This window comes from Pedobacter sp. Leaf41, assembly GCF_001422545.1.
Taxonomy (GTDB): domain Bacteria; phylum Bacteroidota; class Bacteroidia; order Sphingobacteriales; family Sphingobacteriaceae; genus Pedobacter.
Genome location: NZ_LMLE01000009.1, coordinates 173,015 through 288,357, shown reverse-complemented (window position 1 = coordinate 288,357; position 115,343 = coordinate 173,015). Strand labels below are relative to the sequence as shown.

At 38.0% G+C, this 115,343-nt stretch carries 103 protein-coding genes and 1 tRNA gene (2 of these 104 running past the window's edge); 64 read left to right on the top strand and 40 right to left on the bottom strand.

What is annotated here, in order from left to right; translation table 11 throughout:
* The 3 genes from ASE92_RS16150 to ASE92_RS16140 all read right to left on the bottom strand — a co-directional run.
* Positions 1–451: the start of an Rne/Rng family ribonuclease gene (locus ASE92_RS16150; RefSeq protein WP_056851139.1), read on the bottom strand. It extends 1,100 nt beyond the left edge of the window; 451 of the gene's 1,551 nt are visible here — the first part of the coding sequence; its start codon is at positions 449–451; the stop codon falls past the left edge of the window.
* Positions 452–732: 281 nt separating this feature from the next.
* Complete coding sequence (locus ASE92_RS16145; RefSeq protein WP_056851138.1) at positions 733–1,611, bottom strand: M48 family metallopeptidase; 879 nt, start codon at positions 1,609–1,611, stop codon at positions 733–735.
* A gap of 10 nt (positions 1,612–1,621) precedes the next feature.
* The gene (locus tag ASE92_RS16140; RefSeq protein ID WP_010601128.1) at positions 1,622–1,924 is read right to left on the bottom strand and encodes an HU family DNA-binding protein; all 303 of its coding nucleotides are present in this window, start codon (positions 1,922–1,924) and stop codon (positions 1,622–1,624) included.
* Between the two features lie 167 nt (positions 1,925–2,091).
* On the opposite strand from ASE92_RS16140, the gene mutY reads away from it, so the two are divergent.
* From mutY to ASE92_RS16125, 3 genes are all read left to right on the top strand, one after another.
* Positions 2,092–3,135 (top strand): A/G-specific adenine glycosylase, encoded by a 1,044-nt coding sequence (gene mutY, locus ASE92_RS16135; protein ID WP_056851137.1) that lies wholly within the window; start codon positions 2,092–2,094, stop codon positions 3,133–3,135.
* Positions 3,136–3,205: 70 nt separating this feature from the next.
* The gene (locus tag ASE92_RS16130) at positions 3,206–3,643 is read left to right on the top strand and encodes a single-stranded DNA-binding protein (protein ID WP_056851136.1); all 438 of its coding nucleotides are present in this window, start codon (positions 3,206–3,208) and stop codon (positions 3,641–3,643) included.
* An 8-nt stretch (positions 3,644–3,651) separates the two neighbouring features.
* Positions 3,652–4,731 carry a hypothetical protein gene (locus tag ASE92_RS16125; protein ID WP_056851135.1) on the top strand — a complete coding sequence of 360 codons (1,080 nt, stop codon included), beginning with the start codon at positions 3,652–3,654 and terminating at the stop codon, positions 4,729–4,731.
* Positions 4,732–4,765: 34 nt separating this feature from the next.
* Here the strand turns inward: ASE92_RS16125 and glmS are convergent, their stop codons facing one another.
* The 3 genes from glmS to ASE92_RS16110 all read right to left on the bottom strand — a co-directional run bounded on the left by glmS (position 4,766) and on the right by ASE92_RS16110 (position 8,985).
* On the bottom strand, positions 4,766–6,604 hold the full coding sequence (gene glmS / locus ASE92_RS16120) for a glutamine--fructose-6-phosphate transaminase (isomerizing) (protein WP_056851134.1): 1,839 nt from the start codon (positions 6,602–6,604) through the stop codon (positions 4,766–4,768).
* A gap of 134 nt (positions 6,605–6,738) precedes the next feature.
* On the bottom strand, positions 6,739–8,139 hold the full coding sequence (locus ASE92_RS16115) for a DUF4270 domain-containing protein (RefSeq protein ID WP_056851133.1): 1,401 nt from the start codon (positions 8,137–8,139) through the stop codon (positions 6,739–6,741).
* A gap of 21 nt (positions 8,140–8,160) precedes the next feature.
* A complete protein-coding gene (locus tag ASE92_RS16110) occupies positions 8,161–8,985 on the bottom strand; it encodes a glycogen/starch synthase (protein WP_056851223.1) in 825 nt (274 codons plus the stop codon).
* Positions 8,986–9,134: 149 nt separating this feature from the next.
* Between ASE92_RS16110 and panC the strand changes: the two genes are divergently transcribed.
* The 4 genes from panC (at position 9,135) to ASE92_RS16090 (ending at position 12,784) form a co-directional block, all read left to right on the top strand.
* Positions 9,135–9,980: a pantoate--beta-alanine ligase gene (gene panC / locus ASE92_RS16105; protein WP_056851132.1), complete on the top strand. Its 846-nt coding sequence runs from the start codon at positions 9,135–9,137 to the stop codon at positions 9,978–9,980.
* Between the two features lie 146 nt (positions 9,981–10,126).
* A complete protein-coding gene (gene panD, locus ASE92_RS16100) occupies positions 10,127–10,477 on the top strand; it encodes an aspartate 1-decarboxylase (RefSeq protein WP_056851131.1) in 351 nt (116 codons plus the stop codon).
* Positions 10,478–10,481: 4 nt separating this feature from the next.
* Positions 10,482–11,465, top strand: coding sequence for a lysylphosphatidylglycerol synthase transmembrane domain-containing protein (locus ASE92_RS16095; RefSeq protein WP_157255769.1), 984 nt, complete (start codon positions 10,482–10,484; stop codon positions 11,463–11,465).
* Between the two features lie 179 nt (positions 11,466–11,644).
* Entirely contained in the window at positions 11,645–12,784 is a 1,140-nt protein-coding gene (locus tag ASE92_RS16090; protein ID WP_056851129.1) for an acyl-CoA dehydrogenase, read from the top strand.
* Between the two features lie 66 nt (positions 12,785–12,850).
* Here the strand turns inward: ASE92_RS16090 and ASE92_RS16085 are convergent, their stop codons facing one another.
* Positions 12,851–13,195, bottom strand: coding sequence for a phage holin family protein (locus ASE92_RS16085; protein ID WP_056851128.1), 345 nt, complete (start codon positions 13,193–13,195; stop codon positions 12,851–12,853).
* Between the two features lie 17 nt (positions 13,196–13,212).
* Between ASE92_RS16085 and ASE92_RS16080 the strand changes: the two genes are divergently transcribed.
* From ASE92_RS16080 to infB, 4 genes are all read left to right on the top strand, one after another.
* A complete protein-coding gene (locus ASE92_RS16080) occupies positions 13,213–13,644 on the top strand; it encodes a hypothetical protein (RefSeq protein ID WP_056851127.1) in 432 nt (143 codons plus the stop codon).
* A 121-nt stretch (positions 13,645–13,765) separates the two neighbouring features.
* On the top strand, positions 13,766–14,230 hold the full coding sequence (gene rimP, locus ASE92_RS16075; RefSeq protein ID WP_056851126.1) for a ribosome assembly cofactor RimP: 465 nt from the start codon (positions 13,766–13,768) through the stop codon (positions 14,228–14,230).
* A gap of 2 nt (positions 14,231–14,232) precedes the next feature.
* Entirely contained in the window at positions 14,233–15,477 is a 1,245-nt protein-coding gene (gene nusA, locus ASE92_RS16070) for a transcription termination factor NusA (RefSeq protein ID WP_056851125.1), read from the top strand.
* Positions 15,478–15,538: 61 nt separating this feature from the next.
* Complete coding sequence (gene infB / locus ASE92_RS16065) at positions 15,539–18,619, top strand: translation initiation factor IF-2 (protein ID WP_056851124.1); 3,081 nt, start codon at positions 15,539–15,541, stop codon at positions 18,617–18,619.
* 288 nt (positions 18,620–18,907) lie between these two features.
* On the opposite strand, the gene ASE92_RS16060 is transcribed toward infB, so the two are convergent.
* Genes ASE92_RS16060 through ASE92_RS16030 form a run of 7 tightly spaced genes read right to left on the bottom strand, consistent with a single transcriptional unit; the run spans position 18,908 to position 26,048 of the window.
* Positions 18,908–19,981: an acyltransferase gene (locus ASE92_RS16060; RefSeq protein ID WP_056851123.1), complete on the bottom strand. Its 1,074-nt coding sequence runs from the start codon at positions 19,979–19,981 to the stop codon at positions 18,908–18,910.
* Positions 19,981–20,994: a hypothetical protein gene (locus tag ASE92_RS16055; protein WP_056851122.1), complete on the bottom strand. Its 1,014-nt coding sequence runs from the start codon at positions 20,992–20,994 to the stop codon at positions 19,981–19,983. Before ASE92_RS16055 ends, ASE92_RS16060 begins: the two co-directional genes overlap by 1 nt.
* Positions 20,991–21,725, bottom strand: coding sequence for a glycosyltransferase family 2 protein (locus ASE92_RS16050; RefSeq protein WP_056851121.1), 735 nt, complete (start codon positions 21,723–21,725; stop codon positions 20,991–20,993). Before ASE92_RS16050 ends, ASE92_RS16055 begins: the two co-directional genes overlap by 4 nt.
* 37 nt (positions 21,726–21,762) lie before the next feature.
* Positions 21,763–22,686 carry a glycosyltransferase family 2 protein gene (locus ASE92_RS16045; RefSeq protein ID WP_056851120.1) on the bottom strand — a complete coding sequence of 308 codons (924 nt, stop codon included), beginning with the start codon at positions 22,684–22,686 and terminating at the stop codon, positions 21,763–21,765.
* Positions 22,683–23,507 (bottom strand): DUF5672 family protein, encoded by an 825-nt coding sequence (locus ASE92_RS16040; RefSeq protein WP_157255768.1) that lies wholly within the window; start codon positions 23,505–23,507, stop codon positions 22,683–22,685. Before ASE92_RS16040 ends, ASE92_RS16045 begins: the two co-directional genes overlap by 4 nt.
* A 5-nt stretch (positions 23,508–23,512) precedes the next feature.
* Positions 23,513–24,208 carry a glycosyltransferase gene (locus ASE92_RS16035; RefSeq protein WP_056851118.1) on the bottom strand — a complete coding sequence of 232 codons (696 nt, stop codon included), beginning with the start codon at positions 24,206–24,208 and terminating at the stop codon, positions 23,513–23,515.
* 4 nt (positions 24,209–24,212) lie between these two features.
* Positions 24,213–26,048, bottom strand: coding sequence for an ABC transporter ATP-binding protein (locus tag ASE92_RS16030; RefSeq protein ID WP_056851117.1), 1,836 nt, complete (start codon positions 26,046–26,048; stop codon positions 24,213–24,215).
* A gap of 184 nt (positions 26,049–26,232) precedes the next feature.
* Here ASE92_RS16030 and ASE92_RS16025 point away from each other — a divergent pair, with 184 nt between their 5' ends.
* On the top strand, positions 26,233–27,420 hold the full coding sequence (locus tag ASE92_RS16025; RefSeq protein WP_056851116.1) for a glycosyltransferase family 87 protein: 1,188 nt from the start codon (positions 26,233–26,235) through the stop codon (positions 27,418–27,420).
* Positions 27,421–27,422: 2 nt separating this feature from the next.
* Here ASE92_RS16025 and ASE92_RS16020 read toward each other — a convergent pair whose 3' ends face one another.
* Positions 27,423–28,469, bottom strand: a complete 1,047-nt coding sequence (locus tag ASE92_RS16020; protein WP_082455089.1) for a glycosyltransferase family 1 protein — start codon at positions 28,467–28,469, stop codon at positions 27,423–27,425.
* 7 nt (positions 28,470–28,476) lie between these two features.
* Positions 28,477–29,385, bottom strand: coding sequence for a glycosyltransferase (locus ASE92_RS16015; RefSeq protein ID WP_056851114.1), 909 nt, complete (start codon positions 29,383–29,385; stop codon positions 28,477–28,479).
* A gap of 88 nt (positions 29,386–29,473) precedes the next feature.
* Here ASE92_RS16015 and meaB point away from each other — a divergent pair, with 88 nt between their 5' ends.
* The gene (gene meaB / locus ASE92_RS16010; RefSeq protein WP_056851113.1) at positions 29,474–30,382 is read left to right on the top strand and encodes a methylmalonyl Co-A mutase-associated GTPase MeaB; all 909 of its coding nucleotides are present in this window, start codon (positions 29,474–29,476) and stop codon (positions 30,380–30,382) included.
* A 206-nt stretch (positions 30,383–30,588) separates the two neighbouring features.
* Here meaB and ASE92_RS16005 read toward each other — a convergent pair whose 3' ends face one another.
* Entirely contained in the window at positions 30,589–31,878 is a 1,290-nt protein-coding gene (locus tag ASE92_RS16005; protein WP_056851112.1) for an aminopeptidase P family protein, read from the bottom strand.
* A gap of 171 nt (positions 31,879–32,049) precedes the next feature.
* On the opposite strand from ASE92_RS16005, the gene ASE92_RS16000 reads away from it, so the two are divergent.
* The 6 genes from ASE92_RS16000 (at position 32,050) to ASE92_RS15980 (ending at position 38,435) form a co-directional block, all read left to right on the top strand.
* Complete coding sequence (locus tag ASE92_RS16000; protein ID WP_056851111.1) at positions 32,050–33,423, top strand: OmpA family protein; 1,374 nt, start codon at positions 32,050–32,052, stop codon at positions 33,421–33,423.
* Between the two features lie 99 nt (positions 33,424–33,522).
* Positions 33,523–33,660, top strand: coding sequence for a DUF6728 family protein (locus ASE92_RS21750; RefSeq protein ID WP_369817428.1), 138 nt, complete (start codon positions 33,523–33,525; stop codon positions 33,658–33,660).
* A 5-nt stretch (positions 33,661–33,665) separates the two neighbouring features.
* Positions 33,666–34,046: a RidA family protein gene (locus ASE92_RS15995; protein WP_056851110.1), complete on the top strand. Its 381-nt coding sequence runs from the start codon at positions 33,666–33,668 to the stop codon at positions 34,044–34,046.
* A gap of 2 nt (positions 34,047–34,048) precedes the next feature.
* Positions 34,049–34,951, top strand: a complete 903-nt coding sequence (locus ASE92_RS15990; protein ID WP_056851109.1) for an EamA family transporter — start codon at positions 34,049–34,051, stop codon at positions 34,949–34,951.
* Positions 34,952–34,955: 4 nt separating this feature from the next.
* On the top strand, positions 34,956–37,061 hold the full coding sequence (recG, locus tag ASE92_RS15985) for an ATP-dependent DNA helicase RecG (protein WP_056851222.1): 2,106 nt from the start codon (positions 34,956–34,958) through the stop codon (positions 37,059–37,061).
* 90 nt (positions 37,062–37,151) lie between these two features.
* Positions 37,152–38,435 (top strand): MFS transporter, encoded by a 1,284-nt coding sequence (locus tag ASE92_RS15980; RefSeq protein WP_056851108.1) that lies wholly within the window; start codon positions 37,152–37,154, stop codon positions 38,433–38,435.
* Between the two features lie 385 nt (positions 38,436–38,820).
* On the opposite strand, the gene ASE92_RS15975 is transcribed toward ASE92_RS15980, so the two are convergent.
* The 6 genes from ASE92_RS15975 to ASE92_RS15950 all read right to left on the bottom strand — a co-directional run bounded on the left by ASE92_RS15975 (position 38,821) and on the right by ASE92_RS15950 (position 49,932).
* Positions 38,821–39,036: a PLDc N-terminal domain-containing protein gene (locus ASE92_RS15975; protein WP_056851107.1), complete on the bottom strand. Its 216-nt coding sequence runs from the start codon at positions 39,034–39,036 to the stop codon at positions 38,821–38,823.
* Positions 39,037–39,050: 14 nt separating this feature from the next.
* Positions 39,051–40,802: an ABC transporter ATP-binding protein gene (locus tag ASE92_RS15970; RefSeq protein WP_056851106.1), complete on the bottom strand. Its 1,752-nt coding sequence runs from the start codon at positions 40,800–40,802 to the stop codon at positions 39,051–39,053.
* A 104-nt stretch (positions 40,803–40,906) separates the two neighbouring features.
* Entirely contained in the window at positions 40,907–44,107 is a 3,201-nt protein-coding gene (locus ASE92_RS15965; protein WP_056851221.1) for a TonB-dependent receptor, read from the bottom strand.
* A gap of 412 nt (positions 44,108–44,519) precedes the next feature.
* Positions 44,520–45,068, bottom strand: a complete 549-nt coding sequence (locus tag ASE92_RS15960; protein WP_200926440.1) for a transposase — start codon at positions 45,066–45,068, stop codon at positions 44,520–44,522.
* A gap of 531 nt (positions 45,069–45,599) precedes the next feature.
* Positions 45,600–46,910, bottom strand: coding sequence for an amidohydrolase family protein (locus tag ASE92_RS15955; RefSeq protein ID WP_056851105.1), 1,311 nt, complete (start codon positions 46,908–46,910; stop codon positions 45,600–45,602).
* 1 nt (position 46,911) lies between these two features.
* On the bottom strand, positions 46,912–49,932 hold the full coding sequence (locus tag ASE92_RS15950) for an amidohydrolase family protein (RefSeq protein ID WP_056851104.1): 3,021 nt from the start codon (positions 49,930–49,932) through the stop codon (positions 46,912–46,914).
* Between the two features lie 113 nt (positions 49,933–50,045).
* Between ASE92_RS15950 and ASE92_RS15945 the strand changes: the two genes are divergently transcribed.
* The 6 genes from ASE92_RS15945 (at position 50,046) to ASE92_RS15920 (ending at position 55,862) form a co-directional block, all read left to right on the top strand.
* The gene (locus ASE92_RS15945; RefSeq protein WP_056851103.1) at positions 50,046–50,489 is read left to right on the top strand and encodes a hypothetical protein; all 444 of its coding nucleotides are present in this window, start codon (positions 50,046–50,048) and stop codon (positions 50,487–50,489) included.
* 382 nt (positions 50,490–50,871) lie between these two features.
* Positions 50,872–52,269 carry an anthranilate synthase component I family protein gene (locus ASE92_RS15940; RefSeq protein WP_056851102.1) on the top strand — a complete coding sequence of 466 codons (1,398 nt, stop codon included), beginning with the start codon at positions 50,872–50,874 and terminating at the stop codon, positions 52,267–52,269.
* Positions 52,270–52,310: 41 nt separating this feature from the next.
* The gene (locus ASE92_RS15935; RefSeq protein ID WP_056851101.1) at positions 52,311–52,895 is read left to right on the top strand and encodes an aminodeoxychorismate/anthranilate synthase component II; all 585 of its coding nucleotides are present in this window, start codon (positions 52,311–52,313) and stop codon (positions 52,893–52,895) included.
* Between the two features lie 197 nt (positions 52,896–53,092).
* Positions 53,093–53,875, top strand: a complete 783-nt coding sequence (gene trpC / locus ASE92_RS15930; protein ID WP_056851100.1) for an indole-3-glycerol phosphate synthase TrpC — start codon at positions 53,093–53,095, stop codon at positions 53,873–53,875.
* A gap of 219 nt (positions 53,876–54,094) precedes the next feature.
* The gene (locus ASE92_RS15925; protein WP_056851099.1) at positions 54,095–55,174 is read left to right on the top strand and encodes a mechanosensitive ion channel family protein; all 1,080 of its coding nucleotides are present in this window, start codon (positions 54,095–54,097) and stop codon (positions 55,172–55,174) included.
* A gap of 214 nt (positions 55,175–55,388) precedes the next feature.
* The gene (locus tag ASE92_RS15920) at positions 55,389–55,862 is read left to right on the top strand and encodes a hypothetical protein (RefSeq protein ID WP_056851098.1); all 474 of its coding nucleotides are present in this window, start codon (positions 55,389–55,391) and stop codon (positions 55,860–55,862) included.
* Between the two features lie 97 nt (positions 55,863–55,959).
* Here ASE92_RS15920 and ASE92_RS15915 read toward each other — a convergent pair whose 3' ends face one another.
* The 4 genes from ASE92_RS15915 to ASE92_RS15905 all read right to left on the bottom strand — a co-directional run bounded on the left by ASE92_RS15915 (position 55,960) and on the right by ASE92_RS15905 (position 60,403).
* Positions 55,960–58,284: a Tex family protein gene (locus ASE92_RS15915; RefSeq protein WP_056851097.1), complete on the bottom strand. Its 2,325-nt coding sequence runs from the start codon at positions 58,282–58,284 to the stop codon at positions 55,960–55,962.
* Between the two features lie 415 nt (positions 58,285–58,699).
* Complete coding sequence (locus tag ASE92_RS15910) at positions 58,700–59,212, bottom strand: hypothetical protein (RefSeq protein WP_200926439.1); 513 nt, start codon at positions 59,210–59,212, stop codon at positions 58,700–58,702.
* A 45-nt stretch (positions 59,213–59,257) separates the two neighbouring features.
* Entirely contained in the window at positions 59,258–59,479 is a 222-nt protein-coding gene (locus tag ASE92_RS21390) for a nucleotidyltransferase domain-containing protein (protein WP_235527378.1), read from the bottom strand.
* A gap of 222 nt (positions 59,480–59,701) precedes the next feature.
* A complete protein-coding gene (locus ASE92_RS15905; RefSeq protein WP_056851096.1) occupies positions 59,702–60,403 on the bottom strand; it encodes an SAM-dependent methyltransferase in 702 nt (233 codons plus the stop codon).
* A gap of 277 nt (positions 60,404–60,680) precedes the next feature.
* Here ASE92_RS15905 and ASE92_RS15900 point away from each other — a divergent pair, with 277 nt between their 5' ends.
* Complete coding sequence (locus ASE92_RS15900; RefSeq protein WP_157255767.1) at positions 60,681–62,405, top strand: DUF6600 domain-containing protein; 1,725 nt, start codon at positions 60,681–60,683, stop codon at positions 62,403–62,405.
* A gap of 43 nt (positions 62,406–62,448) precedes the next feature.
* Here ASE92_RS15900 and ASE92_RS15895 read toward each other — a convergent pair whose 3' ends face one another.
* Positions 62,449–63,072, bottom strand: coding sequence for an HAD family hydrolase (locus ASE92_RS15895; RefSeq protein ID WP_056851095.1), 624 nt, complete (start codon positions 63,070–63,072; stop codon positions 62,449–62,451).
* 79 nt (positions 63,073–63,151) lie between these two features.
* On the opposite strand from ASE92_RS15895, the gene ASE92_RS15890 reads away from it, so the two are divergent.
* From ASE92_RS15890 to ASE92_RS15880, 3 genes are all read left to right on the top strand, one after another.
* Positions 63,152–63,400, top strand: coding sequence for a YtxH domain-containing protein (locus ASE92_RS15890; protein WP_056851094.1), 249 nt, complete (start codon positions 63,152–63,154; stop codon positions 63,398–63,400).
* A 60-nt stretch (positions 63,401–63,460) separates the two neighbouring features.
* A complete protein-coding gene (locus ASE92_RS15885) occupies positions 63,461–64,861 on the top strand; it encodes an MBL fold metallo-hydrolase RNA specificity domain-containing protein (RefSeq protein WP_056851093.1) in 1,401 nt (466 codons plus the stop codon).
* A gap of 165 nt (positions 64,862–65,026) precedes the next feature.
* Entirely contained in the window at positions 65,027–65,710 is a 684-nt protein-coding gene (locus ASE92_RS15880; RefSeq protein WP_056851092.1) for a bifunctional 2-polyprenyl-6-hydroxyphenol methylase/3-demethylubiquinol 3-O-methyltransferase UbiG, read from the top strand.
* Positions 65,711–65,760: 50 nt separating this feature from the next.
* Here the strand turns inward: ASE92_RS15880 and ASE92_RS15875 are convergent, their stop codons facing one another.
* From ASE92_RS15875 to ASE92_RS15840, 8 genes are all read right to left on the bottom strand, one after another.
* The gene (locus ASE92_RS15875) at positions 65,761–68,535 is read right to left on the bottom strand and encodes an outer membrane beta-barrel protein (RefSeq protein WP_056851091.1); all 2,775 of its coding nucleotides are present in this window, start codon (positions 68,533–68,535) and stop codon (positions 65,761–65,763) included.
* A gap of 275 nt (positions 68,536–68,810) precedes the next feature.
* Positions 68,811–69,887, bottom strand: a complete 1,077-nt coding sequence (locus tag ASE92_RS15870) for a DUF5694 domain-containing protein (protein ID WP_056851090.1) — start codon at positions 69,885–69,887, stop codon at positions 68,811–68,813.
* Positions 69,888–70,062: 175 nt separating this feature from the next.
* Positions 70,063–71,202: a M28 family metallopeptidase gene (locus tag ASE92_RS15865; RefSeq protein WP_056851089.1), complete on the bottom strand. Its 1,140-nt coding sequence runs from the start codon at positions 71,200–71,202 to the stop codon at positions 70,063–70,065.
* 105 nt (positions 71,203–71,307) lie between these two features.
* Positions 71,308–71,499, bottom strand: coding sequence for a hypothetical protein (locus ASE92_RS15860; RefSeq protein ID WP_056851088.1), 192 nt, complete (start codon positions 71,497–71,499; stop codon positions 71,308–71,310).
* A 109-nt stretch (positions 71,500–71,608) separates the two neighbouring features.
* Positions 71,609–72,529 carry a DUF6607 family protein gene (locus ASE92_RS15855; RefSeq protein WP_056851087.1) on the bottom strand — a complete coding sequence of 307 codons (921 nt, stop codon included), beginning with the start codon at positions 72,527–72,529 and terminating at the stop codon, positions 71,609–71,611.
* A 17-nt stretch (positions 72,530–72,546) separates the two neighbouring features.
* Complete coding sequence (locus tag ASE92_RS15850) at positions 72,547–73,707, bottom strand: PepSY domain-containing protein (protein ID WP_056851086.1); 1,161 nt, start codon at positions 73,705–73,707, stop codon at positions 72,547–72,549.
* A 9-nt stretch (positions 73,708–73,716) separates the two neighbouring features.
* Positions 73,717–76,140 carry a TonB-dependent receptor gene (locus ASE92_RS15845; RefSeq protein WP_056851085.1) on the bottom strand — a complete coding sequence of 808 codons (2,424 nt, stop codon included), beginning with the start codon at positions 76,138–76,140 and terminating at the stop codon, positions 73,717–73,719.
* A 224-nt stretch (positions 76,141–76,364) separates the two neighbouring features.
* Positions 76,365–77,072, bottom strand: coding sequence for a DUF4397 domain-containing protein (locus tag ASE92_RS15840; RefSeq protein WP_056851084.1), 708 nt, complete (start codon positions 77,070–77,072; stop codon positions 76,365–76,367).
* Between the two features lie 309 nt (positions 77,073–77,381).
* Between ASE92_RS15840 and ASE92_RS15835 the strand changes: the two genes are divergently transcribed.
* The 17 genes from ASE92_RS15835 to ASE92_RS15755 all read left to right on the top strand — a co-directional run bounded on the left by ASE92_RS15835 (position 77,382) and on the right by ASE92_RS15755 (position 92,141).
* The gene (locus ASE92_RS15835) at positions 77,382–77,930 is read left to right on the top strand and encodes a hypothetical protein (RefSeq protein WP_157255766.1); all 549 of its coding nucleotides are present in this window, start codon (positions 77,382–77,384) and stop codon (positions 77,928–77,930) included.
* Positions 77,931–78,292: 362 nt separating this feature from the next.
* A complete protein-coding gene (locus ASE92_RS15830; protein ID WP_056851082.1) occupies positions 78,293–78,994 on the top strand; it encodes an N-acetyltransferase in 702 nt (233 codons plus the stop codon).
* A complete protein-coding gene (gene argG / locus ASE92_RS15825; protein ID WP_056851081.1) occupies positions 78,994–80,190 on the top strand; it encodes an argininosuccinate synthase in 1,197 nt (398 codons plus the stop codon). Before ASE92_RS15830 ends, argG begins: the two co-directional genes overlap by 1 nt.
* A 196-nt stretch (positions 80,191–80,386) precedes the next feature.
* A complete protein-coding gene (locus ASE92_RS21545; RefSeq protein WP_235527377.1) occupies positions 80,387–80,539 on the top strand; it encodes a four helix bundle protein in 153 nt (50 codons plus the stop codon).
* 67 nt (positions 80,540–80,606) lie between these two features.
* Positions 80,607–81,644 carry an N-acetyl-gamma-glutamyl-phosphate reductase gene (gene argC / locus ASE92_RS15815; RefSeq protein ID WP_056851080.1) on the top strand — a complete coding sequence of 346 codons (1,038 nt, stop codon included), beginning with the start codon at positions 80,607–80,609 and terminating at the stop codon, positions 81,642–81,644.
* Positions 81,645–81,706: 62 nt separating this feature from the next.
* Entirely contained in the window at positions 81,707–82,069 is a 363-nt protein-coding gene (locus ASE92_RS15810; protein ID WP_056851219.1) for a four helix bundle protein, read from the top strand.
* 60 nt (positions 82,070–82,129) lie between these two features.
* On the top strand, positions 82,130–83,260 hold the full coding sequence (locus ASE92_RS15805) for an aspartate aminotransferase family protein (RefSeq protein WP_056851218.1): 1,131 nt from the start codon (positions 82,130–82,132) through the stop codon (positions 83,258–83,260).
* Between the two features lie 156 nt (positions 83,261–83,416).
* Positions 83,417–84,388: an acetylornithine carbamoyltransferase gene (locus tag ASE92_RS15800; RefSeq protein WP_056851079.1), complete on the top strand. Its 972-nt coding sequence runs from the start codon at positions 83,417–83,419 to the stop codon at positions 84,386–84,388.
* Between the two features lie 100 nt (positions 84,389–84,488).
* Complete coding sequence (locus ASE92_RS15795) at positions 84,489–84,782, top strand: GIY-YIG nuclease family protein (RefSeq protein WP_056851078.1); 294 nt, start codon at positions 84,489–84,491, stop codon at positions 84,780–84,782.
* Between the two features lie 56 nt (positions 84,783–84,838).
* Positions 84,839–85,669, top strand: coding sequence for an acetylglutamate kinase (gene argB, locus ASE92_RS15790; RefSeq protein ID WP_056851077.1), 831 nt, complete (start codon positions 84,839–84,841; stop codon positions 85,667–85,669).
* A 347-nt stretch (positions 85,670–86,016) separates the two neighbouring features.
* On the top strand, positions 86,017–86,826 hold the full coding sequence (proC, locus tag ASE92_RS15785; RefSeq protein ID WP_056851076.1) for a pyrroline-5-carboxylate reductase: 810 nt from the start codon (positions 86,017–86,019) through the stop codon (positions 86,824–86,826).
* 61 nt (positions 86,827–86,887) lie between these two features.
* Entirely contained in the window at positions 86,888–87,952 is a 1,065-nt protein-coding gene (locus ASE92_RS15780) for a M20 family metallo-hydrolase (protein WP_056851075.1), read from the top strand.
* A 108-nt stretch (positions 87,953–88,060) separates the two neighbouring features.
* Positions 88,061–89,392, top strand: a complete 1,332-nt coding sequence (gene argH / locus ASE92_RS15775) for an argininosuccinate lyase (RefSeq protein WP_056851074.1) — start codon at positions 88,061–88,063, stop codon at positions 89,390–89,392.
* Between the two features lie 20 nt (positions 89,393–89,412).
* Entirely contained in the window at positions 89,413–89,601 is a 189-nt protein-coding gene (locus ASE92_RS15770; RefSeq protein WP_056851073.1) for a hypothetical protein, read from the top strand.
* The gene (locus ASE92_RS15765; protein WP_056851072.1) at positions 89,601–89,933 is read left to right on the top strand and encodes a type II toxin-antitoxin system RelE/ParE family toxin; all 333 of its coding nucleotides are present in this window, start codon (positions 89,601–89,603) and stop codon (positions 89,931–89,933) included. The genes ASE92_RS15770 and ASE92_RS15765 overlap by 1 nt, the downstream gene beginning before the upstream one ends.
* A gap of 30 nt (positions 89,934–89,963) precedes the next feature.
* The gene (locus ASE92_RS15760) at positions 89,964–91,217 is read left to right on the top strand and encodes a pyridoxal phosphate-dependent aminotransferase (protein WP_056851071.1); all 1,254 of its coding nucleotides are present in this window, start codon (positions 89,964–89,966) and stop codon (positions 91,215–91,217) included.
* A gap of 72 nt (positions 91,218–91,289) precedes the next feature.
* Positions 91,290–92,141 (top strand): hypothetical protein, encoded by an 852-nt coding sequence (locus ASE92_RS15755; RefSeq protein ID WP_056851070.1) that lies wholly within the window; start codon positions 91,290–91,292, stop codon positions 92,139–92,141.
* Positions 92,142–92,250: 109 nt separating this feature from the next.
* On the opposite strand, the gene ASE92_RS15750 is transcribed toward ASE92_RS15755, so the two are convergent.
* The 3 genes from ASE92_RS15750 to ASE92_RS21200 all read right to left on the bottom strand — a co-directional run bounded on the left by ASE92_RS15750 (position 92,251) and on the right by ASE92_RS21200 (position 95,397).
* On the bottom strand, positions 92,251–93,675 hold the full coding sequence (locus ASE92_RS15750) for an RtcB family protein (protein ID WP_056851069.1): 1,425 nt from the start codon (positions 93,673–93,675) through the stop codon (positions 92,251–92,253).
* Positions 93,676–93,873: 198 nt separating this feature from the next.
* Complete coding sequence (locus ASE92_RS15745) at positions 93,874–94,971, bottom strand: slipin family protein (protein ID WP_056851068.1); 1,098 nt, start codon at positions 94,969–94,971, stop codon at positions 93,874–93,876.
* A 362-nt stretch (positions 94,972–95,333) separates the two neighbouring features.
* Positions 95,334–95,397, bottom strand: a tRNA-OTHER gene (locus ASE92_RS21200).
* Positions 95,398–95,939: 542 nt separating this feature from the next.
* Here ASE92_RS21200 and ASE92_RS15735 point away from each other — a divergent pair.
* Positions 95,940–96,971, top strand: a complete 1,032-nt coding sequence (locus ASE92_RS15735; RefSeq protein WP_056851066.1) for a YafY family protein — start codon at positions 95,940–95,942, stop codon at positions 96,969–96,971.
* Between the two features lie 10 nt (positions 96,972–96,981).
* Here the strand turns inward: ASE92_RS15735 and rsmA are convergent, their stop codons facing one another.
* Positions 96,982–97,770: a 16S rRNA (adenine(1518)-N(6)/adenine(1519)-N(6))-dimethyltransferase RsmA gene (gene rsmA / locus ASE92_RS15730; RefSeq protein WP_056851217.1), complete on the bottom strand. Its 789-nt coding sequence runs from the start codon at positions 97,768–97,770 to the stop codon at positions 96,982–96,984.
* Positions 97,771–97,954: 184 nt separating this feature from the next.
* Here rsmA and pdxA point away from each other — a divergent pair, with 184 nt between their 5' ends.
* The 17 genes from pdxA to ade form a co-directional block, all read left to right on the top strand.
* Positions 97,955–99,034 (top strand): 4-hydroxythreonine-4-phosphate dehydrogenase PdxA, encoded by a 1,080-nt coding sequence (gene pdxA / locus ASE92_RS15725; RefSeq protein WP_056851065.1) that lies wholly within the window; start codon positions 97,955–97,957, stop codon positions 99,032–99,034.
* A 151-nt stretch (positions 99,035–99,185) separates the two neighbouring features.
* Positions 99,186–100,028, top strand: a complete 843-nt coding sequence (locus ASE92_RS15720) for a sulfurtransferase (RefSeq protein WP_056851064.1) — start codon at positions 99,186–99,188, stop codon at positions 100,026–100,028.
* Between the two features lie 321 nt (positions 100,029–100,349).
* Complete coding sequence (locus ASE92_RS15715; RefSeq protein ID WP_056851063.1) at positions 100,350–100,880, top strand: DUF177 domain-containing protein; 531 nt, start codon at positions 100,350–100,352, stop codon at positions 100,878–100,880.
* Between the two features lie 15 nt (positions 100,881–100,895).
* A complete protein-coding gene (gene rpmF, locus ASE92_RS15710) occupies positions 100,896–101,087 on the top strand; it encodes a 50S ribosomal protein L32 (RefSeq protein ID WP_010600130.1) in 192 nt (63 codons plus the stop codon).
* Positions 101,088–101,188: 101 nt separating this feature from the next.
* Entirely contained in the window at positions 101,189–102,127 is a 939-nt protein-coding gene (gene plsX, locus ASE92_RS15705) for a phosphate acyltransferase PlsX (protein WP_056851062.1), read from the top strand.
* Positions 102,128–102,145: 18 nt separating this feature from the next.
* The gene (locus tag ASE92_RS15700; RefSeq protein WP_056851061.1) at positions 102,146–103,141 is read left to right on the top strand and encodes a beta-ketoacyl-ACP synthase III; all 996 of its coding nucleotides are present in this window, start codon (positions 102,146–102,148) and stop codon (positions 103,139–103,141) included.
* A 169-nt stretch (positions 103,142–103,310) separates the two neighbouring features.
* Positions 103,311–103,787: an acetyl-CoA carboxylase biotin carboxyl carrier protein gene (gene accB, locus ASE92_RS15695; RefSeq protein ID WP_056851060.1), complete on the top strand. Its 477-nt coding sequence runs from the start codon at positions 103,311–103,313 to the stop codon at positions 103,785–103,787.
* Positions 103,788–103,829: 42 nt separating this feature from the next.
* Positions 103,830–105,176, top strand: coding sequence for an acetyl-CoA carboxylase biotin carboxylase subunit (gene accC, locus ASE92_RS15690; protein ID WP_056851059.1), 1,347 nt, complete (start codon positions 103,830–103,832; stop codon positions 105,174–105,176).
* Between the two features lie 168 nt (positions 105,177–105,344).
* Positions 105,345–106,544, top strand: coding sequence for an LVIVD repeat-containing protein (locus tag ASE92_RS15685; protein WP_056851058.1), 1,200 nt, complete (start codon positions 105,345–105,347; stop codon positions 106,542–106,544).
* Between the two features lie 120 nt (positions 106,545–106,664).
* On the top strand, positions 106,665–107,546 hold the full coding sequence (gene tatC, locus ASE92_RS15680) for a twin-arginine translocase subunit TatC (protein ID WP_056851057.1): 882 nt from the start codon (positions 106,665–106,667) through the stop codon (positions 107,544–107,546).
* Between the two features lie 45 nt (positions 107,547–107,591).
* Positions 107,592–108,029 (top strand): ribose 5-phosphate isomerase B, encoded by a 438-nt coding sequence (rpiB, locus tag ASE92_RS15675; protein ID WP_056851056.1) that lies wholly within the window; start codon positions 107,592–107,594, stop codon positions 108,027–108,029.
* Positions 108,030–108,060: 31 nt separating this feature from the next.
* On the top strand, positions 108,061–109,698 hold the full coding sequence (locus tag ASE92_RS15670; RefSeq protein WP_056851055.1) for a M28 family peptidase: 1,638 nt from the start codon (positions 108,061–108,063) through the stop codon (positions 109,696–109,698).
* A gap of 89 nt (positions 109,699–109,787) precedes the next feature.
* Positions 109,788–111,176 carry a LutB/LldF family L-lactate oxidation iron-sulfur protein gene (locus ASE92_RS15665; protein ID WP_056851054.1) on the top strand — a complete coding sequence of 463 codons (1,389 nt, stop codon included), beginning with the start codon at positions 109,788–109,790 and terminating at the stop codon, positions 111,174–111,176.
* Positions 111,177–111,212: 36 nt separating this feature from the next.
* Entirely contained in the window at positions 111,213–111,449 is a 237-nt protein-coding gene (locus tag ASE92_RS15660) for a hypothetical protein (RefSeq protein WP_056851053.1), read from the top strand.
* Positions 111,431–111,814 (top strand): type II toxin-antitoxin system VapC family toxin, encoded by a 384-nt coding sequence (locus ASE92_RS15655; protein WP_056851052.1) that lies wholly within the window; start codon positions 111,431–111,433, stop codon positions 111,812–111,814. The genes ASE92_RS15660 and ASE92_RS15655 overlap by 19 nt, the downstream gene beginning before the upstream one ends.
* Positions 111,815–111,831: 17 nt before the next feature.
* A complete protein-coding gene (locus ASE92_RS15650; RefSeq protein WP_056851216.1) occupies positions 111,832–113,808 on the top strand; it encodes a thiamine pyrophosphate-dependent enzyme in 1,977 nt (658 codons plus the stop codon).
* 75 nt (positions 113,809–113,883) lie between these two features.
* Positions 113,884–115,343: the 5' portion of an adenine deaminase gene (gene ade / locus ASE92_RS15645; RefSeq protein ID WP_056851051.1), read on the top strand. It continues 178 nt past the right edge of the window; the window shows 1,460 of its 1,638 coding nt (coding positions 1–1,460); its start codon is at positions 113,884–113,886; its stop codon lies beyond the right edge, outside the window.

The following is a 115,343-nucleotide window of genomic DNA, read 5'->3' as shown; positions in this document are numbered from 1 at the left end:
GTACCACATACCTGCCGGCAATCGAAATGTCGGAACTCAAACGTGGTCCTTTAGTAGAAATTGGCTCTTTTGCAATTTGTACCGGAAGGAGCATGTTTTTAGAAAGCACATCAGAAATTTTGCCTGCCTTGTTTATATCGGCTTCTAGCTTTAAATTATCTAATAATGTGCCTGTAACCGAGCCATTACGCTTGATCTTAGTTAGCTTAATTAAAGATTGCACCTGAGGGCCCAAATCAAAATAATGCAAGAAAGCATCTTTTTCATAACCCACATCTACGAAAGCAGCATTCAGACCAGGCATAATTTTTTTAATGCGGCCTAAATAAATATCGCCTACGGCGTAGTTATTATTGATTTGTTCTTTGTGAAGCTCAACAAGTTGTTTGTCTTCAATCAACGCTATGGTAACTCCGGCAGGAGTCGAATTGATAATTAATTCTTTTACCAACAGCTACAGATTTAAGGCTTACGCCTATTAACAAATGGATAGTAAACGTGAAAGAAACTTTGATGTAGCCTTGATCATGAGAAAAAAATCACATAAATACTTTAAACCTCACAGTTTACACTATGAGGCTTAAAGGGCTTAATCAAAATAAGAAACTATTTTTTCTTATGTCTGTTTTTTCTTAAACGTTTTTTACGTTTGTGGGTAGCCATTTTATGTCTTTTTCTTTTTTTACCGCTTGGCATAGTTTTAAGTTTTAAATGTTTTTATTAATCCGTTAATTAATTTTTATTCTTTAGTTCAGCTACTTTTTTATCAATAAATGATGATAAAGTTGGGTTAGCCGCTAATTTTTTGCTGTCTAAGTAAGCATCAACTGCTTCTTTGTTTCTGCCTAAATTTTCTAAGGCTGTGCCTAAGTAAAAGTAAGCTTCGGGTGTTGGTGAGGTTGCAATAACCGTTTTAAAACGTGGTATCGCTTTATCAAACTGACCTGATTTAATAGAAAAGATTCCTAAGTTCATGTTGGCCTTCACATTTTTAGGCTCTTTAGCAACCACTTCAAGCAGCATTGCAATACCTTGCATTGGTGCGCCCAAACCGTTTACTATTGTAACACCTAAACCTGTTTTTGCCTCTATATTAGTAGAATCTGTTTCTAATGCTTTTTTGTAAGATGTATTGGCCTTTTGCAATAATGCTGGTTGGGCCAAGCTATCTTGTGTACTTTCAAAAGCTTTTATAAATTGATTTCCTGCTGCTAACCACGTTTTAGTTGATGGTTCGCCTTGTGCAACAACTTCTAAATAAAGTGCTGATGGTGTGATTTGCTCAACATCATCCCATTTCTGAGCCAGTTGTTTTGCGAAATCAAGTTTCTCTGTTCCTTTAGCGCCTTTGTAACTATTTTCTAATGCGGTAATATCAGTAGCTAAATTTTTGTTTAGTACATTCTTTGCGGCTGTAGAAGAAGTTTCGATGCTAATTGCAGATGAAGTAGAAGAACTTTCTGCTCCGGCCATCTGGCCGCTTGCAGGCATTTTTCCGTTCTCTTCAGTTGGTTTAACTAAACCTTTAATGTCTCTGGTAAATAAAAAAGCAACAAGCAATAAAACTGCTCCAATAATGATGATTTGTTTCGATCTTATGCTGCTATTCATAAATTAAGACTTAGGCTTCTACACTAATTTTTTTAGAGTTGCTTTTCACTTTATCAACAAAAACTTTTGCTGGTTTAAAGCTAGGTACAAAGTGTTCTGGGATAATTATTGCAGTGTTTTTAGAGATGTTTCTAGCAGTTTTTTGCGCTCTCTTTTTAACAACAAAGCTTCCGAAGCCTCTTACATAAACATTTTCACCGCCAATCATACTCGTTTTGATAACCTTGAAAAATGCCTCAACTGTTTCCTGTACATCAACCTTCTCAATTCCGGTTTTTGTTGATATTTCTGAAATAATATCTGCCTTAGTCATATTTACTTATTTATATATATTGTGTTTTATATTACTACTGTTTTGGGGTTGCAAAAGTATTGCTTTTTAATGAGATAGGGAAATAAAAGATGATTTTTTTATCAGTTAAGTTATCACTCGATTGCAAGTTTTTTTTTTAACCGATAATTACACCGTAATTTGCAGTAATGACATTCCAAAATGAATTGATAAATTGGTATCAATCAAACAAAAGAGATTTGCCTTGGCGGCATACAAATGATGCCTATACTATCTGGTTATCAGAGATTATACTACAGCAAACCCGTGTTGAACAAGGCTTACCATATTTCAATAAATTCTTAGAAAACTTTCCAACTGTCCAAGACTTTGCAGCTGCTACAGAAACAAAAGTTTTGAAGCTTTGGCAAGGATTAGGCTACTACTCCAGAGGGAGAAATATGCATGCAACTGCGCAAATTGTAGTCAATAATTTCAATGGAATCTTCCCAAGCATGCATGATGAACTATTAAAATTAAAGGGGATTGGTGAGTACACGGCTGCAGCAATTTCTTCATTTTCATCGGGAGAAGCAAGGGCCGTTGTTGATGGAAATGTATTCCGGGTACTTTCCCGGTATTTTGGCATCAGTACAGCGATTAATTCTCCGGCCGGAAAGAAGGTGTTTTTTGCTTTGGCCAACGAATTGTTATATCAGAAAGATCCTGCATTGTATAATCAGGCCATTATGGAATTTGGGGCAATACAATGCAAGCCGAAATCTCCAAATTGTAATGTTTGCCCATTAAATCAAAGTTGCTATGCGCTAAAAAATAACCTGGTTAATGCTTTACCTGTTAAGATTAAAAAGGCAGCCCAAAAACATCGTTTTTTAGACTATTTTGTTTGCCAATCAGATGAGAAGGTTTTGATTAGGGAACGTCAGGCGGGTGATATATGGCAGCATTTGTATGATTTTCCCAGCATTAACTTGGAGGAGCAGATCCCTTGGACAGGCATTTCTTTCGAAGAAAAACTAAAATCTACATTTGGATCAGGAGCTGAGGTATCATTTATCGCTAGCAAAAAACATATATTAACACACCAAATTATCCATTTACGTTTTTTTGCATTAAAAAATTATATATTTAACTTTAGTAAACAAAAGGAACTTAATTGGGTTTCCTTAAGTGAACTGGATGATCTGCCACAACCGAAAGTTATTCATGATTTTATAAAAGAATATCTTTAGGAGAAGTAAATGGAGTAACTAACCATTGAGGCGATTTTATTATTTATAAAAAAAACTAACCAAAATATTTATGTCTGGCATTAACAAAGTTATTTTAGTAGGCCACTTAGGCAAAGACCCGGAAGTACGTCATTTAGATGGCGGCGTAACTGTAGCCAGTTTTCCTTTGGCTACATCAGAAACCTATAACAAGGATGGGAAAAGAGTTGAACAAACCGAATGGCATAATATTGTATTGTGGCGTGGCCTTGCAGAGGTAGCATCAAAATATCTTCAAAAAGGAAAATTGGTTTACATTGAAGGCAAACTCAGAACACGTTCTTTTGAAGACAAAGAGAAGGTAAAGAAATATGTTACCGAGATTGTTGCGGAAAATTTTACAATGTTAGGGCGAAAAAGTGACTTTGAGCAAAGTCCTACTGCCGCCGTGCCGCAAAGTACAGAGTCGAAGATTCAGGATGAGTTTACTATTGGTCCATCAGATGAAAATGGAGACTTGCCCTTTTAAAGCTTTTTATGGATAATAAAAGTAAATTGGTACATCCGCTTTTCGTATTATCAATTTCACTTTTAATCATTAACGATTTTTATCTCAAGTATACTTTTCACAATACCTTTACGGGGAAGCTATCAGATTTCGTTGGTCTGTTTGCTTTCCCATTTTTTTGGAGTGTTATCTTTAAAGATAAGGCAAGACAAATACATATCGGCACAGCAGCACTGTTTGTTTTTTGGAAAGCAGAATGCGCACAGCCTGTAATTGATTTTATAAATTTATTCGGCTTCAAAACCTTTAGAACCGTAGATTACACAGACTATCTTGCGTTAACAAGTGTAATCTTCTCGTACTGGTGTATTAACCGGCCAGTTCCGTTTGCAGCCAAAGCTGCGCTACCGAAAGCATTGCTCGTAGTTTCTCTTTTTAGTTTTGTTGCAACGACGCAAAAAAGAGACGCACCCAGCTATGAGGATGGTTTTAAATCAATTGATATCCATAATCAGGGAGATACAAAACTTATTGCCATTGTTGATTTTAGATATTCCAATGCAAACATTATTCAGGATAGTAGCTTAAACAATGAGTTTAATCGTGTCGATACATTAACGCTACTTCCAGGTAGCAGCGAAAGATTTATTACGCCAAATCCTCAAGTAAATAGTGTAGAATTTCCGTCAGGTTTTAAAATTACACTTCTAGATAGTTTAGGGAAACAAATTAAAGGTTATGATAAAGAACTTTTTTTGAAGGAGGCCACGATAAGTTATACTGAAGAAAAAAGCACTGAGTTTTCATCATCCTGGAGCCTTACAATTGGGAAGAAACCTGCGGAAAAGTTGAAGCCCTTCAAAATATATGGAAGGTGGAAAACAGTATCATCTTCCAAAAATCAGCATACATTTGAAATTAGGGAAAAATATTATTATGATGTAGATCCAGATAGTGAACTAGCGAAATATGAAATTCGGGATAGCACTGTTATGATTACCTACCCTAAATTAATAAGGGAGGGGCGGATTTTACAGATCGACAATAGAACCTTGACGATTAAATGGGATAATAAAAAAGTCTTGAAATATGAGAAACTTTATGATTAGACCTGCTCAATTTTCATGAGCAGGTCTAATAATTTTATTCTACAGTTACAGATTTTGCCAGATTTCTTGGTTGATCTACATTACAGCCTCTCATTACCGCGATATGATAGGATAATAGTTGTAAAGGTATAGTGGCCAATAAAGGTAAGAAAGCTTCATTCGCATCAGGAATTTCGATACAATAATCGGCCATTTTTTTCACTTCAGTATCTCCTTCGGTTACGATTGCAATTACTTTTCCTTTCCTGGCTTTAACCTCCTGAATATTGCTGATTACCTTCTCGTATGATGAATTTTGTGTTGCAATAAATACTACGGGCATCTCCTCATCAATTAAAGCGATTGGGCCGTGCTTCATTTCGGCAGCAGGATAACCTTCTGCGTGGATGTAAGAAATTTCTTTAAGCTTTAACGCACCTTCTAATGCAACAGGGAAACCACTTCCTCTGCCTAAAAATAAACAATTTGTGGAGTCTTTTATTTTTTCCGCCACTTGTTTGATGATATCGTTAGATTCAAGGCCTTTTTGGATTTTCTCTGGAATGTTATCAAGCTCGGTAAGTAGCTCGATCATTTTCGAAGTGGTAATTGTGCCTTTCTGTTGCGCCATGTAAAAAGCCATCAACGTTAGTACAGTAACCTGGGCCGTAAAAGCTTTGGTTGATGCTACACCAATCTCTGGTCCGGCGTGAGTATAAACACCAGCATGTGATAGTCTTGGAATTGAGGCTCCGGCAACATTGCATATCCCGAAAATAGTAGCTCCACGTTCTTTAGCCATTTCAATGGCTGCCATGGTATCTGCTGTTTCGCCAGATTGCGAAATAGCAATTACTACATCTTTCTCCGTGATGATTGGATTACGGTATCTAAATTCTGAAGCATATTCAACTTCCACAGGGATTCGGGCGTATTCTTCAATCAAATATTCCCCCACCAAACCAGCATGCCAAGAAGTACCACAGGCCACGATGATGATTCGGTCGATATTTTTTAATTTCTCCGCAAATTCTTTTATCCCTCCTAATTGAACCTTTCCTTCTTCCGGATAAATACGGCCACGCATACAATCTTTAATGGATCTAGGTTGCTCGTAAATTTCTTTTAGCATGAAATGGTCAAAGCCGCCTTTTTCAAGCATTTCTAACTTAAGCTCCAACTCTTGAATTAGAGGTGTTTGTACCACATTATCCAATTGCTTAACTAAAAGATCATTTTTAGTGATCAATGCAATTTCATTATCCTTCAGGTAGATAACATTGTTTGTATATTCTATGATCGGAGTAGCATCAGAAGCAATGAAATATTCGCCTTTACCTACACCAATTACCATAGGGCTTCCTTTTCTAGCTGCGATTAAGCGGTCTGGATTCTCTTTATCCATGATTACAATAGCGTAAGCGCCACTTACTTCATGTAAAGCCAAACGTACAGCTTCCAACAAATCAATCTGCTCAATTTTTTGAATTTCTTCAATCAGATGGATTAGTACCTCTGTATCAGTATCACTATCAAACACATGTCCACGGGCTACTAATTCTTCTTTCAAAGTAGCATAGTTCTCAATGATGCCATTGTGGATAATAGATAATTTCTGGTTGTTTGACGTATGTGGATGAGAATTACGATCTGAGGGAACGCCGTGGGTTGCCCATCTGGTATGGCCCATACCAATGGATCCAGAACGATCCTGACTTTCAGCAAACTCTTCAAGTACGGCTACTTTTCCTGCTTTTTTATAAATATGCTGACCGCCTTCATTCATCAAGGCAATACCTGCGCTATCATAACCGCGATATTCTAGTCTTTTTAATCCTTTAAGTACTATGGGCCAAGCTTCCCTATAGCCTATGTATCCTACTATTCCACACATAAAAATTTGAGATATAATTAATCGGACGAATATACAAAACAAACGTTTGTTTTGTATTGTAAACAAAAATTTACATCGCAAAAAAAAGCCTTGACCATTTATAATGGTCAAGGCTTCAAGAATAATTAAATCTTTTAATTTATTTTGGTATAATAAATATTGAGTTTGATTTTATTAGTGGCATTTCCTGCAGATCCGATTACCGCTCTGCCTGCTGATGTAACATCGGGCAAAACATAGGCATTTGTTGGTGATGTAGGTGTTACCAATGATGTTGGCGCCAAGAATGTACCGTAATCAGTTAATTTTTTATCGATAAGATCTTGTACATATGATGTTACGATAAACACATATCTATTTTTTAATGAATCAAAATATCCATCAAAGTAAGGCCCGGTAATAGATGAGCGGGGGTCATTAGGATTATTATCTGGTAAAAATGTAGGCTGCTCGGCAATATCCCAGCGATATAGTGAAAGCCGTTGTGCTGGTGCAAATGGATTGGCAAAAGTACCAGCGCTTAAATCAATAACCAACTCTGCTTTATTTACCAGCGCTTTGCCATAAGTATTGGTAAAGTTAGCAAGTGTAGGGAAAGAAATCTTCGTTTTTAAGCCCGCTAAACCTTGCAGGTAGGTTACGTTGTACTGCGTATTTGCATTTGCCGGAAGTAATTGTGTAGCTACATCAGTACCCGTATAATCATGTTTGATATTAGCTGCTGCGTTAGTTGCTGCCAAAGGAAAATTTACCGATACCGTATCTTTGCCATTTGAGGTATTTGTTTTTTTATAAACCAATTGCAGATACGAACTTGTACTTGCAAAGTTTAAAAATGCTACGCCACCAGAACCTGTAGTGTTTTGTTTGTTTACCTCAGCATATAAACCTTTGAAATAGTCTACAAACTTAGCTTCAGTTGATGTTGCAGCAGGAGCCAGGTTCAAGATTGTAGATTGTATAAAATCTTTATCCAGTTTAATCCTGATTTGTGCGGGTACAGTTTTCAACGTATCTGCCTTTCCGGCAATAATATCAAATACTTTGATTTTTGTTTTTGGAAAAATTTTACTGTTAAAATTACCCAGTAATTGAGCATTATGTGCCTGCACATCCGAACTCTTGTATTTAGTGATTTTATTCGTGAGCTGATAAACATCAATACTATATTTAGTAGTTGCTGTATCTCCGTAAAACTGGCTTCCAAGGTTTAACACCAATATTGCAGAATCTAACACTGGTGTTGTTCCAAAATCTTTACTCAAAACATCAGGAACAACAGTCATTGCAACACTAGATTCCGTTTTGCCGAAAATAGGATCAACCATGTATCCTAAGGGATAGCCCGTTAAGCCTGATGTATTCACATCCCCTTCTTTAATAGTTTGCGATTTGATCGGCTCGTTATTGACCAATGTTCCGGTAATAGCAGTGCTAGGATCAACATCTAAACCCACACCATCAGGGTTTTTACACGATGCAAAAAGAAAAAGACCTATCAACAGGGTTAATAAGTCTTGTTTTGTAAATTTCATATTTAAATAATAATACCTTAATTAAGCAAGAGAAACCAATTCGTCATTTGAAATTTCTTCATAAAAATTATAGAAGTTTTCAAAATTCTCGGTTAAGTTAAAAGCTAATGTTGGCTTATTAGAATCTTTAACAAATTTTAACACAGCTGCATCTAAGTTTTCATCTGCTAATACTACTGCATCAGAGTGAGTTATAGCCCCGATGTGCATGCTATTACAATCAGAAGGTAAGAAAGCTTTTGTATCCTCTTCAGTCATGTTAGCCATTACTGCTTTCTTAGCGAAATTAGCGTTCAATTTTTCTTCAAATGAATCCTCATAAACCGAGTAAACAACTTTAGAATTTTTAAACGTTGGATCGTTTTTGTAAGTAGTTTTAATGTAAGCAGGAACTAAAGAACTCATCCAGCCGTGGCAGTGAACGATATCCGGAGCCCAACCTAATTTTTTAACGGTTTCTAAAGCGCCTTTGCAAAAGAAAATTGTACGTTCATCATTGTCGTCAAAGAATTTTCCACTCGCATCTCTAAATACTTGTTTGCGTTGGAAATACTCTTCGTTGTCTAAGAAATAAACCTGCATGCGTGCAGCTGGGATGGATGCTACTTTAATAATTAAGGGGTTATCGTTGTCATCAATAATGATGTTCATTCCCGATAAGCGGATTACTTCGTGTAAACGATTTCTTCTTTCGTTGATGTTACCGAACTTTGGCATCAAGATGCGGATTTCGAATCCTTTTTCTTGCATCGCCTGTGGTAATTGACGTGTGATTTCAGAAATTTTAGTAAGCTCGAGGAAAGGCGACATCTCGTGTGTAACAATCAGCAGCTTCGTTTTTGCCATCTCCATATTCTAAGAAAATATTAAGTTAAATAAAAGATAATGAGCTGCAAAGGTAAGCATAATAATACTATTTATCAATATAGGCAAGCATTTGTTTGGTTTCGTTTAGATTATTTTACACCTTTACTGCTTTAACTTAGATTGTCCAATTGGAAATATTTAAAACCAAATCAGCGCTTAAGGCTTTCTTAAATCCTTTAAAAGCATCGGGTAAAAAAATAGCACTTGTGCCTACAATGGGTGCTTTGCATTATGGCCATATTTCTTTAATTGATTTAGCCAAAGAAAATGCCGACATCATTATCTGTAGCATTTTTGTAAACCCTACCCAATTTACTGATCCCAAGGATTTAGAGAAATATCCTCGCCCCATAGAACATGATTTAGCCATGTTGAAACAAGCGGGTTGCCATGGTGTTTTTATGCCCAATGTAGAAGAAATGTATCCGCAAGGTGCTGATGAAAACTGGCATATTGATTTAGGGAATGCAGAGTTTTTATTAGAGGGTGCTTTTAGAAAAGGTCACTATCAAGGCGTAACTCAAATTGTGAAAAAACTTTTTGATGCTGTTGAACCCGATGTAGCCATGTTCGGGCAAAAAGATTTTCAACAAGTGCTCATGATCAAAAATATGGTGGCTCATTTCAATTTACCCATTATCCTCATCACTTGCCCAATTATTAGGGAAGAGGACGGGCTTGCCATGAGTAGCCGCAATATCCACTTAACGGCTATCGATCGTGAAAATTCTCTAGTGTTGAGTAAATCGCTGCAATTTGTGATCGATAATTTTGAAAAGCTGCCTTTAACGGAACTCGAAAATAGGGCGAAATTATTTTATCAAAACCTTAATGGGGTCGAATTAGATTATTTTACCATTGCGAATGGCGATACGTTACAACCGGCAAAATTGAAAAACGAAACGAACCTTGTTGCACTGGCGGCCGCCAAGGTTGGTACAACAAGGTTAATCGATAATATGATAATCAAATAAGGGAAGATGTATAATTAAGAGTAATACTGAGTCTATAGCTAGATGAGATTCTTTGACTTTCTAATTTTAAATTCATTTTTGGATTCAAGTATTTGAAACTCCAGACTGATGCCTAAAAACTCCAAACTGATTACTAACTTTGCCAAATGGTTATCACAATATTAAAATCGAAAATACACCGTGTTAAAGTAACACAGGCCGAATTGAATTACGTTGGTAGTATTACGATTGATGAAGATTTAATGGATGCAGCTAACATTATTGCAAATGAAAAGGTGCAGATTGTAAATAATAATAACGGAGCCCGATTTGAAACTTACGTAATAAAAGGTGAACGCGGTACCGGAACCATTTGTTTAAACGGTGCAACAGCTCGGTTGGCACAATTAGGTGATGTACTCATTATCATGTCGTATGGCGCTCTCCCAATTGAAGAGGCTAAAAAATATAATCCGATACTTGTATTTCCTGATGATAACAACCATTTGCTAAAATAACCTTGTGACATTTGACCTAAAAACAGCGTTTAAGTATATCATCCTGTTTTTAATAGGAATGGGGGTTTTGTACTTAGCATTTCGAGGTCAGGATTTAGCAAGAATATGGTTTGAGATTAAAACAGCAAACTATTTTTGGGTTGCTACCTCTGCTGTTTCTGTTTTAATAGCACATGTTTTAAGAGCCTTAAGGTGGCAAATGCTCTACAAATCCATCCAGTACAATGTTACTTTTTGGAACACCTATCACGCTGTAATTATTGGTTATCTGACTAATTTAACCTTGCCTCGTTTCGGTGAAATCGGCCGTTGTTCGGTGATGCAAAAAGTAGAAAGTGTGCCTATGTTTGCTTCAGTAGGCACAGTAATCACCGAGCGGCTTTTCGATGTACTTGTGCTTCTGCTCACAGCTGCTGCAATGGTCATGTTGCAATACGATCTGGTTTCCGGATTTTTACACGATACCATTTACCTCAATCTTGTTAATAAAATTTCAATTATAAGTTTTCTTTGGCTTATCGGCATAGCCATTTTACTGGTTGGTATTGTTTTTATTTCCATTTATTTTCTTCGGCAAAAGTTTAGCAAAAAACTGCTGAGGGTTTTTGTGAATCTTCGTCAAGGCTTCGGTTCGTACAGGAAATTAAAGCAAAAAGGTTTATTCCTGGTTTACACGCTTGGTATGTGGACTTTTTACTTATTGTCTATGTATTTTGCATTCTCGGCTATTCCATCTACATCCGGCTTGAATTTTGACGCCGCCTTTACAGCAGTTGTATTTTCGGGCTTTGCCATGGCTGCACCGGTTCAGGGTGGAATCGGCGTTTTTCATTGGGTTGTTGCCCAGGCATTAGTATTATATGGCATATCATTTAAAGATGGCTTAGCTTATGCAACCATTATTCACTCTTCGCAGGTTCTACTTATTCTTTTTCTTGGAAGCATTAGTTTATTTATTATTTTAAGTAAGAAAGCCAAAATCAAATAAATTATTTGGGCGTTTTTACACGCTGTCCGCTGTATCCCCGATGAAAAATCGGGGGATGCCGCTTCCATCGTTAACGCAAAACCCGGCAGATGTAAAATGTTAAAAATATTACTATGCAGCCATAGTAATTCTAATTTGAAATGTTACATTTGTTTACTAACCTTTTATACATAAATGTTATGCATTTCGAATTAAGTGAAGAACAGTTAATGATCCAGCAGGCCGCCCGCGATTTTGCGCAGCAAGAATTGAAGCCTGGTGTAATCGAAAGAGATGAACATCAAAAATTTCCTGCCGAACAAGTTAAAAAACTAGGAGAACTTGGTTTTTTAGGAATGATGGTGAGTGAAAAATATAACGGAAGCGGACTTGATGCCATCTCCTATGTGTTGGTGATGGAAGAGCTTTCGAAGATCGATGCTTCTGCATCGGTGGTGGTTTCTGTAAACAATTCGTTGGTTTGTTACGGTTTGGAGGCTTATGCAAGTGAAGAACAAAAGGAAAAATATTTGAAGCCTTTGGCTGCAGGAGAAAAAATCGGCGCTTTCTGTTTATCAGAGCCCGAGGCCGGATCTGATGCTACCTCTCAAAGAACAACTGCCGAAGACAAGGGCGATTATTACTTGTTAAACGGAACCAAAAACTGGATTACTAACGGTGGTACTGCATCAACATATCTAGTTATTGCGCAAACCCATCCCGAATTACGCCATAAAGGAATCAATGCTTTCATCGTAGAAAAAGGAATGGAGGGATTCACAATTGGTCCAAAGGAAAATAAACTGGGGATTCGTGGATCGGATACTCATTCTTTAATGTTCAATGATGTTAAAGTACCCAAAGATAACAGGATAGGGGAAGATGGATTTGGCTTCAAGTTCGCGATGAAAACTTTGGAAGGTGGAAGAATCGGCATTGCGGCGCAAGCATTAGGTATTGCGCAAGGTGCTTTTGAATTGGCTACTCAATATGCCAAAGAACGTAAATCTTTCGGTAAACCAATTTCAGAACATCAAGCTATTGCTTTTAAATTAGCAGATATGGCTACTCAGATTGAAGCCGCAAGATTGCTGGTTTATAAGGCGGCGTGGCTTAAAGATCAAGGTTTGCCTTATACACAGGCAGGTTCTATGGCGAAGTTATTTGCTTCTAAAGTGGCTATGGATGTAACCATTGAAGCAGTGCAAGTTCATGGTGGTTACGGTTTTGTAAAAGAATATCACGTAGAACGTTTGATGCGTGATGCTAAAATTACCCAGATTTACGAAGGGACTTCAGAAATTCAGAAAATGGTTATTTCGAGGGAAGTAATTAGATAGTCCTCAGTCCGAAGTCTATAGTCTCTAGTCTAAATCGACTGAAGACTACAAACTCAAGACTAGATATTAATCTTTATCTCCTGCTACTGCGCCGAAAATAGCTTTTATTAATGCCACAATAATAGCTAAGAAAGCAGCTGCTAAGAAACCTGATGTATTGAAAGACGTCATCATATTGTCTACCAAAAGAATCATCAAAACGGTAATGATGAAAGAGACTAAGCCCAATGTTAAAAAGTTGATCGGGAAAGTCAGCAATCTTAAAATAAAACCTATAGTAGCATTTGCTAGGGCTATTAAAATTGCAGCAATAAGCGCACTCATATAGCCAGATACCTCAACCCCAGGTACCAGTTTTGCCCCGATAAAAAAGGCCAATCCCATCAAAAGGATTTCGATAATTAATCTCATAATGTTTAATTTTGTGAATGTTTAAAAGCTTATTTAAATTTTTGGCTACTGTTGTAACAACATCATTTATTGTTTCATGTTCTGCTACAAACAATAAACCATCAATTAAGTTTTCTAGGGATAGTACATCAATTATAATTAAAAATTTTGATGAGCCAAGCCTCCTGCAGGTTAGAAATGCATATTTAAATAATGCAGATTCGAATAAGTTGGTATCTGTGTTCAAGCAGGCTGGAGAATTGGATAGTTTACAAGATGATATTCTGGTCTCGGGGAAATTTAAATTCGCAGGAGACTCCCTTGTTTTTATGCCCTGGGAGCCTTTTACAAAAGGTAGCGCCTACATTGTAGAAAGTTATATTGATGTGAAATTTGGTAATGCTGGAAAGTTAATTACTGGCAAGGCCAATTATAATCTACAACCACAAAAAGAACTACTTAAGCGGTAAGAATCAGCAGAATAATTAAACGCAGTGTTTGATTTTACATATAATTTTCTTACATTTGCATCGTAATCGAAGAAAAGAGAAGGGGACCGTGTCCCCTTTTTCTATGAAATCAGGTTAAAATATGCAGGTAGAAAAGAGAGTTGCAGCCCTTGTAGAGGAAAAAATTGCAGATCGGCCAGAGCTTTTTTTGGTTGAGGTGAAAATGTTGCCAAACAATAAATTAATTATTCATGTTGATGGTGACGAAGGTATTAGCATACAGGATTGTGTAGCCATAAGCAGGCATGTTGGTTTTCATTTAGAAGAAGAAAACGTAATTGAGCAAGCTTATAATTTAGAAGTTTCTTCGCCAGGTGTTGGCGAGCCTTTGAAGTTAAATCGCCAATATGTTAAAAATATTGGACGCACTTTAAGTATTAAATTAAACGGCGGGCTAAAAAAAGAAGGAAAGCTTTTATCGGTTACAGAAGATAACCTAATCATTGAAGAATCGGTTAAAGATAAAGGGAAAAAAGCGGCTACCGTACAAACAGAAGTGCCGTTTAATGATATATTAGAAACAAGTGTGTTAATTTCATTTAAATAAAAATGAGTACTACAACAATTAATTTGATCGACTCTTTTCAGGAGTTTAAGGATTTTAAAAATATAGATCGCCCTACGGTGATCAGTGTGTTGGAAGAAGTTTTCCGTAGTATGTTGCGTAAAAAATACGGAACAGACGAAAACTGTGACGTAATTGTGAATCCGGACAACGGGGATTTGGAAATCTGGAGAACGAGAAAGGTAATGGAGGATGGATTTTCTGAAGATGACGATCTGGAAATTGAACTTGCAGAGGTTTCTAAACTAGACAGTACTTTAGAAGTTGGTGATGATTATATCGAGCAAATTACTTTAGAGAGTTTCGGCCGCAGAGCGATTTTAGCTGCCCGTCAAACTTTGGTTTCTAAAGTATTGGAATTAGAGAAAGACGAAATCTTCAAAAAATATAAAGATCGTGTAGGTGAAATTATCACCGGCGAGGTTTATCAGGTTTGGAAAAAAGAAACTTTGGTTTTAGATGATGAAGGTAACGAACTTTTAATGCCTAAAACTGAGCAGATTCCTGCAGATTATTTCAAAAAGGGTGATTCTGTGAGAGCAGTAATCTCAAAAGTAGAAATGATCAATGCGAATCCAAAAATTATCATTTCGAGAACGGCGCCAGAATTTTTGCAACGTTTGTTCGAATTGGAAGTTCCGGAAATTTTCGACGGTTTAATCACGGTTAAGAAAATTGTTCGTGAACCAGGTGAGCGTGCTAAAGTTGCGGTAGAGTCTTACGATGATCGTATTGATCCGGTAGGTGCTTGCGTAGGTATGAAAGGATCACGAATCCATGGTATTGTACGCGAATTGAAAAACGAAAATATTGATGTGATTAACTTCACAAATAACATTTCATTATACATTACCCGTGCTTTAAGCCCGGCAAAAATCACTTCAATTAAATTGGATGATGAAACTAAACATGCATCGGTTTACTTAAAACCAGATCAGGTTTCATTGGCAATCGGACGTGGCGGACACAACATTAAACTGGCTGGTAAGTTAACTGGTTACGAAATTGATGTGTATCGTGAAGCTGGTGAAGAAACGGACGAGGATGTGGATCTAGAAGAATTCTCAGATGAGATTGATAGCTGGATCATTGATGAATTAAAGGCTATCGGTTGCGATACTGCTAAAAGTGTATTAGCACTAACAGTAGAAGATTTGGTAAAACGCACCGACTTAGAAGAAGAAACCATTAAAGAAGTGGTTCAGATTTTACAGTCAGAATTTGAATAAGTGGTGTAATTGCCAAATAAACACTACTTTTGTATTATTAAGAAAAAATAACAGGAGCTAAATGTCAGACGACAAACCAATCATTTTAATTAAAGCTATTAAAGAACTTAATATAGGCATGGGTACGGCCGTTGAGTTTTTAAACAAAAAGGGATTCTCTGCCGAGAAAAGCCCTATGTTTAAACTTACGGGAGACATGTATAATGCCTTATTAAAAGAGTATCAGGGAGATAAGATCGTAAGAGAAGAAGCCAAACAAATAGTGATTGGTAAAATACGTCGCGACGAGCCTGAGACTGAAAAGCCAGTAGAAGCGCCGAAGAAAAATACAGACTTTGAAAAAAGCGATGAGATTCTGATTAAGAATGCTCAGTCATTTAATCCTCCGGCAGAGAAACCTAAGGTTGCTGAAACACCAGCACCACAGGCAGAAACTCCTGCTCCTGCGGCAGCAGAACCAGTGAAAGAAACTAAGGCTGAAGATAAAGCGGAAGAAACCGGTTTACCAGGTGTGAAAATTGTAGGGAAGATCGATTTAAATGATCTTAATTCGAAAACGCGTCCTTCTAAAAAGGAAGAAGCACCTGTTACTCCACCTGCACCAGCAGCTAAAGTTGAGGAGCCAGCTAAACCAGTTGAGCAACCAAAAGCAGAAGAGAAACCTGTAGAGGCTAAAAAGGACCTGCCTGCCGCAAAGGCTGGAGAAGCTCCGGCAGCTCAGCCTGCTCCAACAGCTCCAGTTACTCCAGAAGTTAAAACACCAGAGCCAGCTAAACCGGTTGAACAGCCTAAAGCAGAAGAAAAACCTGCAGAGGTTAAACCGGTAAGTAACGAGCCTGAAGTTATAAAAGCACGTACCGTTAAATTAACTGGTCCTAATATTATTGGTAAAATTGTTTTACCAACTACGCCAGATAGAAGAAACGGTCCTGTAGCCTCATCTAGCGATAGTGAAGCTGCAAAACGTAAACGTAAGCGTAAAAAAACTCCTGGAGCTCCAGGTCAGCATGGTGGTCAGGGTCAGCAAGGGCAAAACCCTGCAGGCCAGGGTGGCGCACCAGGGCAACCACGTCAACCTTATCAAGGTAACAGGCCAGGTGGTGGTACACCTTACCAAGGTAACCGACCAGCCGGGCAAGGCGGAACTCCTTATCAAGGAAATAGAAATAACAACAGACCAGGTTTCCAAAATAGAAATGCTACACCAAGCGGACCTAAAGAAGAACCTACTGAGAAAGAAATTCAAGATCAAATTAAAGCAACACTTGCTCGTTTAAGTGGAGCTGGTAAGTCTGGTAAATTTGCTCAACGTGCTAAATTACGTCGTCAGAAACGTGATGATGTTGCTTATAATGCAGAAGAGGCAGCAAATGAGCTTGAATCTCAATCGAAAATATTAAAAGTAACAGAATTTGTTACGGCGAATGAGTTAGCAAGCATGATGGATGTTCAGGTGACCAAAATTATTGGTACTTGTATGAGTCTTGGTATGTTCGTATCAATCAATCAACGTTTAGATGCTGAAACTTTAACCATCGTTGCTGATGAGTTTGGTTACGAAATCCAATTCGTTAAACCAGATGAAGATGAAGAAAACGTAATTGAAGAAGTTGATAACGAAGCAGACTTAATCGAAAGAGCCCCGGTTGTAACGATTATGGGTCACGTCGATCACGGTAAAACTTCATTGCTGGATTATATCCGTAAAGCAAATGTGGTTGCTGGTGAGGCAGGTGGTATCACGCAGCACATTGGTGCTTACATGGTAACTACCCCATCAGGTAAAAAGGTAACTTTCTTAGATACGCCTGGTCACGAAGCCTTTACAGCGATGCGTGCCCGTGGTGCTAAGGTTGCAGATATTGCTATTATCGTTATTGCTGCGGATGATGCTGTGATGCCTCAAACAAAAGAGGCAATTAACCACGCACAAGCAGCAGGCGTACCATTAGTATTTGCTTTCACAAAGGTGGATAAACCAGGTGCAAATGCAGATAAAGTTCGTGAACAATTATCAGTAATGAACATTTTGGTTGAGGATTGGGGTGGTAAATATCAATCACAAGAAATCTCAAGCAAAAGCGGTTTAAATGTAGATTTACTTTTAGATAAAGTATTATTAGAAGCTGAATTATTAGAACTTAAAGCTAATCCTAATAAGAGAGCTACAGGTTCGGTAATTGAATCAGCATTAGATAAAGGTCGTGGTATTGTAACTACGGTATTGGTTCAAGCTGGTACATTAAGAGTTGGGGATCCAATTTTGGCTGGTAGTTACAGCGGACGTGTAAAAGCGCTAACCAACGAACGTGGTATGAAGGTAGAATCTGCAGGCCCATCGCAACCGGTACAGGTTTTGGGTATGCAAGGCGCACCTACAGCGGGTGACCGTTTTAACGCTTTAGAAAGTGAAACTGAAGCACGTGATATTGCAAACAAACGCATGCAGTTACAACGTGAGCAAGGTTTACGTACACAGAAACACATTACCTTGGATGAGATTGGTCGTCGTTTAGCGATTGGTAACTTTAAAGAGCTTAACATCATTGTTAAAGGTGATGTGGATGGTTCGATCGAGGCATTAGCCGATTCATTGTTGAAACTTTCAACTGAGCAAATCCAGATTAACATCATTAGTAAAGGCGTAGGTCAGATTTCAGAGTCTGATGTATTATTAGCTTCTGCTTCTGATGCGATCATTATCGGTTTCCAGGTTCGTCCATCAACAGGTGCCCGTAAGTTAGCTGAAGCTGAACAAATCGATATCCGTTTGTACTCTATTATTTACGATGCGATCAACGAGATCAAATCGGCAATGGAAGGCATGTTGGATCCAGAATTTGAAGAGAAAATTGTGGCTAACGTGGAGATTCGTGAAACTTTCAAAATTACTAAAGTAGGTACCATTGCAGGTTGTATGGTATTGGATGGTAAGATCACCCGTAACAGCAAAATCCGTATCGTTAGAGATGGAGTTGTGGTTTACACAGGTGAGTTAGCATCACTTAAACGCTTTAAAGATGATGTGAAAGAAGTGAACAAAGGTTACGAGTGTGGTTTAAACATTCAAAACTTTAACAACATCGAAGTTGGCGATATTGTAGAAGCTTACGAACAAGTAGAAGTAGCTAGGAAATTGTAATATTTCCCATCCATAAATGTTAAAGAGTCTCGAATTTATTCGGGACTCTTTTTTTTGCATCAGATTTCATCGTCTAAAAGGATCCGATGATAGTGTGCTTTTTAAATTTCCAATTATGGACAGATCATCTATTAGCTTTAAAACTCTGGAAAGACGTTTAAATAAGCTAATGCTTACTAGCATTATGATGGTAGATAAATAGGCAAAATGCAATCTTTATGTTGCGACCAGACCGTTAATCAACATTATGAATTGCTATAATCGGCTAGTAGTTTTTGTTATACTTGATCACTGGCCAATAATCCATGATATTTTCTTGGGCGCCAAAGCAATCAACCTGGCTAAAAAATAAGCAGTTGGATAAACAATCAAAAACCTAACAACTTGTAAGACAACCAGCACATAGACAGATTTTTGATTATCGTGAATTTGTAAAGGCTGAAATATTAATGGTAATAAATAGAATACCAATAACTGATGAATTAAGTAAATTCCAAACGTTGTTTCTCTTGGTTTAAATTTCTCAATAAAACTAAAGTTAGCATATCTAAATAGAAAAACGAACATTACCAACGAATAGAGAATATTGGAAATACGTAGCGTATTAAATGGATCGTTAGGTAAGATGTGCATTAAGTTAACTGATTCTATGCATGAAAGAAAAAATGTAAATGCAATAGCTACTGCGAAATGCCAGAATTTAATGTTTTCTACCCAATTACAAAATCTCTCGAAGTTTTGATTTAGCTTGAATCCTAGCCACAGGTAAAATATAAAGCCAAACATGGCGATTGTATGCTCAGTTGGAAATATTTCAAGATATAGGTTTGCGGAATAGCAAAATGAAAATATGGCTAAGATGCCTCCGAAGATATTTGAAAATAAATATTTCCTAAATACCAGCAAGGTAGCAATGCACACCATAAAGTTTAAGATAAACCAATAGCTTGTGTCAGTAGTAATGTGGATAATATTTTCGAAAAATTTACTTACAGGGTTAATAAGTAATTCCATATTATCGGATTTTATATACTTCACGTACCAACTTACATAAGTTAAAATAAGCATTGCTGAGCACCAAAACAACCATGGTTTAATGGTGTTGCTAAAACGCCTTTTAATGTATTCTCCTGAGCTGTAATTCGTAAACTTATCGCCAATGAGAAAACCGGAAAGAATAAAAAACAGTATGGTTCCAAATTTGAAAATCTGAATGCTTACTGTTTGAACGATCTGTTCGTTAAGTGTTTCAAAATTTCTACCCCAAAATAATGTGCTGTGTTCCATCACTATTCCGAACATAGAAATGAAGCGCAAATTATCGATGAAACTATAGTCTTTGTTCTTTTTCAGCTCTTGCATTAATTTTTATACTGGAATACTTTTTTAATATCTTTTTCAAACACCTGTTCTTCTTCACCAAGTTCAGCTCTGTAACTCACGAAATTTTGGACGTGAGCATCATAGTTTTTGAAACAATCCTCTATTAAAGTTATTATTTCATCTATTTTGTTGGGATTTTTTTCGAATCGGTAAACGTCAGCTATTGGCATGTCTTCTGAATATTGGGCAGACCCATCTCTGCCAATAATCATAATGCATTTCATTATACAAGCTTCTCTAGGCATGCGTTCCTTGCCTGGATGGAAGCCAAAGTCAACGTAAACTTTACTGCGATTCATTAAATCTGCAACTCCATCTGCAGTTAAATCTTTAACAGCTACCCAATTGAAGTGACTGCTTTTTGATATGATAGATTCAAGAAAAGCACCATTTTTTTTAGGGTTATATAATACGATATCTTCCTTGATTTGATTTTTTAAAACACGATCAAAGAATGCGGCGTTCATATAGTCAGATATTTTTCCAGTTATTGAAATGTTATTACTTTTTAAAAATACCTCAGAAAAATAGGAATGTCTGATGTGGTATAAAGGTAATTTCCGCAATCTAGCAGGAGTTGGAAGCGGAGGATTTATATGCGGATTGATGATTGACTTTAAGGCATAAAATTTCTTTTTCTTAATCTTTTCCTTCCAAGGTTCGAGGCACTCCCAATAATAAGATACGCTTAGCCACCAAATTGCTTTCTTCATTCGAGAATAAGCCTTTTGATAGATAGGATATAAGTTAGATTCAGGGATAATCAACAAATGATTTGAACTATTTTCCACTTCAAAAGTGAAGGGTACATTGTAGCTTTTGTATTGAGGATGAACTGGATCTGAATGATTGGATGCGACGTAATACATTAAGGCATTGAAGCCAATTTTATTAAGATAGTGACCTAACTGATGCAATGCTTCAGGCCCGCCGGTAGCTAAACCCGCAGGACATTGAATAAATATTTTTGCACCTTTGTTCAATTCTATCATACCTGGTAGTTTTTGTATTCTTCTACAATAGAATTTAAACCGGCCATACTGTATTTTTCAAGTTCTCTATCCATATGGCCATATTCACGGGCATAATGTGGGCCACACGCATGCAAACAATAGTGATCTCTAATTAAACCGGATTTTAATTTTAGTTTTCTGCTAAACAGGTTTACTAATAGCCCATCTTCAGATTTTGACATATCCAAATTTGTAAGTAGAAACCTAAGTTTGATTTTATTGTAATTTGTTTTCTTAAAGCAAGCACACCATCCGCCAGTTGGGCCTTTTTCAATTACTTTACCATCACTTACTTCTTCAACATAATTTTCTATTGGAGGTTTAGCGCCTAATGTAAATTCGTTTTGTATTACATTTAAAGCAATAAAACCATAGTCAGGAAATGCCTTTAAATAATCAATAAAAAGGTCATCTAATCCCGCAGGAAAGCTAAGTACATCATCATCAACAATGACTACATATTCTCCTTTGGCCATCCCAAATAATTTTTTGTAGGCGTTTAGGCCATAATTCTTCTTTCTTCTTATGATTTTTACAAGCGGATTTGACGCATATTGGTCTAAAACAGCTTCTGTCTCATCTGTCGAGCCATTATCCATCACAATTACTTCTGCCTCATTTTTAGCATTGATTGCAGGTAATAATGCTGCTAAACATTTGTCTAAAAACTTATATCGGTTCCAGGTAAGAATAACAAAGCTAATTTTCATTTTTTATATTGATTACGTAACGTTATATGGGTATATCTTAACCAAAGCTAATCTTTCTAATTAAATTTAATCGGCTTATAAAAGATTTGTTTTTGATATGGAAATAAAATAATAGGTGATAATAGTGCAACAAAAAGATAAATAATTTCATACCCCTACTTCCTTCTTTGTAGCTTTTTAGTTGCTTGTAGATTATCTCAATTTCTTCTTTGTTTTTTATATTCGGTAAGGTTAAGCAATGCTCAATCCAATTTAAGTTGAAGTTTAGATATCCTTTATTTCTATCCATTGTGCTGGTAGCTTTTAAAGAAAGTGAGTCAGTAATACTTAAATCGTGCTGCCTGTATCTTACCAAAACATCTGGAATTGATTTGATTTTTCCGAAAGTTGCTACTACAAAAATAATCCACCAATCATGATAATAGCCATCTTTGAATGGCAGAAATTTTTGCGTTAATGTCTTTTTAAACATCATGGCGTGTCCCGCTGCACAATTTGATATCAGAAACGGAAGATTTGAACTTCCATCATAGGTGTTGTAGTGATCACTCATTTTTTTGCCTAGAATGGGATTATCATTTTCATCTATAAAATTTGAATCATGATAAATTAAGTCGGAGTCTCCTAACTCATTATATAAAATTGATAATTTATCAGTATCCCAAATGTCATCCTGATCGCTGAGGGCTATAAAGTCTCCATTGCAAAATGAAATGGCCTGCTCAAAATTTTTAGTAAAGCCTAGGTTTATTCTACTTTTAAATAATTTGATGAACGGATAAACTGCAGCATATTTTTCTAGTATATTCCATGTTCCATCAGTCGAGGAATCATCTGATATGACGATTTCAATAGGTGTGTATGATTGAGAAACTAAACTATCCAATTGTTTTTCAATGTACTTTTCGCCATTATAAGTACATAATGCTATTGAAATAAGAGGTTTGTTTTCACAGATCATTTAGCAGTATTTTGATTAATGTCATAACCGTAATCTTCCAATATGCTAGACCAAAATATTAAGTTTTTATCCCAACCATGGCATCCAAATGGAAGTTTGCCTTTATTTAGTTCTAGGGCAATTTGGGGTTCAGTTTCTATTGCAAATTTTATAGCTTCTTTGTAACTCGGTTTTTTGATTTGTGTAGATCGTCTATTAATTTCTATAGACCAAAATATATCCTCATTAAATTCAAGTTCTGGCCTATTTAAATAATAACTGACTTGATCTCTGTATCTATTCAGTAATTGCTGAAATTTCTCCACCTTACGCAGCGAAAATCCGCCATTACCAACTTGATTATGTAATTGCTTTGCATTAGGCAAGCCACCACGACGGACATTATAACGGCGATAAAAATAGCTTTTCAAGTATACACTTATGTTGCTCATATTAATGCCCGAACTTGTTGGATAGAGCCACGGTGCACCGATATAATCATAACTTTGATTGCACCAAAACTGTAATTGATCTGAAAAGACGAAGACATCAAGTTGATGGATTAGTAAGTATTCATATCGTAAGAAAGATCCATAGAACTCATCAGAGAGCATAAGGGCATTATAGCCCGCAATATTTTTAAAATACTTATCATCAAAACTTACTACTTCATCGAATTGAAAATTACCGATCGCGTTAGAAATATCAAGTGTAATTGGTTTAATAGCCACAATCTTATGATGCCCTAAAACATTGAAGCACTGATTTAAGGAAAACTCACTGTTGTAATCGATTTTATCTTGGTAAAAAGGAATTATAATGACCACTTGCTCCTTCATCATTCTACTCAATTTTTTTTAAATAGTTTAGCTTTTGTTAGTCTTATTAAGCTTCTTACCCATATTTTAACGCCAAAATTATTTAAGATTAGAGATTGTTTATCAGCTTCAAAATCAAGGTCTTTATTTATCGCAGAGACACCAGTGTCGTTATACTTCGCAATAACGTAATCCAGATGTTTAAATCTATATTCTGAATCTTTATACAATTGCATATTTAACGCATAATCTGCAGCAATTTTATACTTGGTATTGTATTTATATTTTTTAAAAACGGAAGTAGGGTAAATAATTGATTGATGAAACAAGCCTAATTTGGCCTGGCGATATGCGGAAACTTCCCCAGAATGTTTTTTGCCTTTGTAAATTACGTTAGCATAATAGATAAAGCCTAAATCTTTTAATTGATTTGCAAAGTCTGAAAAATCAGGGAGCAATTCATCATCCGCACCTAAAAAATATACCCATTCTGTGTTAACGAATTTTATGGCTTTGTTCATGGCATCATATATCCCAGAATCTTTTTCTGATTTCCAAAATGAAAGTTTAGAATTATTTCGTTTCAACAATTCTATCGTGCCATCAGTACTGCTACCATCGATTACTACGATTTTTATTTCTTTTAATCTTTGTAAATAGATACTATCCAAACATTGTTGAAGTGTTGAGGCTGCGTTATAAGTTACGATAACAATCGACAACATATGCTTAATCGTTGAATGCCTGCATATCAATCAAACGCTTGTAAAGTCCGCCTTGAACCATCAATTCATTATGGTTTCCAGTTTCTATTACTCTTCCTTTATCGATTACAATAATTTGATCAGCGTGCTGAATAGTACTTAAACGGTGAGCAATTACAATGGAAGTCCTGTTTTTCATCAAGTTATTTAAAGCTCCCTGTACCAGTTTTTCTGACTCTGTATCGAGTGCTGATGTTGCTTCATCTAAAAGCATGATTGGTGGATTCGCCAAAACTGCCCTGGCAATACAAACACGCTGTTTTTGTCCGCCTGAAAGTTTATTGCCTCGATCACCTACGTAAGAATAATATCCGTTCTCGGTATTTTCAATAAAATCATGAGCGTTTGCAATTTTTGCAGCAGCTACAACTTCTTCTATTGTAGCTTCCGGTTTAGCGAAAGCGATGTTATTGAATATTGTATCATTGAAAAGAAACGATTCCTGGTTTACGGTGCCCATTTGCGCTCGTATACTCTCTACTGTTAAATCCTGGTAATTGTGGCCATCAACGCTGATATTTCCTGATTTTGGGTCGTGAAAGCGAGGGATCAAATCCATTAACGTACTCTTTCCACCGCCAGATGGCCCCACCAAAGCGACTGTTTTTCCCTTTTGTATATTAAAACTGATTGCATTTAAAATTTCCTTTTCACCATAGTTAAATGAAACGTTTTCAAATTTAATTTCATGATGAAAACCATCCAAAACTTTTGCATCAGGGGAATTCAATAATTGAGGTTCAGTATCAATTAAATCTAGCACCCTTTCACCGGCAGCAATTCCAGAATGGATTCCGCTAAATGAATCTGTGAGAGCCTTTGCAGGTCGCATCACCTGAGAGAATATAGCTATGTAGGCGATAAAATCAGCAGCAGCTAGCGCATTACTTTCTTTATTGATTATTAAAGATCCACCATACCAAACTATAGCGGCCACCATCATTACTCCTAAAAACTCAGAAACAGGTGAGCCTAGTTGCTGCCGGCGAGTAATTTTGCGGGTTAAATTGGAGTAAAAAATATTTTCTTGATTAAACTTTTGTTTAATCCTTTCCACTGCATTAAAAGCTTTAATGATTTTAACTCCGCTTAAAGATTCATCTAGAAAACCAATCATTTTAGCAAACGATTCATGAGATTCTTTAGCTTGTTGTTTTAATCTTTTTACTATTTTACTTATTATAAAAGCGGATATTGGAATAACCATTAATGAGAAAAAAGTAAGTTTGGCTGATATATTAAATAGTAATACGATGTAAACTATTAAAGTTACAGGTTCTTTAAAAACAACTTGAAGCGTGTTTGTTACGGTAAATTGTACAACCTGTACATCAGAGGCTACTTTTGATATAATATCACCTTTTCGTTCATTATTAAAATATCCAACATGCAAATCCATTACATTATTAAAAACTTTCTTACGTAAATTAAGGAGTGTATGAACCCGCAGATCTTCCATATAACGCTGCGAAAAATATTTGAAAAGATTTGAGAGTAAAACAGAAATGATAATAACAATACACACGTAACCGAGTGTTTTCTCAGGCCCGGTGGTTGCTATAGATTCGTTAACGAATTGTCTAAACTGGCCTAGAATATTAAATGACGAAACCGCTTTGTCAGTAAGCGATTCAACTTTCGGTTCTTTAGCATTGCTATTCAGCAACGTTTCGAATAGAGGTGATAATAGGGCAAGATTTAAAGTTCCAAATAAAATAGATAACAAAGTTGCAATAACATAAGGAATAGCAAATTTCTCTATTGGCTTAGCAAAAGATAATAATCGGAAATAAATTTTCATTCAAATAAATTATGATGTAAAGCTAAGCATTTTGGGATGTTTATCATTATTCACCCCAATTTGTGAAAGCTGGATGATAATAAAACGGTAAAAACCAGTGATTCGGGAGGTATCGTTGATGTGTTCTGGATTCTCTTTTTTCACTTTAAATTTCGTTCTTTGCAGCAAATAACAATTAAAAGCCTTGAAAAATTTAAATTGGAACTTCTTTTTAAATAGGAAGTTAGTGTATGGTGCCTATATTTTGCTTGCTTTAGTTGCAGCACTTAAACAATATCTGCATCATACATTTAATAACTATCTGATTTTTAAATATACATTCTGGCATCTAATTGAACAACAGCCTCTATATATCAATTCTCCGGCAAATCCATATATAGATTGCAATCATTATGGACCTGTATTTGGTGTCTTTATGATGCCGTTTGCGGTTTTACCTGACTGGATAGGTGTTTGTTTGTGGAATGTTGCAAACGTAATTGTTCTTCTTTGGGGAATTTACAGCCTTCCTATATCAGACAATAAAAAAACTATTATTGCATGGATTTGCGCTCATGAGGCGCTAACATCTTTATTTAGCTTTCAGTTTAATATTGCTTTAACTGGCACAATGTTATTGAGTTTTAGTTATATGCTGAAAAATAAAAATGCTCAATCTGCATTTTTTATTGCATTTGGTATGCTTGTTAAGCTTTATGGAGTGGTTAGTTTAGCTTATTTTTTCTTTACAAAGGAAAAGATCAGGTTGATTCTATATGGGGTATTAAGTTTAGCGGTTCTTTTTGTACTGCCTATGCTGTTTTCTTCGCCAGGATATATTTTGCGTTCTTATCAAGATTGGTATGAGGCATTGGTAAGTAAAAACTCCAGTAATATCAATCTCGATTCATTTCAGGATATTTCATTAATGGGCATAGTTAGGAGGGTTTTTGGGGATAAAGAAATTCCAAATTGGCCTATGCTTTTAGGTGGATTATTGCTTTTTCTCTTACCTTATCTTCGTATTAGTCAATATAAAAACGTTGGGTTTAGGTTGTTGTTATTGGCCTCAACTTTAATTTTTACGGTAATTTTTAGTACGGGTTCAGAATCACCTACTTATATCATAGCCTTTGTTGGTATTGCGGTATGGTTTGTTTGTCAAAGCCGAAAAACACCTTGGATAATTGGTTTGTTGGTATTTGCATTTATAGTAACGAGCCTTTCGCCTACCGATATTATTCCCCCGTTTGCAAGAACCTTTATCAGGCTTTATGCGTTAAAAGCTTTGCCTTGTGTAGTTATTTGGGTTTATATTCTCTATCAAATGTTAACTGTTGATTTTAACAAGAAAGATCAGATTAATAATAATGATAAATTAGTTTTGAGCTAAATTCACATCATTAAGGAGTGATATAGTTTCCAATGAGCTTCGGCACATTTTTCCCAGTTAAATTTTTGGGCATGTGCAATTATAGCATCGGCAGGCTGATTCTTTTCATAATCAGCTAAGCCCTCTTTGAAAACTTTCTTCATGTGGCCGTTTTCAAAGCTATCAAAGTAATACGCTAGTTCGCCACCTATTTCGGGTAACGAAGTTAATTTAGAAAGAAAGACTGGTTTGCCAAAATTCATAGCTTCGATGGCAGGAATGCCAAAACCTTCTGCTAGGGAAGGAAAAAGAAAAGCACTGCAGTTATTATAATACCAGTATTTCTCCTCACTGCTAACCGGGCCAATAAGGTGAACTCTATTTTGTACTCCATATCTGATCGCTTCTTCTCTAATTTTATCACCATAACCGCCATCTTCCTTTCCGGCAATAATGAGTTCGAAATCGTTATCTTCCAGCAGGCAAGGTAGGGTGTGGAAGTTTTTTTTGGGAATGACTGTGCCCAAGGAAAAGAGAAATTTTTGTTTCGGTTGGTATTTTGGCTGATTAAATTCTGGGAATTTTTCAACTTTTGCACCATTGTAAATAACTGTTATTGGCTTATTTACTTTTAAATTTTTAAGGATGTCGTGTTTGGTAAATGCCGATATTGCAATGATATGATCAGCTTTATCTATAACTTTTTGGTGCTTTTTAACCTGTTTTCTGCGCTTAGCATCTGACTTTTCTTCGTGTAAAAAATTTAAATCATGCACTGTTAATACCTTTATTAACTTTTTATTTGAAGGCAGGTAAGAAGAAATCTGATGAGTGGTGTGCCACAAATCAATGTTTTTATTTATTGATGGGAAAATAAATTTATGTAGGCTATTTTGATCGATGAAGGGAGTGCTCTCATCAAAATTGTGCTGATCTTTTTGGCGTACGTAAAGTGAAATTTCATCATCGTTGTTTTTTGTCTTAATCAAAGACAAACCCAGTTGATGGCAATATTCAAATAATCCCGTAAAGGGATATTTCATTCGTTCACAATCAAAAACAATCTTCATGGATGAACTATTTATTTGGTAGGATCTTATAATTTTTATATTCGCCAATTCTCCATCCTGTAATCATCTCAATCCTATGTAAAAACATTCGCCGTGGAGATAAATCAATCTTATTGGGATTATGTTTAAATACCCAATCCTGTGCGGCAATTACCGTTTTCATAGTTTCCGGATGAGGCTCTTCAAAATGAGCAAGAATGTCGGCCACACTCTCAAAATCAAAAGTTTCGTAGTTTTTATATTGCTCAACTGTTTTTTCTTCAGACTGATAGTATCCAGTGAATCTTTTTACTTTTCCAAGTAGTAAGTACGGGTTGCGGCAATATGAATAATGAAAGATTTTGGCATCTATCCATTTTACATGGAGCTTGCGGCTATTGATATTCTTTTGATAATCTTCCAAACTTGGATAGCTTCTGAAGCCTTGAGAATCTTTATAAGAATAAAAAGTTGGGTTGTTTCTAATAATCCTAATTTCTCTCCGGTGCCATTTTCGAGTCGTGCCGATGTGCTTGTAATCTCCAATGAAATGAAGGAAATCGAATAAAAATCCTTCTACTTTATTGTCATGGAGATTATCCTCCATGGCTTTTTTTATTTTAGGCAAATCTTTTTCGTGGAATACCTCGTCAGATTGTATGTGAAATACCCAATCTCCCGTGGCTGCCTTTAATCCAATATTGGCTTGTTGTGCGAACACTTTTCCCCCCTCAATAAGTGAATCATCCCATACGGTATCTATAATTTTAATCTTGTCTGATCCGATAGCTTCAATGGCTTCTCTTGTTCCATCCTCTGATTTTCCAACTACCGCAATAAATTCATCACATAAAGGTAATATAGATTTGATAGATTCGATTACTGGATAGCCATACTTAAAACTGTTTCTCATATAGCTAAAGCCACTTACTTTCATGCACGCAATGTTTTTAGATTGTTTCTTGCTGGGTTGATACAATCGTTGAAAAATAAATCTGTTTCTTTGTACAAAGATAGTTTTATTGATGAATACCCATCTATCCATTTTAAGTGAAGTAAAAGCCGGTAATTACAAGACATTGGCGAGGGCATTAACGCTCGTTGAAAATGATATTGCGCCGGCTGATTTGATTCTGAAAAATCTGGATAGCCAATCGCCTAAAGTGGTGGTTGGTATTACCGGCCCGCCTGGTGCTGGTAAAAGCACCCTGGTTAACGCAATTACAAATCATTTTACTGCTGAAAGCAAACGTGTAGCGATCCTGGCCATCGATCCCACTTCGCCATTTAATTTTGGCTCTTTACTGGGCGATCGAATCAGGATGGCCTCACAATTTAATAATCCAAATGTTTTTATTCGTTCGCTTGCAACCAGAGGCGCTTTGGGAGGTATTTCGGCTAAAACCATTGAAATGGTTGATGTGCTAAAAGCTTCGAATTTTGATTTAATTATTGTAGAAACGGTAGGAGTAGGTCAATCCGAAGTCGAAATTGCAGGCCTTGCAGATCAAACAATTGTGGTATTGGTTCCAGAATCAGGAGATGAGGTACAAAATATTAAATCAGGGTTAATGGAAATCGCCGATTGCTTTGTGATTAATAAAGCCGATAGGGCAGGAGCCGATACCTTTGCGAACAATTTAAAAAAGATCGTTCATAAAGGTGTAAAATCGATACCAATATTAAAAACGGTTGCGGATAAAAACATTGGCGTTGAAGAATTATGTAAATGGATTTCAGAACCCATTAAGGTTTCTAACCAACGAAAAGAATTTCTTTTCGCGGAGAAAGCCTGGCGACTGATTCAAAATCAGAAAATGATTGATGTAGACAAAAAAAGGCTGCGAGAAGAGATTCAGTCAGCCTTATTAAAAGATGATTTTAATATTTATCGCTTTGCAGCAGAATTTGGAAATCAACCGGTAACTGGTTAGCCCTTTCCTTATACCAGGTTAACCCTTAATGTACCTTTTCTATACCTATTGTTAACCCTTTGATTACCTATTGTGTACCTATTCTTAACCCTTTGTTAACCCTAAGGGTTACGCACTACTCAACCGGGGGTTAAGTAGTGATGAGTAATAAGAGAGCGTGAAGCTTCAACTGATTTATCATTAGTCGGTATAAAGTTTCCCCCGAATTAGCTGTTCATGATGTCTTCAATTTCATCAGCCTCTACAGGGATATCAGCCATTAGGTCGATATTGCCATTGGCAGTGATTAAAATGTTGTTTTCTAACCGAATGCCCAGGTCTTCTTCAGGGATATAAATACCAGGCTCTACGGTTAATATATTTCCTTCCGCAAATGGCGTGTACCGCCCGGCAAAGTCATGTACATCTATTCCCAAATGATGAGATGTGCCATGCATAAAGTATTTTTTGTAGGCTGGATAATTTGGATTTTGATTTTTAACATCAGTTGTAGATATCAAACCTAAGTTAACCAGTTGCTCAGACATGATCTCTCCAACCTGCTCATGATAGGTATTCCAAACAGTATTGGCCACAATGAGTTTAGTAGCTTCTTTCATTACATGCAAAACTGCATTGTAAACTTCTTTTTGTCTCGGGGTAAATTTTCCGTTTACAGGAATTGACCGGCTCATATCTGCATTGTAATTAGCGTATTCAGCCCCAAAATCAAAGAGAATCACATCGCCGTCTTTACACTCCTGATTGTTATCGTTATAATGAAGAATATTTGCATTATGCCCAGAAGCAATGATTGGTGTATATGCATGTCCTGTTCCACCCTGCTTTATAAATTCATGGATAATTTCAGCTTCAATTTCATATTCCTTTACTCCAGGTTTAGTAAATTTCAACACCCTTACAAAAGCATCACGTGTAATGGCACAGGCTTTTTTAGTCAGTTCAATTTCAAGCTGAGACTTTACAGCCCGCAAACCACGCATAATTGGAGCGGAGCGCTCGTAATGGTGCAATGGATATTTTGAGCGCATTTGTTCGATAAAACGAACATCGCGATAGGGAACTGAATGTGCATATCTATCATTTTCATTTGTATTGAGATAAATGTTATCTGCATAATGAACAATGCTGTGCAGGATATTATCAAAATCTTCTAACCAATAGATGTTTTCTATGCCCGAAGCAGCTTTTGCCTGCTCTTTGGTATATTTATATCCTTCCCAAACCTTAATATAATCGTTAGTCTGTCTTAAAAACAGGACTTCTCTGTACAAAGGATTAGGACAATCAGGATATAGAAGTAATATTGTTTGTTCCTGATCAATTCCTGATAAATAAAATAAATCTGGATTTTGCTTGAAGATAAAATTTTGATCACCACTTCTAGGAAACTCATCGGCAGCATTAAATACAGCTAACGAATTGTTTTTAAGTTGTTTAGCATAGTTTGTTCTGTTTAATATAAAAAGTGACTGATCAATTTGAGGATATTTCATGATAATTACAGTTTTAACAAGGTAATGCTCAAATGTAAGAAAATGATTAATTAGAGAGAAGTTTGGAACGGAGTTTGTATAAAAGTTTGAAAATTTAAATTTTTGTTTAATTTTGCGATTACTAAAAAATTAATCAATTAGATTGTTTACCCTTAAAAAGAAAAAAAGATTATGAATTATTCTACTTTAAAGAAAAGTGTTGCGCTTTCTTTAGTGGCATTAACAGGAGTTGCTACTCTTGCTGTCGCTCAAGATGCACCTGCAACAACTTCTGGCACCAAGGTATTTGGTGGTAGAGGACAGTACAGAACTTGGTCAATCGGTTTGAACGGTGGTGTTCTTATGCCAATCGCTCCAATCAGCAGCACCAATGATTACAACAGATGGGATGTTAACTTAGGTTACGGTTTAAATATCCGTAAACAATTAGGGCACTCTTTCGCTTTAGAATTAAACGGTACTCGTGGTAAACTTTCTGGATCAAACGATGCTACTATTTATGGAGCAGGTTCTACAAACAGAGAATTCGAAACTGAATTACAATATGCTGTTGATTTACGTGGTGTTGTAAACTTAGGTTCTATCGATTTCTTACGTCGTGAAAACTCAGTTGGTTTCTTCTTAACTGCTGGTTACGGTTACATGGCTTACGCACCAAAAGTTACTTTAGCAAATGGTACTGTAATTGATTGGAAAGGTAATGCTGGTGGTAACTCTGAAAACGGAAATAACGTTGTTAAATCTGGCGAAAGAAATGATTACGTAAAAGGTTTCTACATTCCAGTAGGTGCTGGTGTTAAATTCAAAGTGTCAGAGCGTGTTAACTTCAATTTAGGTTACACTATGAACTTTGTTGATGCTGATAACTTAGATGGAACTTATGCTAAAGGTACTTCACAAGATAAATTCTCTTACGGATATGCTGGATTAGAATTCTCTTTAGGTTCTTCTGCAAAACCAAGTTTAGAGTGGTCTAACCCATTAGCTACTATGTACGATGAGTTAAAAGATCCTACTTTACGTCAAGAAGTTGAAGCTTTGAAAAACCGTGTATCTAACGTAGAGAAATCTGTTGAAGATTTGAAAAAAGATACTGATGGTGATGGTGTTGCTGATCAATTCGACAAATGCCCAGGAACTCCTGCAGGTACTGCTGTTGATGGTTCAGGATGTCCACTTCCTAAGTTCCAAGCTGATTCAACTCAGAACTCTAATGTAACTGGTTTCGAAAAAATCGGTTTTGATTTCAACTCATCAGTTTTAAAAACTGAAGCTTATCCAACTTTAGATAAATTATCTTCAGTGTTACGTGAAAACGGTGGTAAAGTAACTGTAAACGGTTACGCTTCAAGCGAAGGTACTGCTGCATATAACATGAAATTATCTAAAGACAGAGCTAATTCTGTTAAAACTTACTTAGTAAACTCTGGTGTTAACGCTAGTCAAGTTGCTACTAAAGGAATGGGTGAAGCTAATCCAATTGCTTCTAACGATACTGAAGAAGGTCGTATCCAAAACCGTCGTGTTGAAACTTCTAGAAACTAGTATTTCAATATAAAGTTTAATAGAAAGTCCCGATGCAAATCGGGACTTTTTTTATGCCTTTTAATTTTCTGTATAAAGCTTTTTATCTAAGTTTGTATTATGTATTTCTTCAGGAGAAAAGATCCTAACAGGCCAAATAACATCAACATTAAAATTATGCATTTCATCAATGCATTGGCGATCATTATCTTTCTTGCAGGTATAATCTATAAAGTTGTTCAATGGCTTTCTAAATAAAATTTATGAAAAAAATCATCACTACTACAAACGCTCCAGCTCCGATTGGGCCATATAGCCAAGCGGTAAAAGCGGGCAATTTTTTATTTGTTTCAGGTCAGGTAGCCATTAATCCAGAAAATGGAGAACTAAATTTGGTTAATATCGAAGAAGAAACGCATCAGGTAATGCGCAATTTGAAAGCCGTGCTTTTAGAGGCTGGATTATCTTTTGATAACGTTGTAAAATCAACTATTTTTCTTTCAGATATGGGCACCTTTGCTCAGGTTAATGAGATTTACGGACAATATTTTACAGCTGATTTCCCGGCTCGTGAAACTGTTCAAGTATCGGTATTGCCTAAAAATGTTAATGTAGAGATTTCTGTAATTGCGATCGTTCAATAATCTTGGCGACCGCTAAAACCAAATACTTTATAGCTGGCATTTTACCCTACATTATCTGGGGTACAATGTCTATCCCATTACGGAACATTAAGGGTTTCCCCCCTCAAGAGATTCTTTATTACAGGATATTTGTTTCTATTTTAATGGTATGGACAATTATTCTACTTTTCAGGAGAGATGCCTTAAAAAATGATGTTAATTTTTTTAAGAATTTAACATCATCCAGTAAAACCAAGTTCTTGCTATTAACTGTTCTTTCTGCATTCTTAATAACGGGAAATTGGTTTACATACATCTATGCAGTGAACAGTGTAAGCTTGAAGGCTGCCGCTTTTGCTTATATGGTTTGCCCTCTTATCACAGCCTTGTGTGGGTTTGTTATCCTAAAAGAACAGCTAACCAGCACTAAAGTAATAGCACTGGTTATCGCATTTGTAAGTATTGCCTTGTTAGCCACTGGCTCTTTACGTGAAGTGCTTTGGGCAGTACTTATCGCATCATTTTATGCAGTTTATGTTATTGTGCTGAAAGTGATTAAGGATATTGATAAGTTGAATTTTTTAGGTGTTCAGTTAATTTTATCAGGCCTGATGATGTTGCCCATGTATTTGTTTACGGAAAATACGTTTCCTGCAGATGCTTTTTTCTGGTCGCATATATTTTTAATTGCTGCGGTATTTACCATTATCCCACTTTTTTTAAACGCTTATGCTTTATTAGGAATGCCATCATCCGCGTTAGGGATTTTAATCTATCTAAATCCTATCGTTGCTTTCGCAGTTGCCTTCTTCTATTTTAAGGAACCGATAGATGTGCATCAGCTTTTCGCCTATTTGCTATTGCTGTTATCGATTGTTATTTTTAATGCACAATTGCTAAAAAGCATTGTTTACAAAAAAGCTTAGAAATTTGTTTCAGTCGATTTTAGATACACCAATTGAATTTATAAAAGGCGTGGGACCAAGTCGTGCCGATGTTTTGAAAAAGGATTTAGGTCTTTTCACTTTTCAAGATATGCTCTCGCACTATCCTTTTCGCTATATCGACCGTACCCAGTATTTTAAAATCAATCAAATAAATCCCGATTCACAATATATTCAGATTATTGGTCGTGTAATCAGCAAAAAGGTTATTGGCGATAAAAGGACGAAGCGGATTATAGCTGTTTTCAAAGATGAAACGGGTATCATGGAACTCGTTTGGTTTCAAAGTTTGAAATGGGTAGACGATCACATTACCGTTGGAACGGCTTATGTGGCTTTCGGCAAACCGACTTTATTTAATGGAACCTTCAGTATTTCACATCCAGAAATGGAGCTTTACCAAAACAAACCTGTAGGTAGGGGCAATTTAACGTTGCAGCCCGTTTACAATTCTACCGAGAAACTAAAAAAGTTTACCTTGGATTCTAAAGGTATACAGCGTTTAATTGCTGGCTTGCTCGATCAGGTTGTTAAAGACGTTCCGGAAAACTTACCTCAGTATATAATTGATAAGTATCAGTTACCAGATAAAAAGAAGGCTTTATTGAGTATTCATTTTCCAAAAAATCAGCAGGATTTAAACGCTGCGGAAAGAAGATTGAAGTTCGAGGAGCTTTTTTTTATTCAGCTTCAATTATTGCATAACAAGCAATTGAGGCAGCTAAAATTCAAAGGGGTAACTTTTGATAAGGTGGGCGAAAAGGTGAATCGGTTTTATAAAGAATTTCTGCCATTCGAACTAACGAACGCCCAGAAGCGTGTGGTTAAAGAAATTAGAATCGATACCCAGCGTGGGGTTCAAATGAATCGCTTAGTTCAGGGCGATGTAGGTAGTGGCAAAACAGCGGTAGCCTTGATGAGTATGCTTTTAGCAAACGATAACGGTTATCAAGCTTGTATGATGGCTCCAACCGAAATTTTGGCCAGACAACATTTTGCATCCATTACAGAATTGGTAACTGATGATTTGGTTAAGGTGGCCATCCTAACCGGAAGTACCAAGAAAAGAGAGCGGACAATCCTCCATGAGCAACTGGAGAATGGAGAAATAGATATTCTGATCGGAACTCATACCTTAATTGAGGATAAAGTGCAATTTAAAAATCTCGGTTTAGTAGTTATTGATGAACAACATCGCTTTGGGGTAGAGCAGCGGGCAAAACTTTGGCGGAAGAACGTCATCCCTCCACATATTTTAGTGATGACTGCGACGCCGATTCCGCGTACGCTGGCGATGACACTCTATGGCGATCTCGACGTTTCAATTATCGATGAATTGCCTGCTGGAAGAAAACCTATTGAAACCAGGCATTTGTTTGAAGGCCAGCGATTGAGAATGTTCGGTTTTATGAAACAGGAGATTGCTAAAGGCCGACAGGTTTATATCGTTTATCCGTTGATTAAAGAAAGCGAAAAGTTGGACCTTTTACACCTCGAAGCAGGAGTGGAACAATTAAGCTATCAGTTTCCTCGCCCGGATTATCAAATTAGCATTGTACACGGACAGATGCCAAACGCGGATAAACAATTTGAAATGCAGCAATTTATTGATGGAAAAAGCCAGATCATGGTGGCTACTACGGTGATTGAAGTTGGCGTGAATGTTCCCAATGCCTCTGTTATGGTGATTGAGAATTCTGAGCGTTTTGGGCTTTCGCAATTACATCAATTACGCGGTCGAGTTGGGAGGGGAGCAGAGCAATCCTTTTGCATTTTGATGAGCGGAAATAAACTCAGTAAAGAAGGTAAAGTACGTTTAGAAACCATGGTTCGAACCAATAATGGTTTCGAAATATCAGAAATTGACTTACAACTTCGTGGTCCCGGCGATATTTCAGGAACCCAACAAAGTGGGGTGCTTGATTTGAAGCTCGCAGATTTGGCCAAGGATCAAATTATCCTATCTGAAGCTAGAAATACAGTTATCGAACTTTTTTCAGATGATCCACAATTGGAAAAGCCTGAAAATAGAGTTTTGAAACTGCATCTACAAAAACTAGAGAGAGGCATCTCTTTTGACAAGATCTCTTAGCATCATATCCTGGTAACGTTTTTAATCTGAATTTAATTCATTTGCGATTTTTAATTTTTCAAACATTAGTTTTGTAGGAAATATTTTCTCGTGGCAGATTCAGATTCCAACCCCATTATAGTTAAACAAGACCCGTTCGCAGCATTACGTTTTAAAGAATTTCGTTCTTTTTTAGGAATGCGTTTTTTCTTTACGCTGGCTTATCAGATGCAGGCGGTAGTTATTGGCTATCATATTTATGATTTAACCCATGATGCATTAAAGCTTGGTTTGGTAGGTTTGTGCGAAGCAATCCCTGCGATCGGAATTGCACTTTATGGAGGTTACATTGCAGATAAAAGTGAGAAACGTGGCTTGCTGATTAAAATATTTTCTGGCGTATGGCTTGCTTCGGTGCTCATGCTTATCATCACCAGTCAGTATTTGAATCTGAAAGAAGATCTGATTGTCCTGATTATGTACGGTTTAGTATTCTGTATCGGTTTGGCTCGTGGCTTTTTCGGACCAGCGACCTTTTCATTGATGGCCAATATCATCCCAAAAGAACTTTACCCGAATTCGAGCACCTGGAGTAGCAGCAGCTGGCAGCTGGCCACCATTATTGGTCCTTTACTTGGTGGGCTCATAAATTGGCTTTGGGGTATTACCGCTGCCTATAGCGTTATCGTTTTTCTGGTGTCGGTTTCACTGGTTTGTATCTTCACTTTTAAAAAGCATCCGGCCACCTTTGCGCCAACACAAAATATCTTTCACAGTTTAAAAGAAGGAATTTCGTTTGTCTTTAAAACTAAAATGATGGTTTGGGCAATGAGTTTAGATCTTTTTTCCGTGTTTTTTGGCGGTGCAGTGGCACTGCTTCCTATTTTTGCGAAGGATGTTTTTCATTTAGGTTCATTTGGCTTGGGCATGATGCGTGGAGCAGCCTCATCTGGAGCGGTGATTACAATGCTTTTGATGACGAGATTTTCGCCTATGGGCAAGCCGTGGAGAAATTTGCTCATTGCTGTAACAGGCTTTGGTTTGAGTATTATTTGTTACGGCCTATCTAAAAACTTCTACCTCACGCTTTTCTTCTTGTTTTTAGAAGGATCTTTTGATAGTGTCAGCGTAATTATCCGTCAAACCATCATGCAGCTGCTTACGCCCGATCATATGCGGGGTCGCGTTTCAGCGGTAAATAGCATGTTCATTGGCTCTTCAAACGAGATCGGCGAGTTTGAATCGGGTTTAACGGCGAAATATATGAGGCTAGTTCCTGCAGTGGTTTTTGGCGGCAGTATGACTATCGGAATAGCTTTTATTACCTGGTTAAAAACTAAATCTCTTACCAAATTGAGTCTGCAGGATATCAATGAACAAACCGATAAAGGTTAATTTATAAATATTTGAAAACTTTCGTCGCTGCTGCTAGTGACTTGTGGCCCTGCCTTTCCTGCAATCTTTTTGTGTTGGTTAATGCTGATTGGGTTAATGCTAACAACATAAAGGATTTTCGTACAGTCAGGTTTAGTTAGGGGGGCATTCTGCAATTAGACGATAGGAATCGTTTTGCTATTTTGCCCTCGTTAGAAACTAGCTCAGGTGTAAGTGTAAAAGACTTCTGCTTAAGCGAAACGCATTGCAGACTAAACCCGATGGGACGGAAAGCCGCTATTTTTCATAGCGCTTGAAGGTACAGCGGGGCTGAAACTAACCGAAGTATTCCTGCTATTGCTTTCCAAATCCTTAATCTATTCAACCCTGGATAAAAGCCAAAAGCCTAAAACTTTCTGTTCTTGCCCCAGATTAAATAAATAATTGAACCTAAAAATGGAGCTAGCAATATGATCACAAACCATAGCGCTTTTACCGGGAAGAGCATTCCTTTGTTTCGGGAGATATGATAAAGTGCGGTTAAAATTAGCGCCAGCCATAAAATGGCGCCAATTATAATGATTATGCCGATTTCGTTGCTTTCAATTTGTGCTACTAACATAGGATGAAGTTTTATTATACTTCAACAATTCTTTCGCCAATTTGTTGTCGCCACATGGCTTGATACAATCCATTTTGAGCGATCAACGCTTCGTGTGAACCTTGTTCGATGATATGTCCTTTCTCCAAAACGTAAATAACATCAGCATGTTTGATGGTTGATAAACGGTGGGCAATCAAAATCGTAATGTGATCGGTTAAGTCGGATACAGAACGAATGGTTTTGGTAATTTCTTCTTCTGTAATCGAATCTAACGATGATGTGGCTTCATCAAAAACTAAAATATCTGGTCGGCGAAGTAAGGCCCGGGCAATAGATAACCGCTGTTTTTCACCTCCGGAAACTTTAACGCCCCCTTCACCAATTAACGAATCCAAACCTTTGTCGGCTCTGGCCAGCAAAGTTTGACAAGCTGCCTGGTTTAAAACCTTAAAACACTCTTCATCGGTTGCAGTTGGGTTTACGAATAGTAAATTCTCCCTGATGGTGCCCGAGAACAACTGCGTGTCTTGCGTTACAAAACCAATTTTCTCTCTCAGTGCATCTAAATCAATATCATTACTTGGGGTGCCGTTATATAAAATTTCACCTTCTTTAGCTGGATAAAGGCCAACTAACAATTTTACCAAGGTAGACTTTCCTGCTCCTGATGGACCAACAAAGGCAATGGTTTGCCCACTTTGCGTTTTAAATGAAATGTTTTCTAAAGCGTTTCTGTTTGCAGTTTGGTGTTTGAAACCAACATTGCTAAAAGTTAAATCTTTAATTTTATTGATGGAAATCGGGTTCTCTGGTTTTTTGTCAATTGGCGTACTTAATATTTTTTTGAAATTGCCCAGTGAAACCTCTGCTTCACGCCAGGCTAAAATTACGTTTCCAAGTTCTTGCAATGGGCCAAAAAGGAAAAACGAATAGAACAAGAAAGTTAAATACTGACCAGCAGTAATGGCATTATCGAAGATAAGCAACAATAAAACCAAGATCATTGTACTGCGAACCAGGTTTACAGTGGTGCCTTGAACAAAGCTCATGCTGCGAACATATTTTACCTTTTTCAATTCCAGACCTAAAATTTTGTAGGTGGTTTTATTTAAACGTTCAATTTCCTGATCGGCCAAACCCAAACTTTTTACCAGTTCAATGTTTCTCAGTGATTCAGTAGTAGAACCCGCCAAAGCGGTTGTTTCGCCGACAATGGAGCGCTGAATGGTTTTTATTTTGCGGCTTAAAAACCAGCTTACAAAACTGATAATTGGAATAGCCGTAAAGTAAACCAGTGTTACTTTGTAGCTGATGGAAACAGAGTACACGATGACGAAAATCATCCCGATTAAACTCACAAACAAAATACTGATGAAAGAGGTAATGAATTTCTCGGAGTCTAAACGTACTTTTTGTAAAATACCCAAGGTTTCGCCGCTTCGCTGATCTTCAAAAACCTGGTAAGGTAATTTTAAAGAATGCTGTAAACCGTCAGCATACATTTTTGCACCAACTTTTTGAACGATAACACTGGTGAAGTAATCCTGAAAGTTTTTAGCGATACGCGAAACCATTGCTGCGCCAATGGCCAGGCCAATTAATCCGAGCGAGCCCCATAGGTATTGGCTGTAAGTTAATTTATCTTTTTGATTGATGAATTTGTCTAAAATTCTTCCGGTGATATATGGATCTAAAAGTGAAAAGCCAATATTTAAACCTGCAAGCAATAGCGCTAAAGCCACAATCCACTTGTGGTTTTTCAGGTAGTCTAATAATAATCCCATTAAAGTTTTGTTGTTTGTAGTGCAAACATAAAAAAAGGGAACGGATAAAAATCCATTCCCTTTTTTTATGACTTTTTGGAAAGATACAGTCTATCTTTCAATGACTAAAATCCGTATCTCAAACCAATTTGAAACTGGTAAGGATTGCCACTTGGGTTAACAATACCTGCGTTATTTACGCGGTAGTTGAAAGTTCTGCTATCTGAAAAATAAGCAGGTATTGCAGGAACGGCAGGCGTAGTACCCGTTGCAGGTACAGCAGCACGTCCGTTTAAAGCGTAAAGCGCTTGCGTACCCAAGGTTTCATTCACGCCCCATTTCTTGTTTAATAAGTTGGCGAAGTTGAAGATATCACCAGAAATTTCAAGTGTGTGAGTTTTGTAAAGCTTGAATTTCTTACTGATTCTTAAATCTACAATACCATAAAAGCCATTTTCTCCACCATTTCTTTCGGCAATTTGGCCTGAATATTTATTGATATAATCCTTCAAACTTTGGCTGGCCAATGGATTATCCATAATGGCTTGCAAGCCGGTGCGAACTGTTTGTGAAACTGCAGTATTATGTCTGTCGAAAATAAAAGCTAAATCGTTAGTGGCTACGAAATCACCATTGGTGTTTGTGCCCGATAATAAGCTATAGCGAGTACCGCCAATGCCTGAATAACGAACGCCAATAGTTACGCCGTAAAAAGTTGGTAGCGTACCGTAAACTACTACTTTGTTGCGGAAGTGATTATCTGAATACGACATTCTGCTTAAATCTCTCGGATCATCTTTTACAGGAAGTGATAATGTTGCCGTATTTGCTACGTTTCCATTGTAAGAAGTATTGTCTTTTGCATCATTCCAGGTATAGCTTGCTGTAATTTCACCATCTCTAAAGTAATTCCAGGTTGCGTCTAACACCACTGCAAACTGATTTACTTTTCCTTTACTGTTCATTTCTAATACACGTCCAAACTTATTTGATAAGCGGCCTGCTTTCCAGTCTACAACACCGTTTGAGGCATTGATAGTAGGAACGTAAACACCTCTATTATCTTCATTTGAAATGGTAAAGAAAGGATTAGCCACCATATTTCTATCTACATACATGTAGTTATTACGGCCTAAACTTGCGTAACCTGTAATGCCAACTTTAAATTTATCGGTAATTAATTTACTGTAAGATAAATTGGCTTTGTAGATTACGGGTACTTTCGCATCTTCAGCATAAGTATTAATGGTTGGTACTTGTAAAGCTGTTAAAGTAGGTGCAGCAACACCATTTCTATAACCGATAAAATCCGGTCTTGGTACATCAGCTCCTTGAACATCCACGGTAGCAAAATGCTTTCCATCGAAAGTTAGGTTGTTAATAGTCATGTAGTTATTGATGTCTGAACCAAAGATACCTGCACCGAAACGAACAAAATCTGTTCTGTTTTCATTGATATCCCAGTTAAACTGAATTCTTGGCTGAATAAGAAACTGTTTCAGCTCATGGTCAGTTCTAACACCAATGGCGTCAAACAATTGTTGGTTTAACGGCGATTTAGGATAAGAGCTATAGTCCATACGCAAACCTCCAATAAAGTCTAAACCTTTAGCTAGCTTAGTTTGCATTTGACCATATAAAGCCATGTTCCAGATTCCGGCCTTAACCGTTGGGTCTTCCACCAAAGGCGCTTCACGATAGTAAAGATATGGAGCAAGATTGTTGAAGTTTTGGATAGCCGTGGCGCCTCCGTTTGTATATTCAAAACGTCCGTTTACTTCACTTCCATAAAGCGACTTGGCATGAGTATACATTACATCAACACCGAAAGTGTATTTCACTTTATCGGTGTTGTAGTAGAAATTATCTACCAATTGAAGCACGTTATTGGTGAAACCTTCCTGGCCAAAACGATGACCACCAATTTGAATTGCTGTATTTCCTGTTGTTCCATCAGCTAGGGTTGAAGTTACATTCCGAACAATTGCTCTTGGTATCGCATATTGCAACTGGTCATTTTGTGTACTTGCCTGAAAGGTGTATAGGTGTTGAACTTTCAATTCGTTAGTGACTTTACTGTTCACGGTTGAGCGTAAAGTGGCCAATAAACTGTTATCAACATTTTTGTCATTACCATAACTTTCGAAGAAATTGATGGCCGTATTGTCTGCCAGTCCTAGGGGATTTCTATCGTTGGTGTAATTATCACGAATAGTTAACAGGTTTTTCTCATTGATTTGCCAGTCTAAACGGGCGAAAGCTGCATCTGTTCCACGCTTTTTATCAAATGAACCATACTGATCGCTACTAGCTACGCCGTATTTAGTACGGGCAACTCCAGCAAATTCCTGTAAGGTGCTATTGGTTATTCTAAATCTTGCCTCATCAGCAGGACCATTAATGTCTGCAATAATAAGCGGACGAGCATCTCTTTGGTGATCCCATCCCACAAAATAATGTAATTTGTCTTTAATAATCGGTCCACCCAAGGTGAAGCCATATTGATAAGTTGAGAAATCGTTATCACGTTTTACACCTCTAATATCATAAGGAGAAGCTAACCAATCTGCTCTTCCGTACATAAAAGCACTACCGCTAACTGTATTCGTTCCTGATTTGGTTACCGCTGTTACTGTACCGCCGCCGGCTCTTCCTAAAGTAACATCATATTGGTTGGTTACTACCTTGAACTCGCGAACTGCCTCAATAGAAATAGAATATGGCGCACCACTACGGCTGGTTGTGCTTCCTGCAGACGTTGGGTTCTTAGCGTTCATACCGTCAATAGTGTAGTTGGTAGATGAGCCTAACTGACCAGCAATACCACCACCACGACTCAATGGAGATAAATCCATCAAGTTGGAGAAGTTACGGCCGTTAACAGGCAGCTGGTTCATTGTCTTGGCAGAAATCTCTGTCGAGGCGCCAAAATTCTGCACTTTATTTCTTAAACCTGAAGCTACTACCTGAACGGCCTCCAGATTTTGTGCGGCTTCTTGCATGGTGATGCCTACTCTGGCAACATCGCCGAAGTTTAACATATATCCTGTTCTAGTTTGTTCGCCGAAACCCACGTAAACAGCTTTTACAGTATAAGGGCCGCCTAAAGGAAGCTCTTTAAATGTATATTCTCCCTGGGCATTGGTTGAAGTTCTGGTAGTGAAACCAGTAGAGTTATTTTTAATTTCAACGGAAACACCGGGGATGGGTTTCTTTTGTTCATCGGTTACAATACCGGATATGGATGCTTGTGTTGTTTGTGCCATTGCAGATCGGGTTGCAAAAGACAGTAGTAGCATTAATGCGACTAGTAGATTTTTCATCATCGTTGGATTTTTAATAGGTTGCGAAGCCTTTATCAAGCCGCCTGAGTTTAGGCTGCTGTTCAAAAGCATTTCAGCATGATTAGTTTCGATTTTTTATGATGCAAAATTCTATGAGTTGTGTTAAGATTGTTTCTATTTTATATTATGAAATCGTTTAGAAATGATGTTATTTATGCGGTAGTGTTAAAATAAAAAACGGCCAATAAGTTAATATTGGCCGTTTCTGTTAAATTGGTGTTAGCTTTATGGGGGTAATGACATCAATTCTTATAAAATGACATGAGGCATCTTATCGGTTGGTGTCCTCACCAACCGAAATCTTAAATTGCAATGTTGGTTTCAAATTGATAGAATTGCCAGTTTTTCGTATGCCGAAGACACCGACAGATAGTTCAAGTACACCAACCTAAACCTAGTTAGTCTCTGAAATGGGTAGAATGTCAAAACGATCAATCCCAGTTTCATAAAATTCTGCACTACTCCACACGTAATCTTCTGGATTGTCACACAGTCTCCACCTTTCTTTAACTGGATTGTCATGGATATAATCTAATTTCTGAAGTAATATCGATTCAGTACTTAATGGGATAGCTAGTGGATCTCGTTTCCAAAATTGGTAACTGCGATCTCCTTTTTCCGATAGATATGCCTCAAGCAATCCTGGGGAATTTGATGCTAAATATTTTTTAAACTCGTGGGCCGTGAATTTTGTAAAACTTGTAGCAGGACTTTCTTTTCCATTTAATTTTAACATGTTCCATATGAGATGAATGTGATTTGGCATTACTACATAACCATAAATTTCTACTATCTTTTTCTGTTTTAAATATTGTAGCGATTTGATCACAATCATTTTGCACAAATCATCAGCAAGTAGCTGCTTAAAATCACAGATTGTATCTGTGTAGAAATATGGATAATTATAATCCATTTGTCCCTGTCTCTTGTGGAAAATATTCATAATTATAGTTAAGATATTTAGGGAGAATAAAAGCAATATATGTATAATATTTCGGTTGGTGGGGACACCAACCGATAGAATAAAATTGGACTTAGCTTTTTGATGACGGTAATGGCATCAGCTTCTTAAAAATGACATGAAGCAACTTATCGGCAGGTCCCCCCACCAACCGAAACTTTAAGTCATCACTATTACGGTTGGTGGGGGGACCTGCCGATAGAACAAACTGCAATGTTGGTTTTGCACCTTGAAAATCGCCAGTTTTTCGGTTGGTGAGGACACCAACCGATAGAATAAAATTGGACTTATCTTTTTGATGACGATAATGGCATCAGCTTCTTAAAAATGGCATGAAGCAACTTATCGGCAGGTCCCCCCACCAACCGAAACTTTAAGTCATCACTATTACGGTTGTTGGAGACACTAACCAATAGAACAATCGTTATGAAATAGTCTTATTTATGGGCTAGTGTTAAAATAAAAAACGGCCAATAAGTTAATATTGGCCGTTTCTGTTAAATTGGTGTTAGCTTACTTCTTTTCAGCAGTATATTTATCGCTAAACTTCTTGTCCAGTTGTTTGTGCAAATTATCCAGATTGATATCTCTTCCCTGGATAAATGCTTGTTCCACTTTGTTGGTTCTCATGTCCAAAGCATCGCCTGCAGAGATGAAGAAAGTGGCATCTTTTCCTGCCTCAATACTTCCGGTAGTTTTATCTACGCCCATCACTTTTGCAGCATTTAGCGTGATGGTAGACAAGGCTTTCTCTTTGTCCAAACCCCATGCGGTAACCGTTCCGGCCATAAAAGGCAGATTGCGTTGCTGCCAATAACCATCTATACTTAACACTACATTTAAACCAGCGTTGGCTAAAACCGCTGCATTTTTATAGGGCATATTTACATCGTCATCATTATTGTTTGGCAAAGCATGAGGTTGTTTTACCACTAAACTGATGTTGTTTTCTTTTAAGAAATCGATCACCAAATAAGCTTCATCAGCGCCAGTGATTACTGGCGTAATACCGAATTTTTTGGCAAAGTTTACCGCGGCAACAATATCCTTTTGGCTATCTGCTGAAATGAACAATTTCTCTTGCCCAGAAAAAACTTTTTTCATGGCCTCAAAACGGGTGTTAATTACCTCCGGTTTGCCCATTTCCGAATAAGCCTTAGCTTCTGCAAAAAACGATGTTAATTGTGCAATGGCAGCTTGTGTTCGTTCTGCTAAAGCCTCTGCCGACATTTGTGGCCTGCCGAAACCACCAAAGCCACCTCTAAAACGTGGCGTTACCGGCCAGCTCATATGCATGGCATCATCCGTTTTAATTGCTGCATCTTCCCAGTTCCAGGCATCCAATTGTACTACAGAAGAACTTCCAGATACCGTTCCACCTTGTGGAGTAGGTTGTGCCATTAATACACCATTACTTCGCAGTGTTGCCGGCACTTTCGAATCAGTATTGTAAGCTACAATCGAACGAATGTGCGAGTTGAAATCGCCAATTTCCTGGAAATCCAGCGTAGCTTTGATCGACTCAGTTTCTGCTAGCCCCAAGTTTGTTGTTGCTGCAATAAAGCCTGGGTAAACATGTTTTCCTGTTGCCACAATTCTGGTTACATCATCTTGTGGCACCTGACCATTGGCCGTAACAGAAATAATTTTTCCGTTGCTGAAAAGAATGGTTCCGTTTTCAATTATTGTTCCATTGCCCACATGTACCGTAGCTCCGCTAATTGCAATGGTTTTAGTTTGTTTTTTTGCTGGCGATATGTTTGCTTGTGCAAAACACATCAGGCTTGATGCCGAAAAAGCCAGACTCATTAAATAGGTTTTCATGTTAGTGTGCATGTTCTTTTTCGGTTAATTCTGCTGAATAGTTTTCTAGAGTTTCGCAATTGTACAGGCGTGGAGCATCACCCATTGGGCGTTGCATTTTGCCACCTTTACTTTTGCTTTCTAACATTTTTTGAATCAAACGGGCTTTTTCAGCTTGCTGTGCTTTAATTACCTGAGCGTCTTTTTCAATGTCCCAATATGCTACGCCATCAACAAAAGTTTTTTCTGCTTTTGCATATATCGAAAGCGGATTGGCAGTCCAGATTACTACATCAGCATCTTTTCCAGGTTTTAAACTGCCTACTTTATCATCGATGTGCAGCATGCGTGCCGGGTTCAAAGTCACAAATTTTAATGCATCTTCTTCCGGAACGTTACCATAAAGCACCGACTTTCCTGCTTCCTGGTTCAGGTGACGAGCCATTTCTGCATCATCAGAGTTAAAGGCCGTGGTTACACCTACATTGTGCATAATTTTGCCGTTGTATGGAATCGCTTCTGCAACCTCATTTTTGTAAGCCCACCAATCAGAAAAAGTAGAACCGGCAATACCATGCGCTTTCATTTTATCTGCTACTTTATATCCTTCTAAAATGTGGGTAAAAGTGTTGATTTTAAATCCAAGGCTATCAGCAACGTGAATTAACATATTGATTTCGCTTTGAACATACGAGTGGCAGGTGATGAAACGTTTGTTGTTTAAAATCTCAACAATGGCATCCAGTTCCAAATCCCTTCGAACGCTATTGCCTTTCACTTTCATCGCTTTCTCATATTCTTTGGCACGGGTAAACTCATCAACAAAAGTTTGCTCTACACCCATACGTGTAACCGGAAAGCGGGCACCGGTGCCAAAATTACTTTGTTTTACGTTTTCGCCCAGTGCAAATTTGATGAAACCATCAGCGCCAGCGAACTTCAATTCTTCCGGCGATTTACCCCAGCGCAGTTTAATTAATTGCGATTGACCGCCAACCGGGTTTGCTGAACCGTGTAAAATATGAGAAGTCGTTACGCCTCCCGCCAACTGGCGATAAATGTTTACATCTTCGGAGTTGATAATGTCCGCGATACGAACTTCGGCAGAAACTGACTGCGCACCCTCATTAATACCGCCGCTACCAGCGATGTGCGAGTGTTCATCAATAATGCCCGCGGTAATGTGTTTGCCAGTGGCATCGATTACCTTGGCGCCACCCGTTGAAAGATTTTTTCCAACAGCCTTAATTTTGCCGTTTTCTAGAAGTACATCAGCATTTTGAAGGATGCCGTCTTTTTCATTTGTCCAAACGGTGCCGTTTTTAATTAAAACGGTCTCTACTTTTGGCAATTCCGCGGCGCCGAAAGCGGTGAAAGGATATATCAGTGAACCCACTGCAAGTGTAGGTTTAGGATCTTCCTTCTTAGGCGTTTCTTTAGCCGCTTCTTTGTAGGTAGCTGTAAATTTTCCCGTAGATCCATCTGCCAGTGCAGATTCGCCTTTTACGGTGATTGGATTAGCCGAAGTAATGTATCCGCTTAAGCGAACATCACCTTTAGGGTTTTTCTTTAAGTTGAAGTTAATGCTTACCCAATCGCCATTTCTGGCAAAAGTTGCAGTGGTTTTAACGCTATCAGTTCCCGCTCTTTCGATGGCTGCAGTTGAGCCGCCGCCTGTACCCGTGATTTTTAATGTTAAAGCGCCAACGCCATCCACATTTAAATTATAAGTGCCACGCACATCACTCACATCCATTTTATTTACGATGAAACGCTTTCCCTGAACCCAGTTTTCAAAAATGATGTTGCCGTTTTTAAATAAATTATCTGATGAAATCAAAAAGTTAGCGACTTTGCCTTTTTCAAGTGAGCCTACTTTATCGTTAATGCCCAAAAGTTCTGCAGGAATTGAGGTTACGGATTGAAGCGCCTGTTTTTCGGTCAAACCGTTTTCAATCGCAGTGCGGATGTTCGCCCAGAAATCACGGCTGTTTTCTAATCCGAAAGCAGTCAGAGCGAACTTAATACCTGCTTTTTCTAAAGCAGCTGGATTTGTTGGTGCTAACTCCCAACCTTTCATTTGCGATAGCGTTACATTTCTGGCTTCTGCCGGATCTTCTACATCATAAGCTTTAGGGAAAGATAGCGGAATAATCAAACTTGCGCCTGTTGCTTTCACCTCGTTAATACGTTGATATTCGTCGCCACCAGATTTGATAATAAATTTTTTGCCAAATTCTTTGCCAATTTTATCAGCACGTAAAACGTTCTGCCATCCATCAACTTCGAAAATTTGGGGCATGGTTTGTTGCTTGCCAAATTCATCTAACGAAATATTGTATTCGTCTTTCTGTTTGCCATACCACTGCGCATCGTAATAGGTTTGGCGCAACAAAGCAATGGAGCCCATTAAAGAAGTAGGGTAATCGTTTGATGAGGTTCCTTTGTTGAAGGAATAATTGGCTGCGGTTTGATCTTTCAAAATAACAGCATTATCAGCTCCTTCATTTAAGCTTACGGCTGCAGAAACACCACGGGCAATGCCATCGCGGCTGATTACATTCACACTGCCAAAGCCTGCCTTGCGTAATTCATCTGCTTTTTTCGTATCAACCGAGAAAATGTTTTTTACATACGTTTCAGGTCTGATGGCTTCGTTCCAGCCATAAGCGCCTTTTTTCGTAGAAACAAATATTGACTGACGCTGACCGCCAAATCCTCTTGCTTGTGCAGGTGCTTCTGTAATTCCATAACTTGAAAAAGCATCTACCATTGACGGATAAATGAATTTGCCCTTCAAATCCACCACAACATATCCTTTTGGTACAGCAACTCCAGCTCCTACAGCCTGAATGGTTTGTCCTTTAATTAGAAGCGTTGCATTTGATAAAGTTTGGTTGGCATTTACCACAATTGTTGCATTTGTAAAAGCAAACATGCCTGGCCTGGTATCAAAAGATCCGTTTACCGGGAAAGTTGTTTGCTGTGCAAACAAGATTGTAGTCGAAAATACCATCGCGATAGCGAGTAAAATTTTCTTCATAATAAGTTTAGGGGTTTATTTTGTTTAAAACTAATATAAATTAACGTTGGTTGCACTCAATATCCTATTTTTTACAATTATTCCCTATTTTTGAACAAACATATTAGATCAAAATGTACAATATTTTAAAATCTGCGCACTCTGGATGGCGCTACATCGTATTAATTTTATTAGTTGTTGCCGTTGTTAACGCTTTATCGGGGTGGTTTGGCAATAAAACTTATACAGAAGGCAACCGGAAGTTAAATGTATTCACTTTAATTAGTGCTCACATTCAATTTCTTATCGGATTGGTTTTGTTCTTTTTTAGCCCTTTAACAAAATTGCCTATGAGCGATGCAATAGGAAGATACTTCAAGGTAGAACATACTTCTATGATGCTTATTGCAATCATTTTAATTACTGTAGGTAATGCAAGATCGAAAAAGGTTGCAGATGCGGTAGCCAAACACCGTACCATTGCAATTTTCTTTGGCCTGGCATTGGTGCTAATTGTTGTTTCGATTTTAATAATGACGAAAAACGTTCCAGGAAGATCATTTTTCGGGATCTCTTAAAAACTAGTGCTTTATTGATAGCAGATTATCGTTTCGATAGAGATTGGGTAAATAAATTTCCAATTCGGTAAGGGAAATTCAATTCAAAAATGAGTTTCCCTTTTTTTAAAAGGTTAATGTTTATAGGAAATTTCACAAATATTTCCATTATTCAAAATTCTTTATATTTTTGTCGCACATGATTAACAATATACATACCTGGCTTTGGCAAAGTAATTCAAAACAGAATTGCGCCGGCTGCGTATGAGGAAAATATTTTTATCAACCTAAACCTAATTGAACCATTAAAGCCCGGCGTAGAACCACACGCCGGGCTTTTGTTTTTAAAAAAATTACAGAGAGGAGATTGCTTCGTTGTTCCTCCTCGCAATGACGATAGAAAATGTTTAAAATTAATACCACTTACAAAAAAATGCTTGCCGATACTACCACGCCAGTGAGCATTTATTTACGCTTACGCGATGTGTATCCGAACAGCATATTGCTTGAAAGTTCTGATTATCATAGTCGTGAAAACTCGATGAGTTTCGTTTGTGCAGAACCCGTTGCCGGGATTGTTTTAAAAGGGAGTCGTTTAGAAACTTATTTCCCAGACGGAACGGTAACAATAAAGGAAAGCAAAAATTTAATTGATGAAATAGCCGATTTCAAAGATCAGTTTAAAGAAACAGAATTGCCTGAAATCAAATTTATTTCAAGCGGTTTATTCGGGTATTTTACCTGGAATGCCGTTCAGCATTTCGAAGATATTAAATTCATTTCTGAAACTCCGGAAGGAGAGGAGATCCCAGAAATGCAGTATCATTTGTATCGCTACATCATTGCAATTGATCACTTCAAAAATGAAATCACCCTTTTCAAAAATACTTTTGAAGGAGAAGAAGAAGGTGGATTGGAAAAGATGGAGTATCTCATCCAGAACAAAAACTATCCGGAATACAAATTTCAGCTGCGGGGAGAGGAAAGCTCAAACCTAACCGACCAGGGTTTTATGGACTTGGTAGAAAAACTACAGAAGCATATTTATAGAGGTGATGTCTTTCAAATTGTTCCTTCAAGGGCGTTCAAACAGGCTTTCTCTGGTGATGAATTTAACGTTTATCGTTGTTTGCGTTCCATTAACCCATCGCCATATTTGTTTTATTTTGATTATGGCAACTTCAAGCTTTTTGGTTCATCTCCGGAGGCGCAAATCACGATTAAAAATAATACCGCCAATATTTTTCCAATTGCCGGAACCTTTAAACGCAGTGGTAATGATATCGAAGATGCAGAGCAAGCGAAAAAGTTGGAGCAGGATCCAAAGGAAAGTGCAGAGCATGTGATGTTGGTTGATTTGGCCAGAAACGATTTAAGTCGTCATTGTAATCGCGTAGAAGTAAAATCGTTTAAAGAAGTGCAATATTATTCCCATTTGATTCACCTGGTGAGTAAAGTAAGCGGACATTTGCAGGAAGACGTAAGTGCTTTTAAGGTGGTGGCAGATACTTACCCGGCAGGAACTTTAAGTGGTGCCCCAAAATATAAAGCCATGCAGCTAATTGATGAAAATGAAAAGCTTGGGCGTAATTTTTATGCCGGCGCAATCGGATTTATGGGTTTTAACGAAGATTTTAACCATGCCATTATGATCAGGACTTTTATGAGCAAGAATAACGAATTGCACTACCGGGCCGGTGCAGGAATAGTGGCAGATTCTGTTCCGGAAATGGAGATGCAGGAAGTGAATAATAAGATTGCGGCCTTGCGTAAAGCTTTGCAAATGGCCGAAGGCATTTAAGGATGAAAACGGATAATGTGTTTATAAAATAAAGATTATCAATGGAAAATAAAGACAAAAAAACTGTTTTAGTGATCGATAACTATGATAGTTTTACCTATAATCTCGTTCATTTAATTAACGAAGTCGGCTACGAAGCGGTAGTTTGGAGAAATGATAAATTCGAATTGGCTGATGTGGCACAATACGATAAAATATTGCTTTCTCCTGGCCCTGGGATTCCGGAAGAGGCTGGATTATTATTGGATGTAATTAAAACTTATGCGCCAACAAAGAGTATTTTTGGGGTGTGTTTAGGTCAGCAGGCCATAGCAGAAGCTTTCGGCGGTACGCTTTTAAACCTCGGCAGACCAATGCATGGAATTGCCACGCCAGTTACCGTGGTAGATGGAGATGAACCTTTGTTTTGGGAGTGCCCGCAAACGATAAATGTTGGAAGATACCACAGTTGGGTGGTGAGTAAAGAAAATTTTCCATCATGTTTAAAAATAACCGCCAGAGACCACAAGAGCGAAATTATGGCGCTTAGGCATGAAAGCTTAGATGTTCGGGGGGTTCAGTTTCACCCCGAAAGTGTGTTAACAGAGCACGGGAGGCAAATGATGGAAAACTGGTTAACGAGCTAATTTAGCCCTAGCGGGACGGGCTATTTTCTTTTTGATGTCAAAAAGAAACAAAAACACCGGCTGAAAATTTTTGTATTAAAGTTAGTGCTTTGGCTTGGATAGAAAATCCCCAAAAATTTGTTAGGCCGGTTTAAAATCGAACGTAGGTGCGCTGCTTTGGCGTGACAAGTTTCTCATTACATGATTTAGAATCACACATGAATATTTTAGATAAGATCGTATTACGTAAAAAAGAAGAAGTTGCTGATGCAAAGCGACTCATCTCGAAACAGGATTTGGAAAAAGCTGATCACTTTAAGCGTACACCTTATTCTTTTAAAAAGTTTTTGTTGGCTGAAGATAGAACCGGAATCATTGCCGAGTTCAAGCGCCGTTCGCCATCAAAGGGTTTAATAAATGGCATAGCCGATGCTGCTGAAGTTACGCTTGCTTATAATAATGCTGGTGCATCTGCAATTTCTGTGCTAACGGATGTTGATTTTTTTGGCGGGAAAACCGATGATTTATTGGCCGCAAGAGCAGCCAACAATATTCCCATCCTTCGCAAAGACTTCATGATTGATGAATATCAGATTTTGGAAGCCAAAGCCTGGGGCGCAGATATCATTTTGTTAATCGCTGCAATTCTAACTCCAAAGCAAATCAGCGATTATGGGAAATTTGCGAAAGATTTAGGCCTGAACGTATTGTTAGAGGTGCACAACTTCGAAGAACTGGAAAGAAGCATTTGCCCTAATCTTGATGCCATTGGTGTAAATAACAGAAACCTCGCCGATTTTACGGTTGATATCCAAACTTCATTTGATTTGGTGAACAAAATTCCAGATGAATTTCTAAAAATTTCGGAAAGTGCCATTAGTAATCCGCAAACCATAAAAGAACTTAAAGTAGCAGGCTTCAACGGGTTTTTAATCGGAGAAAATTTTATGAAGACCGATGATCCTGGGGCTTCGATTAGAGAATTTGTAGCGGAAATTTAAAAACGATCTTCTTAAATTTGTCAGTCTGAGCCTGTCGAAGACGTTTATTCTGCGTTTCGGCTAGCTCAACGAGACTATTCTTACATGGAGTGGTTCAACCATTTGCTTCGCCGCGTTTTTACTGGTATTCTACCTCATAAAATTCTTTCGCAAACAAACTATAAACGCTGTTGTTAAACATAGGAGTAATTTCTATTATTTAACCAACAAATTTCGTTTATGCAGTATCTTGACCACTTTTTTGGTTATCCTATTCCTATTTTCGTTAAAAACTTCATTATCGGTATCATAGCCATTTTGGTTGGCTTGCTTCTTAAATACCTTGTCCACAAAACCTTCCTCTTGCTTTCGCGTTGGTGGGATTTCATTATTATCAAATCCACGATTAAACACCTTCGGCAACCTATCGCGGTATTCATTCCCTTATTGTTATTAAATTCTTCTTTGGATTTGATGGTGATGTCTTCTACTGCCCGACAGCATATTGATAAAGCAATAGAGATTGCATTGACCGCAGTATTTGCACTTATTCTCATCCGGTTAATAAATGTATTAGAAGATTTCTTTTATCTCAAATATGATCTTAACAAAGAAAATAATCTCAAAGAGAGAAAAATACGTACCCAGCTTCAGTTTGTTAGAAAATTTATCGTTTCATTAATCATTATCATTACAGCAGCTATTATTTTGCTCAGTTTTGAAAGCATGAGAAAAATTGGTGCAGGTTTACTTACTGGTGTTGGAATCGGTGGAATTATCATCGGTTTCGCCGCACAAAAATCATTGGGGAATTTATTAGCAGGTTTCCAAATTGCTTTTACACAACCGATAAGAATCGACGATGTTTTAATTGTGGAGGGTGAATGGGGAAGGGTAGAAGAAATCACTTTAACCTATGTGGTGGTGAGCATTTGGGATCAACGGCGACTGATTTTGCCGATTACCTACTTCATCGAAAAGCCTTTTCAAAACTGGACCCGTGTATCTGCTGATTTGCTTGGAACGGTTTTCCTGTATATGGATTATACCATTCCAATTGAACCTTTACGCCAGGAGCTCACGCGGCTTTTAATTGATAATCCCCTTTGGGATAAAAGAGTAAATGTGGTTCAGGTTACCGATACAAATAAAGATGGCTCTATTGAAATCCGATTTTTAATGAGTGCCTCCAACTCTTCAAGGGCTTTTGATTTAAGGTGTTACGTTCGCGAATCGATGATTACTTTTATTCAAAATAATTATCCTGAAAGTTTACCAAAAACAAGAATCGAACATAAAGATAAGTTTCAAAATTTATAAATAGAACTGTATGAGGATTTAAACACTCTTACAGCCATGTTTATCAGTTTGGTAAAATGTAATTTTAAAGTTACATTTTTATTCCTTAAAGTTTTGCTCTGATAATCTGAAAGTTAACTTTTGGGAACATTTTCGGAGTTATAAAATGAATTAAGTTCGCGTCCGTTGGTATAGTTGTTGTTTTTTCAAGGGAAAATTATTTAACACATTTTCTATGAAAAATTTAAAAAAAGTACTTTTCACAATCTTGCCGTTGCTCACGTTAACCGTATTATCTTCTTGCAAAAAAGACAGCAATAACACTCCTGGAGATTCTGAAAATAAAAACTTCAAGTTTACCGTAACTGTAGATGGGGTAGAAGAACAAGATTATGTTTCCTTCGTTTTTGTAGGTGCTACACTCGATAACGCAAAAACTATTTGGAAGGTTAATGGCGTTACCAAAAACAATGAAACAGGAATTTCTTTAGGGAAAAACGATTTTCTGGGTGCTACAAAAACCTATGTAATTGAAAGTACTACGCCTTTAAGGTTAGTAACTACCAGCCAACAATGCTTAAACCCAGGTGCGAACAATCCGTCGTTTAAAATTAGTTTTAAAGCAGAGGTTAATGGCGATGTGGTTACAAACGACCAAAATATCACTGTTACTTCAACCGCCGATTATACGCATAAATACGACTATTAATTTAATAATTCGGTCGATTGAATAAGTGGAGAATTCTTGATAAAACACTTCCATGTGTCAAGATTTCTCCGCTTTTTGTTTAAGTTTTGGGAAGCTTCTATTTAAACATCCCTTTTAGTTTTGCCAATTTCTCTTGCAAATCACCATCAGCTTCTTTTTTTACTGGCTGAGTTTTCTGCGCAAAACTCTTTCCTCCTTGCTCTTTATTCCTTCCTCCTTGCTCTTTGTTCTTCGATCCTTGCTCCTTATTCTTTGTTCCTTGGTCTTTGCTCTTAACCCCATCAGGCTTAACGCTACCGTCACTTTTCATCGATAATGAAATTCGTTTTCGAGCCGCATCAACTTCCATCACAGTAACTTCTACTTTTTGATGTACCTTAACAATATCGTTCGGGTTAGCCACAAAACGGTTAGCCAACTGACTGGTGTGAACCAAACCATCCTGATGAACACCGATATCTACGAAGGCACCAAAATTGGTGATGTTGGTTACAATTCCCGGCAGTTTCATGCCAATTCTTAAATCGCTAATTTCATTTACGCCATCCGTAAAGCTAAAAGCCTCAAACTGTTCACGTGGATCGCGACCTGGCTTGGCCAGCTCCTTTAAGATATCGTTTAGCGTAGGTAAGCCAATTTCGTCAGTTACATATTGCTGCGGTTTAATTTGCTTTTGTAGCTGGCTATCCTTCATCAAAGTAGAAATTGTTGTACCTAAATCTTTGGCCATTTTATCAACTACAGCATATCTTTCAGGGTGAACGCCACTGGTATCTAAAACATTTTCCGCATTACGAATGCGCAAGAAACCCGCAGCCTGCTCATAGGCCTTATCGCCTAAACGGGGTACTTTTTTAAGGCTTTCACGGTTTTTAAACGCACCATGAGTATTTCTGTAATCAACTATGTTTTGGGCTAATGTTGGGCCTAAGCCAGAAACGTAAGCAAGAATTTGTTTCGATGCCGTGTTTAATTCTACCCCAACGGCATTCACCGCACTTACTACGGTATCATCTAAACTAGCCTGTAATTTATTTTGGTCAACATCATGTTGATATTGCCCAACACCGATTGATTTTGGATCGATCTTTACCAACTCCGCCAACGGATCCATAAGCCGGCGACCGATTGAAACAGCACCACGAACGGTAATATCTTGTGTGGGGAATTCTTCTCGGGCAGCCTCGGATGCAGAGTAGATGGATGCACCGCTTTCGTTAACCATCACAATGGTAATATTAGGCAAGTTGAACCCACGAATAAAGGCTTCTGTTTCTCTTCCTGCCGTTCCATTGCCAATAGCAATTGCTTCAACGTTGTGCTTTTCGCAGAGTTGTTTAATGGAAATTTCAGCATTCTTAACATTTCCTTGTCCGGTATGCGGATAAATGGCGGTGTTCTCTACTAGTTGACCTTGGCTATCCAAACAAACCACTTTGCAACCAGTACGAAAACCCGGGTCAATAGCTAGTACGTTTTTTTGTCCCATTGGTGCTGCCAATAACAACTGGCGGGCATTTTCGGCAAAAACCCGAATGGCTTCTTCATCTGCCTTTTGTTTGGTCAGTACCCGAAGTTCGGTCTCCATTGCCGGTTCAAGTAAACGCTTGTACCCATCTTCCAAAGCCTGTTGCACTTGTTTAGAAGCCGCATTATGGCCCAATATGAATTGGCTTTCAAGTAATTCAATGGCGCCTTCTGCCGGTGGTAAAGCATCAAGTCTCAAAATCAATTCTTTTTCACCTCTGCGCATCGCCAAAACACGGTGCGATGCGGCCGTTTTAACAGGCTCATTCCACTCGAAATAATCCTTATACTTTATTCCTTCTTCTTCTTTTCCTTTAATTACTTCAGATTTGAAAACAGCCTTTTCCTGAAAATAACTACGCATTTTGGTTCGGGCCTCTGCATTTTCCGAAATCATTTCCGCAATAATATCGCGTGCTCCAGCCAGGGCTTCCTCCAAAGACTTAACACCCTTTTCTGCATCTAAAAATTGATCAGCCGCAGCGTCTAAATCGAAATTTTTCTGATTGAAAATTTGCAATGCCAGACGCTCCAAACCCTTTTCCTTTGCAACCGAAGCTCTTGTTTTACGCTTAGGTTTGTAAGGCAGGTAAATGTCTTCAAGTAAGGAGATGGTTTCAGCTTCGTTAATTTTTTGCTCCAACTCGGGTGTTAATTTGCCAAGATCGTTCATCGATTTTAGAATCGCTTCACGGCGTTTGTCCAAATCTCTTAATTGCGTAACGCGATCTCGAATTGCCGCTACCTCCACTTCATCTAAACTTCCTGTTAATTCTTTACGGTAACGTGAAATGAAAGGCACAGTTGCACCTTCATCCAATAAACTTACGGTGGCGGTTACTTGTTTTTCTGCAACTTTTAATTCTGCAGCAATTATTTTATGATGAGCTAGCATATAATGTATTCAATATTAAAGGCAGCAAAGCTAATTAGGATTTGCCGTATTTTACGATTTTTAAAATCAAGTTTTCCACCAGAAAATGTGAAGAAATTAATTGTTTATTTCCAGATTGACCGACGTTTTATTCGTTGATTAACGAATGATGAGGATTGGAAAGCAAAGACAGTTGTTGATTTAAACGTTCGTCTGGCTTTCCGTTAAATGCCCGATGAAAAATCGGGCGATACCGCTGCAATCCAGTTTAGGTGGACAGGTTAGTAAAGCTATTTACTTTGCAAAGCGTATCATCTTTCTGGAGTTTTAGGAATGGCTACTGCTTGCGTTTTTCTCATCATGCCGAAAGGGAAATGAAGAGGTCTGTTCAATTTTAGATTGAAGGACGCTAGTCGAGATTTGTAATATCACTTTGCTACCTTTTTTCGATATCTTCGAAATAGTCCATTACCTTCTGCTCGGCAGCTTCATTGATGTCAACTGTGTTGTTATAGAGCGATGTTCTAAGTTGCCTATACAATTCAACCCCATTTTTCAAACTAATCATTATTGAGGCTTTATCGTACTTCGAAACCGTGCTAATTAAACCTTCGAAATCTTTTGGCATTAAGTCCATTTCAGCTTTTCTTACGCCTCGGGGCAATTTTTCGTTTTTGATATGCAGCAGTGGTCCAAATACAACCATTCTTAAAAAACCTAAAAAATCATAAGCTTCCAGATATTCACCTCGACCGATTTTCAACAATGCGTAATGTATCCAGGTCCAAAACCGATCTTCAATCCACTGGTAATCTGGAAAAGGGAAGCTTGCTTCCGAATTATCCAAGCTCCTTTGAAGTTGGCCATCTCTATCTAAAAGAATATGAGGTGTTTCCACCCGGACATGAAATTCTTCCAGCGTAACGAATTTTAAATCTACATGTAGCAACGGATTGTCGTAAAGGCATATTAAAACTCTGGGTTCGCCAACATGTTAACCAGTAAAGCCAGATAAAAAATTACCCAGACTTTTGGCATATTGCATCATCAGAGTTTTATCATCGGTAATCTTTTCTGTTGTTACCACAATTAAATCCAAATCAGAAAATTCATCTATTTTGTTGCTTAGCCACGATCCGCCTACAGCTAAACCGGTTACGTTTTCATTTTTTGAAAATATTTCTTTTGCCTTTTGCGCAAATTCTAGTTGCATCATCATGACATTGATTAACCTTGAAATGTTTACAATTTAAAAAAAAATCTTCTCAATTTTTTTCATTGGAAATACTTTCCCTTGATCTCGATTTATTGTTTCGGGCTTTGAGGACACAGACCGTGGCGTTAAAATTTTTCCACTGCACATATGCCCTTAATTGCCGTCCGGCTTTAGCCGACGGATTCATTAAAAAAAAAGCCTGTTCGTCACAGGCCATTTGTTTTAATACATCAAAAATATAGTAGGTTTTTTATGAAGATCAATTTCTTCTTTGCGCCAATTGTAAACGCTTTGGGTTTTGATAAATTCGTCTTCAGCAGTGAGGTTGCTGGCTACGCAAATCTGCGTGTTGGGTTTACAACTTTTTAACACCTCTTCAAAAAGCTGATTGTTACGAAAAGGCGTTTCGATAAAAATTTGTGTTTGTTTATAGCGACTTGCTGATAAATCTAAGTCTTTAATCCGTTTGGTGCGCTGTTCTTTATCTATGGGTAAATATCCCCAAAAAGCAAAACTTTGTCCATTAAATCCTGAAGCCATTAAAGCCAACAAAATCGAACTTGGGCCAACCAAAGGAACTACCTTAATGCCAAGTTTGTGTGCTTCAGCAACAATTTCTGCACCTGGATCTGCAATGCCCGGACAACCTGCTTCACTCATCAGGCCAACGTCTTTTCCTCCCTTTAGTTCGTTAAAAAACTGTCCTAAATCTGTGCGGTTATGCTTGCCATAATCGTGTACAATGAGGTCTTTTTGTGGTGTTTTTAATCCTGCCTCCTTTAAAAAGCGACGGGCTGTTTTGCTATTCTCCACAATGTAAGTATCAATCTGATTGATGGTATCAACCAAATATGGAGTGAAAGTTTTGTGTGAAACCTCTTCTGCCAGAGGAACAGGAATAAGATATAAGGTGCCGTTTTGCATGTTGCAAAAATAGGTACAATAAACAGAATTTTAGTTTTAAAGTTTTGCGTTAATGCGATATAATCTATTTTCTAAACAGTGGTGTAGCAAATATTATTTCTAGCTGACTTATTTTCTGCACAATTAACCTTCGCTTAAAACGTTAAATATTAGTTAAATATGCCTTCAGAGGCAATATCAGGCCAAAAAACGAAAAACTATGCAAGCATATTAAACCTTGATGAATTTTGGTTCTCTAATTGATACACACAAGTTAGGTTATTAAATAAACACACAAATGAAAACACTGAAAAAATCGGCAATTGTGCTGGGGCTTTTTGGGCTCCTTGCCGGAACCACCACCTTAGTCAGGGCACAAGACTATCAAGACAATTATCAGGATGATGGTTATAGCACAGGGAATGTTTCTATGCAAACCTTTTATGATGAACTTTCTCCTTACGGTACCTGGATTCAAGATCCGCAGTACGGGTATGTTTGGCGTCCTGATGTCGACCAAAACGAATTTCGCCCATATTATACCAATGGCCGCTGGGCAATGACAGAATATGGAAATACCTGGGTTTCGAACTACGATTGGGGTTGGGCTCCTTTTCACTATGGCCGTTGGGTAATTAACAGCTACCGCCAGTGGATTTGGTTGCCAGATACAAACTGGGGACCAGCATGGGTAGATTGGAGAAGTGGCGATGGGTATTATGGATGGGCACCAATGGCACCAAGCATTAGCATTAATTTAAGCTTTGGAAGGCGTTATTCAGTTCCCGAGTTCTGCTGGAACTTTATCCCTCAGCGTAATATTTATATAAATACTTTCCCTAGGTACGATTACGGCCGTAACAATGTTTACATCCGCAATACTACGATCATCAATAATACCTACGTTTACAACAGAAGGTCTTATTATGGCGGTCCGAGGATTGATGATATCAGAAGAGCAACTAATCGTGATGTAACTGTTTACAGGTATGCGCAAAGTAATCGCCCGGGTGCAAGTAGAGTTGGAGGAAGGGAGGTTTCGATTTACAGACCAAGACCAGAGCGTAATGCCGATAACCGCAACGCAGCGCCAAGAAAATTTGAGCAGGGAAATGCTGGGATAAGCAGAGGTGGAAGAAATGAAGGTTACGCAAACCGTAATCAACCTGGCAGAGATAATAACGGCAATCGCAGCGATAATGATCAAAGGGGAAATAATGATAATCGCTTTGGAAACAGAAACGATAACCGTGGTGGTCAACCGAACAGAGGAAATCAAGCTAACGCCGGTCGTGACAATAATCAACCAAATAATAGGGGTGAAACTTACGATAGAAACGCAAATGGCCGTACGAGCAGAGGCAATTCAAATGGAATTGACCAACGTAATAATGATGGCAACTTAAATAGAGGCCAAGATCAGGAACGGGCAAACCAAATGCGTCAGCAACGTAATCAGCAAGATCGCATGAGTCAGGATCAGCAACGTGCTCAAAATGAGACGAGAGGAAATAACGATCGCTCAGGAGATGTACAAAGACAACAACGTTCAGAGCAGGCAGCACAACAAAATGCACAACGCAACGAACAGATGCAGCAACAGCGCAGTCAGCAGGCGGAGCAACAAAGAGCTCAACGCGATCAGCAAATGCAACAACAACGCAGTCAGCAGGCAGAACAGCAAAGAGCACAACGTGATCAGCAGATGCAGCAGCAACGTTCTCAGCAGGCGGAGCAACAAAGGGCTCAACGCGATCAGCAAATGCAGCAGCAACGTAGTCAGCAGGCAGAGCAACAAAGGGCTCAACGTGATCAGCAAATGCAGCAGCAACGTAGTCAGCAGGCAGAGCAACAAAGGGCTCAACGTGATGCGCAACAGCAACAGCAAAGAGCACAACAACAGCAACAAATGCAACAACGCCAGGAACAAAGAAGAACTGAATCGGCCCCTCAACAACAAAGAGGTGGTGGCGAAAGAAGTGGCGCTGAAGGTGGCAGGCCATCAAGAGGTGGCAGAGGATAGATTAATGGAAAGTCCCGGTGAAAACCGGGACTTTTTTGGGTAATTATTGCCCCGCAGCCTGGCGCAGCTGACTTAAATTTTTTCCAATATAGGTGCTTTTGGCGTTTGGATGAAGATTTTCAGGATCCAGCAAAAAAGTTTCGATGCCAAGTTCCAGCCCATATTTAATTTCCGATTCTGCATCATCGCCAATGATCAGGATATCTTCAGTATTCAGCTTAAATTTTTCAATTAAATTTAAGAATGCCTGTTTTTTATTGCTAACAGCTACATCAACAACTTGAACATCTTCGAAATCATCAGCTATTCCTAGCATTTTCACTTTTGAATACTGTTGTTTAGGGAAACCGGCGGTAACGATAAACTTTCTGCCCTTTAAACTTTTTATATAATGGTAATCATCACTCGGAATTAATGCTTTGGTGACTTCTCTATTCGATAGATAATCAATTAAACGATCGGTTACCTCTTTTGGAAATTCGTATTTTTCGGCCACTTTTAAGAATGGTGTTCTTAGCATTTCCGCTTTTGCGGCCACATATTGTTCGTCAGTGAGTTTTAAATCTTGCTTCTCAAGCAAATCATACAGTCCTTTCATCAAAACATCTTCATTCGGTTTGGTAAAGTAAATCGTGTTATCTAAATCGATAAAAAATACTTGTTTCATTGTGGTTTGGTTTTTGCAAGGTAAAAAAAGTTAAAACACCTTAAGGGTTAATATGTTTAATAACTAAATAACGAAAACCATGAAAAAAGAGACAAAAATTATAGTGGGCGTTTTAGCTGGAGCAGCATTAGGCGCAACAATTGCATTAGCATTATCATCAGATTCATCTAGTGATTTAAAAGGTAAGGTTTCAGATTTTTTTGCTGATCTTTTAGATGCTTCTAAAGATAAGTTAGCTGGATTAGCAGATAAGGCATCAGGTTTAGCAGACAAAGCCTCTGGGGTAGCAGAGAGAGTTAAAGATAAAATCTCAGAAGTTCACGCTTAAAGAAATTGGAAATGCCGGAAATATCCGGCATTTTTATGCTACATTAATTCTAACCATCTAATGAAGATTGCCTTTCATGGTGCTGCCCGTACAGTGACGGGAAGTAAGCACCTTATTACCCTAAAAAATAACACACAGATATTACTAGATTGTGGCCTGTTTCAGGGAATGGGTCGTGTTACCGATAAACTAAATGACTATTTTGGTTTCGATCCCAAGAAAATTACCTATCTCATTTTATCTCATGCCCACATTGATCATTGCGGTTTGTTGCCTAAATTGGTAGCCGATGGCTTTAGCGGAAAAATCTTCTGTACGCCCGCCACAATGGATCTTTCTCGCATCTTAATGATGGACTCAGCGAAAATCCAGATGCAGGACGCTGATTTTTCAAATAAGCATCGACGTGAAGGTGAAGAAATGGAAGAGGCGCTTTACACAGAGGAAGATGTGACCCAGACTTTGAGTCAGATGAAAATTGTGGAATATGAGAAAGATTTCGAAATCGATGAAAACATCCGTTTGAAACTCACCGATGCCGGACACATTTTGGGTAGCTCTGCGGTTCATTTAACTATTACCGAAAACGGCGACACGAAAAGGATTACCTTTTCTGGCGATGTTGGTCGCTATGGAGATTTACTGTTGAAAAGTCCTCAGCAATTCGATCAGGCTGACTACATTTTGATGGAATCTACGTATGGCGATTCACTTCATAAAGACCTCGATCCGATTGAAGGAATGCTTTACGAAATCATTAATCACACCTGTATCGCAAAAAAAGGTAAGGTAATTATACCGGCTTTTGCCGTTGGGAGAACGCAAGAGTTATTATATGCATTAAACGGCTTGGAGTTAAAAGGAAAATTACCAGATGTTCCATTTTACGTTGATAGTCCGCTATCATCAAAAGCTACCGAAATTTTGCGCAACCATCCTGAGGTTTACAATAATGGTGTAAAACAAGTTTTAAAAGTTGACCACGACATTTTTGGATTCAAAGGCTTGCGTTTCATCGAAAGTGTGGAAGAATCGAAAAAACTGAACGATGATCCACGTCCTTGTGTAATTATTTCTGCATCGGGCATGGCGGATGCTGGCCGAGTGAAACATCACATCAGAAACAATATCGGAAACCAGAAAAATACCATTTTAATGGTGGGTTATTGTGAACCCAATTCTCTGGGTGGACAATTGGTTGCTGGTAAAAAAGTAGTTGAAATTTTCCGTGATGAATATGATGTGAAGGCGGAAGTGCAAGCAATAAAATCGATGAGTGCGCATGGCGATTATGAAGATTTATTGCAGTTTCTGTCTTGTCAGGATCCAGCGGAAGTGAAGCAGCTTTTTCTTGTGCATGGAGAGTATGAAGTTCAGCAGCATTTCGCAACGCGATTAAAAGACTATGGATTTAAACATGTGGCTATTCCGGAATATCATCAGGAATTTGAGTTAGATTAATTTTTAGGCTGGCCGTCATGTCGACCGAAGTGGAGAAATCTTTGACCAGCGAATATACTTCAAAGATTTCTCTCCCGCATGTTAGGGACTTTGATCCAGTCGAAAGGGTGATGCCTTTTGATTCTTATCCTCCATTTCCATTTTCCAATTTCTATCTTTGCTTCCATGGATGTTTTTGGTAAAGCGCTTATTGATATTTACAAAACCGGCGAAGCCGATACACTCTGGTTGCACAATTCTTATGGTGAGCCTGAAGAAATGCCCTTGGAATTTTTCTTCCGTGATGATGAAGATATGCCCGTGTTGGAACTTCAGGCATTGCATCTATGTCACGGGAAAGTTTTAGATATCGGAGCAGGTGTCGGCAGTCACGCGTTGCTTTTACAGGCTTTTAATATCGATGTCACTGCTATTGATGTTTCTGAAGCTGCGGTTAACATTATGAAAGATCGTGGAGTGAAAAAAGCTTTGCTGCAAGATGTCTTTACCTATCAAGAAAAGTTCGACACCATTTTAATGCTAATGAATGGCATAGGTTTAACCGGAACGTTGGCCGGTTTCAAAGATTTTTTAATCAAAATTAAAGATCTACTCCATCCAGGCGGACAGGTAATTTTCGATTCATCGGATATTTATTATTTATATAAGGATTTGCCAAAGCCTCAAAATCAATATTACGGTGAAGTTTCTTATCAATATGAATACAGAGGAGAAAAGGGAGATTGGTTTAACTGGGTTTATGTAGATGAAGAAACCATTAAAGCCATCGCAACAGAAACCGGCTGGAACTGTGAAATGATATTCGACGATGGAGAAGACCAGTATTTGGTGAAGATGACCTTGGCATAAATTCGTCATAGCTTGCCTGCATATTGCACGCAAGCTATGAAGCTTTAAGTTTAAAAGCTAAAAAACGTTTGTCTTCCGCCTACTTTCTGCCCAAAATTTTGGATATTGTAAGTCAGCGTTACCATTCCATACCTGCCTAAATTATTGGTTTGATAATCGATTACGCTATTCCCGGTAATCTCTACAGATCGCCTCACATTACTTTGCAAAATATCATTCAACGCTAATTTCAATTGTAGTCGGTCATTTTTCATGAAGAGATACGTCACTGCTGCATTCCACAGTTTAATGTTATTGTTGTAACCGGCAATTTGTTGCGTATTTGCAGTGATGGCGAAATTGGTTTCGAATACTACCTTTTTGGGATATCTGATAATCAGTTCAGAAGTGCTATTCTGCGTATTGTAACTTAAATCAGTATAAAAATCATCCTGATAACGGCTGCGGTTTAGGTTAATGGAATAAGATTGGTTTAATTCGACAACATCGTTCAAGTTTAATTTCACACTTCCATTAGGGCCAACATAAAATACGTTTGCATCACTTCTGATATTATTGATAATAATCGGCGTATGATTGAAGTTTGCCCAGAAACCTAAGCCTACTTTTAAAGTTGTTTTATTGATTTTAAAATCCTTCGAACCATTTGCACCACCATTAAAATTATAAATGCCACTCACGTTAATTGGAGTAACGGTTTGCACACCATTGCTAATTATTGTGGTATTTACGATGCCGTTTTTGGTGAAATTTCCGTAACCATACAAATTATAATTAACTAGCAACTTCGGGTCGTATTTGTACATGTTCAAACTCAATCTTTGCATTCTTGCTGGCAGCAAATTAGGGTTGCCATTTCTAATGTAAAGGGCATTGGTATTATCGGCTACAGGTTGCAAATAACTTACATTTGGTTCTGTAAAACGGGCATCGTAATTCAACCTAAAAATTTTATACACCAGTTGAAACGAAGGCCAAATGAAATGATATCGCTGATCGATGTTGGCGCTATTGCTAAAGAGGTTATTTAATGAAATGTAGTTGTGTACAATTCCAGGTTGGATATTAAAATCTTTGGTTATTCGGTATTTCAAACTAATATTCGTGTTCGTTTTAAAGCCAGCCTGCTCTACGGTTTGGCTTAAACTAGGGATTACTACATCATATAGTTGGTTTGCAGGGTTCCTGTAAAATGTGCTCAAGGCATTTTCGTTGTTCAAAATATTTCCGCTTAAATCAATTTTAAAGCTTAACTTTTTATTGATGGGTTCGCTATAATTGGCATAGATGTACGATCGAAAATTCTCAATTTGATTGTTCCGCAGCTGATCTATTTCTGAAATTGATGGGGTAATGAAGAAGTTACTGATGCTTCGGTTATAATTTAAGGTTGGATTTGGAGTAGTCGAAATATCAAAACCGATATTGAATGATCTGCCTGCTTTCTTAAAATCTTTACTTAAATCGGCTACCAGCTGATATTTATTACTTGATGAATTTCGGTCGTTTATATTCTGCAAGTTATTAACCAGCTGGCCAGCAGCATTTGTGTTTGTGGAGCGATTGGTGCTGATAGCGTTGTTCGAATTTAAAACGATAAAAGGCTCAATAGTGAGTTGAGTTAATGAATCGATTTGCCAATCTAATTTACCTGCAATATTATGTTTAAGCGTTAATGCGCTTGTGTTTTCATTTGCATTGGTAATCAACCGATCATTTCCCAGCGTTTGGTTCGTATTGGTTAAGCGCTCCAGTAAATTATCATTGCGGCCGAAAAAATATTGAGTATTTAGCTTAATGCCTTTTTTTGTGAGGGTATTAAAGTTAAAGCCGCCGCCCGATGAGGTTTGTATACCGCTAAAGCTTCCACCAAAACTAATTCCATTAAACTCAAAATAGCCACCCGAACTCATCATCATTGAATTAACACCACTTCGGTTAAAACCACCAATACGTTGAACATCATTTGGATTAAAGCCCGGCTGGTTGATGTTATTCCCATAGGCCAAAATACTCACCTGTGTCGTATCGCGGAAAAAATTCATTAAACCCCCCGCTTGATAAAGTTCTTTGATGCCGCCGCCAGCATACAACTTGCCAAATGCACCTTTCTTAATGGCTTTCTTCAATTTCAAATTGATAATTTGAGGAATCTCTGCCGCGGTTAAATCGGGGTCTCTCCTTTTTGCTTGCTTATCCTCCACCACCTGAACTTTATCAATAATGTTGGCAGGTAAATTTTTAGTTGCGATTTGCTGGTCACCTCCAAAAAATTCCTTTCCATCAACCAGAATTTTGCTTACTGCTTTACCGTTAACCATAATTGATCCATCTTCGGCAATTTGTACCCCTGGAAGTTTCTTCAACAAGTCTTCAACTACTGCAGAGGGGAGCGTTTTGAAAGATTCTGCATTAAATTCTATTGTGTCTTTACGCACAATAACAGGCGGCCTTTCTGCCACAATGTTCACTTCGTTTAAATCGTTAGCCTTGGTTGATAAATAAATGGTACCTAAGTTTAACGCCGGATTTTCTGGCGTTAGCGCAATCTCTTTTCGGTAAGTGCCATATTGCCAGGCAGAAATAACCAGGCGATATTTTATCCCCGTTTGTAGGTTATTTATTTTAAAAGTGCCTTTATCATCAGAAAGCTTATACGTGGTAAGTACACTATCGCCAACTTTGTAAACCGATACTGTAGAATAATTCAAAGTGGTTTTGTGGTTGGCACTATCGGCTAATATTCCAGTCATACTACCGTTCTTCTGTGCCAGGAGATTTAAAAAGAAGAAAGAAAATAAAATAGAAAGTAAAAGCTGCTTCATATAAGGTAAGTAAGAATGTTGGGCTAATTTAGTGTTGACGTTTAAATGGTTTTCAAAAATGTGACGAATTCGGTTTGAAATGTGATGAATTTAGATTCTCGATTTATTCCACGCCAAGTGACAAACAGGGCACACCCAAAAATTATCAACTAAATCTTTAGGTAAAGATGATTTTATATTTTGTTAATTACGAATGCAATCAAAAAAATTACAAAGGTGGAAACGAAAAAATCCCCAAAGGTTAAACTTTGAGGATTAATATTAAGTAGTGGTTCTTACTTTAAGTCGTTGTAGCTGACGATTTTTACATCGGGATTCTTTGCTAAAATTTCTTCCATCCAAACCCGGTGCGCTGCTCCAACACCAACCACTACTCGCTTAGCGTTTTTGGCTCTTGCCTGTGCGATCACGTTTTTGCACATGCCTTCGTTTCTGTTTGTCCATTGTGCCACCATGTCCTTTAAAGTTTCGGTAGGAAAACCTGCATAGCCGTAAAATTTGCGACCGCCATAAAAGTTCCAGGCTTCAATTAATTCTCCGTATTTGGCTGTAGCCATTCCTGCATATTCATCAGCAGAAAACTTCTTTTCTTCTTCATTACTATAACCCCAATATTTGTCTATCGCACTCATTGTTCTTCCTTCTGGTGATAATGAATCTGCTTTAGCTTTTTGGGCCAGTATTTTATAGGCAGAATCCATTTTACCCCAAGCTTCACCCCAAGGTTTATCGTAAGTTTGGCAATCCATATTATAAATTTGGTTCTGACCGAGTTGATAAATCAATGGAAAATATATTTTGCTGTACTCGCTTCCTGGTCTGATGATCCCGAGTTTTTTTAGGGAATCCAGGCTTCCAAACATTTTAGCATAGGTTTCTTGCTCTTGCTTTCCAAACCTGGATTTCATTTCATTTTGCAATATAAACATCTGATAATCGAAATTACCCCTGTCCCAATTTTTAGCATATTCAACAGCTAAATCCATTCTTGTTTTGTGGTAGTATGGAAAAGAGGTTAACGCTTTCTGTTTTTTCTTAATCGAAGCAGCACTATTTTTTGGTGGACCTGGATTCAATCTGGTAATGTAGTTAACCTTTTTTGCAAACCCTTGTTTAGCCCAATGGTCATCACTTAGCGTAGCATAATCTGTTGCTGGCAGATACTCTCCGAAAACCATATCAGGTTTAAAATTTTTAAGTTTATCAATTATAGCCTGAAAATTTTGTGTCGATTTAGAGTTATCGTGAGAAGAAGCTACAATTACAATTTCTATTTGATTTTGGGCTTTGCTATTAACCGCTATGCTGATCAATAGTAACAATGCGAAGTTGAAGTTTAGGATGGTTTTCATAGTGAATCTATTTTTTTTGTTGATTCAAATATGAGGAGAACAACTTCGCCACTATATTTAATTATCCCAACGGCTTTAAATTTTATCCCAATAGGGTTTACAGCTTAATCAACAATTCGTCAACAGGTGGATGGCGTTGATATAAAATTTGAGGTAATTCATCCTAGAATTGAAGCTATTTCATTAACTTTTTATTAAAGCTGACCAGCAATTTAAAAAGATCATTATACTTATTTAATGGTAAAGTATAGGCTTGATCAAACACATCGTGATAGGCAGAAGGCCCACCTTGAGTATAAATAAAAAAGGCAGGAACCCCTTTTTCAGAGAAAAAATAATGATCGCTATTTGCCGCCTTGCCTCTCGAATTTATTTTTGAAATATATTGATGCTGGTCGTTAATTTCCTTTAATAAGGAAAATGCTTTTGGATAAACTGACCCATTAACCACTGTCATCCCAGCTTCGCCTGTGCCCACTAAATCAAGATTAATGAGGAATTTAATTTTATTCAGCGGCAAAAGTGGATTTTCAGTATAATATCTTGAGCCTAATAAGCCTGCCTCTTCGGCAGCGAAACAAATAAAACCAATAGAGTAAGGTTGAGGATTTGCAGCATAGAATTTCGCCAAACTTAAAAGTGTAGCAACACCGGCAGCGTTGTCATTTGCTCCGGGGAAATACGTGTCTTTTCCCAAGCCACCCAAATGATCGTAATGAGCGGTAATCATTAAGATAGAATCGGGATATTTGGTGCCTTTAACTAAACCGCAGATATTAGAAGCCTGGAAGTTGCTAATGAACCTGTTTTCAATATCAACATTTATCCGCTTCGGGCTAGTATTCAAAGCTTTTCTATTGATTTGGATTTGTGTCTTCTCACCAACTTCGGTAGCTACAGACCAGGTGAGTTTATCTTTTAATGAAACTTGTAATATTGGACTTGCCTGAAAATTTAAACTATCAATTTGCTTTAAGGCTGCTTTCAGCTTAACCGTCGGACTTTCGTTATTGATGATGAAATCTTTGCCTGGAATTAATTTTTTCTCATTAACTTCTACCATCATTTTTCCGGGAAATGTGTTAACCGGAAAATTAAAATTCTGTTTGTAACTTGTGCCGAAGGGAATTAAATCCAGCTTGTTATATTCTTCAGCAATGAAATCTGCAGCCTTTTTCATTCCGTCTTTCGTGTAACCTCTGCCCCAAAATTCTTTTGAAGTAAGTTTATCTACCATTTTTCGGGTGTAGGCAGAATCTTGAGCAGGACAAAAAGAAGAATAAAATAAGGCGAATACAAGCAGCAAGTTTTTCATGCTTGTAATTTACCAATGTTGATGCAAGTTTTTTCTATCGATTGTTAAATCACAGAAATTTTTGGCTATTTATTTATAAAGTACCCAAGCGAAGATGCCATAAAATCATTGCTGTAATTCTGCCACTTTAGGTTTTTCTAATGTTTTAATTATGGCATAAGCCAGAGGCAGTATTAGCGTGATAATGATTTCCTGACGCTGAAAATTTAATTGGAATAATAAGATCGAAAGTGCACACAATGTCCAGATTACACCAGATGCCAGGAAAAAGTGTTTTGAAAAGTTGATAAGCTTCATTTTATAAGGCGATTAATTTTATAAGCTAATATAATCACAGTAACTTACTTTGCAATCAAAAAAAAGGTCGGTTGAAAATCAACCGACCTAAAATATGATTTGGATAAATCTACTTAGCTAAATAGGGTTGCAAAGCTGATTTTATTTTCTCCTTATTTTGGCTGGCAGTCCATTTTTCTTTAATGGATTGATCGCCTAAAGTAAATAATGTTTCATAGAGCAATTTGCCATTTACATTGGTTTGAACTTTGAAATTGGTAGTGGAAGTCTTCGCTAAATCTGCCCAAACGTCGCGTACATCTGCCCAATAAGTTTTTTGGCTATCCCACCATTTTTGCGCAAAGGCAAATTTAGCTGGATCTATTTTCGTAAATTCTTCATAACCTTTTTCAACGGCTATTAATTTATCGCCTTGTGGTGTTCTAGCAACTTTTTTATTGTCTTGCTCAAACATCCAACCCTCTTTGGTAATGGTAATTCTGCTGCCGCGGTTTAAAACATTGTAATCTTTACGTACGGTAGATTCTCTTCTGGGAAGTGGAGAATCGGTTTCACTTTGCCAGGCATCGCGACCACCAACATGGCTCCAGGTGCCATAACCCTGGTAACGTGGACTATCATCAACCTGATAAACTTTTTGCGTCCATTTACCCTTAACCTCAGCAGCGCTCAAGGTCACCTTCTTCCAGGCATTATCTTGAGTATAAAGCATAATTTCAGGATCCTCGTAAGTCCAATCCTGGCGCCAGTGTTTAATTACCGTCGAATCATTAATCGCCAACATGTGCTGAATGACAATCTTTTTAGGCTCATCAACAATTACTTCAGCCCATTCATTTCCATGGCTTCTGTATGGCTTGCTAAAGGTATAATTTGGATCAGGAGAAGTCACTTCACCATAATTGAAGTTTACTTTATAAAATCCGGCCAATGATTTGATGGCTTTTCTATCTTGCTCCAATTTGTCTTGAGCATTAGCGCTAAACGTAAAAAATACGGTTATTGCCAGAAGGAGGTTTAAAATTTTCATAATTTAAGTTGTTATCGTTACTGAGCTGCGGTGGCAGATTTTTTCTTTTTCTTATTTCTTCCAATCCAGATGAGAACACCTGTAATTGGCATACTTGCTGCAATTAAGCTTGCAAAAAATGCGATGATTTTTCCTGGTAGTCCCGCTATTGAACCTACGTGGATGTCATAATTCATGCGCATGATTTTATCGGCAACAGTTGCGTTTTTTAACTTTCCGAAAACATGCTTCACTTCAATCTCTTTCAAGGTGTGCTGATCAAAATAACTGTAGTCAGCTTTCCAATAGGTCTCCGGATCAGGGTTTTTTGCAATTTCTATTGATGCTTTTTCGTTTTCGGGAACATGAACGTCAAGACTTCCGTTAAATTTTGGATCGGCATCCAGGTAAGATTTCCAAAGTTGATCAGCAGCTGAAGCATTTAGCTGCAGCTTCGCATTACGGGTGGTATCAGAATAGGTTTCTTCGAACTGATTGAGCGTTTTACCGCCCGAACTTACAAAGTAAACCGATTTGGCAAACCATTGGAAGCCCATCACCATCCCCGAAAGTGCAATAAAAATGATAATCCATGTAATGTAAAAGCCCAACACGTTATGAAAGTCATAATTAACCCTACGCCATTTCGCGTTCCATTTGATGGTAAAACGTTGTTTTGATGCCGCTTTGTTTTTTGGCCACCACAATATCAAACCAGAAAACAATAAAACCACAAACATTAAGGTAGCTGTAGTAAGTACTGGCTGGCCAATTTCTGGTGGTAACCATAAATAATAATGCCCCATGATCACGATTCTGAAAAAATCATCGTTCATGTTCTTAACTTTAATTACTTCGCCCGTGTACTGGTTTACGAAAACGATATAATAATATTCCGGATCAAAATTATAGTAAACAACTTGTGCACTTTTGCCAGGTTGATAAGTAATGCTATGGGCATGCTTGTTTGGCAGGGCTCGATCTGCAATCTTTTTTAATGCGGTAGGTGAAAGTAAGGGTTTGTTTTGAACCGCCAAATTGCGATAGGGTTGGGTAACATTTTCAATTTCTCTTTCAAAGGCTAAGATGCAGCCTGTAATTCCAAGGAAACAAACAAACAGCCCGGAAATTAATCCGAGCCATAAGTGTATTCTTCCCACCCAATATTTAAAGGTTTTATTTTTTTTCTTTTCAGACATGTATGCTGATTAAAATTTATAGGCTACGCTAACTCTGAAATTTCTTGGTGCTTCGGCTTGCCATGAATAAGCTGGCTGATTATAATCTGGCGCATTCCAGTAGCCCGTGTAATAGGAACCGCTGTACAAATATCTGTCAAGAATGTTGAAAACATTGGCGTTGACTTTCAACTTCTTGTTTCCCCAAAATAAACCTCCATCCAATTTGAAATAATCTGGTAGGTTTTGCTCAGGATTGGTAGGGCTAAAATTCGCGGTAGCCCGATCGGCCAGGTAGGTAAATCCTCCTGAGATACCAAAACCTTTTAATGCTCCATTTTGCAAAGTATAGGTTAACCAGGCGTTAGCGGTATGTTTTGCAAAGCCCGGTACCACTTGACCTACGAAAAGAACATCCGTTACAGCGCCTTCGGCTACCTCAGTAACTTTACCATCGGTATAAGCATAATTCGCAATCAGGTTTAATCCTTTTGTTATCTCTCCACGAACATCAAATTCAATCCCTTGGGCTTGTTTTTCGCCAACAACAATACTATAGTTTTCTCCTGCCTGGTTAAACGGATCGGCAGCAAGTTCATTTTGTTTGGTAATTCGGTATGCAGATAGCGTAGTATTCCAACGGCCATCAAGCCAATCTTTTTTAATCCCGATTTCTTTGTTGTTTCCGGTGATCGGTTTTGGTGTAGATCCATCACGCAACAAGCCAGATTGAGGTGTAAAAGCCTCGTCATAAACGGCATAAATGGAAGTATTTTTATCAACCGAAACACTTAAACCCACTCTTGGCGTAACATGTTTGGCTTTATCTGGCGCAGCACCCCAGGCCGATTGACTTACATAAGTATAACGGCCAGCAAGTGTTAAACGAATCCTATTTTCCCAAAAACCCAACTCATCCTGAACGTAACCGCTTAAATATTTTTGATCAATTAAACCTCCGCCAGCTATTGCTCTTTGCTCAAGACTGGTGTTTCTGTCGAAATTCGGATATCCATTTGATGGAAATCCATAATTAGGATTTGCCAGACTGAATGGCGAATCTGGAAGGTCTAAATCATGTGACTGACCGAAATCTGCCATGTATCCCTTCTTCCCTCCATCGAAGCCTGCAAGAATTCTATGAACGATACCTCCGGTTTTCACTGTTCCGTTTACAAATACCTGGGCCAGTTTCATTGAGCTTGATGCATCCCAGATTCCTACATTTCTTATCAATGTTCCGTTAGGATATACTGCTGATGGCCAGGAACTAGAGCCCATTTGTAAGTATTTATAATAAGCAGCTTGTGCTGTTAATTTCCAATTCTGACCCAATTGTTGTTGTAAGTTTAGGGTTAAACTTTGGTCATTTATGCGGGTGGGCTGTACGCCAGGTTGAGTGAGCGTAAAATCTCTCGGTAAAGTTGCATAACCTGTAGTGCTAAATAGATAATATGAACCTACTTCAGTCATTTTTGCGTTCTGCAAAGTATATTCTGCTGTTAATTTAGTGCTAGGTGTAATTTGATAGCTTAGAACCGGGGCAAAACTGAAGCGGTTGTTTTCTTCGTATGGCCTAAATGATCCCTTGCTTTGTGCAGCCGCATTTAACCTAAATAAAAATTTTCCATCCGAGGTGAGTTTGTGGTCCAAATCAACAGTTGTTCTGAACAAATCGTAGCTGCCAGCTGTAAACGAAACTTCACCCTGGTTTAAACCTGTAGGCTTTTTGGTCACCACATTATACAATCCACTTGGATCTCCGTTGCCCAGCATAAAACCAGCAGGACCTTTAACAAATTCAATGTGATCGACAAAACTCATGTCTTCAGTTAATGGGCCCCAGTACGAAGAAACAATATTAAACCCGTTGCGCATGGCTTGAATTTGCGAGCCACGCATGGTAATATTGGTGTATAAATCGCCCCAATGCTCTAAACGCACCGCGCCACTTACATTTCTCAATACCCCATCACTCATGCTAATCAACTGCTGATCTTTAATGGCTTGATTACTCACTACCTGGATGTTTTGAGGGGCTTCCAGCAAAGGCTCATTTAGCCTTAAAGTAGCGGAGGGCAAGCTTATTTTATATTTTTTATTAATGCCGGCAATCGTTACCTCTTCCAGGGCCTGATCATTTTCCTGCAAAGAAAAATCAATTGAAACAGTTTCTCCGGCTACAACATTCACTGTTTTTTGGGAAGGGGAAATCCCTATTGCGGAAGCTTTAATGGTATAACTGCCCGCCTTTACACGGTTTATGGTATATTTCCCGCTTTCGTCGGTGATTGTTCCTTGTCCTTTACCTGTAAGTCCAACTGAAATATAGGCTGCAGGTTTACCATTTGAAGTGGTTACGAGACCTTTAATAGTGCCAAATTGTTGAGCGTAGGATGTTAATGAGAGTGTAGCGAGTAAAAACGTTAAAACGAAAAGTTCAAATTTGCGCATCTTAAATTTATTTGGATTAATTCTAAACAGCCGCAAAATAACAGCACAAAAATTTATTTTCCAAATTATTTTGAACAATTCTAAATAAGGTTGGCGAGTTTTAACATTTAGTAGGCACTACTTTTTTGATCTGAAGTAAGTTAACTAGCGCATCATACAAAAATAAAAAAGGACTGTCAGCTAGCCGACAATCCTTTGAACTATGGTTTTTTGGGTAAAAATCTTTACTTAATGGTTAATACGAATAAATTAAGTGAGCGCTCAGTATCATTTGCCGGATTTGCTAAACCGCCACAAATAATATCATAATGGTAGCCGGCCAGTAAAGTTGTATTTTCTGAAACAACTTTCGTTTTACCAGTTGCAGTTTCTTTTGCATCGAAAGTAAAGGTGCCTGGAGAAACTGCTATAAATCCACTTGAAGTTTTGTAATTTTTATTGCTGATCAACATAGTGGTTTCGCCGGTTTTAGCGAGGTCGAGTGCTGGTGCATCAGGCGATAAATTAATGAAACGGACATAAGCTTTATCTGCTGATGGTAGACTTAAATCGTCAGTGATCAGCAACCCATCCAGCGAACCTGGTTTGTTAATTAAATAAAAACTGTTGTAAGTACTGGCAGTAAGCGAAAAACTTTTGGTTAGTACACTTTCGGCAGTGTTTTCAGTTGTAAATTTTAAATTGCTAACGCCAGCCGATACCGGTCCGAAAGCAGTGGATCCACCGTAGGGTAATGCTGCCGAACTTACTGATGCACTATTTAAAAAAGGATAGTAGGTGGCTAAAGTAGGTGCTACGTTAACTACCCGAATATAACTTACGGAACTGGCTGTTTCTTCTTTTTTGCAAGCACTAAAGGTTGTTAAAATCAATAGAAAAATAATGGGAGCGAAGGCTAATGTTCTGAATGAGGATAGGGAAAATGTTTTCATCAATTTTTAAGGTTTTAAATTATATAAACGATTACTATTTAAACGGCATCGAAAACCAATTCGCTACAGCAAATGCAAAGATTGAAGTTAATGGCTTCTGTGGTTGTTAAATGGTGTTAATGCTTGTTAAACTTTCCCTATAGATTTTAACAATGTTAATTTTTGTGAAAAATATGGTTTGATATTAAATACCTCGAAAACAAAAAATCGATGTAGTTGTTCATCTAAAGTTTATTTAACCATTTAATAATCTTAACATTAAATACTTATTGCGATTATAATTTCGTCTAACCATCAAATATTAAAACAATGATTAAAAACATCTCAAAATTTGCGCTAATCTCCTTAGGAATGATTGCGCTTTCGTCGTGTGGCGGTACTTCAAAAGATAAGACTGCTGATGCAGACACGACCATCACCAAAAGCGAAACCATTATCAAGCATGGTGATAAAGCAGAAAACGGTCCTGAAACGATTGCTTACACCGTTTCGCCAGATACTGCAGTTTTAGGTAAGGCGAAAGAAGCGCTTGTTAAAGTTGTGGAGGCAAGTGCTGTTAATTTGCAAGATGCAGAAGGAAAATCGACCGGGGCAGAGCTTACTGTTAAACTATTGGTGACTAACAAAAGTACTCTCGATGCCAAAAAGTATTTTTCAATTCCAGCATCTGATGCGAGATTACAACTTGACAATGGCACATCGATTCCGGGAAGTAAAGAAAGCGGAAGTACCGAACCAGATGCCGAAGCTTCAACCGAAGCGGTATGGAAGTTTCAGGTGCCCGCAAATGCTAATCCATCGAAGCTCAACTTCTTCTTAGATGGAACAAGAGTTTCAGTAGGTATCATGAAAGAATAAAACTAAAATCCCGAATCTTTTCGGGATTTTTTGTTTGCACTGATTAGTAAAAAAATGTAAAAAAGTTAAAAAATATTGTGGAACTCAATTATTATTTAAACCTTTGCACCTCAATAGAGTTAAAGCCGTTTTAATACGCAAGAAATGATTAAACAATTTTTACATAAACTTTCTAGTTTCACAGCCCACCTGGTTGCTGGTGAAAGTTTATTTATCAATCGTTTTCAGCCCGTATTTTATTATCCCACAAGCCGGCAAAATTTCACTCCACGTATTTAGTACTCCACTAAACGTAACGAGGAATTGATCCTCTCTAAAAACCCAATTAACAAGAATACTTATAATTTTTCGTTAGAAAACGAATGGATATTAACGAATTTATAGTGCAGGTCGCACTTCCTGAACATCGTGTATTTGCAGAACAAATCGTAACCGAGATGGCCGAATCTGCTAAAGCACGTGGTACAGGCATTGCAAAACGTTCTCCTGACTACGTTGCCAATAAAATGCAAGAAGGCAAAGCCGTTATTGCATTCCATAAAGATGGTACATGGGCTGGCTTTTGCTATATCGAAACCTGGAGTCATGGTCAATTTGTGGCTAACTCCGGCCTCATTGTATCTCCTGAATTTAGAAAAGCAGGTTTAGCACACGCCATCAAAGAGAAGGTTTTCGAATTATCGAGAGCTTTATACCCTAAAGCAAAGATTTTTGGTTTAACCACTGGTTTGGCTGTGATGAAAATCAATTCAGATTTGGGTTACGAACCAGTTACTTATTCTGAATTAACCCAGGATGAGGAATTTTGGAAAGGCTGCCAAAGCTGTGTCAATTTCGAGATTTTGAAAATGAAGGAGCGTAAAAACTGCATGTGTACTGCCATGCTTTACGATCCCGCAACTCAAAAGCACGATGCTGCAAAGAAATTCGCCGAAGAATTACAGAAAAAACCCAAATTATATGAGCGTTTTATGCGCATCAAGCAACGTTTAGTTGTTAAACCTAAGCCAAAATCTGGCTTCAAAGTATTGATGTTTTTATTTACCCTGTTATTTAATAAGTAATGAAGAAAAAAGTAGTTTTAGCTTTTAGCGGAGGTTTAGATACCTCATTTTGTTGTATATATCTCGCTCAAGACCGCGACTTGGAAGTTCACTCGGTTATTGTAAATACTGGTGGTTTTTCTGATGAAGAATTACAAGAAATAGAGAAAAGAGCTTATGCTTTAGGCGTGAAATCTCATGCTGTGGTAGATGAAACGAAAAGTTATTATAATGATTGCATCAAATATCTAATCTTCGGAAACGTATTAAAAAACGCTACTTACCCACTTTCTGTAAGTGCCGAACGTGTGAGTCAGGCGACGGCAATTGCAAACTACGTCAGAGAAATCGGAGCTGATTATGTCGCTCATGGAAGCACCGGTGCCGGAAACGATCAGGTGCGGTTCGATATGATTTTTAACATCTTAATTCCAGAGGTTGAAATCATTACGCCAATTAGAGATTTGAAATTATCCCGCGAAGCGGAAATAGAATATCTGGCCGAACATGGCGTTGAATACAGCGCAGCAAAAGCACAATATTCAATTAACAAAGGTTTATGGGGAACTTCGGTAGGTGGTAAAGAAACCCTAACCTCAAACGAAACTTTACCAGAAAGTGCGTGGCCAACTCAGGTGAGTGAAACAGACTCGCGTAGATTGGAATTAACCTTTGAGAAAGGGGAGCTTGTTGCTATTGATGGCGAAACTTTGGAGCCTGTTAGAGCGATTCAAAAATTACAAGCTATTGCGCAACCTTACGGTATCGGTCGCGATATCCATGTTGGTGATACCATTATCGGTATTAAAGGCCGTGTGGGTTTTGAAGCTGCGGCACCTGTTTTAATTATTAAAGCCCACCATACTCTAGAAAAACACACGTTAACGAAATGGCAGTTAAGCTGGAAAGAGCAATTATCTTCTTTCTATGGTAACTGGCTGCACGAAGGTCAGTTCCACGACCCAATTATGCGGAATATTGAGGCTTTTTTAGCTGATACCCAAAAAGTAGTAAGTGGAAAAGTGTTTATAGAATTATTGCCCTATCGTTTCCAAATTATCGGTATTGAATCTAATCACGATTTAATGAGCAATAAATTTGGCAGCTACGGCGAAATGAACAATGCCTGGAGCGGCGAGGATGTTAAAGGTTTCTCTAAAATCTTCGGCAATCAGGTAATGATTTGGCATAAAGTAAATTCTGAAGTTCAGAGTTAAAAGTATAAAGTTAAAAGTTGTATGCAGGATTATAAAGAATTGTTGGTATGGCAAAAGGCTCATTAGTTTACCTTGAGAATCTATGCTGTGGTTGCCACATTTTATAAAGACGAGGAATATAACTTAACTAGTCAAATAAAAAGAAAGCTCTTCCTCATCAATAGGAACGAATATTGCGGAAGGCTGCGGAAGATTTATGCAAAAAGATTTGGCAAACTTTTTACAAATCGCGTTAGGCTCAAGTCATGAATTAGAATATCAACTTCTATTATCGAAAGATTTGAACTTTATTGATGCAAATTATTTTTGGAACTTGAAAAAGAAGTGGGAGAAATTAAAGCAATGCTAATTTCGCTAATTAAGAAAGTTAGACTTGCGCCCCGAACTTTTTACTTTACACATTCAACTTTAAACTTATGATAAAAGCAGGAATAATTGGTGGTGCGGGATACACAGGTGGCGAAATGCTACGCATCTTGGTTAATCATCCAAATGTTGAAATTGCTTTCGTTAACAGCACCAGTAACGCAGGAAATTTAATTTCGGATGTACATACCGATTTAATTGGCGATACTGATTTACGTTTTACTGATAGCGTAAATTTTGATGAACTTTTTGAAGCCTCCCCTTCTGGGGGAGGTTTGGAGGGGGCTGTACTTTTCCTTTGCGTTGGTCACGGCGATGCGAAAAAGTTTTTAGAAGCGAACCCGATTAACGATAATATTAAAATCATCGATTTATCTCAAGATTTCAGGCTTTCAGCAAACGCTAGTTTTTCGACTCCAGACTCAGGACTTAAGACTAAAGACTTTATTTACGGTCTTCCAGAGTTAAATCGTGATCAGATTAAATCAGCGCAAAATATTGCCAATCCAGGTTGTTTTGCAACTTGTATCCAGTTAGGTTTATTGCCTTTGGCTGCAAAAGGTTTGATCAATGCAGAAGTTCACATCAATGCAACAACTGGTTCAACAGGTGCCGGACAAAGCTTATCAACTACTTCGCATTTTAGCTGGAGAAATAATAATCTTTCCATTTACAAGGCTTTCGAGCATCAACACTTAAATGAGATTGGAGAAAGTTTATTGCAATTGCAACCAACACTTTCGGAGGCGCTGAGTTTCATCCCACAACGTGGTGCTTTTACTCGTGGGATTTTAGCCTCCATGTATTTAGAAAGTGATCTAACCTTGGAAGAAGCTCAAACTATCTACGAAGATTATTACAGTTCCCATCCTTTTACACACGTAAGTCGGAAAAACATCGATTTAAAACAGGTTGTAAATACCAACAAAGTGCTGGTTCACATCGAAAAACATGGTAATAAATTATTCATCATCAGCATTATCGACAACCTGCTAAAAGGTGCCAGCGGACAAGCAGTTCAGAATATGAATTTAATGTTTGGCTTGGAAGAAAATAGTGGTTTGCGCTTAAAGGCAGCTTATTTTTAGGTTGAGGGCAGGAAGGCGAAAGGCAGGAAGGTTTGGATGTAGACCTGCAAAAATTTAAAGATATGAGAGATTATCAGAAACTAGACGTTTGGAGAAAAGCACACCTATTTACTTTACAAGTTTATAAGGAAATCTTGCCTATTATGCCTAATGAAGAAAAGTTTGCCTTAACTCAACAAATCCGGCGTGCTACTTATTCAATTCCTTTAAACATTGTAGAGGGAAGTGGCAAGAATACAGATAAAGATTTTACAAGTTATCTTGATAATGCTCTTGGTTCTGCTAAAGAAGTAGAATATGCTTTTATTTTAATTCGGGATTTAAATTATATAAACGAAGATTTATATGCTGTCGTTAATAAAAGCATCAATGAAATTAAAGCGATGTTAATCGCATTTATAAAATTTTTGAGAGGTGGAAAATAGAAAGGTTATGAAACTATGCACCTTCAACCTTCCGACCCTCAACCTTTAACCTTAAAAAAAATGAACTTATTCGACGTTTACCCTCTTAACGATATAGAAATTACGAAAGCATCTGGCAGCAATGTTTGGGATGCTAACGAACAAAAATATTTAGATTTATATGGCGGTCACGCTGTGATTTCTATCGGTCATACCAACCCACATTATGTAAGTCGCTTAACTGATCAATTGAAGAAAGTTGGTTTCTACTCTAATTCAGTTAAAATCCCTTTGCAAACGCAATTGGCTGAGAAATTAGGCCAGGTTTCTGGCAAGAAAGATTTTCAGTTGTTTTTGGTTAATTCTGGTGCAGAAGCAAATGAAAATGCTTTAAAACTGGCTTCATTTTACAATGGCAGAAAAAAAGTGATTGCTTTTTCTGGTGCATTTCACGGACGTACATCTTTAGCGGTTGCAGTTACGGATAATCCGAAAATCGTTGCTCCGGTTAACCAAACCGAAAATGTAATCTTCTTACCTTTTAATAATGAGGTTGCACTTGAAGAAACTTTTAGATCGCAGGGCGATGAAATTTCGGCTGTAATTATAGAAGGAATCCAAGGTGTTGGCGGAATCAAAGAAGCCTCAAAAAGTTTCTTGCAGAAAATCCGCTCTCTTTGCGATGAGTACAATGCGGTTTACATCGCCGATTCAGTTCAGTGCGGTTATGGTAGAACAGGATTGTTTTATTCGCATGATTATTCGGGCGTTGAAGCAGATGTTTACACGATGGCGAAAGGAATGGGTAACGGATTTCCAGTAGCAGGAATTTCCATTGCGCCGAAATTCAAACCTTGGCATGGAGAATTAGGAACCACTTTTGGTGGCAATCATCTGGCTTGCGCTGCAGCTTTAGCCGTTTTAGAAGTGATGGAAAGAGATCATCTAATGAAAAATGCTGAGGATATTGGAAACTATTTAATCTCAGAATTGAATAAATTTGAGCAAGTTGTAGAAGTTCGTGGCCGTGGGTTGATGATAGGAATTGAATTGCCAGAAGCACTTGCCCATGTTAAAAAAGAATTATTATTTACACATCATATTTTCACCGGCGAGGCCAAACCAAACGTAATTCGTTTGTTGCCAGCCTTGAATTTAACAAAAGAAAATGCTGATGAATTTTTGGCAGCTTTTGGGAAGTTGGTGAAATAGATAGAAGGCAGGAAGGCGAAAGGCTGAAAGGTCTGGTAGTTAGCATAGCCAAGAGCTTTAAATAAAATTAAATCGTAGTTATAAATTTTGAGTTTAGAAAGGTAAGTGGTTAGTAAGCCTTCAACCTTCCAACCCTCAACCTTTAACCCTAAAAATATGAAGTTATTCACTTCCGTAAACGATGTTCCGAGCATCAAACAATTTGTAAATGATGCATTGGCATTAAAGGCGAATCCTTATGCGCATCAAAGCTTGGGTAAAAACAAAACATTAGGTTTAGTTTTTATGAACCCAAGTTTGCGTACCCGTTTAAGCACCCAAAAGGCTGCCTTAAATTTGGGTATGAATGTGATGGTGATGAACTTGGACAAAGAAGGCTGGGCATTAGAAACACAGGATGGTGTGGTCATGAACGGGTCGACAGTGGAACATATTCGTGAAGCTGCTGCTGTGATGGGTCAGTATTGCGATATTTTAGGCTTGCGTTCTTTTCCAAAATTAAACAATCGCGAAGAAGATTATAGCGAAGATTTCTTTAACAAATTTGTTAAATATTGCGCTGTTCCCGTAGTGAGTTTAGAGAGCGCTACACGTCACCCGTTACAAAGTTTTGCAGATATTATTACCATCCATGAAACCTGGAATAAAAAACCAGATGGACGTAAACCAAAGGTAGTTTTGGCTTGGGCCCCTCATGTAAAGGCATTGCCTCAGGCTGTTCCCAATTCATTTGCAGAATGGATGTGCAAAGCACAAGCAGAGGGAATGATTGATTTCACCATCGCACAGCCAGAAGGATACGAGTTGGCAGAAGAATTTACGCCAGGTGCAGATATCCAATATAATATAGAAGAGGCTTTAGCTGGCGCTGACTATGTTTATGTGAAGAATTGGAGTAGTTATAAAGAATACGGTAAAGTTTTAACTTATCCTGATGGCTGGATGATGAACAATGAAAAACTGAAGTTCACCAACGATGCAAAAGTAATGCACTGTTTGCCTGTTCGTCGCGATTTGGAATTGTCTTCTGAGATTTTAGATGGACCAAACTCACTGGTGATCCATGAAGCAGGTAATCGTTTATGGGCAGCACAAGCGGTAATTAAAGCGATGTTGGAAGAAATATAAAATGAGTCCGTCATTGCGAGGTACGAAGCAATCTTACAACTATGGGTTATAAGTTGCTTTGAGATTATTTGTCTGGCTCGCGGTGAACAGATTATATATTATGGAAAGAGGTGGGTGCGTTTATATCATGACAACTGTATTTAACAATATCTATTATACAGGGGTTACTTCTGAATTGAGAAATCGTGTTTGGGAACATAAAAATAATGTTTATCCTAAAAGTTTCACATCAAAGTATAAATGTTATAAGCTTGTTTATTTTCAATTTTTTCCAAATATTGAAGAGGCTATTACAGAAGAAAAACGTATAAAGGGGGGAAGTAGACAACAAAAGATAAATCTAATAAAAGGTTTGAATCCAGAATGGATAGATTTATTCGAGACATTAGACTAAATAAGGTAGCGCATTAAGATTGCTTCGTACCTCGCAATGACGAAAAAGAAGAATATATGAAACAACTAACCATCATAAAAATAGGCGGAAACGTAATTGATAATTCTGCGAATCTGCATCAGTTTTTATTGGATTTTACGGCCCTGCCGGGAGATAAAATTTTAGTTCATGGTGGTGGCAAAATTGCAACTGAACTGGGCGAGAGCTTAGGCATTGAAGCTAAAATGATTGAAGGTCGTCGGATTACAGATATTGAAACTTTGCGAATCGTTACGATGGTTTATGCAGGGTTGATCAATAAAAATATGGTTGCCCAGCTACAAGCTAAGGGCAGCAATGCAATTGGATTATCGGGAGCAGATGGCAACATCATCAAAGCTAAAAAGCGTCCTGTTGTTACAAAAACACACGGAGCAGCTCCGGGACCATTAGCTGGAGAAGTTATCGATTATGGCTTTGTTGGCGATTTAGATGAAAATTCTGTTTCTGCAACTACATTGGATAGTTTGTTAAAAGCTGGATTAACACCGGTTTTATGTGCAATTACACATGATGGAGATACACAATTATTAAATACCAATGCCGATACCATTGCCTCAGCTGTTGCAGTTGCAATGTCGGCTTTATATGAAACGCGTTTGGTATATTGCTTTGAAAAAAAGGGCGTTTTGAAAGATGTAAATGATGATGCTACAGTTGTTCGTGAAATTAAATCGAGCGAGTTTGAAGGTTTAAAAGCTGATGGAACTGTTGCAGGTGGAATGATACCTAAATTGCACAACGCTTTTGAAGCAATTAAAAAAGGTGTTTCTGCTGTGTATATTGGTAAAGCTGATGAATTGGGAGAACTTGCGGCAGGGTCTTTCGGGACGAAGATGAACCTCTAAATCTTCTAAAAGGGGAGGTAGGGTTTCGTCATTGTGAGGTACGAAGCAATCTTAAATCTTTAGCTATTAACATAGTGCATTAGGATTGCTTCTTACCTCGCAATAACGGATGTGAAATAAAACTGATAGGAGCGGAATTACTTTTTTAGCATCAACTTCGACAAGCTGTCATGCTGAGGTACGAAGCATCTGGTCTTCGGTTGCAGATGCTTCGTGCCTCAGCATGACAATCAGTTTAAAAAGATTGAAGTGAATAGCAGGACTGACATTAACTGAAAAACTGCAATTGCTTTCCAAAAAAATATAAATATCAGTTTAAATAAACTGAACCAAATAAAACGAACCACATGAAAAAAATAGCCATAATTGGTAGCGGAAATATTGGATTATCTTTAGCAAAAGGCTTGGTAAAAGCCGATTTTGCTGAAGCTGGCGACATTACGCTTACCAGAAGAAATATCGACCACTTGCAGTCTTTCGCATCGGCAGGCTTTGTAGTTTCAAACGATAACAACCAAGCGGTTGCAAGTGCTGATGTCGTAATTCTTGCTGTTTTGCCTCAACAGTTAAATACGGTTTTAGATGAAATCAAGTCCTCGATAAATTTAGCTAAACACCTTGTAATTTCGGTGATTTCGGGTGTGAGTTGTGCCGCGGTTAGAGAAAAATTGGGAGACGATGTAGAAGTGATTCGGGTAATGCCAAATACAGCCATTGCCATCGGGCAATCTATGACTTGTATGGCTAGCGACAACGCATCTGCAGAAAATATTGCCGACGTGACTAAAATGTTTGAAACGGTTGGTTCTGTTGTGAAGATTAACGAAGATTTAATGACTTCGGCAACGGCGCTTTGTGCTTGTGGTATTGCCTTCTTTTTAAGAGCAATAAGAGCCGCATCCCAAGGCGGCGTCGAAATTGGTTTTCATGCCGATGAAGCACTTAAAATGGCCGTTCAAACCGCTAAGGGAGCGGCTGATTTGCTATTATTACATGGCACACACCCAGAATCAGAAATAGATAAAGTAACTTCGCCGAAAGGTTGTACTATTGCGGGCTTAAACGAAATGGAGCATAATGGCTTTAGTTCATCATTAATAAAAGGTATAAAATTATCGGCTTTAAAAGCTGGAAATTTGTACACTAAAGAAGGTTAAAGGTATATGGTAAAAGGTTTAGGCTCTAAATCTTGATACTTAATACTAAATACTTGATACTATGTTATTAGAAAATATACAAAAAGAAAGTCTGGATTTGTTGCGACAGTTAATTCGCATTCAGTCTTTCAGCAAAGAAGAAGACAGAACAGCGAATTTAATTGCTCAGTTTTTAGAAGAACGAGGAATTAAAACCCAACGCAAAATGAATAACGTGTGGGCTTATAATAAGTATTTTGATGCAAGTAAACCTACGGTGTTACTGAACTCGCACCACGATACCGTTAAACCAAACTCGGGCTATACTCGTGACCCTTATGATGCTGCCATTGAAGGCGATAAATTATTTGGCTTGGGTAGTAATGACGCTGGTGGTTGCCTGGTTTCATTAATTGGTACTTTTTTATATTATTATGAGCAGGAGAATTTAAAATATAACATCTGTTTGGCCGCAACGGCAGAAGAAGAAATTTCTGGTAATAATGGCTTGGAACTAGTTTTGCCTGATTTAGGTGAGTTAGAATTTGGAATCGTAGGCGAACCAACAGAAATGAATTTAGCCATTGCAGAACGTGGGTTGTTGGTAATCGATTGCGTTTCTCATGGTAAAGCTGGTCACGCTGCTAGGGAAGAGGGAGAAAACGCAATTTACAAAGCGCTGAAAGATATTGAGTGGTTCAGGAATTATCAGTTTCCTAAAGTATCGGAAGTTTTCGGTCCGCTGAAAATGACGGTTACCATTATCAATGCAGGTTCTCAACACAATGTGGTGCCAGCAAACTGTACTTTTACAGTTGATGTTCGCGTAACCGATGCTTACACAAATGAGGAAGTTTTAGAAATCATCAGAGCAAATGTAGATTGCGATGTTACACCTCGTTCCATTCGTTTGAAACCATCGTCGATTGATAAAAACCATCCCGTAGTACAGGCAGGAATAGCATTGGGTAAAACTACTTATGGCTCGCCAACTACGTCAGACCAAGCGCTATTGGATATCCCATCAGTAAAATGTGGACCGGGGTTTTCTGGTCGCTCGCACATGGCAGATGAGTTTTTATACGTAAAAGAGGTTGCCGAAGGTGTTGAAGGTTACGTGAATATGTTGAAACCAGTGATACAATAAATCCGTCATTTCGAGGCACGAAGCATTCTTAATGCGGAGGAATCGTAAGGTGTTTTTAATTTCATACAAAGGGGATTGCTTCGTGCCTCGCAATGACGAAGTTTGATTATGAAGATTTGGCAAAAAAATATAGATGTAAATAAATTCGTGGAAACTTTTACGGTAGGTAAAGACCGCGAACTGGATTTACAAATGGCAAAATTTGATGTTTTGGGCTCTTTAGCGCATACACAAATGTTGGAAACTATTAACCTGCTTACCGCTGAAGAATTGAAAACGGTTCAACAGGAACTTAAAAATATCTACGCTGACATTGAGGCCGGGAATTTTACTATTGAAGATACCGTTGAGGATGTGCATTCGCAGGTAGAATGGTTGTTAACGCAACGCATCGGCGAAGCAGGCAAAAAGATACACAGTGGCCGTTCGCGTAACGATCAGGTTTTGGTTGATTTGAAGTTGTTTTTCCGTGCCTGCATTGAAGATATGGTAAAGCAAACATCAACCTTGTTTAATCTGCTCATCGAATTAAGCAATACCCACAAGGATAAGTTGATGCCAGGTTATACGCATTTGCAGATCGCGATGCCATCATCTTTTGGTTTGTGGTTTGGTGCTTACGCCGAAAGCCTTGCCGATGATATGGAATTAATGCTTGCTGCATGGAAAATCACCAATAAAAATCCCTTAGGTTCTGCAGCAGGTTATGGATCGTCATTTCCTTTAAACAGAACATTAACCACCGAATTGCTAGGTTTCGAAAGCTTAAATTACAATGTGGTTTATGCACAAATGGGTAGAGGAAAAACGGAACGGATTTTAGCGCAGGCTATGAGCGCTGTTGCCGCAACTCTAGCCAAAATGGCGATGGATGTTTGTCTGTTTATTAACCAGAATTTTGGATTTATCAGCTTCCCACCTGAACTGACAACCGGTTCGAGTATTATGCCACATAAGAAGAATCCTGATGTTTTTGAATTGATTCGCTCACGTTGCAATAAAATACAGGCTTTGCCAAACGAGATTGCAATGATGATTACAAATCTTCCATCTGGCTATCATCGCGATTTACAGTTGTTGAAAGAGAACCTATTTCCAGCGATTACCTCATTAAACGAATGCTTGGAAATTGCGACCTTCATGTTCCAGAACATCACTATTAAAGATGATATTTTGAAAGATAAGAAATACGATTACTTGTTTAGTGTTGAGGTGGTTAACGATTTAGCGTTGCAAGGGGTTCCTTTTAGAGAAGCTTACAAAATAGTTGGCGAGCAGATAGAAAATGGTACTTTTGCACCATCGGGCCAAATAAATCATACACACGAAGGAAGCATCGGCAATCTTTGTAATGAGCAAATTTCTGCAGGAATGCAGGCAATTTTGTTACAATTTGGCTTTGGGAAAGTGAATAAAGCAATAGAAGATTTGGTTAAATAATTTTTGCTAATTTTGTAATTATGACGACTTTAACAATTGAAATTAAAGATAAAGATGCTGGATTCGTGAAAGAATTTCTTAGCAAGATTGGCGCTAAGGTCAAAGCAGGACCAACAAGTCAAATTACTCAAGAAATCGCACAAGCTTTAAAAGAAATTAAAGAGATGCAGCAAGGTGATCGCAAATCTTTGTCATTAAAGGATATTTAATGGTTACCAACATTATCTATTCTGCAGTTTTCATCAAAAAAGCAAAAATCTATAAAAAGAAGCACCAATCGTTAGTAGAAGACCTTTACAGTTTAGAAGAAAGTCTTTTGAAGAACCCTCAACAAGGGAACGATTTGGGTGGCGGTCTTTTCAAAATCCGACTAGCTGTTAAAAGTAAAGATAAGGGCAAAAGTGGAGGTTTTAGGGTAATAACTTATTTAGTATCAAACAACCTAAATGGAATTGTTATCAATATGTTGACTCTTTATGACAAATCAGAAGAAAGTAGTATTGATAAAAAAGAACTCCAAAATATAATAAAAGCATTATAATTTGCTGATTTCAGCAATCAATTCAAATATATGAAAGTTTCAGTACTAGCCAGTTCATTAATAGGCTCAGAAATTATAAAAATTGGTAACGAGGTTAATGAAATGAAACGCAAAGGCGCTTCAATCGCCAATTTAACCATCGGCGATTTTGATTCGAACATCTATCCCATTCCAGCGGAACTAAAAGCCGGAATCGTAGATGCCTATCATGCAAATCAAACCAATTACCCGCCTGCCGACGGCGTTTTGCCGTTGAGACAAACCGTTTCTGAACTATTGAAAGATAGATTTGGTTTGGAATACAACACCAATAGTATTCTGGTTTCAGGCGGATCTCGACCATTGATTTATGCTACTTATTTAGCTTTGATAGATCCAGGTGATATAGTTGTTTTTCCTGCACCATCATGGAATAACAATCACTATTGCCACTTAACATCGGCAAAGGCAATTGCGGTAGAAACTGACGCAGCGCATAACTTTATGCCAACTGCAGCACAATTGAAACCACATTTAAAAGGCGCAACATTATTAGCGCTTTGTTCGCCGTTGAATCCGACAGGAACCATGTTTGATGCGGATTCTTTAGCGGAGATATGTGATGTTATTTTAGAAGAAAATGCATCACGCGAAGCGGATGAGAAGCCATTGTATTTAATGTACGATCAGATTTATTCACTTTTAACTTTTGGCAAGGAACATGTAAATCCGGTTTCATTACGCCCGGCGATGCGTGAATTTACGGTTTTCGTAGATGGTTCTTCGAAATGTTTAGCTGCAACAGGTGTGCGTGTAGGTTGGGGTTTTGGTCCTGAAGATATTGTTAACAGAATGAAAGCATTGGTTGGGCACATGGGTGCCTGGGCACCAAAAGCCGAACAGGTTGCAATGTCTAATTATTTTAACGATAAAACGCAGGTAGATACATTTTTAACCAGTTTTAAAGGTCAAATTCAAGATAGCTTAAATGCGCTTTATAATGGCTTCAATGAGTTGAAAAATGAAGGTTTTAATGTTGACGCGGTTGAACCGATGGGTGCAATTTACCTCACCATTAAAATCGACTACATCGGAAAAACTACTGAAGATGGTCAGCTTTTAAAGGATAGTGCAGATGTAAACTTTTACCTAATTAAAGAGGCTGGAGCAGCATTGGTTCCATTTTCAGCATTTGGAAACGAACACAGCATGCCTTGGTTCAGGGCATCGGTGGGTGCTTGCACCTTGCAGGATATTAAAGACATGCTACCTCGGATTAAAACGGCTTTAAGTAAGTTAAAATAAAACATTTGAACACCTGGGCAAACAATTGGTTGGCTCGGGTGTTCAAATAAAAAATCTCATCTAAACGCTTTTATGGAAAACAAATACACTCCTCAGGGATATGCTTCGCCATCAGCAATCCTCATTACGCTTGTCATTGGTATTTTATCAGCTTTCATCTTACCGCTCATTTATATTATCCTTGGAAGGCTAATTCCTAACATCTGGTTTATCGCTATCATTGCGCTACTTCTTGGTATCAGCTTAGGTTTTTGTATTGATTTCGGGGTAAAACTTGGCAAACTCCGAAATAAAAAAATAGTTGTATCCATCGCGATTTTTTGCGGATTACTGGCCTTCTATGTTCAATGGGTTTTTTTCGATGCATTAATTTACAGCGCTAAAGGATTCACTTTTAATTTGACCAGCGCTGATTTAAAAATTTTAGCCAGCGATTTCTTTTTTCTGTTCACACACCCTAACATACTTTTTCAAGAAATTGTAAACCTAAATGCAGTAGGTTCTTTTCAGATCAAGAGCATGGGTACGGTAAGCGGTCTGGTTTTATGGTTGATTTGGGCAGGAGAGTTTATCGTGATTTTAGGTGGAATCATATTTACTGTTTTCAACGGTCAGGTGAGTAAACCTTATTCAGAAATAAACGATCAATGGATGAAAAAGCGTAAAATACAGAACCGAATTCATTTGGTACATGATAAAAATTTAATTTTGAATGAATTAAATAATAAAAATTTTGCGGTTTTGAGTGATGATCCTTCATTAATCAATGAGCAGAATTACTCGGAGGTAGTTGTTTACGAATCAACTGGCGATCCGGTAAAGTATATTAGTATTTTGAATGTCTCTAACCCGACAGGGAAAGCGAAAGACAAAAAAATGAATAATATTATTGAGTTTTATCCACTGCAGAACGCGAATATTTAGTGTTAGATTGTAGCATAAAAATATAAACCGCCCTATTTTCCATTTATTGAGAATAGGGCGGTTTTATTAAAGGCCTGACTGATAACTTTGGGTTTAGCCCTCCTACAAATCAATCCTCTCTACTTCCATCATCCGCCATTCTAACCATTTTTGGTTCAAACTTCGCAATCACATCAACTAAATCAGTTTGTGCTGCCATTACTTTATTGATGTCTTTATAAGCCATTGGCGCTTCATCCAAACCTGCACCAATTAAAGTTACGTTATGGTCTTTTAAAATGGCTTTCATGTCAGATTTGGTAATCGATTGGATGGCTTTTGTACGGCTCATCAATCGCCCTGCACCATGAGATGCAGAATTGATAGAACTGGATTCCCCTTTTCCTCTAACCAAAAATCCTGGTGCTGTCATACTTCCCGGAATAATCCCCATTACGCCTTCGCCCGCTGGCGTTGCTCCTTTTCTATGAACGATTACTTCCTCGCCATTTAGGGTTTCTTTCCAGGCAAAATTATGGTGATTTTCTACCTTGGCTAAAACTTTAGCGCCAATGGCCTTGGTCAATCTTTTATGGATTACCTCATGACAAGCGGAAGCATAATCGCCGGCTAAGTTCATGGCAATCCAATATTCTTGACCTTCAGCTGTGTTCAGACCTAAATAAGCAAGATTTACCGCTTCTCTGGGCAACTTACAAATGTCTTTCGCCAGTTTGGTGTAATGACCCGCTATGGTTGCGCCGAAGCCACGAGAACCTGAGTGTGTTAATAAGGCCACATAACGTCCTTTATCGATGTTCAAAACCTCATCTCGCTCTGCGAAATCGATAATTCCCCATTCTGCAAAGTGATTTCCGCCACCCGAAGTTCCCAATTGCGCCCAAGCTTTGCCGTGTAAATTTTTTAAGAAAGGCTTAGCATTAAAATCTTCGTTTTCTAAAACCTCATGGTCTGCTCTTTCATCACCTTTATAATTTTGCCCGGCGCCAAATTTAGTATGCGCAATTAATTCTCGTTTATACATGGCATCCTTTCCAAAGTAATATTTCTCCGGAATGTCAAAAATACTCAAGGCCATTCGGCAACCGATATCGACACCAACCCCATATGGAATAATCGCATTTCGTGTGGCTAAAACGCCGCCAATTGGCAAACCATAACCTTGGTGCGCATCTGGCATTAAAGCGCCAGCTTCCGTAATAGGCAATTTCATGGCAATATTCATTTGATCTTTCGCACCATCTTCAATATAGCCTTCACCAAATACAGTATAGCTTTTACCATTTTCAGTTAATGCAATTGTACCATTGCCTTTAGGGTTTGCTTCTTCAATTAATGCCGTTGCTAAAACACCTAATACTTCGTCATCCAAAAAGCTCTCTGGATAATTTTTTACTTTTTTCAATAATTTTTGAACTTCATTAGCTTCCACATCCTTAAAGTTATCCTTCAAAATTTCCAATGCTAAGCCTAATATTTTTCCTTCGGTATATCCTAAAGCTTTTAGGGTTTTACCTGTTATTTCTGTTTTCATTTTGTCCCTAACTAAACCTCGGCAGGCATCGTTCACCTAGCCGAGGGTTTCTAAAATTGATTTAATTTTTTCTCCTTTTCCTCATTTCGACCGTAGTGGAGAAATCTTTCGATTTGGTTTTCACATCAAACCTTAAAGATTTCTCCGTTTCGCTGCGCTCCAGTCGAAATGACGACTCTATGAGCGGTTAACAAACATTTACTTCACGAAGATTTGTTTCAATTGGTCAACAATTTGCCCGCTGCCAGATAAACTAATGGTATTGATTTTCTCTGCAATTTTCTCCACGTATTCCATCTCTTTCAATTTGTATAACATAGCATTGTCTTCCATTAGTTTTGCGGTATTCAACAAACTTCTGGTCGATGCAGTTTCTTCTCTTCTGGTAATCATGTTGGCTTGTGCTTTTTTCTCTGCAATTAAAACTTGGTTTATGATATCTTTAATCTCCCCAGATAAAATGATGTCTTTTACACCGCCGTTTGCCAATTTTACGCCCAACTCTTCTGCTTTGTTAATGGTGCTTTCCAAAACCGATGTTCCGATTTTTTCTTTGCTTTCCATCAATTCATCAAAAGTTAATAAGCCTACCGCCTCTCTCAAAGCCAATTGCATGGTAATGTACAATTGCTTTTCAAAGTCTTTATTCGCCAACAACGCTTTAACAACATCCTCCACTTTGTATTGAACCGTAAAGTTCATTCTCAATTGCGCTTTATCTTTTGTTAAAATCTCTTGACCGGTAATCTCCATGTTTAATTGTCTCATATCGGTTTTCAAAACTTGTATAGTGATATTATTTTTCCAGTAAACATAGTTTCCTGCCAATAACACTTTTTCAAACTTGCCATCAATAAATAACAAACCTGTTTCGTAAGCTTCAATTTTATAGGCCCTGATATAGTTAACCAAAGCAGCTTTTTCAAACAAATTTCTATCGATGTTTTCCTCAATTTCTATTTTGCTGATATCTACTTTAACAAAACTGTATTCCGACAAACCTTTCCAGATGGCATATCTGCCCGCTCTTAAAACGTTTTTAAAATTTTTGTTTTGATAAACCAAGGCCAACTCGTTATCAGCTACGCTTACCAAATAAAGTAATTTGGCAAAGTCGGCATTTAATAAATACGTATTCAATTCTGCGACAGAGAAATCATAATCTTTGCTCATGTCGTACATAGTGATGGTTTCGCCAAAGCCCAACCAATAACTACCTGCTGATAATACTCTTTTTAATTCTCCTTTTTTAAACACCAATGCAACATAATTGGTGTTAATTGTAATTTTTCTCATGTTATTTGATGTTTAAAATTTATAATTATTCAATTGTTTATTCTTCTAAAAAGCATTGCGAAAACATTCATTTGTTTTCTGCGGAAGAAAATTGCTTCCGGTTGTTTTTAAAAATGAAATCTACTTTTAGCTATGGCGATATTCTGTTGAATATGGCTTTCTTCTGCCAGAAGATTCGATTTTTAAATCAGCACCTTTTTCGTTTTACTTGCTAAGCAAAAAGCAAACTTGCTTTTGAGATTTCTAAAATCTTTTGAGCAGAATGCATTTCGCAACGCTTTTGGTTTGAGAAATTTGAAGTATCTCTTCTTTCTAGATGGAACCCTAATCCATTGCATTACCCTTTTGCTATTCCAATCACTTGGAAGCAGGATTCGAACCTGCATATTTGGTGTTGTTATTCTACCAGACTGAACTATTCCGATTGCTCGGAAGTGGGATTCGAACCCACGACACACAACGTGTTTAGACAATACATCTTCCTCTCTATCAGAATATGAAATGCAACGGCACTCATACTTTGGGGCTATTTAAAACCCACAACTGTGGATAGATACCTCTCTATATTGCCATCCCGATTTTTACACCGGAATATCTTTATATCTATTTCTATATGTAATCAAAGAACTTTATCACTTAACATCATATCATTATTTAAAAAAATTGTCATTGCGAGGGTCGATTTTCATCGTGCCTCGCAATGGTGCTTAGGGACAAATCCGAAAGCTTAACTAATAATATTGCACTGGGCGACATTACAAAGTTGTTTCCCACCTGCGCATCGGATTTGCGCAATGGAAGATATTTTAGAAATAACACTTAAGTCTTTGATATTGAATGATAAAATTTTCGTTGGTTACTTTGTCATCAACCAATTGCGCAATTAGGTTGCGTAGATGCAAAAGAGTTTTCTATATTTAGATAAGCTAAAGCATCAGATATTTAGCGAGAAATCAAAATTGCTTTAAATGGCTGTAAATAAATTAGCGCTCATTCGATACAAAACCATTGACGATTGTCTGAAAAATCGTTTCCGAAAGTGGACGCTTGAAGATATTATAGAAAAAGTTGCACACACGCTTTACGAATTGGAGGGAATAACTTCTGGCGTTAGTAAGCGAACGATACAAGGCGATATTCAATTGATGCGAAGTGATAAGTTGGGTTACAATGCTCCCATTGTGGTTCAAGATAAACGATTCTACGCCTATTCGGACTCGAGTTACAGCATTACTAAAGCCCCAATCAATAATGCTGACGTTAATAAAATGAAAGAAATTGTTGGCGTGTTAAAAGAATTTAATGCCTTTAACTATTTCGATGAAATGAGCGATATGATTGCCCGCCTGGAAAATAATCTTTATAAAAGCACAAAACAAAGCGGAAATAACATCCAGTTAGAAGGAAATAAGTTGGTAAAAGGATTAGAATGTATTCCTCCATTGTATCAGGCAGTTTTAAATAAGAGATCGTTGTTAATTGAGTATAAATCGTTCAAAGCACAACAAGGGCAGCAAGGAATTTACTATCCTTATTTATTGAAGGAATACAGAAATAGGTGGTTTTTAATTTGCAAAGCAAAGAAAAGACCTGGAATTTTAAATTTGGCTTTAGATAGAATAATTGATTCTCAGGAATTACCTAACGAAAAATTTGTACTTCATCAAGGCGTAGATTTCGATCGCTATTATGATGACTTGATCGGAGTGACAAAAAATGACAGAGACCGGGCGCAAAAAGTGGTTTTAGAATTTACAAACGATCATGCGCCTTATGTGGTAACTAAGCCTTTACATTCCTCGCAAGTGGTGTTAACAAAAACTGAAACAACAACAACTTTTAGAATTGATGTGGTTTTAAATTACGAATTGGAACGCGAAATTTTAGGTTTCGGAGAATGCGTTAAAGTGCTAGCGCCACGTTTCTTGATTTCGAAAATTAAAAGGCGGTTGCAGCAATCCTATGGCCAGTACGAAGATAACGGCGACAAAAAATCATAACATACCGACCTTACTCTTGTTGCATCAAAGCGCTTACATGCTGTGTTAACTTCACAAAATCATCCACAGTTAACTGTTCAGCACGTTTTTCGAAATAGATGTGATTGTCCATTTTATCTTTTGGCATCACTGCAGAAACGGCGTTGCGCAAGGTTTTTCTACGTTGGTTAAAGCCAGCTTTTACTACACGCCAGAACAATTTTTCATCACAATCTAAAGTTTCAACCTCATTTCGCGTTAAACGGATCACGGCAGAGTGCACTTTTGGTGGTGGATTAAAAGTGCCTGGTTTTACGGTAAACAAATACTCAATTTTGTAATAAGCCTGAAGAAAAACACTCAAAATACCATACTCTTTGTTGCCTGCTGGCGCAGCACAACGTTGCGCCACCTCTTTCTGAAACATGCCCACCATTTCTACCACCTTATGGCGGTTATCTAAAATTTTAAATAAAATTTGCGATGAAATATTATAGGGGAAATTCCCGATGATGGCAAATTTATCCGGGAAAATGGCGTCAAAATCTAGTTTTAAAAAGTCTCCGTTAATTAACCGATCGCCCAATTGCGGATATTTTTCATTTAAAAAATGGAAAGATTCAGTGTCAATATCGATTAGATAAGTTTGTAAGTCTTCGCGTTGCAACAAAAAATCAGACAAAATCCCCATTCCTGGCCCGACTTCCAAAACCTGGTTGTACTTTTCAGTATTCACCAGGCTTTCTACAATGCGATTGGCAATGCCCTTATCGGTTAAAAAATGCTGACCTAAATGTTTTTTCGCTTTTACTAAACTCATCTCGAAGATTTTTTTTGCCACGGAAACACAGAAAGCACGGAAAAATTAGAATTACATTTTGTTCATCGTGCTGTAAAAGCTGTGTTTTGCAGACTAACTATTTTCTACAAAATAACTAATTTTTATCCGGTAAGCACCTGTTTAAGCGAAAATCAGTAATTTGCGCTAAAATTTTCCAGTAATTATGAGCAATAAACTTAAAATTGGTATCAGTATAGGCGACGTGAATGGCATAGGTTTGGAGGTAATCATTAAAACGTTATCAAATCCGGCTATTTTAAATTATTGTACACCAATCGTTTATGGTCATACCAAGGTTTCCTCTTTTCATAGAAAGGCAAATAACCTGGGCGATTTCAGTTTTAACGTTATTAATCATGCTGATCAAGCGCAGCTCAAAAAAGCAAATATGATTAATTGCTGGGAAGAAGATGTAAAAATCGAACTTGGGCAGGTAACTGAAACGGGTGGAAAATATGCGCTTTTATCGCTCGAAAGAGCAACGGCCGATTTAGTGGTGGGCGACATTGATGCTTTGGTTACGGCTCCCATTAACAAACACAACATTCAATCAGAAGCCTTTTCGTTTCCTGGTCATACCGAATATTTGCAGGAAAAAAGCGGAAGTAAAGACGTGCTGATGTTTTTAATAAGCGAGAATTTACGCGTTGGGGTCGTTACCGGCCACATTCCCGTTAAGGACGTTCCAACATCTATTACCAAAGAAAAAATTCTCAGTAAATTAAAACTGATTAATGATAGCTTGAAAAAAGATTTCTGGATCGAAAAACCAAAAATTGCTGTTTTGGGGTTAAACCCTCATGCCAGTGATAACGGTTTATTAGGTGCCGAAGAGGCCGAAATTATTACTCCAGCCATCCAAGAGGCTTATGATAAAGGTTTAATGGTTTTCGGTCCATATCCTGCCGATGGATTTTTTGGAAATGGAAGCTACAAACAATTCGATGCAGTGTTGGCTATGTACCACGATCAGGGTTTAATTCCATTTAAAACCTTGGCTTTCCATAATGGCGTAAATTTTACGGCAGGTTTAAATTTCGTTCGCACCTCGCCAGATCATGGAACGGGCTACGATATCGCCGGTAAAGATTTAGCCGATTCTACCTCATTTACTGAAGCATTATTTTCTGCTATTCACATCGTTAAAAACCGCAGAGAGCAAGAAGAAATGTTAAGTACTCAATTACGCGGTGGTGGAAAGGTTGTTGAAACACAGTTTGACATCAAGGACGACGCTTCTTAAGACTTAAATCTTATTTTTTTGTAATGCACGGTTCTGTGTCTTATCGGTTGCGAAAGTCCTGCTATTCGTTCCAATTCCCGATGAAGAATCGGGAGATTTTCACTGCTATCAGGTTTATTTTGGTTAAAATTGTGTATCAAATAAAAATGAAATGAGCAAAATTTCCCCAATTATCAAGCCCGAAGATTTAACCTGGTTAAATCAAGATGATGAAATTGTAATTGTCGATGCCAGTACGGGCTCGCAAGTTCGTTATGATGAGCAACATTTAGCAGGTGCAATTTTTGTCGATGTAAACGATGATTTAGCCAATATCGGCGACTTTGCAGTTGGTGGTCGCCATCCACTGCCTAGCTTGGAGCAGTTTGCCAATACGTTGCAGAAACTTGGCATTACAAAACATAGTCACGTTATCATTTACGATGATAAAAACGGTGGTAATGCTGCTGCCAGGTTCTGGTGGATGCTGAGATCTGTTGGCCATGAAAAAGTTCAGGTAATTGATGGAGGTTTTCAAGCGGCGGTAAAAGCAAATTTCCCGACAACAAATAAAGTTGAGATTCCAAAATCTGTTGGGCAATACGAAGTTGGTTCATGGAGTTTGCCTTTGTCTGATATAGATGAAGTGGAAAGAGTTTCTAAAGCAGATGATCATATCGTAATCGACGTACGGGATGCAAATCGTTTTGCAGGCTTAACAGAGCCGATTGATACGATAGCTGGCCATATTCCAGGTGCAATAAACATTCCCTTTACAGAAAATTTAGATGCGGATGGCAGATTTCTAAATCGAGAGGTTTTGAGAGAAAATTATACCCGGGCTTTAGAAAAAGTTAAGCCTGAAAATGTTATTGTTCATTGCGGATCAGGGATTACTGCTTGCCATACGCTTTTAGCAATGGATTATGCGGGTTTGCCTATCCCTAAATTGTATGTTGGCTCATGGAGCGAATGGAGTAGAAACAATAAGGAAATGGTATTGAATAAACATTAGGTTTTTTTGACACTTGAGCAAAGACCGTTGTAAAATAAGCCGCTGATTGCCTTAGGCAGGCGATAGGGGAAAATCCTTTTTGTTGTCCTTTAAAGTTACTAACTCTAATGTGCAGGTGCATATTAGAATTAGTAACTTTCCAATAAAAAGATTAAATAAAAACCGAAACTTTCGTAACTGCTTAGCAACGAAACTGATTTTCAAAAAATTATGATTAGTCAAATATTCTAAATCTCGCTTCCAAACAGCAACAATTTTTAAAAAACATTTTTTATCTAACTATTTTATCCCTACATTTGCAGGCTAAAATTTTACAGTACTTTGAAGCCATTAAAACAATTTTCTATACCGTTTACCGGATTAAAATTGGGAGTTCATCACTTTGATTATGAGCTCGATGACCGCTTTTTTAATGCGTTTGAATATTCATTAATTAAAAGCGGAGATTTAAAAGTAGAACTGGAACTTGAGAAACAAGAGACCATGTTGCTTTTAAAATTTAAAGTTATTGGAACAGTAAATTTAGATTGCGATAAATGTTTATCGGAGTTTGCTTACCCGGTAAACTTGTACGAAAGACAGATTGTAAAATTTGCTGAGGATGAGTTGGAAAGCGATGATGAGGAAATTATAACGCTAAACCGCAAAGATACCGAGATTGATATATCGGCACCTTTGTACGAAATGATCAACGTAGCTGTACCTTATATCAAAAACTGCGAGCAGGCAGATAAAGAGTGTGACCAGGAAATGATTGACCGGTTAGAGCAGCTCTCTATTGATAAGCAAGCAGAAGAAAACGAACAAACAAGCGACCCACGTTGGGAAGCCCTTAATAAGTTAAAAAAATAATTAGATTATACACCAATGGCACATCCAAAACGGAAAATCTCGAAACAGAGAAAAAATAAAAGAAGAACACACTATAAAGCAGTGACTCCTTCTTTAGCAACTTGCGCAGCAACAGGTGCTATCCACGTACCTCACCGTGCATACAACGTTGATGGTAACTTATACTATAACGGTAAATTGGTTATCGAAAATACTCAAATCGGGTAATTTTCTTAAAAAATTGTTTGTGTTTTCAGCGGCTTTAGTCATACCTTAGTCGACTGATAATTTTAGGATTTTACCTAATCTAACACAAACAGATTTTTTCTATGAAAATAGGCCTCGACATAATGGGCGGAGACTATGCTCCCAAAGCAATCGTTTTGGGAGCAATAGCAGCTCATCAATCGCTAAACGCCGGAGAACATTTAGTTCTTATTGGCGATACCGAACAGATTAAACCCATTCTCGCAGAAGAGGGCTTTAATCCGGATCATTTTGAATACGTTCATACTGATGAAGTTATTGGTATGGGCGAACATCCTACCAAAGCTATTGTTCAGAAACCAAATTCGAGCATTGCGGTTGGCTTTAACCTTTTAAAAGAAGGTAAAATCGATTCTTTTGCCAGTGCCGGCAACTCTGGTGCGATGCTGGTTGGCGCTGTTTTTAGCGTTAAAACTATTCCGGGCATTATTCGCCCTTGCCTTTGCTCTATTCTTCCAAAACTTAAGGGTGGTACCGGTCTGTTATTAGATGTAGGTGCAAACGCTGATTGCAAACCAGATATTTTACTTCAGTTTGGCGTTTTGGGAAGCCTGTATGCCGAAAATTTATTACAGATAGAAAACCCTCGGGTAGCTTTAATGAATATTGGTGAAGAAGATGAAAAAGGAAACATGTTAAGCATGGCTACTTTTCCATTGATGAAGGATACCAATCTTTTTAATTTTGTTGGGAATGTTGAAGGTAGAGATTTATTCAATGATAAATCGGATGTAATCGTTTGCGATGGTTTTACCGGAAATGTGATGCTAAAATTAGCAGAATCATTTTATGTAATTACCATTAAAAAAGGTTTGAAAGATGAGTTTTTCGATCGTTTTAATTACGAACAATACGGTGGAAGTCCGGTTTTAGGCGTTAACGCTCCCGTTGTTATCGGACATGGAATTTCTAGTCCGCTGGCTGTTAAAAATATGGTTCTTCAATCCAGAGAAATGATTACCACTGGATTGGTAGAAAAGATTAGAATGGCATTTAAATAATTTATTAAAATTTTTAAAATGAGTAAAATTCATGCTGCTATTACTGCAGTAAATGGTTACGTCCCCGACTATGTGTTAACGAATGCAGAGTTAGAAACCATTGTTGATACGTCTGATGAATGGATTACCAGCAGAACGGGAATTAAAGAGCGTAGAATTTTAAAGGGCGAAGGTTTAGGTACTTCAGATATGGCTGTGCATGCTGTAAATGGGTTACTTAAAAAGAGAGGTATTGATGCAAAAGAAATTGAACTGATTATCTTTTGCACCACTACACCTGATTTTACTTTCCCTGCTACTGCAAACGTTTTGGCAGACAAAGTTGGGGCGACAAATGCATGGGGTTACGATTTACAAGCTGCTTGCTCAGGTTTTATTTTCGGTTTAGCTACCGGGGCATCTTTCATTGAATCAGGAAGACATAAAAAAGTTTTAGTTGTTGGCGGCGATAAAATGTCATCTATTATCAATTATGAAGACCGTACAACCTGTATCATCTTTGGTGATGGTTGTGGTTGTGCTTTATTAGAGCCAAATGAAGAAGGTTTGGGCATTCAGGATTCTATTTTAAGAACCGATGGTTCGGGAAGAGATTTCTTAGGAATGAAAGCCGGCGGTTCTGTTAAGCCAGCAACTCACGAAAGCATTGATGCCAGAGAGCATTTCGCACATCAGGAAGGTCCTACAGTTTTCAAATTTGCGGTAACTAATATGGCCGATGTTGCAGCAGAAATTATGGAACGAAACGGCTTAACCGCTGATGATGTTGCATGGTTGGTGCCTCACCAGGCTAACAAACGCATTATCGATGCTACTGCTAACCGTATGGGCGTAACTACTGATAAAGTAATGATCAACATTGAGCGTTACGGCAATACCACAAACGGAACTATTCCATTGTGCTTATGGGAATGGGAAAGCAGACTAAAAAAAGGAGATAACATTGTGTTAGCTGCATTTGGAGGGGGCTTTACCTGGGGTTCAATTTATCTGAAGTGGGCTTACGGCGATTAGAGAGAACTAGACAGTAGTAAATTGGAAATAGATTAAGGAATTAAATTTTGCATTACCCCCATTTTCTATTCCCCATTTCTTACAGTCTATATTAAAAAATACAAACAAAAAAAAGTATAACTTAGTTAATTCATTTATACACTATTTTTTACATAACAAGGATTAAAAAATGGATATCAAACAAATACAGGAACTGATTAAATTTGTTTCTCGTTCTGGAGTAAACGAAGTTGCTATTGAGCAGGAAAACTTCAAGATCACGATTAAAACAAACCAGGCACCAACAGTTGTGCATGCTACCGTACCACAGGCACCACTTGTGCAGGCTGCTACGCCAGTTGCTACTGCTCCTACAGCTCCGGTTGCGGCTACACCTGCGGTACCAGCTGCAGAAGATACATCAAAATATATTACTATTAAATCTCCAATGATTGGTACATTTTACCGTTCTTCTAGTCCGGATAAACCGATGTTTGTAAACGTTGGCGATGAAATCAGCACTGGTAAAGTAGTTTGTATTATTGAAGCAATGAAACTATTTAACGAAATTGAAAGTGAAGTTTCAGGTCGTATCGTTAAAATTTTGGTTGATAATGCATCACCAGTTGAATACGATCAGCCGTTGTTTTTAGTAGAACCTATCTAATTAGATCATTAACTAATTAGCCAATTAGCTAATTTATAATATATGTTTAAAAAAATACTGATTGCCAACAGGGGAGAAATCGCTTTGCGTATTATCCGTACCTGTAAGGAAATGGGCATCAAAACAGTTGCTGTTTACTCTACCGCAGATCGCGAAAGTTTACACGTACGTTTTGCTGATGAGGCTGTTTGTATTGGTCCTCCTCCAAGTAAAGACTCTTATTTAAATATCCCAAATATTATTTCAGCAGCAGAATTAACTAATGCTGATGCCATACATCCAGGTTATGGTTTCTTATCAGAAAACGCTAAGTTTTCTAACATTTGTCGCGAGTACGGTATCAAATTTATTGGTGCAACTCCAGAGCAGATTAATGGCATGGGCGATAAAGCCTCTGCTAAAGAAACCATGAAAATTGCAGGTGTACCTACTATTCCAGGTTCAGAAGGTTTGCTTACCAGCGTAAAAGAAGGTATTGCAATTGCCAATGAAATGGGTTACCCTGTAATCCTTAAAGCAACTGCCGGTGGTGGCGGCCGTGGAATGCGTGTAGTTTGGAAAGATGAAGATTTTGAAAATGCCTGGGATAGCGCCCGTCAGGAATCTGGTGCTGCTTTCGGTAACGATGGCTTATATTTAGAGAAATACATCGAAGATCCACGTCACATTGAAATTCAAATTATTGGAGATCAGTTTGGTAAAGCTTGCCATTTATCCGAGCGTGATTGTTCTATTCAACGCCGTCACCAAAAGTTGGTAGAAGAATCTCCTTCACCATTTATGACTGAAGAACTTCGTGTGAGAATGGGTGAGGCTGCTATTAAAGGTGCTCAAGCAGTAAACTATGAAGGCGCTGGTACAATCGAATTTTTGGTTGATAAACACCGCAATTTCTATTTTATGGAAATGAATACGCGTATTCAGGTAGAACATCCAGTTACTGAAGAAGTAATCAATTTCGATTTAATTAAGGAGCAAATTAAAGTAGCTGCCGGAATTCCGATTTCGGGTAAGAATTATTTCCCTGATATGCATGCGATTGAATGTCGTATCAATGCTGAAGATCCCGCGAATAACTTCCGTCCTTCACCAGGGAAAATCACGAATTTCCACTCTCCAGGTGGTCACGGGGTTCGTGTAGATACACATGTATATGCAGGTTATTCTATTCCATCAAACTACGATTCGATGATTGCAAAGCTGATTTGTGTAGCACAAACCCGCGAAGAAGCCATTTGTACCATGGAACGTGCTTTAGGAGAATTTGTGATCGAAGGTGTTAAAACTACCATTCCTTTCCATTTGCAGTTGATGAAAGACCCTAACTTTAGAGCAGGTAACTTCACTACAAAATTTATGGAAACATTTGAATTTATAGATTCTGAATAACTGAAAATCCAAATATTTAAAGAAGCCAGGTTTGAAAAGACCTGGCTTCTTTTTTTTGTGGCGATCTGAGCGAATGTTAACGATCAATCTTAAATGATATCAAAATAAATCCTTAACCTTGTAGCGTTTAAGTAATTACGCTCGTTTCTAAATTAAAACCCTCAAACCATGAAAAAAAATCTACTTAACGCATTTCTGCTTCTTTTTGTTGGAGTATTGTTTGCACAATGCAAAAAAGATGAATATGAAGTAATCAAAATCACAAAAATGATTTCTGTTGAAGCAATGAGAGCCTTGCCAGTAGGAGTTAGTAAAGCCATCGAAGCCAAAAAAACTGGAAAAATCTATATTTACAACGATTACCTTTTAATTAATGAGCCTTATGAGGGTATTCATATTTATAATAATGCAAATCCTAGTTCACCGGTAAATATTGCGTTTTTAAAAATTCCTGGGAACGTCGATCTTGCTGTTCGTAACAATATTCTTTACGCAGATAGTTTCATTGATTTGCTTGCATTCGATATTTCGAATATGAGCAGTATTAAGCAAGTTAAACGGCTAAACGATGTTTTTAAACAGGTTTATTCTACGGGCGTTCAAAAATATCTATACTACACAAAAGATACAGTAGTTAAAAAACAAAAGTACACAGGTGTTGTAAGCGACATTTCTGCATACTCCAGTTCGTCATCTCAAAGCGGCTCATCTGGTCAGGGCGGTTCCATGGCAAGGTTTACGTTGATGAATGATTACTTGTATACTGTCGGTATGTATGAGTTAGGTTTATTTGATGTGAAAAATGCTGCGAGTCCATCTTATGTTAAATCAATCAACTTGGGTTGGGGAGTTGAAACCATTTTTCCTTATGATAATAAATTATTTATTGGTACAAATACAGGAATGCATATTTTTAATGCTGTTGATGCTGCAAATCCGGTAAAACTATCTACTTACAGTCATGTTTTTGCCTGTGACCCAGTTGTGGTGCAAGGGAAGTATGCCTATGTTACTTTAAGAACAGGAACGTTTTGCAGACAAACCGTTAATCAGCTGGAAGTGGTAGATATCGAAGACCCAACAAAACCTAAGCAGGTAGCGCTTTACCAGATGCAGAACCCACACGGCTTAAGTATTAGTGGGAATAATTTATTTTTATGCGAAGGTAATTTCGGTATCAAAAGCTTTAATATTTCTGATAACAAGGCTATTGGAAGTAACCTGTTACAGCACCTGCAAACGGTAAAAAGTTTCGACGTAATTGCAGGTCCGAAATCGCTAATTGTTACCGGAGAAGACGGCGTTTACCAATTTAATTATAGCAATGCTTCTAATTTGAAACAGATGAGTTTAATTAAAGTGAAATAATAAAGTAGGAAACATATAAAATCAATTTTTATATGCATTTCTCATAATTATCTAAACTATTTCTATATTTAACACGTAGATACCATTCTATTCAATTAGAATGGTATTTTTGTTTTCAACATGAGCGACACTAAAAAAACTTCCCTTACAAAAGCTATAGGACAAAAGAGTACAACCTTAGAGGCAGAAATGTCTTTCTTCGATCACCTTGATGTTCTCCGTAAACACTTAATCAGAGCTGTAATTGCCATTGCCGTTTTTACTGGTATCGCTTTCTATTTCAACGAATTTATCCTGGATAAGATTATTTTCGGACCGAAGAAGCCCGATTTCTGGACGTATCGCATGATGTGCAAGTTGGTAGAGAAATTTCCTTCACTCGGAGCAGATATGTGTATCACCAAAATTAATGGTGAAATTATCAATACCGAAATGGCAGGGCAGTTTAATCTTCAGTTAAACGTTTGTGTGATGTGCGGTATCGTGGTAGGATTTCCGTATTTACTATGGGAAATCTGGCGATTTATTAAACCTGCTTTGCATGAAAATGAGCGTAAATCTGCCAGCGGTTTTGTGTTTTTTGCATCAGTACTTTTTGTTATTGGTATTTTATTTGGATATTTTATTGTTTGCCCGCTTTCGGTTAACTTTTTAACAGGATATACGGTAAGTGAAGAGATTAAAAATACATTTACAGTTGATTCATACTTATCATCTGTTTCTACTTTAACGTTGGGTACCGGAATTATCTTCGAGCTTCCTGTAATTATTTTTATTTTATCCAAGCTTGGATTGATGACGCCAAAGTTAATGAGGTCGAGCAGAAGATATGCAGCAGTAATTATTTTAATTATAGCAGCTATCGTTACGCCAACACCAGATATTATGACAATGTTGATTGTAGCAACACCACTATTTTTGCTTTATGAATTGAGTATTTTCGTTTCTGCTTTCATCGAAAGAAAAAAGAAAAAAGATGAGGCAGCTTTCTACACTAACTAACAAAAACATTACGAATAGATTTTATAATTCTATATAAATTTGGATATGTCTGAAACTAGAATAAAAATAGCGATTGGTGGAGATCACGCTGGTTTTGAATATAAAGAATTGTTAAAAGATTATCTTGTCAATTATGATGTAAAGGATTTTGGCACCTATTCGTTAGATTCTGTCGATTATCCTGATTTTGCCCATCCGGTAGCCACTGCTGTCGAAAGTGGCGAGTTCCTTTATGGCATTTTATTGTGTGGATCGGCAAATGGGGTAGCCATAGCTGCCAACAAACATGCAGGTATTCGAGCAGGTTTATGTTGGGAGAATGAAGTAGCATCATTAGTAAGAAAACATAATAATGCTAATGTATTGTGTATTCCGGCCAGATTTGTTTCAGAAGAATTGGCAAGAGAAATTACATCAACTTTTTTAAATACCGAATTTGAAGGCGGTCGCCATCAAACCCGTGTTGATAAAATTTCATGTTAACCCTATCAAACTAAACTAACTATTACCCATAATGAATAAAAGATTTTTAACCCTAGGCTTGGCGTCGATATTAAGTGTTGGCTGCTTCGCACAAGTTAAACCTTTAGCGCCAAATAAGGATGCAATCAGGTTCAGCAAAGCGATCAATCCTGAAAATGCATTTAAACACCTTTCTGTTTTAGCTTCTGATGAATATGAAGGTCGTGAAACAGGTAAAAAAGGTGCGTGGATGGCTGCAGACTATATTCGCGACTATTTCAAATCCATTGGATTAAAAGGACCGGTTGATGGTGGTTATTTCCAGAAAATTGACCTGGCAACTTACGCGATTAGTGAAAGTATGCTCACCATAAACGGTCAACCCAAACAAGCATACAAAGATTACTTAATCACCAGTGGTGCTGTAGGTTTAAACGGCTTTACTTTTAGTGCTGATGAGATTGTTTTTGCTGGCTATGGCATTTCTAAAGACGGTTTTAACGAATACGATGGTATTAATGTAGAAGGAAAGGTAGTTGTCATTTTTGCAGTTGGCGATCCGACAATGAAAGCAACTGATAAAGCAGACAGACGTGCCGCAATGATGGCAAGGCAGAAAAAATTGGGTTATCTGGCTCAAAATAAAGCCAAAGCAGTTATATTAATCGACCCATCTGTTGATAATATTTCTGCAGAACGTAAAGCATCTTTAGAAGCTGGCCAAGTGGTAATGAGAACCGAAGAAGTGGTGGAGCGCATGAAAAAGCAAAATCCATTCACCGTGATCAGCGTTTCTACTGATACCGGAAACGAAATTTTAAAGGCTGCAAATACCACTGTGGAAGCTTTTCAGGCGAAGGTGGCCGAAACAAATAAACCTGCCTCGCAAACCATTAGTTTAGCCATTTCTGCAAGTGCAATGAAAAAGGGTACTGATGTTCGCGGAGAAAATGTATTAGGTTTCCTTGAGGGAACAGATCCGAAATTGAAGAAAGAAGTTTTGGTATTAACAGGTCACTACGATCACATTGGTATTACACCAGAAGTTGAAGGACCAGATAAAATCAATAATGGTGCAGATGATGATGGTTCTGGTACCACCGGTGTTCTTTTAATGGCAAAAGCCTTTACCGACGCTAAAAAAGCCGGAAAAGGATCTAAACGTAGCATTCTTTTCATGACTGTTGTTGGTGAGGAGAAAGGTTTGTGGGGTTCTGATTGGTATTCTCAGCATCCTGTATTCCCGGTAGAAAATACCATCGCAAACTTAAACACGGATATGATTGGTCGTACCGGCGAGAAATATTTAGGTACACCAGATTCAGCGAACTATATTTATTCCGTAGGTTCAAATATGTTGAGCAGCGATTTGGGAACCCTTAGTGAGCAGGTAAATGCCACTTATACCAAAATGAAATTGGATTATAAATATGATGATCCTAATGATACAGACCGGATTTATTACCGTTCTGATCACTATAACTTTGCGAAGTTAGGGATTCCAATTATTTTCTATTATGATGGAATGTTGGAACAGGATTATCACAGACCTGGTGATGAAGTAAGTAAAATTAACTTTCCGCTATTGACGAAGAGAGCTAAACTTACCTATTTCACCGCTTGGGAATTGGCAAACCGCCCTAAGCGTCCTGCTATTGATAGAGACGGAAAAGGAAACCCAAAGAAATAAAAAATTGAAATTTTAAGCCCCGATTTACGAATCGGGGCTTTTTTATGCACAATACTTTTGGTGGCAATAGAAATTCCTATCTTTGAAATATGATGAAAACTGCCGATGAATTTTTAGAGAAATCTGATAAAAAAGCGTTCGATCTACCGCATCGTAAAACCATTAATTTTAATATTGGTAAATACAATACTGCAGTAGAACGCGGTTTATCTAAATTCGAAAACCTGGAGGCATCAAAAAGAAAAGCACATGTTATCAAATGGCGTGTGATGGAAAATCTTGATAAATATCTGCCGGAGTTCGAGTCAAATTTCCAACGTCGGGGGGGCAAGGTGATTTGGGCGAATGATGCAGCAGAGGCACAGCAGGAAATCTTAAATATCATCAAACGGAATGGCGGGAAATCGGTTATCAAATCAAAATCGATGACCACCGAAGAAATTCACATCAACGATTTTCTTGCCGAAAACGGAATCGAATCACTAGAAAGTGATTTGGGAGAGTACATTGTTCAGTTATTGGGGCAAGCCCCTTACCATATTGTAACGCCAGCCATGCACTTAAGTGCTACCGACATCGCACAGTTGTTTCATGATAAATTTGGTACACCAGTAGATGCTACGCCACCTCAGCTGGTTCAAAAAGCGAGGGAATTGCTTCGTGATAAATATTTAAATGCTGATATTGGGATTAGTGGCGGTAATTTTCTGATTGCTGATACAGGAAGCATTGCCATTACTGAAAATGAAGGAAATGCCAGATTGAGCACCACCTTTCCAAAAATTCATATTGCAATTGTAGGGATCGAAAAAATCATTCCGTCAATGGCTGATTTGGATTTGTTTTGGCCGTTGTTAGCTTCGCATGGAACTGGGCAAAACTTAACGGTTTACAATACCATTTTAAGCGGCCCACGCCAACCAAATGAAACGGATGGGCCAGAAGAAATGTATGTTATCCTTTTAGATAATGGACGTACAAATTTATTGGCTCAAAAAGACCAGCGTCAGGGTTTGTATTGCATTCGCTGTGGCGCCTGTTTAAATGCATGTCCGGTTTATAAAAATATTGGCGGCCATACTTACAACACCACTTACAGCGGCCCTATCGGCTCGGTGATTACGCCGCATTTAAAAGGCATGGAAGAGTTTAAACACTTAAGTTACGCCTCTAGTTTATGCGGAAAGTGCTCTGAAGTTTGTCCTGTGAAAATCGATATTCACAAAATGTTACTTCTTAACCGCAGAGACGCGGCTTCAACACATGAAAATGGCAAAGTAGAAGAAATGGGTTGGGGAATGTTTAACCGAATGATGCAAAAACGTAAGTGGATGGATTTTTTCGGGGGAAAATTCAAGAACTTTATGCTAAAATCATTCTTTAAAAAAAGTTGGGGGAAATACCGTGAAATGCCTAAAGTGGCCGATAAGTCTTTTGCAAAACAGTGGGAGGAATTGAAGAAGAATAAGGAGGAGTAGCGAAAATAGGCAAAATAAATTTTAGTATATTTGATTATGGTACGAACAATTATAACGCCTGATAAAGAAAGTATTTCTATTCATGTTCCAGAAGCTTATATTGGAAAAAAAATTGAGGTTTTGCTTTATGCCATTGATGAGGTAGATGAAATTGAAAAATCTAAAAAAAAGCCTTCTGATTTTCGGGGTTCTCTAAATTTGACCGCGAAGCAATATCAAGAGTTTCAACAACATGTAGTTGATAGTAGAAACGAATGGGAACGCGATATCTAGTAGATACAAATGTAATAATTGATTATCTCGAAAATAAATTGCCCGAAAATGCAATTGCCTTTTTAGATAGTCTTGAAATGCAACTATCCATTATTTCTAGAATAGAACTTCTTGCATGGCCAAAAATTGGGCATCAACAACTGAATGAACTAAATGGTTTCATTAGTGTATCTAGGGTTTTTAATCTTGCAGAAGATGTAGTGCTAAAAATAATAGAAATTAGAAAATTATATAGCATTAAGCTTCCTGATGCGATAATTGCTGCTACCGCACTTGCCAACAACCTAATTTCAATCACTAGGAATACTGCAGATTTTAAGAGAATCCAAAACCTTGAGGTGCTTAATCCTTGGGCTATTTCTTAACTGTTTTCAAAATTCATATGCACTTCAACCGCCGCGATAAAGACGACAAATTCTTACTGAATTTATATAAAAGATTGCTTTATCCTCGAATGGTTGAGGAAAAGATGCTTAAACTTTTGCGGCAAGGTAGAATTGGCAAATGGTTCTCAGGAATTGGGCAGGAAGCCATTGCTGTTGGCAGTACACTAGCCATGCAGCAAGATGAATATATTTTGCCCATGCACCGCAATCTTGGTGTTTTCACCACAAGAGATATTCCCTTAGAAAAATTGATGGCGCAATGGCAAGGCAAAATGACTGGTTTTACAAAAGGCCGAGATCGCTCCTTTCACTTTGGAACACAGGATTATAAAATCATTGGAATGATCTCTCATCTTGGGCCGCAGATGGCTTTAGCTGATGGTATTGCCCTGGCAGATATTTTAGACAAAAAACAAAAAGTAACGTTGGTATACACTGGGGAAGGAGCCACAAGTGAAGGGGATTTTCATGAAGCCGTTAATGTTGCAGCAGTTTGGAATTTGCCTGTTATTTTCCTGATAGAAAATAATGGCTATGGTTTATCCACACCAAAATCTGAACAGTTTAAGTGTAAAAATCTGGTTGATAAAGCGATTGGCTATGGAATTGAAGGCGTTCAGATAGATGGAAACAATATTCTGGAAGTTTATGATACCATTAATCAATTGGCTAATGAGCTTCGAAAAGACCCTCGTCCTGTTTTGGTGGAGTGTTTAACATTTAGAATGCGTGGACACGAGGAGGCATCAGGCACGAAATATGTTCCTCAGGAATTATTCGACGAATGGGAAAAGAAAGATCCGTTGAATAATTATGAATCGTACCTGATTGAGCAAGGTGTGTTAAGTACCGATGCGGCGATCGACATTAAAATTCAAATTAAAAGAAGTATAGAGTTAGAAGTGGAAGAAGCCTTTAATGAGCCGGAGCCTAAAGCGAATGCTGAACAGGAAGAGCTTGATATGTACTTTCCATACGAACAAACTATTGTTGCGCCAAGTCAATCTTCAACAGAAAAAAGATATTTAGATGCCATCACTGATGCATTAGATTTAGCCATGCAAAAATATCAAAACCTCGTTTTAATGGGGCAGGATATTGCTGATTATGGCGGTGCTTTCAAAATAACCGATGGGTTTACTGCCAAGTATGGCAAGGGCCGAGTTCGCAATACACCAATTTGCGAATCAGCTATTGTCGGCGCTGGTTTGGGTTTGTCTATTAACGGTTACAAGGCAGTTGTAGAAATGCAGTTTGCAGATTTTGTAACGGTTGGTTTTAACCAGATTGTAAATAATTTGGCCAAAACACATTACCGTTGGGGCGAAAAAGCCGACGTTGTGGTTCGGATGCCAACGGGTGCAGGAACGGGTGCCGGTCCATTCCACTCACAAAGCAACGAGGCCTGGTTTACCAAAACTCCAGGATTAAAGGTAGTTTATCCTGCGTTTCCAGAAGATGCTAAAGGATTGCTTCTTGCTGCTATTGAAGATCCCAATCCAGTGCTTTATTTCGAGCATAAGTACTTATATAGAAGTTTAACCGCGGCAGTTCCCGATGGTTATTATACCACCGAAATTGGCAAGGCGGTGAAGTTAACTTCTGGTACTAAGTTTACTATAATTACCTACGGATTGGGCGTTCACTGGGGATTAGATTTTATCAAAAATAATCAGGATTGCGGTGCTACACTAATTGATTTAAGAACACTTCAACCCTGGGATAAAGAAACGGTTAGCGAAGCAGTAAAATCGACAGGAAGAGTTTTAATCTTACATGAAGATACTCTCACCAGTGGCTTCGGTGCAGAAATTTCTGCATGGATTGGCGAACATTGCTTTTCCTATCTCGATGCACCAGTAATGCGATGTGCCAGTTTGGATACGGCAATACCGATGAACAAAATATTGGAAGACGATTTTTTAGCCAAGGCGAGATTAGCAGAAACAGTTGATAAATTATTGAAATATTAAAATTAGAACCGCAGATTAACACAGATATTTTCATCCGTGCTCATCCTTTTTATCCGTGGTTAATTATATAAAATTATGGGCAATTTTAAAGTAGAGGGAAACATTATTGATATCAGAAAGCGAAGTATTTTCTTTGGAGAAGTTGAAGTTGAAGAAGGCAAAATAAAAAATATTACCAAACTTTCCGAGGCCAAAAGTGATGCTGATTTTATCCTCCCAGGATTTATTGATAGCCACGTCCACATAGAAAGTAGCATGCTAATTCCGAGCGAGTTTGCAAGATTGGCTGTCGTTCATGGAACGGTATCTACCATTAGCGATCCGCACGAAATAGCGAATGTCTGCGGTTCGGAAGGTGTAGAATTTATGATTGAGAATGGCAAAACTGTTCCTTTCAAGTTTAACTTCGGTGCTCCGAGCTGTGTTCCGGCAACTATTTTTGAAACCGCTGGGGCAGAATTGAACCACAAAGATGTTCGGTCGCTGTTGGAGCGACCAGAAATAAAATACCTCAGTGAAATGATGAATTTTCCGGGTGTGCTTTACAAAGATGATGAGGTTTTAAAGAAAATTGCTGCTGCGCATGAGTTGGGGAAACCAGTTGATGGGCATGCGCCGGGTTTGAGGGGCGATACTGTTCAGCAATATATAGATGCAGGGATTTCTACCGATCACGAATGTTTTACTGCAGAAGAAGCGTTGGATAAATTGCAACGCGGAATGAAAATCCTCATCCGTGAGGGCAGTGCTGCTAAAAATTTCGAAGCGTTGATCGATTTGCTAAACGATTGGCCTGAGATGATGATGTTTTGCAGCGATGATAAGCATCCGGATAGTTTGGTAGAAAATCATATCAATGCACTTTGTGCCAGAGCGGTTGCCAAAGGGGTGGATGTGTTTAAAGTACTGCAGGCCGCTTGTCTCAATCCTATTCTTCACTATAAACTTGATGTCGGCGCTTTGCAAATTGGCGATGCGGCAGATTTTATCGTTATTGAAGATTTGACAAGCTTTAACGTGAAGCAAACTTATATTGATGGCGCTTTGCTTGCCGAAAACGGCAGAACAGTGGGTAATTGGGCAACACATATTGAAGATGCAAAATCTGTCAATCATTTTGCTTGTAGCCCGAAAATAGAGGAAGATTTCATTTATCCTTTCAAAGGAGAGGAAGAACTTGCGGTAATTGAAGCACTGGATGGACAATTAATTACCAATCGGATTGCTGCCAAACCAAAAGTGTCTAATGGTAGTGTTGTTAGTGATTTAGAAAACGATGTTTTGAAGATGGTGGTGGTTAATCGCTATCACGATGCACCTGTTGCAATATCATTCGTCAAAAATTTCGGACTCAAAAATGGGGCGATTGCATCAAGCGTTGCTCACGATAGTCACAACATTATTGCTGTAGGGGTAGATGATAAAAGTATTTGTGAAGCCGTAAACCATGTTATTGAAAAAACTGGTGGCGTAGTTGCACTTGGAAACGGAAGGGTAGAAGTTTTGGCTTTGCCAGTAGCGGGTTTAATGAGCAA

Coding starts and splice junctions, on each gene's coding strand:
- ASE92_RS16090 (WP_056851129.1), top strand. CDS start 11,645: ATGCATTTCGAATTAAGTGAAGAACAGTTAATGATCCAGCAGGCCGCC.
- ASE92_RS16045 (WP_056851120.1), bottom strand. CDS start 22,686: ATGATCTGTGAAAACAAACCTCTTATTTCAATAGCATTATGTACTTAT.
- ASE92_RS15915 (WP_056851097.1), bottom strand. CDS start 58,284: ATGCTAGCTCATCATAAAATAATTGCTGCAGAATTAAAAGTTGCAGAA.
- ASE92_RS15895 (WP_056851095.1), bottom strand. CDS start 63,072: ATGAAACAAGTATTTTTTATCGATTTAGATAACACGATTTACTTTACC.
- ASE92_RS15845 (WP_056851085.1), bottom strand. CDS start 76,140: ATGCGCAAATTTGAACTTTTCGTTTTAACGTTTTTACTCGCTACACTC.
- ASE92_RS16125 (WP_056851135.1), top strand. CDS start 3,652: ATGGATAATAAAAGTAAATTGGTACATCCGCTTTTCGTATTATCAATT.
- ASE92_RS15860 (WP_056851088.1), bottom strand. CDS start 71,499: ATGAAGCTTATCAACTTTTCAAAACACTTTTTCCTGGCATCTGGTGTA.
- trpC (WP_056851100.1), top strand. CDS start 53,093: ATGAATATTTTAGATAAGATCGTATTACGTAAAAAAGAAGAAGTTGCT.
- ASE92_RS15795 (WP_056851078.1), top strand. CDS start 84,489: ATGGAAAGAGGTGGGTGCGTTTATATCATGACAACTGTATTTAACAAT.
- ASE92_RS15655 (WP_056851052.1), top strand. CDS start 111,431: ATGGGAACGCGATATCTAGTAGATACAAATGTAATAATTGATTATCTC.
- ASE92_RS21750 (WP_369817428.1), top strand. CDS start 33,523: ATGTATTTCTTCAGGAGAAAAGATCCTAACAGGCCAAATAACATCAAC.
- ASE92_RS15685 (WP_056851058.1), top strand. CDS start 105,345: ATGAAAAAAAATCTACTTAACGCATTTCTGCTTCTTTTTGTTGGAGTA.
- ASE92_RS15900 (WP_157255767.1), top strand. CDS start 60,681: ATGAAAACACTGAAAAAATCGGCAATTGTGCTGGGGCTTTTTGGGCTC.
- proC (WP_056851076.1), top strand. CDS start 86,017: ATGAAAAAAATAGCCATAATTGGTAGCGGAAATATTGGATTATCTTTA.
- ASE92_RS16030 (WP_056851117.1), bottom strand. CDS start 26,048: ATGAAAATTTATTTCCGATTATTATCTTTTGCTAAGCCAATAGAGAAA.
- ASE92_RS15840 (WP_056851084.1), bottom strand. CDS start 77,072: ATGAAAACATTTTCCCTATCCTCATTCAGAACATTAGCCTTCGCTCCC.
- ASE92_RS15970 (WP_056851106.1), bottom strand. CDS start 40,802: ATGGGATTATTATTAGACTACCTGAAAAACCACAAGTGGATTGTGGCT.
- ASE92_RS15925 (WP_056851099.1), top strand. CDS start 54,095: ATGCAGTATCTTGACCACTTTTTTGGTTATCCTATTCCTATTTTCGTT.
- ASE92_RS15700 (WP_056851061.1), top strand. CDS start 102,146: ATGAGTAAAATTCATGCTGCTATTACTGCAGTAAATGGTTACGTCCCC.
- ASE92_RS15745 (WP_056851068.1), bottom strand. CDS start 94,971: ATGAGAAAAATTACAATTAACACCAATTATGTTGCATTGGTGTTTAAA.
- ASE92_RS15735 (WP_056851066.1), top strand. CDS start 95,940: ATGGCTGTAAATAAATTAGCGCTCATTCGATACAAAACCATTGACGAT.
- ASE92_RS16060 (WP_056851123.1), bottom strand. CDS start 19,981: ATGCAAGAGCTGAAAAAGAACAAAGACTATAGTTTCATCGATAATTTG.
- ASE92_RS15780 (WP_056851075.1), top strand. CDS start 86,888: ATGTTATTAGAAAATATACAAAAAGAAAGTCTGGATTTGTTGCGACAG.
- ASE92_RS21545 (WP_235527377.1), top strand. CDS start 80,387: ATGCAAAAAGATTTGGCAAACTTTTTACAAATCGCGTTAGGCTCAAGT.
- ASE92_RS16110 (WP_056851223.1), bottom strand. CDS start 8,985: ATGGCAAAAACGAAGCTGCTGATTGTTACACACGAGATGTCGCCTTTC.
- ASE92_RS15890 (WP_056851094.1), top strand. CDS start 63,152: ATGAAAAAAGAGACAAAAATTATAGTGGGCGTTTTAGCTGGAGCAGCA.
- infB (WP_056851124.1), top strand. CDS start 15,539: ATGTCAGACGACAAACCAATCATTTTAATTAAAGCTATTAAAGAACTT.
- ASE92_RS15850 (WP_056851086.1), bottom strand. CDS start 73,707: ATGTCTGAAAAGAAAAAAAATAAAACCTTTAAATATTGGGTGGGAAGA.
- ASE92_RS15670 (WP_056851055.1), top strand. CDS start 108,061: ATGAATAAAAGATTTTTAACCCTAGGCTTGGCGTCGATATTAAGTGTT.
- ASE92_RS16050 (WP_056851121.1), bottom strand. CDS start 21,725: ATGAAAATTAGCTTTGTTATTCTTACCTGGAACCGATATAAGTTTTTA.
- ASE92_RS15995 (WP_056851110.1), top strand. CDS start 33,666: ATGAAAAAAATCATCACTACTACAAACGCTCCAGCTCCGATTGGGCCA.
- ASE92_RS15935 (WP_056851101.1), top strand. CDS start 52,311: ATGGAAAATAAAGACAAAAAAACTGTTTTAGTGATCGATAACTATGAT.
- accB (WP_056851060.1), top strand. CDS start 103,311: ATGGATATCAAACAAATACAGGAACTGATTAAATTTGTTTCTCGTTCT.
- tatC (WP_056851057.1), top strand. CDS start 106,665: ATGAGCGACACTAAAAAAACTTCCCTTACAAAAGCTATAGGACAAAAG.
- pdxA (WP_056851065.1), top strand. CDS start 97,955: ATGAGCAATAAACTTAAAATTGGTATCAGTATAGGCGACGTGAATGGC.
- glmS (WP_056851134.1), bottom strand. CDS start 6,604: ATGTGTGGAATAGTAGGATACATAGGCTATAGGGAAGCTTGGCCCATA.
- ASE92_RS15760 (WP_056851071.1), top strand. CDS start 89,964: ATGAAAGTTTCAGTACTAGCCAGTTCATTAATAGGCTCAGAAATTATA.
- ASE92_RS15865 (WP_056851089.1), bottom strand. CDS start 71,202: ATGAAAAACTTGCTGCTTGTATTCGCCTTATTTTATTCTTCTTTTTGT.
- ASE92_RS15950 (WP_056851104.1), bottom strand. CDS start 49,932: ATGAAGAAAATTTTACTCGCTATCGCGATGGTATTTTCGACTACAATC.
- ASE92_RS16115 (WP_056851133.1), bottom strand. CDS start 8,139: ATGAAATTTACAAAACAAGACTTATTAACCCTGTTGATAGGTCTTTTT.
- rpiB (WP_056851056.1), top strand. CDS start 107,592: ATGTCTGAAACTAGAATAAAAATAGCGATTGGTGGAGATCACGCTGGT.
- ASE92_RS15940 (WP_056851102.1), top strand. CDS start 50,872: ATGTTTAAAATTAATACCACTTACAAAAAAATGCTTGCCGATACTACC.
- ASE92_RS15870 (WP_056851090.1), bottom strand. CDS start 69,887: ATGAAAACCATCCTAAACTTCAACTTCGCATTGTTACTATTGATCAGC.
- argG (WP_056851081.1), top strand. CDS start 78,994: ATGAAGAAAAAAGTAGTTTTAGCTTTTAGCGGAGGTTTAGATACCTCA.
- panD (WP_056851131.1), top strand. CDS start 10,127: ATGGTTATCACAATATTAAAATCGAAAATACACCGTGTTAAAGTAACA.
- ASE92_RS16080 (WP_056851127.1), top strand. CDS start 13,213: ATGTTTAAAAGCTTATTTAAATTTTTGGCTACTGTTGTAACAACATCA.
- ASE92_RS16020 (WP_082455089.1), bottom strand. CDS start 28,469: ATGAAGATTGTTTTTGATTGTGAACGAATGAAATATCCCTTTACGGGA.
- ASE92_RS16085 (WP_056851128.1), bottom strand. CDS start 13,195: ATGAGATTAATTATCGAAATCCTTTTGATGGGATTGGCCTTTTTTATC.
- ASE92_RS15665 (WP_056851054.1), top strand. CDS start 109,788: ATGATGAAAACTGCCGATGAATTTTTAGAGAAATCTGATAAAAAAGCG.
- ASE92_RS15800 (WP_056851079.1), top strand. CDS start 83,417: ATGAAGTTATTCACTTCCGTAAACGATGTTCCGAGCATCAAACAATTT.
- ASE92_RS15835 (WP_157255766.1), top strand. CDS start 77,382: ATGATTAAAAACATCTCAAAATTTGCGCTAATCTCCTTAGGAATGATT.
- rimP (WP_056851126.1), top strand. CDS start 13,766: ATGCAGGTAGAAAAGAGAGTTGCAGCCCTTGTAGAGGAAAAAATTGCA.
- plsX (WP_056851062.1), top strand. CDS start 101,189: ATGAAAATAGGCCTCGACATAATGGGCGGAGACTATGCTCCCAAAGCA.
- ASE92_RS15965 (WP_056851221.1), bottom strand. CDS start 44,107: ATGATGAAAAATCTACTAGTCGCATTAATGCTACTACTGTCTTTTGCA.
- ASE92_RS15810 (WP_056851219.1), top strand. CDS start 81,707: ATGAGAGATTATCAGAAACTAGACGTTTGGAGAAAAGCACACCTATTT.
- ASE92_RS16145 (WP_056851138.1), bottom strand. CDS start 1,611: ATGAATAGCAGCATAAGATCGAAACAAATCATCATTATTGGAGCAGTT.
- ASE92_RS16140 (WP_010601128.1), bottom strand. CDS start 1,924: ATGACTAAGGCAGATATTATTTCAGAAATATCAACAAAAACCGGAATT.
- ASE92_RS16040 (WP_157255768.1), bottom strand. CDS start 23,507: ATGATGAAGGAGCAAGTGGTCATTATAATTCCTTTTTACCAAGATAAA.
- accC (WP_056851059.1), top strand. CDS start 103,830: ATGTTTAAAAAAATACTGATTGCCAACAGGGGAGAAATCGCTTTGCGT.
- ASE92_RS15750 (WP_056851069.1), bottom strand. CDS start 93,675: ATGAAAACAGAAATAACAGGTAAAACCCTAAAAGCTTTAGGATATACC.
- ASE92_RS15885 (WP_056851093.1), top strand. CDS start 63,461: ATGAAGATTGCCTTTCATGGTGCTGCCCGTACAGTGACGGGAAGTAAG.
- ASE92_RS15855 (WP_056851087.1), bottom strand. CDS start 72,529: ATGAAAATTTTAAACCTCCTTCTGGCAATAACCGTATTTTTTACGTTT.
- mutY (WP_056851137.1), top strand. CDS start 2,092: ATGACATTCCAAAATGAATTGATAAATTGGTATCAATCAAACAAAAGA.
- argB (WP_056851077.1), top strand. CDS start 84,839: ATGAAACAACTAACCATCATAAAAATAGGCGGAAACGTAATTGATAAT.
- ASE92_RS15880 (WP_056851092.1), top strand. CDS start 65,027: ATGGATGTTTTTGGTAAAGCGCTTATTGATATTTACAAAACCGGCGAA.
- nusA (WP_056851125.1), top strand. CDS start 14,233: ATGAGTACTACAACAATTAATTTGATCGACTCTTTTCAGGAGTTTAAG.
- ASE92_RS15975 (WP_056851107.1), bottom strand. CDS start 39,036: ATGTTAGTAGCACAAATTGAAAGCAACGAAATCGGCATAATCATTATA.
- ASE92_RS16005 (WP_056851112.1), bottom strand. CDS start 31,878: ATGAAATATCCTCAAATTGATCAGTCACTTTTTATATTAAACAGAACA.
- argC (WP_056851080.1), top strand. CDS start 80,607: ATGATAAAAGCAGGAATAATTGGTGGTGCGGGATACACAGGTGGCGAA.
- ASE92_RS15755 (WP_056851070.1), top strand. CDS start 91,290: ATGGAAAACAAATACACTCCTCAGGGATATGCTTCGCCATCAGCAATC.
- ASE92_RS15955 (WP_056851105.1), bottom strand. CDS start 46,910: ATGAAAACCTATTTAATGAGTCTGGCTTTTTCGGCATCAAGCCTGATG.
- ASE92_RS15650 (WP_056851216.1), top strand. CDS start 111,832: ATGCACTTCAACCGCCGCGATAAAGACGACAAATTCTTACTGAATTTA.
- ASE92_RS15875 (WP_056851091.1), bottom strand. CDS start 68,535: ATGAAGCAGCTTTTACTTTCTATTTTATTTTCTTTCTTCTTTTTAAAT.
- argH (WP_056851074.1), top strand. CDS start 88,061: ATGAAGATTTGGCAAAAAAATATAGATGTAAATAAATTCGTGGAAACT.
- ASE92_RS16055 (WP_056851122.1), bottom strand. CDS start 20,994: ATGATAGAATTGAACAAAGGTGCAAAAATATTTATTCAATGTCCTGCG.
- ASE92_RS15905 (WP_056851096.1), bottom strand. CDS start 60,403: ATGCAAAACGGCACCTTATATCTTATTCCTGTTCCTCTGGCAGAAGAG.
- ASE92_RS16000 (WP_056851111.1), top strand. CDS start 32,050: ATGAATTATTCTACTTTAAAGAAAAGTGTTGCGCTTTCTTTAGTGGCA.
- ASE92_RS15830 (WP_056851082.1), top strand. CDS start 78,293: ATGGATATTAACGAATTTATAGTGCAGGTCGCACTTCCTGAACATCGT.
- rpmF (WP_010600130.1), top strand. CDS start 100,896: ATGGCACATCCAAAACGGAAAATCTCGAAACAGAGAAAAAATAAAAGA.
- ASE92_RS16035 (WP_056851118.1), bottom strand. CDS start 24,208: ATGTTGTCGATTGTTATCGTAACTTATAACGCAGCCTCAACACTTCAA.
- ASE92_RS21390 (WP_235527378.1), bottom strand. CDS start 59,479: ATGATGCAACTAGAATTTGCGCAAAAGGCAAAAGAAATATTTTCAAAA.
- rsmA (WP_056851217.1), bottom strand. CDS start 97,770: ATGAGTTTAGTAAAAGCGAAAAAACATTTAGGTCAGCATTTTTTAACC.
- ASE92_RS16015 (WP_056851114.1), bottom strand. CDS start 29,385: ATGAAAGTAAGTGGCTTTAGCTATATGAGAAACAGTTTTAAGTATGGC.
- ASE92_RS15805 (WP_056851218.1), top strand. CDS start 82,130: ATGAACTTATTCGACGTTTACCCTCTTAACGATATAGAAATTACGAAA.
- ASE92_RS15770 (WP_056851073.1), top strand. CDS start 89,413: ATGACGACTTTAACAATTGAAATTAAAGATAAAGATGCTGGATTCGTG.
- meaB (WP_056851113.1), top strand. CDS start 29,474: ATGAATACCCATCTATCCATTTTAAGTGAAGTAAAAGCCGGTAATTAC.
- ASE92_RS16130 (WP_056851136.1), top strand. CDS start 3,206: ATGTCTGGCATTAACAAAGTTATTTTAGTAGGCCACTTAGGCAAAGAC.
- ASE92_RS15920 (WP_056851098.1), top strand. CDS start 55,389: ATGAAAAATTTAAAAAAAGTACTTTTCACAATCTTGCCGTTGCTCACG.
- ASE92_RS15960 (WP_200926440.1), bottom strand. CDS start 45,068: ATGAATATTTTCCACAAGAGACAGGGACAAATGGATTATAATTATCCA.
- ASE92_RS15765 (WP_056851072.1), top strand. CDS start 89,601: ATGGTTACCAACATTATCTATTCTGCAGTTTTCATCAAAAAAGCAAAA.
- ASE92_RS15660 (WP_056851053.1), top strand. CDS start 111,213: ATGGTACGAACAATTATAACGCCTGATAAAGAAAGTATTTCTATTCAT.
- ASE92_RS15945 (WP_056851103.1), top strand. CDS start 50,046: ATGTACAATATTTTAAAATCTGCGCACTCTGGATGGCGCTACATCGTA.
- ASE92_RS15720 (WP_056851064.1), top strand. CDS start 99,186: ATGAGCAAAATTTCCCCAATTATCAAGCCCGAAGATTTAACCTGGTTA.